At 69.3% G+C, this 110,437-nt stretch carries 116 protein-coding genes and 1 tRNA gene (1 of these 117 running past the window's edge); 66 read left to right on the plus strand and 51 right to left on the minus strand.

The features are described from left to right. Positions 1-317 precede the first annotated feature (317 nt). The 3 genes from ACZ63D_RS11755 to ACZ63D_RS11765 all read right to left on the minus strand — a co-directional run bounded on the left by ACZ63D_RS11755 (position 318) and on the right by ACZ63D_RS11765 (position 3,441). Entirely contained in the window at positions 318-650 is a 333-nt protein-coding gene (locus ACZ63D_RS11755) for a hypothetical protein (RefSeq protein WP_009082506.1), read from the minus strand. A gap of 57 nt (positions 651-707) precedes the next feature. Then, positions 708-2,759, minus strand: a complete 2,052-nt coding sequence (locus ACZ63D_RS11760; RefSeq protein ID WP_465354248.1) for an ATP-dependent DNA helicase — start codon at positions 2,757-2,759, stop codon at positions 708-710. Between the two features lie 91 nt (positions 2,760-2,850). Further along, positions 2,851-3,441, minus strand: a complete 591-nt coding sequence (locus ACZ63D_RS11765) for a biotin transporter BioY (protein ID WP_465354249.1) — start codon at positions 3,439-3,441, stop codon at positions 2,851-2,853. A gap of 187 nt (positions 3,442-3,628) precedes the next feature. Here ACZ63D_RS11765 and ACZ63D_RS11770 point away from each other — a divergent pair, with 187 nt between their 5' ends. Next, the gene (locus ACZ63D_RS11770) at positions 3,629-4,285 is read left to right on the plus strand and encodes a choice-of-anchor P family protein (RefSeq protein WP_465354250.1); all 657 of its coding nucleotides are present in this window, start codon (positions 3,629-3,631) and stop codon (positions 4,283-4,285) included. A gap of 40 nt (positions 4,286-4,325) precedes the next feature. Here the strand turns inward: ACZ63D_RS11770 and ACZ63D_RS11775 are convergent, their stop codons facing one another. Then, complete coding sequence (locus tag ACZ63D_RS11775) at positions 4,326-4,901, minus strand: isochorismatase family protein (protein ID WP_465354251.1); 576 nt, start codon at positions 4,899-4,901, stop codon at positions 4,326-4,328. 10 nt (positions 4,902-4,911) lie between these two features. After that, complete coding sequence (locus ACZ63D_RS11780) at positions 4,912-6,216, minus strand: nicotinate phosphoribosyltransferase (RefSeq protein ID WP_465354252.1); 1,305 nt, start codon at positions 6,214-6,216, stop codon at positions 4,912-4,914. Positions 6,217-6,290: 74 nt separating this feature from the next. Here ACZ63D_RS11780 and clpS point away from each other — a divergent pair, with 74 nt between their 5' ends. Genes clpS through ACZ63D_RS11795 form a run of 3 tightly spaced genes read left to right on the plus strand, consistent with a single transcriptional unit; the run spans position 6,291 to position 8,142 of the window. Next, entirely contained in the window at positions 6,291-6,590 is a 300-nt protein-coding gene (gene clpS / locus ACZ63D_RS11785) for an ATP-dependent Clp protease adapter ClpS (RefSeq protein WP_037718267.1), read from the plus strand. Next, on the plus strand, positions 6,587-7,144 hold the full coding sequence (locus ACZ63D_RS11790; RefSeq protein WP_465354253.1) for a DUF2017 domain-containing protein: 558 nt from the start codon (positions 6,587-6,589) through the stop codon (positions 7,142-7,144). Before clpS ends, ACZ63D_RS11790 begins: the two co-directional genes overlap by 4 nt. Next, entirely contained in the window at positions 7,105-8,142 is a 1,038-nt protein-coding gene (locus ACZ63D_RS11795) for a P1 family peptidase (protein ID WP_465354254.1), read from the plus strand. The genes ACZ63D_RS11790 and ACZ63D_RS11795 overlap by 40 nt, the downstream gene beginning before the upstream one ends. A gap of 2 nt (positions 8,143-8,144) precedes the next feature. Here ACZ63D_RS11795 and ACZ63D_RS11800 read toward each other — a convergent pair whose 3' ends face one another. After that, positions 8,145-8,516 (minus strand): hypothetical protein, encoded by a 372-nt coding sequence (locus tag ACZ63D_RS11800; protein ID WP_465354255.1) that lies wholly within the window; start codon positions 8,514-8,516, stop codon positions 8,145-8,147. Positions 8,517-8,597: 81 nt separating this feature from the next. Between ACZ63D_RS11800 and ACZ63D_RS11805 the strand changes: the two genes are divergently transcribed. From ACZ63D_RS11805 to ACZ63D_RS11815, 3 genes are all read left to right on the plus strand, one after another. Continuing rightward, positions 8,598-9,005 carry a M67 family metallopeptidase gene (locus ACZ63D_RS11805; protein ID WP_465354256.1) on the plus strand — a complete coding sequence of 136 codons (408 nt, stop codon included), beginning with the start codon at positions 8,598-8,600 and terminating at the stop codon, positions 9,003-9,005. A 65-nt stretch (positions 9,006-9,070) separates the two neighbouring features. Continuing rightward, complete coding sequence (locus ACZ63D_RS11810) at positions 9,071-9,349, plus strand: MoaD/ThiS family protein (RefSeq protein ID WP_009082495.1); 279 nt, start codon at positions 9,071-9,073, stop codon at positions 9,347-9,349. 4 nt (positions 9,350-9,353) lie between these two features. Further along, positions 9,354-10,304, plus strand: coding sequence for a PLP-dependent cysteine synthase family protein (locus ACZ63D_RS11815; protein WP_465354257.1), 951 nt, complete (start codon positions 9,354-9,356; stop codon positions 10,302-10,304). A gap of 53 nt (positions 10,305-10,357) precedes the next feature. Here ACZ63D_RS11815 and ACZ63D_RS11820 read toward each other — a convergent pair whose 3' ends face one another. Next, on the minus strand, positions 10,358-11,002 hold the full coding sequence (locus ACZ63D_RS11820) for a TetR/AcrR family transcriptional regulator (RefSeq protein ID WP_465354258.1): 645 nt from the start codon (positions 11,000-11,002) through the stop codon (positions 10,358-10,360). Positions 11,003-11,025: 23 nt separating this feature from the next. Here ACZ63D_RS11820 and ACZ63D_RS11825 point away from each other — a divergent pair, with 23 nt between their 5' ends. The 10 genes from ACZ63D_RS11825 (at position 11,026) to ACZ63D_RS11870 (ending at position 20,191) form a co-directional block, all read left to right on the plus strand. Continuing rightward, positions 11,026-12,348 (plus strand): MFS transporter, encoded by a 1,323-nt coding sequence (locus ACZ63D_RS11825; protein WP_465354259.1) that lies wholly within the window; start codon positions 11,026-11,028, stop codon positions 12,346-12,348. Between the two features lie 131 nt (positions 12,349-12,479). Further along, a complete protein-coding gene (locus ACZ63D_RS11830) occupies positions 12,480-13,163 on the plus strand; it encodes a rhomboid family intramembrane serine protease (protein ID WP_465354260.1) in 684 nt (227 codons plus the stop codon). Beyond that, entirely contained in the window at positions 13,160-13,960 is an 801-nt protein-coding gene (gene murI, locus ACZ63D_RS11835; RefSeq protein ID WP_465354261.1) for a glutamate racemase, read from the plus strand. The genes ACZ63D_RS11830 and murI overlap by 4 nt, the downstream gene beginning before the upstream one ends. Positions 13,961-13,996: 36 nt before the next feature. Continuing rightward, positions 13,997-14,764: an MBL fold metallo-hydrolase gene (locus tag ACZ63D_RS11840; RefSeq protein WP_465354262.1), complete on the plus strand. Its 768-nt coding sequence runs from the start codon at positions 13,997-13,999 to the stop codon at positions 14,762-14,764. A 37-nt stretch (positions 14,765-14,801) separates the two neighbouring features. Continuing rightward, positions 14,802-15,578 carry a ribonuclease PH gene (gene rph, locus ACZ63D_RS11845; protein ID WP_451997386.1) on the plus strand — a complete coding sequence of 259 codons (777 nt, stop codon included), beginning with the start codon at positions 14,802-14,804 and terminating at the stop codon, positions 15,576-15,578. Continuing rightward, positions 15,575-16,183 carry an RdgB/HAM1 family non-canonical purine NTP pyrophosphatase gene (rdgB, locus tag ACZ63D_RS11850; RefSeq protein ID WP_465354263.1) on the plus strand — a complete coding sequence of 203 codons (609 nt, stop codon included), beginning with the start codon at positions 15,575-15,577 and terminating at the stop codon, positions 16,181-16,183. The genes rph and rdgB overlap by 4 nt, the downstream gene beginning before the upstream one ends. A gap of 71 nt (positions 16,184-16,254) precedes the next feature. Then, positions 16,255-16,944 carry a response regulator transcription factor gene (locus ACZ63D_RS11855; protein ID WP_465354264.1) on the plus strand — a complete coding sequence of 230 codons (690 nt, stop codon included), beginning with the start codon at positions 16,255-16,257 and terminating at the stop codon, positions 16,942-16,944. Next, the gene (locus ACZ63D_RS11860) at positions 16,934-18,679 is read left to right on the plus strand and encodes a sensor histidine kinase (RefSeq protein WP_465354265.1); all 1,746 of its coding nucleotides are present in this window, start codon (positions 16,934-16,936) and stop codon (positions 18,677-18,679) included. The genes ACZ63D_RS11855 and ACZ63D_RS11860 overlap by 11 nt, the downstream gene beginning before the upstream one ends. Positions 18,680-18,730: 51 nt before the next feature. Continuing rightward, positions 18,731-19,546: an AraC family transcriptional regulator gene (locus ACZ63D_RS11865; protein ID WP_465354755.1), complete on the plus strand. Its 816-nt coding sequence runs from the start codon at positions 18,731-18,733 to the stop codon at positions 19,544-19,546. Positions 19,547-19,612: 66 nt separating this feature from the next. Beyond that, positions 19,613-20,191, plus strand: a complete 579-nt coding sequence (locus tag ACZ63D_RS11870) for a dihydrofolate reductase family protein (RefSeq protein ID WP_465354266.1) — start codon at positions 19,613-19,615, stop codon at positions 20,189-20,191. Positions 20,192-20,242: 51 nt separating this feature from the next. Here the strand turns inward: ACZ63D_RS11870 and bcp are convergent, their stop codons facing one another. From bcp to ACZ63D_RS11890, 4 genes are all read right to left on the minus strand, one after another. Beyond that, positions 20,243-20,719 (minus strand): thioredoxin-dependent thiol peroxidase, encoded by a 477-nt coding sequence (bcp, locus tag ACZ63D_RS11875; protein ID WP_465354267.1) that lies wholly within the window; start codon positions 20,717-20,719, stop codon positions 20,243-20,245. 15 nt (positions 20,720-20,734) lie between these two features. Then, on the minus strand, positions 20,735-21,274 hold the full coding sequence (locus tag ACZ63D_RS11880; RefSeq protein ID WP_465354268.1) for a hypothetical protein: 540 nt from the start codon (positions 21,272-21,274) through the stop codon (positions 20,735-20,737). 197 nt (positions 21,275-21,471) lie between these two features. Further along, a complete protein-coding gene (locus ACZ63D_RS11885; protein WP_037358542.1) occupies positions 21,472-21,654 on the minus strand; it encodes a hypothetical protein in 183 nt (60 codons plus the stop codon). A 31-nt stretch (positions 21,655-21,685) separates the two neighbouring features. After that, on the minus strand, positions 21,686-22,561 hold the full coding sequence (locus ACZ63D_RS11890) for a LysR family transcriptional regulator (protein WP_465354269.1): 876 nt from the start codon (positions 22,559-22,561) through the stop codon (positions 21,686-21,688). Positions 22,562-22,678: 117 nt separating this feature from the next. On the opposite strand from ACZ63D_RS11890, the gene ACZ63D_RS11895 reads away from it, so the two are divergent. Beyond that, positions 22,679-23,578, plus strand: a complete 900-nt coding sequence (locus ACZ63D_RS11895; RefSeq protein WP_465354270.1) for an MBL fold metallo-hydrolase — start codon at positions 22,679-22,681, stop codon at positions 23,576-23,578. Here ACZ63D_RS11895 and ACZ63D_RS11900 read toward each other — a convergent pair. Beyond that, entirely contained in the window at positions 23,565-24,176 is a 612-nt protein-coding gene (locus tag ACZ63D_RS11900; RefSeq protein WP_465354756.1) for a TetR/AcrR family transcriptional regulator, read from the minus strand. The two genes, ACZ63D_RS11895 and ACZ63D_RS11900, sit on opposite strands and share 14 nt — an antisense overlap. Here ACZ63D_RS11900 and ACZ63D_RS11905 point away from each other — a divergent pair. From ACZ63D_RS11905 to ACZ63D_RS11935, 7 genes are all read left to right on the plus strand, one after another. Next, positions 24,126-25,130 carry an FAD-dependent monooxygenase gene (locus tag ACZ63D_RS11905; protein ID WP_465354271.1) on the plus strand — a complete coding sequence of 335 codons (1,005 nt, stop codon included), beginning with the start codon at positions 24,126-24,128 and terminating at the stop codon, positions 25,128-25,130. The two genes, ACZ63D_RS11900 and ACZ63D_RS11905, sit on opposite strands and share 51 nt — an antisense overlap. 47 nt (positions 25,131-25,177) lie before the next feature. Beyond that, positions 25,178-25,984, plus strand: a complete 807-nt coding sequence (locus tag ACZ63D_RS11910) for a metalloregulator ArsR/SmtB family transcription factor (protein ID WP_465354272.1) — start codon at positions 25,178-25,180, stop codon at positions 25,982-25,984. Next, positions 25,981-26,571 carry a dihydrofolate reductase family protein gene (locus ACZ63D_RS11915; RefSeq protein WP_465354273.1) on the plus strand — a complete coding sequence of 197 codons (591 nt, stop codon included), beginning with the start codon at positions 25,981-25,983 and terminating at the stop codon, positions 26,569-26,571. The genes ACZ63D_RS11910 and ACZ63D_RS11915 overlap by 4 nt, the downstream gene beginning before the upstream one ends. A gap of 44 nt (positions 26,572-26,615) precedes the next feature. Continuing rightward, the gene (locus ACZ63D_RS11920) at positions 26,616-27,377 is read left to right on the plus strand and encodes an SDR family NAD(P)-dependent oxidoreductase (RefSeq protein WP_465354274.1); all 762 of its coding nucleotides are present in this window, start codon (positions 26,616-26,618) and stop codon (positions 27,375-27,377) included. 17 nt (positions 27,378-27,394) lie between these two features. Next, the gene (locus ACZ63D_RS11925; protein ID WP_465354275.1) at positions 27,395-27,757 is read left to right on the plus strand and encodes a MerR family transcriptional regulator; all 363 of its coding nucleotides are present in this window, start codon (positions 27,395-27,397) and stop codon (positions 27,755-27,757) included. A 130-nt stretch (positions 27,758-27,887) separates the two neighbouring features. Further along, entirely contained in the window at positions 27,888-29,330 is a 1,443-nt protein-coding gene (locus tag ACZ63D_RS11930) for an ATP-binding protein (protein ID WP_465354276.1), read from the plus strand. 225 nt (positions 29,331-29,555) lie between these two features. After that, on the plus strand, positions 29,556-29,999 hold the full coding sequence (locus ACZ63D_RS11935; RefSeq protein ID WP_465354277.1) for a hypothetical protein: 444 nt from the start codon (positions 29,556-29,558) through the stop codon (positions 29,997-29,999). A 101-nt stretch (positions 30,000-30,100) separates the two neighbouring features. On the opposite strand, the gene ACZ63D_RS11940 is transcribed toward ACZ63D_RS11935, so the two are convergent. Then, positions 30,101-30,174 (minus strand) — tRNA-Leu (locus ACZ63D_RS11940). A 124-nt stretch (positions 30,175-30,298) separates the two neighbouring features. Between ACZ63D_RS11940 and ACZ63D_RS11945 the strand changes: the two genes are divergently transcribed. After that, on the plus strand, positions 30,299-30,520 hold the full coding sequence (locus ACZ63D_RS11945; RefSeq protein ID WP_465354278.1) for a DUF3618 domain-containing protein: 222 nt from the start codon (positions 30,299-30,301) through the stop codon (positions 30,518-30,520). Between the two features lie 502 nt (positions 30,521-31,022). Here ACZ63D_RS11945 and ACZ63D_RS11950 read toward each other — a convergent pair. Both ACZ63D_RS11950 and ACZ63D_RS11955 read right to left on the minus strand, forming a co-directional pair. Beyond that, complete coding sequence (locus tag ACZ63D_RS11950) at positions 31,023-31,538, minus strand: hypothetical protein (RefSeq protein ID WP_465354279.1); 516 nt, start codon at positions 31,536-31,538, stop codon at positions 31,023-31,025. 220 nt (positions 31,539-31,758) lie between these two features. Next, complete coding sequence (locus ACZ63D_RS11955) at positions 31,759-32,358, minus strand: TetR/AcrR family transcriptional regulator (protein ID WP_406637333.1); 600 nt, start codon at positions 32,356-32,358, stop codon at positions 31,759-31,761. A 71-nt stretch (positions 32,359-32,429) separates the two neighbouring features. On the opposite strand from ACZ63D_RS11955, the gene ACZ63D_RS11960 reads away from it, so the two are divergent. Then, positions 32,430-33,890: a flavin-containing monooxygenase gene (locus ACZ63D_RS11960; RefSeq protein WP_465354280.1), complete on the plus strand. Its 1,461-nt coding sequence runs from the start codon at positions 32,430-32,432 to the stop codon at positions 33,888-33,890. Positions 33,891-34,194: 304 nt separating this feature from the next. On the opposite strand, the gene ACZ63D_RS11965 is transcribed toward ACZ63D_RS11960, so the two are convergent. From ACZ63D_RS11965 to ACZ63D_RS11985, 5 genes are all read right to left on the minus strand, one after another. Next, positions 34,195-34,761 (minus strand): helix-turn-helix transcriptional regulator, encoded by a 567-nt coding sequence (locus ACZ63D_RS11965; RefSeq protein ID WP_465354281.1) that lies wholly within the window; start codon positions 34,759-34,761, stop codon positions 34,195-34,197. Between the two features lie 124 nt (positions 34,762-34,885). Further along, positions 34,886-36,565 (minus strand): LCP family protein, encoded by a 1,680-nt coding sequence (locus tag ACZ63D_RS11970; protein ID WP_465354282.1) that lies wholly within the window; start codon positions 36,563-36,565, stop codon positions 34,886-34,888. 165 nt (positions 36,566-36,730) lie between these two features. After that, positions 36,731-38,902, minus strand: coding sequence for a phospholipase A2 (locus ACZ63D_RS11975; protein WP_465354283.1), 2,172 nt, complete (start codon positions 38,900-38,902; stop codon positions 36,731-36,733). Positions 38,903-39,623: 721 nt separating this feature from the next. Beyond that, positions 39,624-40,988: a GGDEF domain-containing protein gene (locus ACZ63D_RS11980; protein ID WP_465354284.1), complete on the minus strand. Its 1,365-nt coding sequence runs from the start codon at positions 40,986-40,988 to the stop codon at positions 39,624-39,626. Positions 40,989-41,451: 463 nt separating this feature from the next. Next, positions 41,452-42,660, minus strand: coding sequence for an MFS transporter (locus tag ACZ63D_RS11985; protein ID WP_465354285.1), 1,209 nt, complete (start codon positions 42,658-42,660; stop codon positions 41,452-41,454). 351 nt (positions 42,661-43,011) lie between these two features. On the opposite strand from ACZ63D_RS11985, the gene ACZ63D_RS11990 reads away from it, so the two are divergent. Continuing rightward, positions 43,012-43,899, plus strand: coding sequence for an SDR family NAD(P)-dependent oxidoreductase (locus ACZ63D_RS11990; RefSeq protein WP_465354286.1), 888 nt, complete (start codon positions 43,012-43,014; stop codon positions 43,897-43,899). A 41-nt stretch (positions 43,900-43,940) separates the two neighbouring features. On the opposite strand, the gene ACZ63D_RS11995 is transcribed toward ACZ63D_RS11990, so the two are convergent. Beyond that, positions 43,941-45,767, minus strand: a complete 1,827-nt coding sequence (locus ACZ63D_RS11995) for an AMP-dependent synthetase/ligase (RefSeq protein ID WP_465354287.1) — start codon at positions 45,765-45,767, stop codon at positions 43,941-43,943. 144 nt (positions 45,768-45,911) lie between these two features. Here ACZ63D_RS11995 and kynU point away from each other — a divergent pair, with 144 nt between their 5' ends. The 6 genes from kynU to ACZ63D_RS12025 all read left to right on the plus strand — a co-directional run bounded on the left by kynU (position 45,912) and on the right by ACZ63D_RS12025 (position 51,864). Next, a complete protein-coding gene (gene kynU, locus ACZ63D_RS12000) occupies positions 45,912-47,111 on the plus strand; it encodes a kynureninase (RefSeq protein ID WP_465354288.1) in 1,200 nt (399 codons plus the stop codon). Between the two features lie 191 nt (positions 47,112-47,302). After that, positions 47,303-47,593, plus strand: coding sequence for a hypothetical protein (locus tag ACZ63D_RS12005; RefSeq protein ID WP_465354289.1), 291 nt, complete (start codon positions 47,303-47,305; stop codon positions 47,591-47,593). 375 nt (positions 47,594-47,968) lie between these two features. Then, entirely contained in the window at positions 47,969-50,497 is a 2,529-nt protein-coding gene (locus ACZ63D_RS12010; RefSeq protein WP_465354290.1) for a sensor histidine kinase, read from the plus strand. Beyond that, the gene (locus ACZ63D_RS12015) at positions 50,497-50,913 is read left to right on the plus strand and encodes a roadblock/LC7 domain-containing protein (protein ID WP_009082431.1); all 417 of its coding nucleotides are present in this window, start codon (positions 50,497-50,499) and stop codon (positions 50,911-50,913) included. Before ACZ63D_RS12010 ends, ACZ63D_RS12015 begins: the two co-directional genes overlap by 1 nt. Further along, positions 50,910-51,284: a DUF742 domain-containing protein gene (locus ACZ63D_RS12020; RefSeq protein WP_067580332.1), complete on the plus strand. Its 375-nt coding sequence runs from the start codon at positions 50,910-50,912 to the stop codon at positions 51,282-51,284. The genes ACZ63D_RS12015 and ACZ63D_RS12020 overlap by 4 nt, the downstream gene beginning before the upstream one ends. Continuing rightward, a complete protein-coding gene (locus tag ACZ63D_RS12025) occupies positions 51,265-51,864 on the plus strand; it encodes a GTP-binding protein (RefSeq protein WP_465354291.1) in 600 nt (199 codons plus the stop codon). The genes ACZ63D_RS12020 and ACZ63D_RS12025 overlap by 20 nt, the downstream gene beginning before the upstream one ends. Positions 51,865-51,895: 31 nt before the next feature. Here the strand turns inward: ACZ63D_RS12025 and ACZ63D_RS12030 are convergent, their stop codons facing one another. Beyond that, complete coding sequence (locus ACZ63D_RS12030; protein ID WP_465354292.1) at positions 51,896-52,348, minus strand: DoxX family protein; 453 nt, start codon at positions 52,346-52,348, stop codon at positions 51,896-51,898. A gap of 137 nt (positions 52,349-52,485) precedes the next feature. On the opposite strand from ACZ63D_RS12030, the gene ACZ63D_RS12035 reads away from it, so the two are divergent. Next, complete coding sequence (locus ACZ63D_RS12035) at positions 52,486-52,950, plus strand: NUDIX hydrolase (RefSeq protein ID WP_465354293.1); 465 nt, start codon at positions 52,486-52,488, stop codon at positions 52,948-52,950. Here the strand turns inward: ACZ63D_RS12035 and ACZ63D_RS12040 are convergent. The 4 genes from ACZ63D_RS12040 to ACZ63D_RS12055 form a co-directional block, all read right to left on the minus strand. Continuing rightward, positions 52,947-53,600 (minus strand): HAD family hydrolase, encoded by a 654-nt coding sequence (locus ACZ63D_RS12040; protein ID WP_465354294.1) that lies wholly within the window; start codon positions 53,598-53,600, stop codon positions 52,947-52,949. The two genes, ACZ63D_RS12035 and ACZ63D_RS12040, sit on opposite strands and share 4 nt — an antisense overlap. A 36-nt stretch (positions 53,601-53,636) precedes the next feature. Beyond that, entirely contained in the window at positions 53,637-54,437 is an 801-nt protein-coding gene (locus ACZ63D_RS12045) for an alpha/beta fold hydrolase (RefSeq protein ID WP_465354295.1), read from the minus strand. A gap of 118 nt (positions 54,438-54,555) precedes the next feature. Beyond that, positions 54,556-55,686, minus strand: coding sequence for a metallophosphoesterase (locus tag ACZ63D_RS12050; protein WP_465354296.1), 1,131 nt, complete (start codon positions 55,684-55,686; stop codon positions 54,556-54,558). A 245-nt stretch (positions 55,687-55,931) separates the two neighbouring features. Then, positions 55,932-56,345, minus strand: coding sequence for a DnaJ family domain-containing protein (locus ACZ63D_RS12055; RefSeq protein WP_465354297.1), 414 nt, complete (start codon positions 56,343-56,345; stop codon positions 55,932-55,934). Between the two features lie 118 nt (positions 56,346-56,463). Between ACZ63D_RS12055 and ACZ63D_RS12060 the strand changes: the two genes are divergently transcribed. Next, positions 56,464-57,267, plus strand: a complete 804-nt coding sequence (locus ACZ63D_RS12060; RefSeq protein ID WP_465354298.1) for a TetR/AcrR family transcriptional regulator C-terminal domain-containing protein — start codon at positions 56,464-56,466, stop codon at positions 57,265-57,267. A gap of 10 nt (positions 57,268-57,277) precedes the next feature. Here ACZ63D_RS12060 and ACZ63D_RS12065 read toward each other — a convergent pair whose 3' ends face one another. The 3 genes from ACZ63D_RS12065 to ACZ63D_RS12075 form a co-directional block, all read right to left on the minus strand. Continuing rightward, positions 57,278-58,192, minus strand: a complete 915-nt coding sequence (locus ACZ63D_RS12065; RefSeq protein WP_465354299.1) for an SDR family NAD(P)-dependent oxidoreductase — start codon at positions 58,190-58,192, stop codon at positions 57,278-57,280. 52 nt (positions 58,193-58,244) lie between these two features. Then, the gene (locus tag ACZ63D_RS12070) at positions 58,245-59,423 is read right to left on the minus strand and encodes a lytic transglycosylase domain-containing protein (protein ID WP_465354300.1); all 1,179 of its coding nucleotides are present in this window, start codon (positions 59,421-59,423) and stop codon (positions 58,245-58,247) included. A 218-nt stretch (positions 59,424-59,641) separates the two neighbouring features. After that, positions 59,642-60,607, minus strand: coding sequence for a helix-turn-helix domain-containing protein (locus ACZ63D_RS12075; protein ID WP_465354301.1), 966 nt, complete (start codon positions 60,605-60,607; stop codon positions 59,642-59,644). 51 nt (positions 60,608-60,658) lie between these two features. Between ACZ63D_RS12075 and ACZ63D_RS12080 the strand changes: the two genes are divergently transcribed. From ACZ63D_RS12080 to ACZ63D_RS12100, 5 genes are all read left to right on the plus strand, one after another. Then, a complete protein-coding gene (locus tag ACZ63D_RS12080; RefSeq protein WP_465354302.1) occupies positions 60,659-61,048 on the plus strand; it encodes a cupin domain-containing protein in 390 nt (129 codons plus the stop codon). Positions 61,049-61,088: 40 nt separating this feature from the next. Continuing rightward, positions 61,089-61,592: a winged helix-turn-helix transcriptional regulator gene (locus ACZ63D_RS12085; protein WP_465354303.1), complete on the plus strand. Its 504-nt coding sequence runs from the start codon at positions 61,089-61,091 to the stop codon at positions 61,590-61,592. An 85-nt stretch (positions 61,593-61,677) separates the two neighbouring features. Continuing rightward, on the plus strand, positions 61,678-62,190 hold the full coding sequence (locus ACZ63D_RS12090) for an SRPBCC family protein (RefSeq protein ID WP_465354304.1): 513 nt from the start codon (positions 61,678-61,680) through the stop codon (positions 62,188-62,190). After that, on the plus strand, positions 62,190-63,227 hold the full coding sequence (locus ACZ63D_RS12095; protein ID WP_465354757.1) for an LLM class flavin-dependent oxidoreductase: 1,038 nt from the start codon (positions 62,190-62,192) through the stop codon (positions 63,225-63,227). The genes ACZ63D_RS12090 and ACZ63D_RS12095 overlap by 1 nt, the downstream gene beginning before the upstream one ends. An 86-nt stretch (positions 63,228-63,313) precedes the next feature. Next, positions 63,314-63,859, plus strand: a complete 546-nt coding sequence (locus ACZ63D_RS12100; protein ID WP_465354305.1) for a dihydrofolate reductase family protein — start codon at positions 63,314-63,316, stop codon at positions 63,857-63,859. Between the two features lie 66 nt (positions 63,860-63,925). On the opposite strand, the gene ACZ63D_RS12105 is transcribed toward ACZ63D_RS12100, so the two are convergent. Further along, positions 63,926-65,140, minus strand: a complete 1,215-nt coding sequence (locus ACZ63D_RS12105; RefSeq protein WP_465354306.1) for an amidohydrolase family protein — start codon at positions 65,138-65,140, stop codon at positions 63,926-63,928. 101 nt (positions 65,141-65,241) lie between these two features. Between ACZ63D_RS12105 and ACZ63D_RS12110 the strand changes: the two genes are divergently transcribed. Beyond that, positions 65,242-65,703: a MarR family winged helix-turn-helix transcriptional regulator gene (locus ACZ63D_RS12110; RefSeq protein ID WP_465354307.1), complete on the plus strand. Its 462-nt coding sequence runs from the start codon at positions 65,242-65,244 to the stop codon at positions 65,701-65,703. 134 nt (positions 65,704-65,837) lie between these two features. On the opposite strand, the gene ACZ63D_RS12115 is transcribed toward ACZ63D_RS12110, so the two are convergent. From ACZ63D_RS12115 to ACZ63D_RS12125, 3 genes are all read right to left on the minus strand, one after another. Beyond that, positions 65,838-67,364 (minus strand): AMP-binding protein, encoded by a 1,527-nt coding sequence (locus ACZ63D_RS12115; RefSeq protein WP_465354308.1) that lies wholly within the window; start codon positions 67,362-67,364, stop codon positions 65,838-65,840. A 96-nt stretch (positions 67,365-67,460) separates the two neighbouring features. After that, positions 67,461-67,823 (minus strand): VOC family protein, encoded by a 363-nt coding sequence (locus tag ACZ63D_RS12120; protein WP_465354309.1) that lies wholly within the window; start codon positions 67,821-67,823, stop codon positions 67,461-67,463. Then, positions 67,820-68,644 carry a helix-turn-helix transcriptional regulator gene (locus ACZ63D_RS12125; RefSeq protein WP_465354310.1) on the minus strand — a complete coding sequence of 275 codons (825 nt, stop codon included), beginning with the start codon at positions 68,642-68,644 and terminating at the stop codon, positions 67,820-67,822. Before ACZ63D_RS12125 ends, ACZ63D_RS12120 begins: the two co-directional genes overlap by 4 nt. A gap of 85 nt (positions 68,645-68,729) precedes the next feature. On the opposite strand from ACZ63D_RS12125, the gene ACZ63D_RS12130 reads away from it, so the two are divergent. Further along, entirely contained in the window at positions 68,730-69,494 is a 765-nt protein-coding gene (locus ACZ63D_RS12130) for a hypothetical protein (RefSeq protein WP_465354311.1), read from the plus strand. Further along, positions 69,475-69,990, plus strand: a complete 516-nt coding sequence (locus ACZ63D_RS12135) for a GNAT family N-acetyltransferase (protein ID WP_465354312.1) — start codon at positions 69,475-69,477, stop codon at positions 69,988-69,990. The genes ACZ63D_RS12130 and ACZ63D_RS12135 overlap by 20 nt, the downstream gene beginning before the upstream one ends. Here the strand turns inward: ACZ63D_RS12135 and ACZ63D_RS12140 are convergent. The 5 genes from ACZ63D_RS12140 to ACZ63D_RS12160 all read right to left on the minus strand — a co-directional run bounded on the left by ACZ63D_RS12140 (position 69,987) and on the right by ACZ63D_RS12160 (position 74,893). Further along, positions 69,987-71,042, minus strand: coding sequence for an amidohydrolase family protein (locus tag ACZ63D_RS12140; protein WP_465354313.1), 1,056 nt, complete (start codon positions 71,040-71,042; stop codon positions 69,987-69,989). The genes ACZ63D_RS12135 and ACZ63D_RS12140 overlap by 4 nt on opposite strands. A gap of 15 nt (positions 71,043-71,057) precedes the next feature. After that, on the minus strand, positions 71,058-71,885 hold the full coding sequence (locus ACZ63D_RS12145) for a pyrimidine reductase family protein (protein WP_465354314.1): 828 nt from the start codon (positions 71,883-71,885) through the stop codon (positions 71,058-71,060). Beyond that, positions 71,885-72,754, minus strand: a complete 870-nt coding sequence (gene folP / locus ACZ63D_RS12150) for a dihydropteroate synthase (RefSeq protein WP_465354315.1) — start codon at positions 72,752-72,754, stop codon at positions 71,885-71,887. Before folP ends, ACZ63D_RS12145 begins: the two co-directional genes overlap by 1 nt. A 138-nt stretch (positions 72,755-72,892) precedes the next feature. Further along, positions 72,893-73,192, minus strand: a complete 300-nt coding sequence (locus ACZ63D_RS12155) for a YciI family protein (protein WP_465354316.1) — start codon at positions 73,190-73,192, stop codon at positions 72,893-72,895. A gap of 180 nt (positions 73,193-73,372) precedes the next feature. Then, positions 73,373-74,893, minus strand: a complete 1,521-nt coding sequence (locus tag ACZ63D_RS12160) for a PucR family transcriptional regulator (protein ID WP_465354317.1) — start codon at positions 74,891-74,893, stop codon at positions 73,373-73,375. A 164-nt stretch (positions 74,894-75,057) separates the two neighbouring features. Here ACZ63D_RS12160 and pucL point away from each other — a divergent pair, with 164 nt between their 5' ends. The 5 genes from pucL (at position 75,058) to ACZ63D_RS12185 (ending at position 79,564) form a co-directional block, all read left to right on the plus strand. Next, positions 75,058-75,930 carry a factor-independent urate hydroxylase gene (gene pucL / locus ACZ63D_RS12165; protein ID WP_465354318.1) on the plus strand — a complete coding sequence of 291 codons (873 nt, stop codon included), beginning with the start codon at positions 75,058-75,060 and terminating at the stop codon, positions 75,928-75,930. Between the two features lie 37 nt (positions 75,931-75,967). Continuing rightward, positions 75,968-76,456 carry a nucleoside deaminase gene (locus tag ACZ63D_RS12170; protein ID WP_465354319.1) on the plus strand — a complete coding sequence of 163 codons (489 nt, stop codon included), beginning with the start codon at positions 75,968-75,970 and terminating at the stop codon, positions 76,454-76,456. Between the two features lie 175 nt (positions 76,457-76,631). Then, complete coding sequence (locus ACZ63D_RS12175) at positions 76,632-78,074, plus strand: NCS2 family permease (protein ID WP_465354320.1); 1,443 nt, start codon at positions 76,632-76,634, stop codon at positions 78,072-78,074. 15 nt (positions 78,075-78,089) lie between these two features. Continuing rightward, entirely contained in the window at positions 78,090-78,467 is a 378-nt protein-coding gene (locus tag ACZ63D_RS12180) for an allophanate hydrolase-related protein (RefSeq protein ID WP_009082380.1), read from the plus strand. Continuing rightward, a complete protein-coding gene (locus ACZ63D_RS12185) occupies positions 78,464-79,564 on the plus strand; it encodes a glycerate kinase (protein ID WP_465354321.1) in 1,101 nt (366 codons plus the stop codon). The genes ACZ63D_RS12180 and ACZ63D_RS12185 overlap by 4 nt, the downstream gene beginning before the upstream one ends. On the opposite strand, the gene ACZ63D_RS12190 is transcribed toward ACZ63D_RS12185, so the two are convergent. The 4 genes from ACZ63D_RS12190 to ACZ63D_RS12205 all read right to left on the minus strand — a co-directional run bounded on the left by ACZ63D_RS12190 (position 79,542) and on the right by ACZ63D_RS12205 (position 82,606). Next, positions 79,542-79,934: an NUDIX hydrolase gene (locus tag ACZ63D_RS12190; protein ID WP_465354322.1), complete on the minus strand. Its 393-nt coding sequence runs from the start codon at positions 79,932-79,934 to the stop codon at positions 79,542-79,544. The genes ACZ63D_RS12185 and ACZ63D_RS12190 overlap by 23 nt on opposite strands. 117 nt (positions 79,935-80,051) lie before the next feature. After that, entirely contained in the window at positions 80,052-80,759 is a 708-nt protein-coding gene (locus ACZ63D_RS12195; RefSeq protein ID WP_465354323.1) for an RraA family protein, read from the minus strand. Positions 80,760-80,839: 80 nt separating this feature from the next. After that, on the minus strand, positions 80,840-81,730 hold the full coding sequence (locus ACZ63D_RS12200) for a helix-turn-helix transcriptional regulator (RefSeq protein ID WP_465354324.1): 891 nt from the start codon (positions 81,728-81,730) through the stop codon (positions 80,840-80,842). 72 nt (positions 81,731-81,802) lie between these two features. Beyond that, positions 81,803-82,606, minus strand: coding sequence for an SDR family oxidoreductase (locus ACZ63D_RS12205; RefSeq protein ID WP_465354325.1), 804 nt, complete (start codon positions 82,604-82,606; stop codon positions 81,803-81,805). A 318-nt stretch (positions 82,607-82,924) separates the two neighbouring features. On the opposite strand from ACZ63D_RS12205, the gene ACZ63D_RS12210 reads away from it, so the two are divergent. From ACZ63D_RS12210 to ACZ63D_RS12225, 4 genes are all read left to right on the plus strand, one after another. Beyond that, complete coding sequence (locus tag ACZ63D_RS12210) at positions 82,925-84,094, plus strand: EfeM/EfeO family lipoprotein (protein WP_465354326.1); 1,170 nt, start codon at positions 82,925-82,927, stop codon at positions 84,092-84,094. Then, complete coding sequence (locus tag ACZ63D_RS12215) at positions 84,091-85,287, plus strand: Dyp-type peroxidase (RefSeq protein ID WP_465354327.1); 1,197 nt, start codon at positions 84,091-84,093, stop codon at positions 85,285-85,287. Before ACZ63D_RS12210 ends, ACZ63D_RS12215 begins: the two co-directional genes overlap by 4 nt. Positions 85,288-85,330: 43 nt before the next feature. Next, a complete protein-coding gene (locus tag ACZ63D_RS12220; RefSeq protein WP_465354328.1) occupies positions 85,331-86,956 on the plus strand; it encodes a phospholipase C in 1,626 nt (541 codons plus the stop codon). Between the two features lie 286 nt (positions 86,957-87,242). Next, complete coding sequence (locus ACZ63D_RS12225; protein ID WP_465354329.1) at positions 87,243-87,644, plus strand: histone-like nucleoid-structuring protein Lsr2; 402 nt, start codon at positions 87,243-87,245, stop codon at positions 87,642-87,644. A 232-nt stretch (positions 87,645-87,876) separates the two neighbouring features. On the opposite strand, the gene ACZ63D_RS12230 is transcribed toward ACZ63D_RS12225, so the two are convergent. From ACZ63D_RS12230 to ACZ63D_RS12255, 6 genes are all read right to left on the minus strand, one after another. Then, the gene (locus tag ACZ63D_RS12230) at positions 87,877-88,821 is read right to left on the minus strand and encodes an MBL fold metallo-hydrolase (protein WP_465354330.1); all 945 of its coding nucleotides are present in this window, start codon (positions 88,819-88,821) and stop codon (positions 87,877-87,879) included. Between the two features lie 225 nt (positions 88,822-89,046). Then, positions 89,047-89,964 carry an ROK family protein gene (locus tag ACZ63D_RS12235; protein ID WP_465354331.1) on the minus strand — a complete coding sequence of 306 codons (918 nt, stop codon included), beginning with the start codon at positions 89,962-89,964 and terminating at the stop codon, positions 89,047-89,049. Next, on the minus strand, positions 89,961-91,586 hold the full coding sequence (locus ACZ63D_RS12240) for a dipeptide ABC transporter ATP-binding protein (protein WP_465354332.1): 1,626 nt from the start codon (positions 91,584-91,586) through the stop codon (positions 89,961-89,963). Before ACZ63D_RS12240 ends, ACZ63D_RS12235 begins: the two co-directional genes overlap by 4 nt. Further along, positions 91,583-92,413: an ABC transporter permease gene (locus ACZ63D_RS12245; RefSeq protein ID WP_465354333.1), complete on the minus strand. Its 831-nt coding sequence runs from the start codon at positions 92,411-92,413 to the stop codon at positions 91,583-91,585. The genes ACZ63D_RS12240 and ACZ63D_RS12245 overlap by 4 nt, the downstream gene beginning before the upstream one ends. Further along, positions 92,410-93,369, minus strand: a complete 960-nt coding sequence (locus ACZ63D_RS12250) for an ABC transporter permease (protein WP_465354334.1) — start codon at positions 93,367-93,369, stop codon at positions 92,410-92,412. Before ACZ63D_RS12250 ends, ACZ63D_RS12245 begins: the two co-directional genes overlap by 4 nt. Before the next feature lie 4 nt (positions 93,370-93,373). After that, a complete protein-coding gene (locus ACZ63D_RS12255; protein ID WP_465354335.1) occupies positions 93,374-95,170 on the minus strand; it encodes a peptide ABC transporter substrate-binding protein in 1,797 nt (598 codons plus the stop codon). A 150-nt stretch (positions 95,171-95,320) separates the two neighbouring features. On the opposite strand from ACZ63D_RS12255, the gene ACZ63D_RS12260 reads away from it, so the two are divergent. From ACZ63D_RS12260 to ACZ63D_RS12285, 6 genes are all read left to right on the plus strand, one after another. After that, on the plus strand, positions 95,321-96,466 hold the full coding sequence (locus ACZ63D_RS12260; RefSeq protein WP_465354336.1) for an ROK family protein: 1,146 nt from the start codon (positions 95,321-95,323) through the stop codon (positions 96,464-96,466). Further along, complete coding sequence (locus ACZ63D_RS12265; protein ID WP_465354337.1) at positions 96,463-97,917, plus strand: M81 family metallopeptidase; 1,455 nt, start codon at positions 96,463-96,465, stop codon at positions 97,915-97,917. Before ACZ63D_RS12260 ends, ACZ63D_RS12265 begins: the two co-directional genes overlap by 4 nt. Positions 97,918-98,024: 107 nt before the next feature. Beyond that, complete coding sequence (locus ACZ63D_RS12270; RefSeq protein ID WP_465354338.1) at positions 98,025-98,789, plus strand: ArsR/SmtB family transcription factor; 765 nt, start codon at positions 98,025-98,027, stop codon at positions 98,787-98,789. Between the two features lie 312 nt (positions 98,790-99,101). Beyond that, positions 99,102-100,169 (plus strand): transcription termination factor Rho, encoded by a 1,068-nt coding sequence (gene rho / locus ACZ63D_RS12275; protein WP_465354339.1) that lies wholly within the window; start codon positions 99,102-99,104, stop codon positions 100,167-100,169. 1 nt (position 100,170) lies between these two features. Then, a complete protein-coding gene (locus ACZ63D_RS12280) occupies positions 100,171-100,662 on the plus strand; it encodes a GNAT family N-acetyltransferase (protein WP_465354340.1) in 492 nt (163 codons plus the stop codon). 92 nt (positions 100,663-100,754) lie between these two features. Continuing rightward, positions 100,755-101,663: a class I SAM-dependent methyltransferase gene (locus ACZ63D_RS12285; RefSeq protein WP_465354341.1), complete on the plus strand. Its 909-nt coding sequence runs from the start codon at positions 100,755-100,757 to the stop codon at positions 101,661-101,663. Here ACZ63D_RS12285 and ACZ63D_RS12290 read toward each other — a convergent pair. Beyond that, entirely contained in the window at positions 101,560-102,945 is a 1,386-nt protein-coding gene (locus ACZ63D_RS12290; RefSeq protein ID WP_465354342.1) for an APC family permease, read from the minus strand. The two genes, ACZ63D_RS12285 and ACZ63D_RS12290, sit on opposite strands and share 104 nt — an antisense overlap. Positions 102,946-103,133: 188 nt before the next feature. Between ACZ63D_RS12290 and ACZ63D_RS12295 the strand changes: the two genes are divergently transcribed. From ACZ63D_RS12295 to ACZ63D_RS12305, 3 genes are all read left to right on the plus strand, one after another. After that, positions 103,134-103,619: an Lrp/AsnC family transcriptional regulator gene (locus ACZ63D_RS12295; protein WP_465354343.1), complete on the plus strand. Its 486-nt coding sequence runs from the start codon at positions 103,134-103,136 to the stop codon at positions 103,617-103,619. Positions 103,620-103,787: 168 nt separating this feature from the next. Further along, complete coding sequence (locus ACZ63D_RS12300) at positions 103,788-105,176, plus strand: aspartate aminotransferase family protein (protein WP_465354344.1); 1,389 nt, start codon at positions 103,788-103,790, stop codon at positions 105,174-105,176. A 66-nt stretch (positions 105,177-105,242) separates the two neighbouring features. Further along, positions 105,243-105,650, plus strand: coding sequence for a hypothetical protein (locus ACZ63D_RS12305; RefSeq protein ID WP_009082327.1), 408 nt, complete (start codon positions 105,243-105,245; stop codon positions 105,648-105,650). A 61-nt stretch (positions 105,651-105,711) separates the two neighbouring features. On the opposite strand, the gene ACZ63D_RS12310 is transcribed toward ACZ63D_RS12305, so the two are convergent. Continuing rightward, the gene (locus ACZ63D_RS12310; protein ID WP_465354345.1) at positions 105,712-107,196 is read right to left on the minus strand and encodes an alpha/beta hydrolase; all 1,485 of its coding nucleotides are present in this window, start codon (positions 107,194-107,196) and stop codon (positions 105,712-105,714) included. A gap of 80 nt (positions 107,197-107,276) precedes the next feature. Continuing rightward, positions 107,277-108,092, minus strand: a complete 816-nt coding sequence (locus ACZ63D_RS12315) for a class I SAM-dependent methyltransferase (RefSeq protein WP_465354346.1) — start codon at positions 108,090-108,092, stop codon at positions 107,277-107,279. 55 nt (positions 108,093-108,147) lie between these two features. On the opposite strand from ACZ63D_RS12315, the gene ACZ63D_RS12320 reads away from it, so the two are divergent. From ACZ63D_RS12320 to trxA, 4 genes are all read left to right on the plus strand, one after another. Next, a complete protein-coding gene (locus tag ACZ63D_RS12320; RefSeq protein ID WP_465354347.1) occupies positions 108,148-108,603 on the plus strand; it encodes a MarR family winged helix-turn-helix transcriptional regulator in 456 nt (151 codons plus the stop codon). 84 nt (positions 108,604-108,687) lie between these two features. Continuing rightward, positions 108,688-109,887: an FAD-dependent monooxygenase gene (locus tag ACZ63D_RS12325; protein ID WP_465354348.1), complete on the plus strand. Its 1,200-nt coding sequence runs from the start codon at positions 108,688-108,690 to the stop codon at positions 109,885-109,887. A gap of 29 nt (positions 109,888-109,916) precedes the next feature. Continuing rightward, entirely contained in the window at positions 109,917-110,315 is a 399-nt protein-coding gene (locus tag ACZ63D_RS12330) for a MerR family transcriptional regulator (protein WP_465354349.1), read from the plus strand. Continuing rightward, positions 110,312-110,437, plus strand: partial view of a thioredoxin gene (gene trxA, locus ACZ63D_RS12335; protein WP_465354350.1) — the beginning only. It continues 183 nt past the right edge of the window; 126 of the gene's 309 nt are visible here — the first part of the coding sequence; its start codon is at positions 110,312-110,314; its stop codon lies off the right edge, out of view. Before ACZ63D_RS12330 ends, trxA begins: the two co-directional genes overlap by 4 nt.

Raw genomic sequence — 110,437 nt, forward strand, 5'->3', positions numbered from 1 at the left:
CGTTGCCGGGTTGCCGGGTTGCCGGGTTGCCGGGTTGCCGGGTTGCCGGGTTGCCGGGTTGCCGGGTTGCCGGGTTGCCGGGTTGCCGGGTTGCCGGGTTGCCGGGGATCTCCCGGACGCGGAGCCGAGCGGCGAGCTTGCGAAGCAGCCGATCAGGCCGCAATAAGGCTGCCGACCGAGAACGGACGAGCACTTCCGCCACGCCGCTGCCAAGCCACCGCAGCTGAACCTAGGCAAAGAAACCGTCCGAAAACCCTTGTCCAGCAAGGCTTCCCGGCCGGATCGCGCTCAGCGAAGACAACCCGGCCGTGCCGAACTCAGCTTTGCCACACCACGTAAGCCTGGTCGGCGTCCGTGGTCATGGCCTCGATGAACTTCTCGTTGTCGAAACCGGGCAAGGTCTGCAGGCGTTCGATGAGGGCGTCCGCGGCCGGGTCGCCGCTGGGGACCGCGGTGCCTTTGCCGTCGTTGCCGACCAGCATGAAGAAGACGTCTTCGTTCCAGGGGCCGTCGGGGATGACTCTCACCATCACGGATTGCAGCTCCGACCACGTCACAGCTTCTTCGCTGCCATCGGCGAGCCGGCGCCGCACCCCGGTGTCGTCAACACTGACGGTCCGCGATTGTGCGCTGGACGAATCCTGGGTCAACGGTGCTCCCTGTCGTGTTCGTTCCACTCACCGTACCCGCCTGTCCGGTGCGCCCGGTCAGGCGGGCGCGGCCGCGTCGAGTCGCTTCAACGCGTCTCGGGCGACCTGCGGATCTGTCGTCGGCCAGAACGGCGGCAGCGACGCGCGCAGGAAACCGCCGTAGCGTGCGGTGGCCAGGCGGGAATCCAGGACGGCCACCACGCCTCGGTCGGTGACCGAGCGGTGCAGCCGTCCGGTGCCCTGTGCCAGCAGCAGCGCGGCGTGGGTCGCGGCGACGGTGAGGAATCCGTTGCCGCCCCGGGCTTCTACCGCGCGCTGGCGAGCGGACGACACCGGATCGTCCGGACGGGGGAACGGGATCCGGTCCACCACCACGAGCTGCAGCGACGGCCCCGGCACGTCCACGCCCTGCCACAGCGTCAGCGTGCCGAACAGGCAGGTGCGCGCGTCCTCGGCGAACTGCCGCACCAGCAACGGCGTGGCGTCGTCGCCCTGGCAGAGGATCGGGTGGTCCAGCCGTTCCCGCATGGCTTCCGCGGCCTGTTTCGCCGCGCGCATCGAGGAGAACAGGCCCAGCGTCCGGCCGCCCGCGGCTTCGACCAGTCCGGCCAGTTCGTCCATTGTGGACTCGGCGAGTCCGTCCCGGCCCGGCGGCGGAAGGTGTTTGGCAAGGTAGAGGATGCCGTTGCGGCGGTGGTCGAACGGCGATCCGACGTCCAGGCCGGTCCACTTCGGGCCGGTGTCCTCGTCCGACGGCGCTTCCTTGTCGGTGGCCGTTCCCGGCGACTTCACCACGCGCGCGCCGCTCGGCGGCAGACCCCATTGCCGCGCCATGGTGTCGAATTCGCCGCCGAGGGTCAGTGTCGCCGACGTCAGCACGGTGGTGTGCTGGTTGAACACGCGCTCTCGCAACAATCCCGCGACACCCAGCGGGGCGACCTTCAACGCGGGCGGGCGCGGGTTCGCGGAGTACTTGTCACCGGTCACCCAGACCACGTCGCGCTGGTGCGCCAGATCCTCGTCGTACGCGTCGAGCAGCCGCACCGCGGTGTCGTGCACCTCTTCGAGCAGCGACCGCGCCAGCTTGCGCGCGGTGGCCTCGCCGACGTCTTCCTTGCGATCCGAGCCCAGCGCGGTGAGGCATTCCTTCGCCGCGTCGCGCACCGCCGGGATCGCGCCCTGCAACGGCCGGGGCAGCGCGTCGAGCCTTCCGGCCGGGATGTCGTCGAGGATCAGCGCGAGCCCGTCGGAGGACTCCAGCAGCCGGTCCGCGATTCCGGCGTCGATCAGCTTTCCGCATCGGCGCGCGGCGGCCGACACCATCGCGCTGGTGAGTTCGCCGGTGGCGACCGAGGTGACCCGGTCGACCAGGTCGTGCGCCTCGTCGATGATCACCAGGTCGTGGTCCGGCAGCACCTGATAGCCCTGCAGCGCGTCGATGGCCAGCAGTGCGTGGTTAGTGACCACCACATCGGCGCGGCCAGCCTCGGCTCGCGCGCGTTCGGCGAAACAATCGGTGCCGACTGGGCATTTCGCGGCGCCGAGGCATTCCCTCGCGGTGACGGAAACCTGCCGCCACGCCTGATCCGACACGCCGGGCACCAGCTCGTCGCGGTCACCGGTTTCGGTGTCCGACACCCACTCGTGCAGCCGCGTGACTTCCTTGCCCAGCCGGGACACCGCGAACGGGTCGAACAGCTGCGCGTCGTCGGGCTCGTCGGCGGGGCCGGTGTCGAGCCGGTGCAGGCACAGATAGTTGCGGCGGCCCTTGAGGATCGCGAAGGTCGGTTCGCGCCCGAGCGGCTTCTTGAGCGCCTTCGCCAGGCGCGGGAGATCACGGTCGACCAGCTGGCGCTGCAACGCGATGGTGGCGGTGGAAACGACGACGGTGGTGTCTTTCTCCACCGCGTGCCGGATCGCGGGCACCAGGTACGCCAGCGATTTGCCGGTGCCCGTTCCCGCTTGCACGGCGAGGTGTTCGCCGGTGCGGATGGCGTGGCCGACGGCATCGGCCATCTTCACCTGGCCGGGGCGTTCAGCGCCGCCGACGGACTCCACCGCGTGGGTGAGGAGTTCGAGGACGCCGGGGAAATCGGTTCGGGCGGGCACAGCGAGACACGATAGCCGCCAGGTCCGACAGGATCTTCGATCCGGCGCGAACGGACCCCTCGCGCCGGATCGAAGCTCCCGGAAATCCGGTTCAGTCTTCCTTGCGGAACCGCGAAACCGCGGCCCACGCGAGCGGCAGCACGCCCGCCGCGACAACGGTCTTCAGCACGTCACCGACGAGAAACGGCGTGACGCCCTTGTCGAAAGCGGTGGCGAGATCGAACCCGGTGGCAGCCATCAGCCACGGCACGCCGAAGGCGTAGATCACGACATTGCCGAGCACCATGGTCCCCGCCATGCGCAGCGGAGTGCGGTCGCCGCCGCGACGGGCGAGCGCGCCCACGAGCGCACCGGCGAACACGAAACCGACGATGTAGCCGGCCGAGGCCCCGGACAGCCCGGAGGTGCCGCCCTGGAACCACGGCACGCCGACCGCGCCGACGAGCATGTACAGCAGCAGCGAGGCAGCGCCGCGACGCATGCCGAGCGTCGCGCCGACGAGCAGCGCGGCGAACGTCTGGCCGGTCATCGGCACCGGCGTGCCCGGAAGCGGGATGATCAGCTGCGCGGCCGCGCCGGTGAGCACGGCGCCGCCGGCGACCAGCGCCAGGTCGCGCACCAGGGTGCCGGGCACGAGGTCGGCCAGCACCTGACGGCGGGCCGGGAGAGACAGTGACGACACGGGACCTCCAACCACGGAAAACGGACGTCCGGGCAGGTTATCGTCGAGTGAGGCGACGGAACGAGACAAGTTGCGTTCCTCACCACCCCTGTCTTGCGCCACACGTCCGGGTGAGCTGCGACCGTCGACGTTTGGGACCCCCGCCGCGCTGCCGATGTCGAAGCACGGGCGAAGGGAGACAGGTCGAATGCGCGGACGGATCCTGCTGGTCACCGGGGTTTTCCTGACGGCGGCGCCTGCGCTGGCGCACGCCGATCCGCCGACGTCCACCGGCTGGGGTTCCGCGGGCAGCGCCGACGTGCTGGTGGAGCACGAACACGTGGTCACCGGGGAACTGGCGCGCTGCGACGCCGACGGCCCGGCTTCCGCGCGCTCGAACGGCGGGGAGGCAGGCGAGGTCGCGGTGTTCGGCTTCGGCGGTGCCACCTGCGAGCGGAAGGGCCCGGTCGCGGAGGTGAAAACCGGCGGGCAGCGGTTCGAATCCGACCTGCTCACCCGGTACGGCGGGCCGGAGCTGAAAGTCCGCACGTACTCGGTCGGCTGCGCCACCACGACCGATTCGGGCAGCACCGGCTCGATGTCGATCGGCGAGGTTTCCGGCTTCACCGTGCCGTCGTCGATCCCGGCGAACTACCGGATCACGATCCCCGGCGGCGCGGCGGGCACGGCGCTGGCCACGATCACGCTGAACGAGACCGTGACGCCGCAGCCCGCCGACGGCAGCCTGGTCACGCACGCGGTGCACGTGAAGCTGTTCCCGCAAGGCGGTCCAGCGAGCGGGGACATCTACCTCGGCACCGCGGCGTGCGACCCGTTCGGCAAGGGCGGCGCGCCAGCCTCGTGAGCGGCGCTGCCGGTTCTAACCGGCAACGCCACTCACGACGTTAGGCAGGCGGCAGGGCGGGCGTGCCGGTGTAGCGCACGCCTGCCTCGTCGAAGTCCTTGAGCGTCGCGTCCACCGTCGGCTGCGAACCGCCGACGGTCAGGTCCAGCAGCACATGCACGGTGAACCCGGCGCGAGCCGCGTCGAGAGCCGTGGCGCGCACGCAGAAGTCGGTCGCGATGCCGACGACGTCGACGTCGGTGACGTCATGCGCGCGAAGCCATTCCTCGAGCGTCTTGCCGTCGCCGGACTTGCCCTCGAAACCGGAGTACGCGGCGGAGTACTCGCCCTTCGAGAACACCGCTTCGATCGGCACCACGTCCAGCGCCGAGTGGAACGACGCGCCCGCCGTGCCCGCCACGCAGTGCGGCGGCCAGCTGGTGTTGAAGTCGGGCGTGTCGCTGAAGTGGTCGCCCGGGTCGATGTGGTGGTCGCGAGTGGCGACGATGTGCGCGTAGCCGCCCTCGGCCATCTTCTGCGAGATGGCCGCCGCCGCGACCGCCCCGCCCGGCAGGCCGAGCGAGCCTCCCTCGCAGAAGTCGTTCTGCACATCCACCACGATCAGCGCGGTTGTCATGGTCGGCTCCCTACAGAAAAGTCGTCGGTATCGCGGGCTCGCCGTGCGAGAGCTTGAGGCCCTCCCACGGCAGGCTCACCTGCGCGCGCCGCAGGCGGGCGCGCGCGTCGTCCAGCGTAGGCAGATCATCGACCGGCGCGCCGCCGCGCACCAGGGGGATCTGCAGGTCGACATCGTTTTCGCCGGGTTCCGGACGGCCGCCGGCGGCGGTCCAGACCACTTCCTCGACCGCGGTCCCGGTGCCGCGGTGGCGGCGCAGCGCGTGCTTGCGCCCGCCGCGGGATTCCTTGTGCGCACTGCGTTTCGCGACCGGGCGGCCGTCGACCTCGACCAGCTTGTACACCATCCCGGCGGTCGGCGCGCCGGATCCGGTGACCACCGAGGTGCCCACGCCGTAGGCGTCCACCGGTTCCGCGCGCAGCGCCGCGATCGCGTGTTCGTCGAGGTCGCCGGACACCACGATCCGGGTGTCTTTCGCGCCGAGCGAGTCGAGCTGGTCGCGGGCCTTGCGGGCGAGCGGGCCGACGTCGCCGGAGTCGATCCGGATCGCGCCCAGCTCCGGGCCGGCGACGCGCACGGCCGCCTCGATGCCCGCGGTGATGTCGTAGGTGTCCACCAGCAGAGTGGTGTCCGCACCCATTTTGCTGACCTGGGCGCGGAACGCGGCTTCCTCGCTGTCGTGCAGCAGCATGAAGGCGTGCGCGACGGTGCCGCGGGTCGGGATTCCGTAGCGGCGGCCGGCTTCGAGGTTCGACGTGGTGGCGAATCCGGCCAGGTAGGCGGCGCGCGCGGCGGCGACCGCGGCGTACTCGTGCGTGCGCCGTCCGCCCATCTCGATGATCGGCCGCCCGTGCGCCGCGCCGGACATCCGCGCGGCCGCCGAAGCGATCGCGCTGTCGTGGTTGAGGATCGACAGCACCACCGTCTCCAGCACCACCGCTTCGGCGAAACTGCCGGTCACGGTGAGGATCGGCGAACCGGGGAAGTACAGGTCGCCTTCGCGGTAGCCGTCGATGTCGCCGCGGAACTCGTAGTCCGCCAGCCACGCCAGCGTTTCCGGGTCGACGACCGCGGTCTGCTCCAGCATCGCCAGCTCGGCGTCGGTGAACCGGAAGTCGGCGATCGCGTCGAGCACGCGCGCGGTGCCAGCGACGACGCCGTAGCGGCGGCCGTCGGGAAGCCGCCGCGCGAAGACTTCGAACACGCACGGCCGGTCGGCCGTCCCGTCCGCGAGCGCGCTCGCCAGCATGGTCAGCTCGTAGTGGTCGGTGAGCAGCGCCGTGCTGGCGCTGGGGACCGGCTCGGGGGAACCCATGGGAGCAGCCTATTCACTCACATGGACGGACCTGGCGCGGCGTACCGGGTTGCCCCCGTGACACCATGGTGTGCATGTCCACGCCTGTCGCATCCGAACAGACGCAGGTTGATCCACTCGGGGCCGAACTGGCCGAATCCGACCAGCCCTGGCGGACGATCGTCTGGAACGATCCGGTCAACCTGATGTCGTACGTGACGTACGTCTTCCAGAAGCTGTTCGGCTACAGCCGGGACCACGCCACGAAGCTGATGCTCGACGTGCACAACAAGGGCAGGGCGATCGTGTCGTCCGGTTCGAAGGAGAAGGTGGAGACCGACGTGGCGAAGCTGCACGCGGCGGGCCTGTGGGCGACCATGGAACAGCCCTCGTGAAGGCCTGGCGGCGCAAGGGGGACGCCATCCTCGCCGGGTTCGAACAGCAGGAGGCCGCGGTGCTGCGCGGGCTGGTCGGGCAGCTGGAAGACATGCTGACCGCCCGGGCCGAGGAGGCCCCGCAGGACGAGCTGGCCGAGCTGACCGGGATCCGCACCGGGCCTGCCGAATCGCCGGACGATCCGGTGCTGTCGCGGCTGCTGCCGGACTTCCACAAGCTCGACCCGGACAACCCGAGCCGCGAGGACCTCGATTCGGCGGCGGCGATGCGGTCGCTGCACGAGCCGGAGCTGCTGGAGAAGAAGGTCGGCGTCGCGAAGATCGTCCTCGACACCCTGCCGCGCGACGGCGGTTCGGTGAAGCTGACCTTCGAGCAGGCCGACGCCTGGCTTGGCGCGCTGAACGACGTGCGGCTGGCGCTGGGCACCGCGCTCGACGTCACCGAGGACATGCCGGACGAGCTGCCGGAAGATGATCCCCGCGCACCCCATCTCGGCGTCTACCATTGGCTGACATGGGTGCAGGAGACGCTGATCCAAGCGCTGACCGGCTGACTGGCGGGAAAATCACCGACGTTCCCGGCGTGCTCGTAGGCCATCACGAGAGGCTGGACGACGGCTGGGCCAGCGGAACCACTGTCGTGCTCGTGCCGGACGGCGCGACCGGAGCGGTCGATCAGCGCGGCGGTGCGCCCGGCACGCGGGAAACCAACCTGCTGGAGCCGGAAAACCTGGTACAGCAGGTGAACGCGGTCTGTCTCTCCGGCGGAAGCGCGTACGGGCTCGCGGCGGCGGACGGCGTGATGCGGTGGCTTTCCGAGCGGAACTACGGATTTCCCGTTGGCGCACAGCCGTATGAGGTCGTTCCGATCGTGCCCGCGGCGGTGCTGTTCGATTTGCCGCGCAGCGCGTGGGGCAACCGGCCGGACGCCGATTTCGGTTACGCCGCTTGCGAAGCGGCCGGGGAGACCTTCGCGATGGGCACCGTCGGAGCGGGCTCGGGCGCGGTGGTCGGTTCGCTCAAAGGCGGGATCGGGACGGCGAGCGAGGTCGTCGGCGACGTGACGGTCGGCGCGATCGTCGCGGTGAACGCGGCGGGCCAGGCCGTGGATTTCGCGACCGGACGGGCCTTCGCTGGCGATCATGAGGTGAACGGCGAGTTCGGCGTCCGCTGGCCGGATCGGCCGGGCGAGGTGCCGGGGCAGCGAACCGATCTGAACACCACGATCGGCGTGGTGGCTTGCGACGCGGCGTTGACGAAGGCCGAGGCGCGCCGGTTGACGGTGGCCGCGCAGGACGGGCTGGCGCGCGCGGTGCGTCCGGCGCACTCGATGTTCGACGGCGACACGGTGTTCGCGCTGGCGACCGGCGCGCAGGAGTTGCCAGGGGAGCCCGGGTCATTCGCGGTGGCGGCGCGAGCGGGCGCGCTGGACGCGCTGTGCGCGGCGTCGGCGCGGGTGTTCGCCCGGGCGATGGTGCACGGACTGCTCTCGGCGACTTCCGCGGCCGGCGTCCCGGCTTATCGGGACGTGTGGCCGGAAGCGCTGGGCTGAGGTCAGAACGGGTCCTGCGGGAGGGCGTCCTCGTTCCGTTCGAGGTCGGCGGCGCGCACGGCGGCCACGTACTCGTCCTCGATCTCCAGCACCAGGCCGCCGAACGACACGGTCGCCCCGAGCGAGGGATGCAGGTCCACCGGGCCGAGTTCGGTCGAGCGCGGCAGCTGTGCCCACACCGAAACCGGCCTCCACCGGCGGAAAGTGCTGCAGGCGAGCACCGTGACGTGCCGATCGGTGACCACGACCAGGAAGTTCCGGTGCGCGGCCATCATCGTCACCATGAGCGATGTGGCGGGGAACACGTACTGGACGACGTCTCCGTCGGCTAGCAAATCTCGGCAGCGTTCGCGGATCTTCGAGGACACCGGCATCCGGTAATTGTGCCCTGACCTGCGGATGAGCGGTAGCTCTCACAGTGTGGACTCGTTCGGTCCACGAACTAGGATGTCCGTGTGCTCCGGATCCGCCGTGACCTCGTCGACGAGATCGTCGCCCACGCCCGCCGCGACCACCCCGACGAAGCGTGCGGGGTGGTGGCCGGTCCTGCCGGCTCGGACCGCCCCGAGCGGTTCATCCCGATGCTGAACGCGGCCCGCTCGCCGACGTTCTACGAGTTCGACTCGGGCGACCTGCTCAAGCTCTACCGCGAGATGGACGCGAACGACGAGGTCCCGGTGGTCATCTACCACTCGCACACCGCGACCGAGGCCTATCCGTCGCGCACCGACGCGAACATCGCCGCCGAACCCGACGCGCACTACGTGCTCGTCTCGACCCGAGAGCCCGATTCGCACGAGTTCCGCTCGTACCGGATCGTGGACGCCGAGATCACCGAGGAGCCGGTCGAGATCATCGACTGACTGCCGGAATAAAGCGCGGCGTCCGAGGCGTCAGCGTGTAGGAACCCACCCGGAGGTAGAAAACCATGGCCGTGACCGTGTCCATCCCGACCATCCTGCGCACCCACACCGGCGGCGAGAAGTCCGTCGAGGCGTCGGGCAAGACTGTCCTCGAGATCATCGACGACGTCGAGTCGCGGCACGCCGGGCTCAAGGCGCGCCTGGTCAAGGAGGAGAAGCTGCACCGCTTCATCAACGTCTACGTCAACGACGAGGACGTGCGTTTCTCCGGCGGGCTCGACGCCGAGGTCAAGGACGGCGACACCCTCACCATCCTGCCCGCCGTCGCGGGCGGCGCGCGCTGAGCCGGTGACTCGCTACGAGTCTCTCCTCGACGCGCTCGGCGGCACGCCGCTGGTCGGGCTGCCGCGGCTGTCCCCGACCGACGAGGTGCGGTTGTGGGCGAAGCTCGAGGACCGCAATCCGACCGGCTCGATCAAGGACCGGCCCGCGCTGGCCATGATCGAGGCGGCGGAGCGGGACGGCATCCTGCGGCGCGGGTCCACGATCCTCGAACCGACCTCGGGCAACACCGGGATCTCGCTGGCCATGGCCGCGAAGCTCAAGGGCTACGGCCTGGTGTGCGTGATGCCGGAGAACACTTCGGCCGAACGCAAGCAGCTGCTGCAGGCCTACGGCGCGCGGATCGTGTTCTCGCCCGCCGCGGGCGGCTCGAACGAGGCGGTGCGGCGGGCCAAGGAGCTGGCGAAGCAGAACCCGGACTGGGTGATGCTCTACCAGTACGGCAACCCGGCCAACGCCGACGCGCACTATCGCGGGACCGGGCCGGAGCTGCTGAAAGACCTGCCGACGCTGACGCATTTCGTCGGCGGGCTCGGGACGACCGGGACGCTCGTCGGAGTGGGGCGGTACCTGCACGAGCACAAGCCGGACGTCCAGGTCATCGCCGCCGAGCCGCGGTACGGCGAGCTGGTGTACGGCTTGCGCAATCTCGACGAGGGGTTCGTGCCGGAGCTCTACGACGAGAGCGTGCTCAACGGACGCTATTCAGTGGGCGCGTACGACGCTCTCCGGCGGACGCGGGAACTGCTGGAGCACGAAGGAATTTTCGCCGGGATCTCCACCGGCGCGGTGCTGCACGCCGCGCTGGGGATCGCGGAGAAGGCCGCTGCTCGCGGCGAGAAGGCGGATGTGGCTTTCGTGGTCGCGGACGCTGGCTGGAAGTACCTGTCGACCGGCGCGTATTCCGGGTCGCTGGACGAAGCGGCAGAACGGCTTGACGGCCAGCTCTGGGCTTGATCGAACGTCCGTGAGAGGAACCCTGAGGGACTCTGCTTCCCTCAGGGTTCCCCTCACGGCAGCAATCCCGTGACGAGTGCGCGCACGCCTCGTTCGTAACTGTCTTGTGCGGCAAGGGTTTCCCAGCGCGGCCCGATCTGGGCGAGCGTCGGGAATTCCGCCGCGTCCAGTTCCGCGAAGACTCGCTCGCGGTAGGTGTCGCCGCCCTGCTCCCGGCGTCGGGTGGCCGCCGCGCGTGAGCTGATCTCGCCCAGCGTGTAGTGCCACACCGCTCGGTAGAGATCCACCGCCGCTTCCGTCGGCAGCCTGGCTTTCTCCGCCGCCGCAACGATTTTCTCCGGGTACCACAGCCCGCCGACCGACAGCAGGTCGTCGGAGCGCAGTACCTCCACGATCCACGGGCAGCTCGCCAGCCCGTCCCGCATCGCCTTGGCGACCGCCACGATCCGGTCCGCCGGTTCCTCAGGAAGGTTCTCCGGCCGAGGCATTTCGCGCTGCGCGTAGTCGTCCAGCAGCAGCAAAAGCAGGCCTTCTTTGTCGCGCACGTGGTGGTACAGCGCCATCGCCGTGCTGCCGACCTCCCGGGCGAGCCTGCGCATGGTCAGAGCCTCGACGCCGTCCTCGCCGATGACCCGGTGAGCGGCGGCCACGATGTCGGCCCTGGAGATCTTCGGCGGTCGGCCGGTGCGCGCTGGCATGCCGCCATGCTACGTTTTTATACATGTATAAAAACTACTGGGGGACGGTCGCCGCGCTGGCGTTCGCAGTGGCGGTCGGGACCTTGCAGATGACCGTGGTGGTGCCGTTGCTGCCGCAGTTGCAGCTCAAGCTGGGCGTGCCGCTGAGTTCGGTGTCGTGGGCGCTGACCGCCGGGCTGCTGGCCGGCGCGGTCGCGATTCCGCTGGTCGCGCAGCTGGGCGACCTCTACGGCAGGCGCACGATGTCGCTGGTCGTGCTCGCGTTGCTGGTCGCGGGATCGGTGCTGGCGGCGGTGGCGGAGTCGCTGCCGGTGCTGGTTGTCGGCCGGATCCTGCAGGGGACGGCCGCGCCGTTGCTGCCGCTGGCGATCGGGCAGGTCCGGAACGTGCTGCCGGCGCGCTCGCTGCCGGCCGCGATCGGCGTGCTGAGCGCGACGATCGGCGCGGGCAGCGGCGGCGGGATGATTCTCGCCGGGCTCGCCGGCGGGGATCACCAGCTGGTGTTCTGGGTGCTCGCGGCGCTCGGCGTGGTGGCGTTCGGGCTGGTCGCCGCGGTTCGGGAGGACCGGACAGCCGCGGTCCGGGCCGGTTCGCCGGACCTGCTGGGCGCCGTGCTGGTGTCGGGATGGCTGATCTGCCTGCTGCTGGCGATCAGCAAGGGAGCCGAATGGGGCTGGGCGACCGCCGGGCTGCTGGTCGCGGCCGTCGTGCTGGCGTCGGTGTGGGTGGTGACGGCACGGCGCACGAAGACGCCGTTGATCGAGATTCCGATGCTGCTGCACCGGAAAACAGTCGGTGCGACGGTGGCGTCATTCCTGTTGGGCTTCGCGTTGTTCGCCACGATCATGACGCTTTCGGCGTACGCGCAGGGCGTCCTCGGAGCGTCGGTATTGCAGGTGGGGCTTTATCTTTTGCCGACGACGATTCTGATGCTGGTGGTTTCGGTGCTGGCTGGTGTGTTGATGCGGCGGTTCAGCGCGCCCGCGCTCGTCGCCGGTGGCTCGGCGGTGGTGGTGGCGGCCGCGGTGTGGCTGACGTCGTTGCCGGGGGATGGGCTCGGCCTCTATCTCGTCGCGGCGGTGCTGGGGCTGGGCATCGGGCTCGGTTACGCCGCGTTGGGGACGATGGCGGTCGAGCACGTCGAACCCGCGAAGACGGCCGCCGCGGGCGGGATCAACGCGCTGGTCCGGGTGGTCGGCAGCAGCCTTGCCGGAGCGGTCGGCGCGGTGGTGCTGTCGGCTGGCGGTCCCGGATGGAGCTTCGCGGTGGCGGCGGTGGCCGCACTGCTTTCCGCCTTGTTCGCGGCCGCCTACGGAAACCTGCTCCGCAAGCCCGCAGTGGTTTGACTGCCGGTCCGCGAAGGGCCCACCAAGGGAATCAACTTCCTTCGATGGGCACTTCACGGACCGCGAGCCGGGGCCCAAGTTCAGGGATTTCTCCCGAGGCCGTCCGTCCGCGCCCGACGTAGCCTGAGGTCGTGAGCACACTGCCGCCCTTCCCGCCGACGTCGCCGCAGCCCGCTGCCAGCGGCAGGCCGGTCGACGCCGCCAAGCGCATCCTGCCGCCCAACCCCAAGGCAGCGGCGTTCGTCGCGCTGGGGTTCGTGGCGGTGCTGTACCTCGTCGAACTGCTCGACGTGATCCTGCCGGGCGAGTTCACGCACGGCGGGATCCTGTCGCGCGACGCGTCCAGTCTCGACGGCATCCTCTGGGCGCCGCTGCTGCACGCGGGCTGGTCGCACCTGTTCTCCAACACGGTGCCGGTGCTGGTCTTCTCGTTCCTCGCGATGGCGGCGGGCATCGGCCGGTTCGCCGTGGTCACCGCGATCATCTGGGTGGTTTCCGGGCTGGGGGTGTGGCTGGTCGGACCGGCGAACGCCTACACCGTCGGAGCGTCCGGGCTGGCCTTCGGCTGGCTCGCGTACCTGCTGGTGCGCGGCCTGTTCCACCGGTCGCTCGCGCAGATCGCGGTCGCGGTCGTGCTGCTCGGCATCTGGAGCGGGATGCTCTGGGGCCTGCTGCCGGGCAACCCCGGGATCTCCTGGCAGGGCCACCTCTTCGGCGCGCTGGCCGGCATCCTGGCCGCGTGGCTGACCTCACGCGGCGAACGCGTCAAATCCCCGAAGATCGAGCCGACGACCCCGGGTAACCTCGGGATGTGAGTTCTCCTGGCGCGCCCATCGGTGTTTTCGATTCCGGCGTCGGCGGGCTCACCGTCGCCCGCTCGATTCTCGAACTGCTGCCCGCCGAACAGCTGCGCTATGTCGGCGACACCGCGCGCAACCCGTACGGCCCGCTGCCCATCGCCACCGCACGCGAGTACGCGTTGGCCGCTCTCGACGACATGGTCGAGAGCGGTGTGAAGGCATTGGTGATCGCGTGCAACACAGCGTCCGCCGCCTGCCTTCGCGATGCGCGCGAACGCTACGACGTACCTGTCATCGAAGTGGTCCTTCCGGCCGCGCGCCGGGCCGCCGTTGCCACCCACAGCGGGCGCGTCGGCCTGATCGGCACCGAGGGCACAGTGCGTTCGAGGGCGTACGACGACGCCTTCGCCGCCGCGCCCCATGTACGCCTCACCAGCGTCGCCTGCCCGCGCTTCGTGGACTTCGTGGAGCGCGGCATCACCACCGGCCGGCAGATCCTTGGTCTGGCACAGGGTTATCTGCAGCCGTTGCTCGAAGCCGAAGTCGATACGCTCATCCTCGGCTGCACGCACTATCCGCTGCTGTCCGGCGTGCTGCAGATCGTGATGGGACAGGACGTCACGCTCGTCTCCAGCGCCGACGAAACCGCCAAAGACCTCTACCGCGTGCTGACCGAACTCGACCTGCTCGCCGAACGCGCAGAGCCGCCGAAGCACGAGTTCCTCGCCACCGGTTCGCCGGAACCGTTCGCCCGCTTGGCGCAGCGGTTCATGGGCTTCGCGCCCGGTGCGCTGGACCCGGCCAGCGCGTGACACTGCGGTGGCGCTGAGCGGAGTTAGGGTGACGGGGTGCGACTGACGATCCTCGGGTGTTCGGGCAGCATTCCCGGGCCGAACACCGCCGCGTCCGGGTACCTCTTGGAGGCGGAGGGCTACCGGCTCGGCCTCGAACTGGGCACCGGCACCTTCGCCCAATTGCAGACCGTGCTCGACCCGTTCGACCTGGACGCACTGGTCCTTTCGCACCTGCACGCCGACCACTGCTCCGACGTCAACTCCCTGACCGTGCTTCGCCGCTACCATCCCGCGCCGCCGTATCCTGCGCGTCCGCGACGGTTGCCGCTGTACGCACCAGCAGACGCGCCTTCGCGCCTCGCGCACGCGTACGCAGCCGACGCGGCCGAGCGCGCTGCCGTGGATCTGTCGGACGTGTACGAGTTCCACGAGCTGCGCGAAGAAGCTGTCCAGATCGGGCCCTTCGACGTGACCGCCGTCGCCGTGTACCACCCGACGCCAGCTTTCGGCCTGCGCATCGCGTACGGCGGCACCATCCTCGCGTACACCGGCGACACTGGGCTGTGTCGCGGCCTCGGCGAGCTGGCCGACGGCGTCGATGTCCTGCTGTCCGAAGCGTCCTGGACCGATGCCGCCGACCGTCCGGAAGGCGTGCACCTCTCCGGGAAAGAAGCAGGCGAACTCGCCAAGGAAGCCGGGGTTGGCCGTCTGCTGCTGACCCACGTCGCGCCGTGGACCGACCGGAACGCCGTCCTGGCCGAGGCCAAAGCCGTGTTTCCGGACGCCGAGCTGGTGACCCAGGGCGCGGTCTACGACCTCTGATCGGAAAGTGTCAGGGTGACGTCCTAGAGTGCTCCCCGTGGTGAGAAAAGATGGCAGGAACGACGACCAGCTCCGCGAAGTGAAGCTCACCCGCGGGTTCCAGAAGTGGCCTGCCGGGTCGGTGCTCGTCGAGTTCGGCAACACCAGGGTGCTGTGCGCGGCGAGCGTGACCGAGGGCGTGCCGCGCTGGCGTGCCGGGTCCGGTCTCGGCTGGGTGACCGCGGAGTACGCGATGCTCCCGTCCGCGACCAACACCCGCAGCGACCGCGAAGCGGTCAAGGGCCGCATCGGCGGCCGGACGCACGAGATCTCCCGGCTGATCGGCCGCTCCCTGCGCGCCTGCATCGACCTGGCCGCGCTCGGCGAGAACACGATCGTCATCGACTGCGACGTGATCCAGGCCGACGGCGGCACCCGCACCGCCGCGGTCACCGGCGGCTACGTCGCCTTGGCGGACGCGATCACCTGGCTGGGCGCGGCGAACCGGCTCAACGACCCGCAGCCGCTGTCGTCCTCGGTGGCCGCGGTGAGCGTCGGCGTCGTGGACGGCCGGGTGCGCCTCGACCTGCCGTACGAGGAGGACTCGCGCGCCGAGGTCGACATGAACGTGGTCGCCACCGACGCCGGGACCCTCATCGAGGTGCAGGGCACTGGCGAGGGCGCCACTTTCGCCCGGTCCACTTTGGACACCATGCTGGACCTGGCGCTGGCCGGCTGCGCGGAACTGACGCGGCTGCAGAACGAGGCGCTCGCGCTGCCGTACCCGGGCGAGCTGCCGGAACCGCGTCCGGACAAGAAGAAGGGCCAGAAGTGACCAAGCTGCTGCTGGCCACCCGGAACGCGAAGAAACTGGGCGAACTGCGCCGGATCCTGGAGGCGGAAGGCATCCAGGGCATCGAGGTGCTCGGCCTGAACGACGTCGCGGAGTTCCCGGAAGCCCCGGAAACCGCCCCCGACTTCGAAGGCAACGCCGAGGCCAAGGCCCGGGACGCGGTGGCCGCCACCGGGTTGCCCGCCATCGCGGACGATTCGGGCCTGGCCGTCGACGCCCTCAACGGCATGCCGGGCGTGCTTTCGGCTCGCTGGTCCGGCAAACATGGCGACGACGAAGCGAACCTGAACCTGGTGCTGGCGCAGCTGACGGACACCCCGGACGAGCGCCGGGGCGCGGCGTTCGTCTGCGCGGCCGTGCTGGCGCTGCCGTCCGGTGAGACCACCACGGTCCGCGGCGAATGGCGTGGCACGCTGACGAGGGAAAAGCGCGGAGCCAACGGTTTCGGGTACGACCCGATCTTCGTGCCGGAAAACGAAACGAAAACCAGCGCGGAATTGAGTCCGGCGGAAAAAGACGCCGCGTCGCATCGGGGCAAAGCCCTGCGCGCGCTTCTGCCCGCCTTGCGAAAACTGGCCGACGCGTAACCAGTCAGACCGGTCCGCTCCGGAGCCGCGCTGGTGGCTCCGGGGTGGGCCTGCGGCTAGTCTCGGCAGGCATGTGCGCCAATATCGTCCTTGCCGAAGACGATCCGAAACAAGCGGAACTGGTCCGCCGCTACCTGGAACACGAGCAGCACACCGTCACCGTCGCTCCCACCGGCGAGGCCGCACTGGCGCAGATCCGCGCCGCGGAACCCGATCTCCTGATCCTCGACGTCATGCTCCCCGGCATGAACGGCCTGACCGTCTGCCGGACCATCCGGGCGTCCTCCGACCTGCCCATTCTCATGCTCACGGCCCGTTCGACCGAGGACGATCTGCTCCAGGGCCTCGATCTGGGCGCGGACGACTACGTCACGAAGCCCTACAGCCCGCGAGAACTCATGGCGCGGGTCCGCACCCTGCTCCGGAGAACCAGCGCGGCCAAAGACGGCCCGATCACCGTCGGCACGCTGACCGTCGACAAAGACAAACACGAGGTCGCGGTAAGCGGAAACCCGATCGAAACCACGCCGGGGGAATTCCGGATCCTGGAGGTCATGGCGGCCCGTCCGGACCAGGTTTTCACCCGGGCGCAGCTTTTGGAGCACCTGCACGGTTTCGACCGCTACATCACCCAGCGCGCCATTGACGTGCACATCATGAACCTCCGAAAGAAAATCGAAACCAACCCCCGGAAACCGGCGAAACTCCTGACGGTCTACGGCGTCGGCTACAAACTGACCGCGAAGTCCGATGCCCCGTAGCCTGATCTTCCGCCTCTTCGCGGTCACCGCGGCCATCGCGGTGTGCGCGATCGCGGCCACCGCCTGGCTGGCCTCCCGGACCACTTCCGGTGCCATCGAACGGGAACAGGGCCAGCTGTTCGCCGACGACGGCACCATCTACCAGGCTTTGCTTTCCTACGCGGCGACTCATCCCACGTGGTCCGGCGCGACCAAAACCCTCAACGACTACGCGGAGAAAACCGGCCGCAAAATCGTGCTGACCACCCCGCAGGGCAAGCTGATCGCCAGCTCGGAACAGAATCCGGGCACCCTTCCGCCCCAGCCGTCCGCGGTCATCGACCCGCTGGCGGTCGACACCCGGCTGGGCATCAAGTCCACCCCGGACCGGATCGACCCGGACGCGGTCGGCCCCTACAACCTTCCCGCCGCCGAACGCGAGGAACTCCGGGAAATCGCCGAAAAAGTCCTTTCCTGCACCCAGCGCAGAACCGGCCTGGGCAGCCTGGAAATCTCCCCGAGCGGCCACCCCAGAGTGATCGCACCGGCGGGCACCGCCCAATGCGGCACCGGTCTCCTGGAACGCCCCACCGAGACCGAACGAGCCGCGCTGACCAAGCTGTCCGGCCTGATCGACGCCTGTCTCGGCCGCAACGACAGCACCGTCCCGGTCGCCAAACTGGCCCTTTCCTGGACCTTCGACGGCCCGGTCGTGCAAGCCACCGACCAAACCATCACCAACTGCGTGACCTCGGCCCGCAAAGAGCAGCTGACCCCCTACGTAGCCCCCGCGGCCTGGCTTTACATCACCGAAAAGGGCACCGACCAGCCCCCGACCGGCTTCACTCTCTCCGCGGAAAACCGCACGAAGCTCATCGCGGTGACCGCCGCGATCCTCCTGCTGACGCTGATCGTGACGGGCCTGGCGTCGATCCGCCTGATCCGCCCGCTGCGCGCGCTGACCGGCGCGGCCCAGCGCCTGAAAGCGGGCGAGACGGGCGCCCGGGTCCGCGTCAAAGGCAAGGACGAGATCGCCCGGCTGGCCACCGCGTTCAACGACATGGCGCGGGCGAGGGAAGAGCTGGAGAACGCCCGCAAGGCAATGGTCAGCGATGTCGCGCATGAGCTGCGCACCCCGCTGGCCACCATCCGGGGCTGGCTGGAAGCGGCTCAAGACGGCATCAGCCAGTTCGACGACGAGCTGGTCGCCTCGCTGCTGGAGGAAGCGGTCCACCTGCAACACATCGTGGACGACCTGCAAGACCTGGCCCTCGCCGACGCCGGTGCGCTGCGCGTCCACCCGGAACCCGTCGACGCCAACACCCTGCTGGCCCACCTCGCCGCAGCCCACGCCCCGCGCGCCGAAGCCGCCGACGTCCGTCTTTCCGTTCCCCCGATGGAAAATCCGGCCATCACCGCGGATCCGGTGCGCTTACGCCAAGCCCTGGACAACCTGGTCTCGAACGCCATCCGGCACACCCCACCCGGCGGCTCCGTCACCGTTACCGCGAAGCAAGCCGAAAACGACGCGATTTTCGAAGTAACCGACACCGGAACCGGCATCGCGCCCGAAGACCTGCCGCACGTTTTCGACCGTTTCTGGCGCGCGGATCCCTCCCGAAGCCGAGCGTCCGGCGGCAGCGGTCTAGGCCTGGCAATCGTCCGCAAATTAGCCGAAGCCCACGGCGGCGAAGTCACCGCCGCCAGCATCCCCGGGCGCGGCACCACCTTCACCCTGCGATTCCCCCGCGAGTAGCGCTGGCGCGCGGACCTCGGCAATGCTGGGCGCGTGGAGTACGTGTCCCAGGTGCCGCGACCGCCGCTGGACGGCCTGATCGACGACCTCTACTACCTGGCGGGCACGCCGCCGTACGCCCGGCTGACGTTGCCACCGGCGCCGTCGGCCCTGCTCATCGTCAATCTCGGGGCACCGTTTCGGATCCGCGCCGGCCTCGAGACCGCGGAGTACGCCGACGGCTGCGTGATCACCATGCCCACCCGCGCCTACGAATTCGGCTATCCACCCCGGACCCGCTCCGTCGGCGTGCACTTCAAGTCGTGGGGCCTGGCACCGTTCCTGCCGATGCCCGCGGCCGAGCTGTGCGACCGGCCGGTGACGATAGAGCAGGTCTGGGGCAGGCCCGCCGTCGCCGAGCTGCGCGACCGGCTGGCCACGGCGTACGGACCGCACGAGATGCTGACGCTGCTCGAAGCGGAGCTGCTGCGACGGTTGTCCGAGAGCGCCGGTCTGGGCCTGGTCCGCCACACGAGCAGCATCATCGCGGCGACCCGCGGAGCGGTGGCGATCGGCGACCTGAGCGAGGCCGCTGGGGTCAGCAGCACTCATCTGGCACAGCGGTTCAAGGAACTCGTCGGAGTCACCCCGAAGCGGTTCGCTCGCACCCACCGGTTCACCGCCACCGTGTTCGCGATCGACCCGGCCGGACCGATCGACTGGGGCGGCCTCGCCGGTGCCGCGGGGTATTTCGACCAAGCCCACTTCGGCCACGAGTTCCGGGAGTTCACCGGGCTCACGCCGACCCAGTACGTCGAAGTCCGGCGGCGGTTCCTGCGCGAGCATCCCGGCCACACGCTGGACAGCTGGCCGCTTCCGGCCGATTGATTTCTTACAAGAGCGGGCGCTCGCGAAACGCTAATTTGAGGCCACCCCCGACGTAGAGGAGAGCCCGTGGGCAAGGTGGTCATGTACAGCTCGGTCTCGGTGGACGGCTTCGTCGCCGACGAAAACGACCAGCCCGGCCCGCTTTTCGCATGGTTGACCAGCGGCGACGTCCCCCTGGACGACAGCGGCGCGCTGAAGGTGACGCAGGCGTCGTATGACTACACCCGGCCGTACTGGGACCAGATTGGCGTGACCATCACCGGCCGCCGCGTCTTCGACCTGACCGACGGCTGGGACGGAAAGCCGCCAAGCGGAATCGACCACGTGGTCGTCGTGACGCACCGCCCAGCACCCGAGGGCTGGGACCCTGAGGCGCCCTTCCACTTCGTCGACGGCGTCGAGGCAGCCGTAGCCAAAGCACAAGAGCTGGCGGGAGACCGCATCGTGGAGGTCGCGGCAGGCGACGTCGGCGGCCAAGTACTAGCCGCGGGCCTGGTCGACGAAGTGCGCATGGATGTGGTGCCGGTGGTCTTCGGGTCGGGCAAACGCTACTTCGGCTCAATCGACGCACAGCACCTGCTGGAGAACCCCGATGTGGTCCAGGGCGACCGGGTGCTGCACCTGCGCTATCAGGTGCGTCGCTGACCGATCGCGCGGAGAGGCCAGTCCGGCCGCTCCGCGCGATCGGCGCGAAAGTCAGGCAGCGATCCCCAAATCCCGGATCAGCTTGGCCACGTGCCCGGTGGCGCGCACGTTGTAAGCCGCGTGCGCGATCTTCCCCTCCGCGTCCACGACGAACGTGGACCGGATCACTCCCTGCACCACCCGCCCGTAATTCTTCTTCTCCCCGAACGCTCCCCATTCGGCCAGTACCGTCTTGTCCACATCGGACAGCAACGGGAAGGTCAGCTTCTCCGCCTCCACGAACTTGGCCAGCTTCTCCGGCTTGTCCGGGGAAATCCCGAGCACCTGATACCCCGCGTCGTTCAGTTCCGCGAGGTTGTCCCGGAAATCGCAGGCCTGTTTGGTGCACCCCGGCGTCATTGCGGCGGGGTAGAAGTACACCACCACGGCCTGGCCGCGGAAGTCGCTGAGCGAGACGTTCTTGCCGGTGCTGTCCGGCAGGGTGAATTCGGGCGCTTCGTCGCCCACGGCAAGTCGCTGGTCGGTCATGGGGACGAGAGTAATTCAGGCGTCTCCGCAATAGGTGACGACGGCGGGCTCGCCGGTGCTCGGCCGCACCTGCACGGCCATCCGGGCGCTGTCTTCGGGCACCGCGAAGGCGAGCGTCAGCTGCGTGGACCGGCCCGGCATCAGGTCCTTCCCCGGGTCGGAGACGCCGCCGAGGCCCTGCGTGGCGTCGACGATCTGCTTCGCCGGCTTCCCGGCGACCGTGGCGGTGACCGAGAGCCCGGAAACGCGGTACGGGTCGGTGCCGTTGTTCGTGACCTGGATGTAGAACGCCGCCGCGCGCGCACTGCGCGGGTACGCCGCCGGGCTCGGCTGGAAGGACTGCGGGGCGGACAGCGAGACGGTGATCCCGCTCGCGAAGCGGTGGTTGGCGCCGAACTGCAGGTCGCCGGAGGCCTGCGCGGCCGCGGGCTGCGCCGCCGGGCTGCCGACGCCCATCGCGTTGGAGCCTTCCCGAGCGTTGACGCCGCCGCAGGCCGCCACGGAAAACAGCAGGCAGGCGGTCAACAGCAGTTTCGGGGTGCGCGGGGGCGCCATCGCGGGGGTACTCCAGTCGGGGTGGGGCGGTGTGCCGTTCGGCGTAGTTGCCGGGCGGACCCGCTCCACTCTGGCGGCACTAATGCCGTCACGGTGCGGAAGACGCGGACCTGGTGTACACCCGTGGCCGATCCGTGATCGAAAGAGCACACCGGGTGACAGTCGTCACCATGATGTCAACACCCGCAGGTCGGGATTCAGACCGCGAACGCGAACAACAGGATGAACACGGCGACGCCCGCGCCCCAGGCGACCATGAGCCAGCCGAAGTCGCGCACCGGGTCGACCGCGCGGCTTTCCTCGCCGGGGATGTACACGCCGCGGTTTTCGAACCAGTCCGCGCATTTGCGCAGGATCCGCAGCGGATTGCGTTCCGGCACGGCCCACACCTCCCCGATGTCCGGGCCCAGCCTACGGGTTCGCGGGGGTTTCCCGGTCGCCGAGCCCGGCGATGCGCACGGCGAGTTCGACGAACGAGCGGACCAGCGGCGGCGTCGAGTCTTCGCGCCAGGCGACCACGAGCCGGCTCGGCGGGTAGCCGGCCAGCGGCACCGTCGTGACGCCCTCGGGAAACGAGTGCGCGAGCGGCGCGAGCCCGACAGTTCCGTTCCACAGCACGGCTTGCAGACATTCGTGCACCGTGCGCACGACCAGGCCGTCAGTGCTGCCGCCGCTCCAGAACGCCTGCCACTGCGGGTCAGTGCCGTCCGGGAACCGGAACCACGTTCGATCGGCGAGTTCCTCCCGGCGCACCTCGGCTCGTCCGGCCAGCGGATCGTCCGCGCGCAGGACGACACCCATCGGGTCGGACCGCAGCACGTGCGTGCGAATTCCGGTGGTGTCGAACGGAATCCGGGTGAGCGCGACGTCCGCGAGCCCGGCGCGCAGACCGGTGGTCGGATCGGTGAGATCGGCCTCGCGGACGCTGATCCGCACGCCCGGATGCCGTTCGCGGAACTCGCCGGCGAGCCGGATCCCGACCGGTTCGGAACTGTCGGCGAGGGTGCCGAGCGTGAGCGTTCCGGGCCCGGCCGCCGCGGCGACCCGCGCGCGGGCCTGGTCCGCGCCCGCGAGCAGGGTGCGGGCCTCGTCGTAGAGCGCGTTTCCGGCGGCGGTGAGCGCGACCCCGGACGGCGAGCGGTCCAGCAGAGCCGCGCCGAGGTCGGTTTCGAGCTGTTTGATCGCACGGCTCAGCGGCGGCTGGGTCATGTGCAGCCGCGCCGCAGCCCGGCCGAAGTGGCGTTCCTCGGCGACCGCGACGAAGTACCGGAGCGAACGGAGATCCACAACCAGCGACAATACCCGTGCGGTATCGGCAAAAGCGGATCGGTCTTGGACACCGCGCGGGCGCGGCGCTGGACTGGAACGGTCACTGACCCCGCGCTTTCCGAGGAGCCCCCGGCGATGGCCGACTACCCACATCCCGACCCCGTCGTGCAGACCTCGCAGGCGCGTGAACTCGCCCGCGACCTCGTCGTGCTTCCGAATCAGGGCGTGCAGCTGGTGCCGAACGTCGGCGTCATCGGCGGGACGCATTCCGTGCTCGTCGTCGAGACCGGCATGGGGCCGCGCAACGCGGAAACCGTGCTGAAGTTCGCGACCGAGTACGCGCGTAGCCGCCGGATTTACTTGACCACCACGCATTTTCACCCCGAGCACGCGTTCGGCGCGCAGACCTTCGCCGGTGCCGCGACCTACCTGGTCAACCGCGCGCAGGCGACCGACCTCGCCGAGAAAGGCCCCGGCTACCTGCAGATGTTCACCGGTCTCGGCGAACCGGTCGCGCGTCAGCTGGAGGGCGTCGAGCTTCCCGCCCCGGACGTCGTCTACGACTCGTCGCAGGACCTCGACCTCGGCGGCCGCGTCGTGCAACTGCGCGCCACCGGCCGCGCGCACAGCAAGGGCGACCAGGTCGTCACGGTCCCGGACGCGGGCGTCCTGTTCACCGGCGACCTCGCCGAGACCGGCCAGTTCGCGATCTTCCCGTGGTTCCCGCCGCACGACACCGACGTGTCCGGCATCCGCTGGATCGAGGTCATGCGGAAACTTTCCGCGCAGCGACCGGAAATCGTCGTCCCCGGCCACGGCGACATCAGCGGTCCGGAACTGCTCGACGACCTGCGCGCCTACCTCGAACTGCTGCGCGACGAGACCTGGCGGCGCCGCGATTCCGAGATGGACGAGGCGACCGTGATCGCGGAGGTGCGGGATGAGTTGATCAACCGGCATCCGGAGTGGGAAGGCCGCGAATGGATCGACACCGCCGTGGCCTGCCTGTGCGCGGAGCACGTCAGTCGCGGTTGAGCAGCGGTCCCAGCGTGGTCACGATCGCCTGCCGGGTCGCTTCCGCTCGCTGCTCGGCGGTGAGTTCGCCGTCGCGGTCGAGCATGGCCTGCGACGCACCGCGCACCGCGCCGGCGAACGCGCCGGTCAGCGCGCGGGCACTGACGTCGTCGAGTTCGTCGGGAAAGGCTTCGGCGAGGATCTCGGCGATCCGGCGTTCGGCGTTGAACTGGATCTGCAGCGCCCGGCCCTGGATGGCGGGCACTGTCTGGAGCAACCGCATCCGCAACGGGGTCAGCCTGCCGATGATGTCGTCGCTGACCTCGTCGCCAGCGCAGAGGACGCGCACCAGCAGGTCGATCGGCCGGTCCTCCGGCGTGCGGTTCTCAAGCGCCTCAAGCAACGCCTGCACGCGGCTTTCGGCATCGGGGAACAGCAGTTCTTCTTTGCTGGCGAAGTAACTGAAGAACGTGCGCGTGCCGATTTCGGCGGCTGCGGCGATGTCGGCGATGGTCGTCTCGTCGTAGCCGTTGCGCTCGAAAAGGTTCGTCGCCGCGTCGATCAGGGCTTGGCGCGCAACGGTTTCCGGCCGACCGTCGTCGAACGCGCGGCTGGCCAGCGCAGCAGCGGCAACCCGGTGGACGTCCGGGCGGGCGCGATGGAGGTGGCCGACGCGATGGGTGTCCTGCCGCGGTTGCGAGAGGTCGCGACGCACGCGCAACGGCTGCGGTTGCTCAACGCGCGGGGGCGTTCGGTGACCACGGTGCGGATGGCGGTGAGCAAAGAGATCGAGGTCCCGCGAGCCGATCTCGCTGACGTGCTCTACGAGGCGGCGTGTGACGACGCCGAATTCCTCTTCGACGACACCATCACAGCCTTGGCGCAGGACAAGGGCGGGGTCGATGTCACCTTCGAGCGCGCCGCCCCGCGCCGGTTCGACCTGGTGATCGGCGCGGACGGAGTGCACTCGACAGTCCGGCGGCTCGCGTTCGGTCCGGAGCGGAAATTCGTCCGGCACGCCGGTCTGTACGTCGGGACCGTGACGCTCGGCGAACCGTCTAGCTATCCGCGGGACATCGTCGTGCTCAACGCCCCGGGACGCCTCGCCGCGGTTCATCCGGGGCGAGGAAACGCCAGGGTGGCGTTCATCTTCCGCGCGAAAGAACCCGGTCAGGGCAAGGGAATCCTGGCTGCCGCCTATCGGGGCCTCGGCTGGCGGGTCCCGGAGTTGCTGGCTCGCTTCGAGGCGGCGGACGACGTGTTCTTCGACGCGGTCGCCGTGGTCGATCCGCCGAAGTGGTCCCGCGGCCGGATCGCTCTGGTCGGCGACGCCGCATCATGTGTCTCCCTGCTCGGCGACGGTTCGAGCCTTGCGATCGTCGGAGCACAAACCCTCGCCGCGGCCCTCGCTGGCGGCTCCCATGCCGAGGCGTTCGCGCACTACGAGACGACCCATCGAGCCCGCGTGAAGCCGAAGCAGCGCGGGATCTCGACGGCGGCCGCGGTGCTGGTCCCGCGTACCAAGCCCGGCCTGGCGGTCCGCAACCTCGCCGCCCGGCTGCTGCCCAGCTGAAAAGAATTCCTTGACACGAATATTCGACGTAGTGAATACTTCTGTGTATGGACGGGATCGCCTCAGCACTCGCAGACACCACCCGGTGGCAGCTGGTCGAACTGCTCGCGCAGCGGCCGCGGTCGGTCGGCGAGCTGGCTGAGCTGACCGGGCTGCGGCAGCCGCAGACCACCAAGCACCTGCAGACCCTCGCTCGCGCCGGCCTGGTCACCATGGCCCCGCTCGGGCAGCGGCGGGTCTACGCGGCCGAAGCGGCTCCGCTGCGAGAGTTCGCCGACCAGCTCCAGAAGCTGGCGTCGACAATCGAGGCGCACGCGGGGGAGCGGGATGTGCTCGACCGCTACCGCGCGGCGATCGAAGCCGACACCGCCGCCGCGGACCGGGATCGCTGGGCCGACGGCCGCGCGTTCTCCTTCGAACGCGAGCTGCCGGTGCCGCCGGAAACGGTCTGGCGCTACTGGACCGACCCCGGGCTGCTGGCGTCGTGGTGGGTCCCGCCGTCCCTGACTGTCACCGAGTGTGTCCTCGAACCGGAGCCGGGCGGGCGCGTCGTTCTTGCCTACCGTGACGCCGAAGGCACTTACCGCTCGGAAGGGCAGGTCCGGACCGCTCGCGAAACCGAGCGGCTCGAGTTCGACCTGTCGGTGCTGGACGCGGCCGGAGCCGTCGCGTTCAGCGGCCACTACGACCTCGCCCTCGCCGCGGCGAACGGCGGCACCCGGCTGCGGCTGGGCTTAAAAATCAGCGCCACCACGGTCGAGGCCGTGTCCGCCATCGCCGGAATCGAAACCGGCTGGGGGCAGGTCCTCGACCACCTCACCGAAGTCCTCACCCGGAAGGAAACCCAGTCATGACCGAGCGTCGCGTCACCGCCAACCTCGCCCTGACCCTCGACGGCCGCTACCACGGCCCGGAAGGCCCCGGCGACATGAGCGCGATCATCCCGTACGTCACCACCGAAACCGCCCGCAACCAGCTGACCCGCATCTGGGAAAACGCGACGACCGCCCTGCTCGGCCGCCGCAACGCGGAAGGATTCCTCGGCTTCTGGCCGACCGTCGCCGCCGACGAGAACGCGGACCCGCGCGACCGCGGCTACGCGAAATGGTTGGTGGACACGGAAAAAGTGGTCCTGTCGAGCACCCTCACCGAATCGCCGTGGGAGCGCACACGCATCGTGAACGCGCCCGCCGCCGAGGTGGTGGCTTCGCTCAAGGCCGAGGGCGAGGGCGACATCCTGGTCAACAGCAGCGTCAGCGTGATCAAGGCGCTGCTGGCCGAGGACCTCGTGGACCGGCTGTACCTGACCATCTGCCCGCAAATCGCCGGCGGCGGCCCGCGCCTGTTCGAGGACGGCCTGCCGGGTACCAAGTGGACAGTCGCGCACCAGGAGACCGGCGATCTCGGCGAAGTGGCCCTGGTTTACGACCGCGTGCGCTGAGCGGCTTGACCTTCACGCATACGGCAATGTTTAGCGTCGATTTCATGAGTGAAGGACAGTTTCAAGGCAAGGCCGTGATCGTCACCGGCGGCGGAACGGGCATCGGACAGGTCACCGCACGCGAGTTCGGCCGCCAGGGCGCGAACGTCCTCGTGGTCGGCCGCACCGCCGAGCGGCTCGCCGAAACCGCGGAGGGCTTCCCGGGCATCCGCCCGTTCGCTGCCGACATCACCGAAGCAGGCGCCGCGGAGTCGATTGTCGCCGCGGCGCTTGCCGAATTCGGCCGGATCGACGTGCTGGTGAACAACGCCGGCATCGTCGGCCCGGCCCCGCTCGGAGAAATCAAGCCGGGCGCGTACGACGGAGTGGTCGCGACAAACCTGCTCGCCCCGGTGTATCTCGTGCAGGCGGCGGTGCCGCACCTGAGCGAAACCGAGGGCGCGGTGGTCAACGTGACGACCGCGATCGGCCAACGCGGATGGCCAATGCCCGGCCGGGAGTTCTACGCCGCGACGAAAGCCGCACTGGACTCGCTGACCCGAAGCTGGGCAGTGCAGCTGGCTCCGCGCGGCATCCGCGTCACCGCCGTCGCACCCGGCCCGGTCGCCACCGAGATCTACGCGCGCGAGGGCCTGTCCGCCGAACAAGCCCAGGCACAGCACGCCGCCCTGCAGGAAATGGTCCCCCTGCGACGGCTGGCCGAGCCGGAAGAAGTCGCCCGCTGGATCATCCAACTCGCCAGCCCCGGCGCGGCCTACCTGACCGGCGTAGTGCTCCCCGTCGACGGCGGCGCAGTGATCGCTTAGCGGCGTACGCTCGGGTCGTGCGGATCGGAGAGCTGGCAAAGGCTACCGGCGTCACGACCAGGGCGCTGAGGTTCTACGAGGAGCAGGGCTTGCTGACCGCCGCCCGCTCCCACAACGGATACCGGCACTACGACGAGTCCGCGATCGAGCGGGTAGCGAACATCCGCTACCTGCTCGATTCGGGACTGACGATGGAAGACATCCGGCCGCTGGGCTCGTGCCTGCAAGGAGATCTGCCTTCCCGGCGGCTGTCTTCGAGCGCGGTGGCACTGGTGGACCGGCGGTTGGCTGTGCTGGACGAGCGGATCGCGGCGCTGACGCGGGCTCGGGAACAGCTGTCGTCCCGGGCGGCTGCGGCCCGTGGCACCGTCGCGACTTGAGTGCTGCCTCCGGGAGGCAGTTTCGCGGGCCGACGCTGTAGCGGAACGGAACCGCTCAATCACGGCATCCACCAACTAAGTATGATTCAATCTAAGTAAGATTCGATATTACTTAGATGAGGTCAGGCTCATGGTGAGCTTCCAAGGACGAGCGAACGATCTCGCGCTGCTCGAGCGGCAGTTGCGCCTGGTCCGGGAAGCGGTCGCCACCACTCCCGGCCAGGCGGTGATCGTCACCGGTCGCCGACGGGTGGGCAAATCCCGGCTCGTCCAGGAGTTCTGCGATCGCTCCGGGGTGCCGTACCTGATCTTCCAGGCGTCCCGTGGCCGCAATCCGGCCGCGGAGCGCGCCGACTTCGCCGCGACGCTCGCGGAGACCGCCCTGCCCGGCGCGGATCTGGTCGCTGGGGCGGTCGGCTCCGACTGGAACCAGGCCCTGCGTGCACTGGCAGTCGCGGTGCCCGAGCAAACCCCCAGCATCGTCGTCTTGGACGAGGTGCCGTGGCTGGTCGAGCAGGACCCAGAGTTCGAAGGCGCTCTCCAAACTGTCTGGGATCGGTACCTTTCGACCAAGCCTGTGCTGCTGTTGCTGGTAGGAAGCGACCTGTCGACGATGGAGTCGCTCCAGGAGTACGGCCGTCCCTTCCACGGCCGCGCTGCGCGCATGCTCGTGCGCCCCCTCGACCCGGCCGACGTTCAGCGAATGACCGCGCTCGAGCCTGCCGAGGCCATCGACGCGTTTCTGATCACCGGCGGTTTTCCGGAGATCGTCCAACGATGGAAGCCGGGCACCAGCCGTACCGAGTTTTTGCGTGATCAGCTTGCCGACCCGTTGTCTCCGTTGCTGATGGCGGGCGAACTGTCCCTGCTGGGCGAGGTTCCCGAACCGTCGCACAGCCGCTCGGCCCTGGAAGCGATCGGCACGGGCGAACGCACCTTCGGGACGATCGCCCAGCGCATCGGCGTCGGCGCCCCGATCCCGTCTGGCACGCTCGCCCCCATCCTGAACACCCTGACCGCCAAGCGCATCGTCGCCGTCGACACTCCGCTGGCGACCCGCCCGGACACCAAGAACAAGCGCTACCGGATTGAAGACCCGTATTTGCGATTCTGGCTGGCATTTCTGCAGCGCGGCATCGCCGAGGTCGAACGCGGCCGCGGCGACCTGGTCGCAGCGCGCATCGAAAGGTCATGGCCGTCCTGGCGCGGCCGTGCCGTCGAGCCCGTCGTCCGGGAAGGCCTTGAACGGCTCCTTCCCGACGACCGGCTGCCCGGCGCGGACGTCGTAGGCGGCTGGTGGAACCGGCAGAACAATCCGGAGATCGACCTGGTCGGCTCCGACCGCGACCGGCCCGCCGCGACCCGAATCGCGTTCACCGGCTCCATTAAATGGCTGGAGAACGAACTCTTCGGCAAGCGGGAGTGGGAAAGCTTGCTCGCCGGATCCATGTCAGTCCCCGGACGCGACTACACGACGCCCTTGATCGCGGTGTCCCGTAGCGGCGTCGAGGATGGATTGCCCCTGGCTGCGTCCTTCGGCCCGGCAGAGATCGTCGAGGCGTGGCGGCGTTGAGCGCGCGGGTCCGAGCGGCGAAAGTCTGTCGCCTCTGAGGAGCGTTTCTCCTGCCCGTTGGGCGAACAGCGGCTGTCGATGACCTCTCGTCCGGTTCGGCGGTGCAGCGTAACGCGCCACCTGCCGCCCGCGACTTGCCAGAACAGCCCGCTCGAACTGGAGGGCGCGATGACGAATACCCGCCTTATCGCCGGAGTAGGTGCCTTGGTCCTCGCTATCGCGGCCATGGTCACCTACGTCGTCATGGAGCCGGATACGGCGGTGCTGATTTCCCCTGCGTCGGTCCCGCTGCCTGAGAACACCTTCATGATGACCGGTGTCCTCACGATCGAAAGCGGCCCGTCAGGAGTGCGATCTTCCGGCACCGGAGGGACTGACGCCGACTGCCAGGGGACAGGCGGATACTCGGATCTCACCCCCGGAACCGCCGTCAAGGTGTCCGATAGATCCGGCCAGGTGGTCGCAACCGGCTCGATCAACGGCGGACAGGTGCAAACTACCTATTTCGAAGGACAGAACGTCGTAACCGGCTGCCAGCTGGGATTCACCGTGAACGATGTGCCCGACGGCCTGCCGTCCTATGTGCTGACAGTCTCCCATCGCGGAGACCAGTTCCTGACGGCCGATCAGGCGCACGCGCCGATCACTCTCACCATCGGGGGCGGGTGAGTCGGCAGCCTCAGCCCATCCTTCTTGCGGCATTTCCGGTGGCACGCGGTCGATCCGGATCGTCGACCCGAGCTGCCGTGCTGCTGGTCATCGCAGGAGAGTGGGGCCGGAGAGACTCGAACTCTCACTGGCACGGACCTAAACCGTGTGCCTCTGCCAATTGGGCTACGGCCCCCAGGAATCAGGTGTGATCGTAGCGCGCGCCACGTTCGGGTCTGCTCGGCGTGGCCAGTCGCCGTCGCGTGGGGGTTGTCCTCTACCGTGGAGCGCCTACAGTCCGACTGCGGCGAGGAGGGCACGTGGCTCGCGACCCCGAGACCATCGAGCGTGAGATCGAGCAGGCGAGGACCGCTCTGGTGGCGACCCTCGACCAGCTGGGCACGAAGGCCAACCCGCAGAAACTCGCCGAGCAGGCGAAGGACGGCGTGCGCGCGAAGCTCGACAACCCGAAGGTCAAGTACCCGCTGATCGGGGCTGGCGTGCTGGTGGCCGTGCTGCTGGTGCGGAAGCTGTTCCGCTGACCATCCGCGCTGACGGGGACGCCTCGGTTACGCCGGGTGCTTCCCCGGCGCGAGTGCGGGTGCGTGGCTGATTCCTGCCTGGACGGCGGATGGACAGCCATGATCGTCACGCTTGGTGACCTTCGTGAGCAACGCCACTGAACCAGGGGTCACCTGTTTGGCGGTCGCTCACCTGGGTCTGTCGGCGGTGGCATCTTCGCCGAATCGGGCTACCCCTCGTGGGTGACGCGATGCGTTTATCCCGCTGTGCTGGGCATAGCCAGCTGTTTGCGGGCGTGGCCAGGTGGGAACGGCCGGACCCGATCGGGGCGTCGAGACGGCCGAATCAGGGGCGGCATCGGTCAAGCTCGCCAGATCGACCCAAAGGGGCGCGGCCACCGCTCCATGCGAGAACGCGAGCAGTGTAAGGCGCAGGCGGGGCGACCGGCGCGTTAGAGCCCGGAGACGCAGAAGTGCGTGCAGGCAGGCCAGCCCGCGAAAACGCGGGAAGAAACAGTACCGCTCAGGCGCGTGCGACCGGAGGCGTGGCCGACGCGCCCGCCGTCACACCCGGGCGGCTCGTCTCCTCAGGCTTGCGGTCTTCGACCTCTTTCGGGAGCTGCTTGCTCGGCGGCAGCGCGGGCTTCGCGGCCTTGTCGGCAGCCGTACCGGCCGTAGCGGCCCCGGCGGGAGCCTCGCCCTTGCCCGAACCCGAAGAGCCAGACGAGTCGGAAGCAGCAGCCGCAGCGTCCTTGGCCGCCTTGGCTCCGCCCGACGGCGGGATTTCCAGCGGCTCGATCTCCGGCAGCGTCAGCCGGGCGGCCATGTACGCGCTGGTGAACTCCAGTGCGTTGCCGTTCAGCAGGTGCACGACCGTGGGACGCTCGTTCGGGGCGAGCTTCTCCACGAGCTGGTCGGCGCGGTCGCGGGCGGCGATGATGCCCGGCGCTTTGCCGGTCAGCTCCTTGCCGCGGCCGCTGACGGTGATCGTCCAGTCGTCGTTGTCGTGCTTGTACGTCGCCGTGATCGTTTCCACCACTGCCTCACCCCTCTCGTCATCAGCATGCGTCACAGGTCGAGACCCGGCCACCGCAAACTCATGACGCGATTCCTGCTCGCCGGCCGCTGGCGCGACACTCAGTGTGTCTTTCTACCGTGTCATCGATACCGCATGAAAACTCTGTGTCACAAGTAACGGGACGAGATGTGCGCTGAGTGACGACCGAATGGCCTAATGCACGGTCATCTTCACGTGCACATCAAATCGCTCGCTGTGACAACCCGGCCCACAGCAGATCCATCGCGTATTCGGTGGCCTTCTCCGGGGTCACCTCCGGGAAGCGCTCGCACCAGATCGCCAGCCGCTCGCAGGCTCCGACGACGAACTCGGCCGACGCCTCGGCGCGCAGGGTGTCCTCGCTGTCGAAGTAGCCGCTCATCAACGCGGTGATCAGGTCGGTCTGCTGGCGGCGGGTTTCCTCGATCTCGTCCGCGGCGGGGGTGCCGATCAGGGCCATCTCGTGCCGCAGCAGCGACCAGGCCTGGCGGCGCTCGCGGATGAAGACGAAGAACGCCAGCAGCCCGCGCCGCAGTGCGTCCTGGGCGGACTCCGCGCCGACGATCGACTGTTCGGTGGCCTCTTGCAACGCCGAGCGCGACTGCCGGATGCACGCCAGCAGCAGGCCCTCTTTCGAGTTGAAGTACTCGTACAGCATCGGCTTGGACACACCGACCAGCTCGGCGATCTCGTCCATCGACGCCATCGCGTAGCCGCGCTCGCCGAAGACCTGCTCGGCGACCTCGATCATCTGCCGCTCCCGCTCGGCTCGGGGCATGCGCTTGCGCTTGGCGGTGGTCATGCCGCACACTCTACCGCCAGTAACCTACTCCGAGTAAGCTGGACTTCGGGTAACAGTTAACGGGAGGACGCATGGGCAACCGCACCGAGACCGGCGTGATCGTGGTCGGCACCGGGTTCTCCGGGCTCGGCATGGCGATTCAGCTGCGCAAGGACGGCCGCGACGATTTCGTGGTCCTGGAGAAGGCCCAGGACGTCGGCGGGACCTGGCGGGACAACAGCTACCCCGGTTGCGCGTGCGACATCCCGTCGCACATGTACTCCTTCTCCTTCGAGCAGAACCCCGGCTGGTCGCGCGCGTATTCGCCGCAGCCGGAGATCTACGAGTACATGCGCGGGGTCGCCGACAAGTACGACCTGCGCCGCTTCATCCGGTTCGGCCAGGAGATGACCGGCGCACGCTGGGACGCCGAGGAGAACCGCTGGCACGTCAGCACCCGCGGCGGCGACGAGTTCGTGGCTCCGGCGCTGGTCGCGGGCGTCGGCGCGCTGCACCGGCCGATGATTCCGGACCTGCCCGGCATCGAGCGGTTCCAGGGTCGCGCGTTCCACTCCGCCGAGTGGGACCACGAATTCGACTTCTCCGGCAAACGCGTCGCGGTGGTCGGCACCGGGGCCAGCGCGGTCCAGTTCGTGCCGAAGATCGCGCCGGAGGTGGCCGAGCTGACCCTGTTCCAGCGCACGCCGCCGTGGGTGATGCCGAAGGCCGACCGCGACATGCCGGGCTGGCTGCGCGGGCTGTTCCGCGCGGTGCCTCCGGTGCAGCGGCTGTACCGGAATTTCCTTTACTGGACGCTGGAAGCGCGCGCGATCGGCTTCAACGGCCAGCCGTGGATCATGAAGATCGGGCAGCGGCTCGCGAAGAGCAACATCGACCGCGCGGTGAAGGATCCGCAGCTGCGCGCCAAGCTGACCCCGGACTACACCATGGGCTGCAAACGCGTGCTCATCTCGAACGACTACTACCCGGCGCTGGCCCGCGACAACGTCGACGTGGTCATCGACGGCGTCGCCGAGGTGCGCGAGCACAGCATCGTCGACCAGGCAGGCGTCGAGCACGAGGTGGACGCGATCGTCTACGGCACCGGGTTCCACGTGACCGACGCGTTCGACAGCCTGGAGATCGTCGGCCGCGACGGACGCAACCTCGCGAAGGAATGGGCGAGCGAGGGGATGCGGACGCATCTCGGGATCACCGTGAACGGCTTCCCGAACCTCTTCTTCCTCCTCGGCCCGAACACCGGGCTGGGGCACAACTCGGTGGTCTTCATGATCGAGGCGCAGATTTCCTATATCGCGCAGGCGTTGCGGCTCGCCGGCGACCGAGCGCTGGACCCGCGCGAGGACGTGCAGGAGCGGTTCAACGCACAGGTGCAGCGCAAGCTCGAGAAGGGCATCTGGACCCAGGGCGGCTGCAAGAGCTGGTATCTCGACGCGAAGGGCGTGAACCGCACGCTGTGGCCGGGCTTCACCTGGCGGTACTGGCTGGACACCCGGACGGTGCGGCGGGAGGACTACGAACTGCTCGGGTGAACTGGCACGAGGGGGCCTTCGCGGCGGGGGATGACGTCGCGACGGTCCCCCTCGTGGCTTCTGGGGTGGTCCACTGTGGACTAAGCGGTACGAGGGGAGCTTTCGCGGCGGGGGAGGAGTCGCGAAAGCTTCCCTCGTAGTTCATGTGGGCCGCGGAAGCGGACGCTCCACAGTGGACGCCAGCCGGGCATCGGCGGCGTTGTCGTTGGGCGGGAAGAAACCTGCGCGGACGAAGGCGCGAGGAGAACGAGGGGGACGTTCGCGGCAGGGGAGGAGTCGCGAAGGTCCCCCTCGTGGTCTTTGGTCAGGCGGGAGCGAGCTTGCGCAGGTGCGAAACCAGCTCGGCCGTCGGAAGGCCGCACAGTTCGGCCATCCGCTCGAGCGCGGCGAAGTCGAACGACACCTCGTCCGACGACGCGGCGGGCTGGCCCGAAGCCGCCGGGGCGGAAGCGATTTGGCTTGGCGTGCTTGAAGATCCGGGTACGGGAGCGGACGGCCGGGAGACGGCGGACGGGATGACTCCGTTCTGCCGCAACCGTCCTTCTGCCCAGCGCCGCAGCGGAGCCAGCTCCGGACCGGCCTCCTCGACGACCCGGCGCAGGTCCACCCGGACCCGTCCCGGTTCGTCGGTGAAGACCCGGCTGTGCACCTTCGCCAGCAAATCCTGCGGAAGCTCGTCCATCGCCACGCACAGTTCGACCAGCCGCACCACGGAACATTGCCGCGTGCCCAGTTCATACGTCGCCAGTGTCTGCAGCGAGATTTCGCTCTGCAGATGCGCGTTCAGCTCCTTGCGCGTCCATCCCCGGCCACGCCTGAGCTTGCGCAGCTCGTCTCCCAGCACTCGCTGGTAGTGCTCAGCGTCGATCACGGCCCCTGCCCCTCAACCAACTTCGCGGACGCGGGCTTGCGTCCCGATGGTGAAAGTGCCGAAGCGGGCGCTCATTACGCGGGTTTCGCGAGAAATTTCTACTTGCCCCGAATGGAGCAACGCGTCAGTTGACGCAGGGCACGCCGTCCGCGGTGATCGGCTGGTCGTCGCTGCCCGGACCGGTGGGCGTCGACGGGGGCGCGGCCTGCTGCTGCGCCGGAGGAGCTTGCGCGGCACCGGTTCCGCTCGAAGCACCGGAGGAAGGCTGGTAGTCCGAACCGAGGAACACCTTCACGTGGCCCTTGGGCACGCTCTTGTCTTCCTGCACCGTCGCTTTCGTGCCGAGCGCGTCGGCGACCGCCTGCCCGGCCGCTTCGCCGCCGGCTGGGACCCAGATCACAGTCGTCTTGCGCGAGGACGCGTTGTCCGTGTCGCCCGCGGTGAAGCCCTTGTCCACCAGTTGCTTCGACACGGTCGCCGCGAGGCCGGTGCGGTCCGAGGCGTTGCGCACGTCGACCGTCGTGTCCTTATGCGACTCGTCCGGCTTCTGCTGTTGTTGCGCCGGAGCACCGTCGGCCCCGTCCTGCGGACCGGTGAGGCCCTTCACGAACGCCTGTACCTTCGCCGGGTCCACCTTCACCGCGACACCGTCGCTCGGCGTGCGGTACTCGACGTTGTCGACCGGGATTGTGCGGAACTCCAGCTGCCCGCCGGTGAGGCCCTTCATCTGCTGGGCGAAGTTGAAGATGTCCCAGTTCTGGTTCAGCACCACGGACTTCTTGATCGCGTCGACCAGCGCGTTGAGCTTGGACGGGTCGGTCAGCGTTCCCGCCGACAGCACCTTGCGCGCCATGCCCGCCATGAACACCTGCTGGCGCACCACCCGGTCGAGGTCGCCGCGCGGCAGGCCGTGCCGCTGCCGGACGAACTCCAGCGCCTCGACCCCGGAAATAGTGTGCTGGCCCTTGGTGAAGTTCGCGCCGGAGTACTCGTCGTCGACGTTGTCCTTCAGGCAGACGTCCACGCCGCCGATGGCCTTCGTGATGTCGCTGAAGCCGAGCAGGTTGATCGCCGCGTAGTTGTCGATCGTGGACCCGGTCAGGTCCTGGATGGTCGCGATCAGCAGCTTCGCCCCGGCCTGGTTGGCCTTGACGTCGATTTCCTTCGGATCGGTGACGCCCTGGGCCTGCAGGTCCTTGCGCGCCTGCAGCATCGCTCGCGCGTACGCGGAGTTGATCTTGTGCTTGCCGTAGCCGGGGATGTTCACGTAGGAGTCGCGCGGCAGCGACATCGCGACGGCCTTGCTGCCGTCGTTCGGGATGTGCACCAGGATCAGCGTGTCGGTGTTCAGCTCGCCGTCGGATTCGCCCGCGCGCAGCTGGGCGAGCAGGTCCGGCGACAGCGGGTTGCCCTGCATGTCGGTGCGGCTGTCGAGGCCGACCAGGAGGATGTCGCGGGCGCCGTCGGCCGGTTTGTCGCCGCCTCCGCCGTCGCCGATCACGTCGGAGTAGTTCAGCCCGTTGACCAGCCCCTGCAGCGACGCCCACGCGTACCCGGTGAGCCCCATGACCAGCAGCGACACCACCGCGAGAGCGATTTTCGCGCCGCGCAGCCCGCCGCGGCGGGAGCGCTGGTACGGACGGTGCGGGGGCGGTCCGGGACGACGAGGCGGACCCGACGCCCGCGGTTCGCGTCGCGAGCGGGGCGGTGGCCCGGGCCGCCGCGCCGGTCCCCGGCCGGGCTGGTCCTGCCACGAGCGGGCAGGGCGGCGATCGCCTTGCCCGTTCCGAGGCGGGTAGTCCACGGGGCCGGCTCCTTCTCGTCAGTTCTGGTCGTCCGCTTCTGGAGACGCATGGTGCCGGGCGGGGGTTGCGACGGATTCGCACCTCCCCCAGGCGGTGTGGTGTGCACCACCCATGGTCCGTTATCCGAAGCATTTTCGCCCGGTCGGCGGTAGGCGTGTCGCGGGTCAGGGCGCCGCCGGAGCCGTCCGCCGCGCCGGGACCAGGCAGGAACCCGCTCCGACCAGGGCGAATATCGCGGTGACTAGGTGCAGGACGACGATCGCCGAACCGTGCGTTTCGCCGCCCGCGGCGGCCACGAGGGAAGGCACGCAGGTCAGCGCGGCGGCGAGCCACGTCGCGGCCGAGGTCGCCGCCGCGCCGGTGCGGACCGCGTGCAGCAGCAGGACGCCGAGCAGCAGATGGACGAGGCTCTGGACGGGATCCAGCCGCAAGCCGAGCACGTCGGCGTCCGCGGCCTCGGCGCCGAACCGGGCCAGCGCGAGGCCGAACACGCCAAGCGTCGCGTAGCCGATGCCCAGGGTGGCGGCCGCGCGAGCGAGCAGCACCGAACGGCGGCCGGTCGGCGTGCGCGGACGCGGCGGGAGCGGGGCCTCGGCGCTGAGCTTGCCGGGGTGTCGCTCGAACCACCAGAAGACCAGCGCCGCGGGCACGAGCAGCAGCGCCACCGCGGCGAGCATGCGCGGCCGCAGCAGCCAGGTCAGGCCGTCCGCGATCGGCCCGGGCAGGTAGACCACAGCGACGAGCAGCAGCATCGCGGCGAGGAACGCCAGGTACAGGCTCATCGGCGCGCGCAGTATGAGCGCGGCAGTACGGGTGACGCGGTCGCGCGCGGCCCAGCGGCGCAGTGGTGCCGCGAAGAGCCCGACGACGCCGAGTTGCGATATGCCCAGCAGCAGCACGGTCCACGGCCTCGCCGACAACGCGGCGGGCGCGCCCGGGTTGCCGAGCAGTACCGGCGAAGCGTCGAAGGCGAACACCGCGACCGCGAGAGCCGCGACACCGCTTACGGCAGCGACAGCGAGCGCGGGGCGGCGTAGCCGGACGCCATCCGCGTACGCGAACGCCACCTGTTGCGCGAGGAGCGCGAGGGCGAGCGTGGCGGCGTAGCGCGGCCAGGCCACGTCAGTCCAGCTCGCGGCGAGTTCTCCCGCTACGACGATGGCAGTCAGCGCTGCGACCGACCACAACCGCGTACGGCGGTAGAGCGCGAGCAGCAGCGGTGCGCCGACGACAGTCAGCAGGTAGACGCCCAGCAGCCACAGCGGGTGCAGTGCGATCCGCATGACGGTGGCGTTGGTCCCAGCCGGGATGCCGAGCAGCTCCAGCGCCAGCGGCACGATCAGGGCGACCACGGCGAAGATCAACGCCGGGCGCAGCAGCGGGCTGGACCGTTCGGCGAGGTAATGTCGGTAGCCGCGGTCGCGTTCGGCGCGCCAGCCCGCCGCGTTGGCGAGCCCGCCCGCGAAGAAGAGCAACGGGGTGAGCTGCGCGAGCCAGGTCAGCGGCCACCAGCTCGCTTCCGGCGCGTCCGCCCAATCGGCCAGCGCGGTCGCCGATTCGCCGACCATCAGCGCCACCGCCCCGGCGACGCCGAGCACCGCCCGCGGCCGGGGGACGCCGCGCGGCAGGCGCGGACGCGGGGTCGTGCGGCGGGCGGTGTGCCAGCCGCGCAGGCGCATCACGAGCAGGCAGCCGATCACCAGCACGCCGGCGACCATCGGGCCGATCGGGTCGCCGACCGGCGGGCCCCAGCGCTGATGCCACGAGTTGACCACCAGCCCGCCGGTGAACACCGACGCGACCAGCTGGCAGGTGCGCTCGGAGTCCATCGGGTTCAGCTCGCAGGTGCGATGCATGTCCTGCTCGAGCCGGTCGTCGAGCGCCGCCCGGGCGGACTGGGCCAGCGGGTGGCCCTTGTCGTTGGCGTAGCGGAGCAGGTCGTAGCCGAGGTCGTGCGCCTTGCACGGGACGGAGAAGTCCCATTTCGTGTTGTCGTCGCCCCACGGGGCCGAGCAGCCGCCGTCGAGGTGCGCCGCGCGGACGGTGCCGTCGCGGGCGGGCAGCGCGCCGGGCTTCACGCCGGTGACCGCGGTGAAGTCCTTGGGCAGCAGTGCCAGCGCGGTGGCTTCCCCGCTGGGATGGGCGAGCGCGTCGACCGCGTTCTGCGCCGCGAGCACCCCGCCGGTCGGCGGTCCCTGGTCGGGCGGGGAAGCGGGGCGGGAGGCGATCAGGCCGAACCCGAACACCACGAGCAGGACGAGCAGCAGCCACCCGGACGTCGACCAGGGTCGGCGAACACGAACGGCGGCCGGGGCACGGTCGTCGGTGGCTGGCATGCGCACCAGGGTGCCAGCCCGGCGCGCGATCCGGGAGGCGGCTGTCCCCCTCACCCGGGTGGGGGGAACCCCCGGGGCGGGTGCGGGATGCCGTGTGGGGGTTTCTCGGCGGTCGTGGCCGGGGTGCGGACCGCACCGGCGACTGAGAGAACCCCAGCCGCGGCGGTTGCGGCCGGGGAAGGGAGGCAGTGCGGGCGTGGAGGCAGCGGAGTGCGGCCGGTGCGGCTCGGAAGGGTGGTCCGGTTTGGACGGTGCCGCAGCCAGGGCTGGAGGTGCTGCGGTCCTGCCTTCGGAGCAGAGGGCGAGGGGCGCGACAGGCGGAGTTCGGTGGTGCGGTGAACCGGGCGTGCCGCGGTCGAGTCAGGTTCCGCGGTCGGGCGTGGCGGGCGGGGTTTGGTGGTGTGGCGGTCGGGTCGGAGCGGGCGGTGCGGCGAACTGGGCGCGCCGCGGTTGGGTCTTGTGGTGCGGTTGAGTCCGGCGGGGCGGCGATGCGGTCGAATCCGGACCAGCCGCGCGGATTTCCCGCCCTTCCGCCATCCGGGTCCGGCGATCCGGCCGGTTCCGATCCGCTCCGAAAACCGGCCGGGGCGGTTAGCGTCCCTGCCGACAATTAACCCGGCGGCTCAATCCCGGAGCGGAACGGGGCGCCACCCGTCGCGCACGGTTTCTGAATCGGTTTCGCGATTAATCGCGAAACCGTGCCGATGATCGGAATTGTGGATCACTCCGGCGACGGATTCGCGTCCGAGAACCGCACCTGGTTCCGGCCGCCTTCCTTCGCGGTGTAGACGGCCGCGTCAGCGGCTTGCAGCAACTGTTCCAGTGTCGTTCCGTTCACCCCGAGCAATGCGACGCCGATCGATCCGGTGCGGCCGGTGATCAATGCGGAACCGCCGCGTTTGTCGGTCGTCACGATGCGCTGATCGGCGATTGCGGTACGGATGCGTTCCGCGGTCACCTTCGCCGCCGTGCTGTCCGCGTCGGGGAGCAGGATCAGGAACTCCTCGCCGCCGAAGCGGCCGATGATGTCCTTCGGGCGCGTTATCTCGTCGAGGGTTTGCGCCACGGTGCGGAGTACGTCGTCGCCCGCCGGGTGGCCGTAGGTGTCGTTGATCCATTTGAAGTGATCGAGGTCGATCATCAGCAGTGCCAGGGTTTCCCCGCCGCGCGCGGCACGCGCCAGCGCGCGTTCCGCGGACTCCGACCACCCGCGCACGTTGAAGATCCCGGTTTTCGGATCGGTGCGCGCTTCGGACTGCAGTTGGTTGATTTCCGCCAGCCGGTTGCCCAGCACCGTGATGAGCACGAGGATCACGATCGCCGGCGGGATGTTCAGGAGCAGGATCGTCGCGATGGTGCCGAGACTGATCGTCGACAGCTCCAGCAGGTTGTCGTCCTTGGTGCCCAAGACGTTGCGCAGCGTGGGCGCGGACGTGCCGCCGAGGGCGAGCAATCCGCCGATCACGATCGCCTGCAGCGCCGCGTAGCTGAAGCCGACGAGCATCAGGATCCCGAAGACCTGCAACGAGTTCGCGGGCGAGAGCCGGGCCAGTTCGGCGGACGCGAAAGTCTGGTAAAGGTAGTGCGCCAGCAGTGCCGACACCGCATGCGTGAACGAAGTGAACACGAACTTGTGCGGCGGTCGACGGGAGTTGAACCACCGCTGGACGCGCAGGAGCGCGATCAGCAGCAGCGTCAGCGGGATCGGCAGCAGCAGCGCGGCCGGGAACACCCAGATGCCGGTCAGGTCGATGTGGACGGCGGTGACGCGGTTGCGCCGCCGTTCCTCCTGCCTCCGGGTGAGCTGGATGTGCACCGTCGCGCAGCCGGCGAGGATCGCGAATCGGCCCCAGTCCACGAGATCCGGGTTCGGCGACGCGATGACGCCGAAGGTCAGCAGCGCCACCGCGATCGCGTCCCAGGCGAGCAGGAACGCCACCATCCGCCGCGGTTTCGTCCAGAGATCCCACGAGGAAACGGGGTTCGCGGCGATCAGCGCGCGCAGCCGTCCCCCGAAGCCCGTCGCGGCGGGCGGTTCCTCCCCGGGGCCGCGGTTTTCACCGCGCGCCGGTTCGGTTCCGGGCATCGGGCCGTGCCTCCTCCGGTGTCGGATGCGGTTCCCGGACGGTTCCCGGTTCTGCGCCGTTATCAGTTGCCGGTATCATCTCACTCACCGACTCCGAACGCTGTATTCGGCCGTAGTCTCCGAACCCGGAGACGCCATCCGCGACAACTGCTGCGTCCATGAAGTAAATTGCGGAGGAGCGTCCCCGCCGTCCCCCCGAGTGAGGTGTTTTCCCATGCGTGACCGCGAAGCGTGAATCGCCTTTGTCATTTTCCGATGAATTGTCGGCGAGCGGAGGTGAGCAGCTGTGCGTGACCGTGAAGCGTGAGTTCCGTGACCAATCCACCGCGGATTCGTGACAATGCGAACGGAGGTGTGTCCCGTGCGTGACCGTGAAGCGTGAAACGACATCCCGTCCGGCGTATCCGGACTCAATCGGCCGGTGCCTCGACCCCGGCCTCAGTAGCATTCGGCAACCCACGATTCAGGCCCCGGCCGCGACCGCGTGCCGCACCCGGGTCCACGAGAACGCGGTGGGGATCGCCAGAGCCACGCCGGCCAGCCCGGCCAGCGCGATGGCGGTGACCGCGGATCCGGTCGCCTGCGCGACCACCCCGCCGAGAGCCACCCCGATGCCCTGCGCCACGCGCAGCCCGGTGCGGTACAGCCCGCCGGCGCCGCCGCGCAGTTCATTCGGCACCCAGGTGGAGAACGTCGCGGTCACGGTGATGATGTAGGCGCCCATCGCACCGGCGAGCGCGAGCAGCACCAGCGCGACCACCAGATTCGGCTGCAGCCAGAAGAGCGCGAGCAAGGCCAGCGCCGTGATCGCGAGCACTCCGAGCAGGCGCTGCCGGACCTCGGCGGACGCGAACCTCGACAGCAGATAGGCCCCGGCGACGAAGCCGAGCGGATCGGCGGCGAGCAGCCAGCCGACCGCCGCGGACGGCGCGTTCAGCTGCTGGGCCAGCGGCGCGGCCAGTCCTTCGGGCACCACGGCCAGCCCCACGAGCCACGACAACGCGATCAGCACGCGCAGTTTGCGCTGACCGAACACCCAGCGCGTCGCGGAGAACCAGGTGCTGTGCTCGCCCCCGGCGGCGGGCCGGTCGCGCACCCACACCCGCACGATCACCGAGGCCACCGCGAAGCTCACCGCGTCGATCGCCAGCGCCCACGACGTGCCCACGGCCGTCACCAGCACGCCGCCGCCGGCCAAGCCGAGCAGCTGCACCGTGTTGGTGGTGATCCCGCGCAGATCCTGGCTCCGCAAATACAGATGGTCGTCGGTGAACACTTCGCGGGTGATCGCGTTCTGCGCCGCGTTCGCGGGCGACGCGGCCAATTGCACCGCGACGAGAAGCAAGCACAGCACGAGCAGCGGCATCCCGGGCAGGCTCATCAGCCCGACCAGCACCGCCTGCGCCGCGGCGGCCACGCTCAGCACGGCCCGGCGCGGGTAGCGGTCGGCGAGGAAGGACAGCCCGAGCCCGCCGGCGAGCGCGGGCAGGAAGGTCAGCGCGTACACGACCGCGGCCCAGAGCGCGGAACCGGTGCGGTGGTAGACGAGGATGGACAACGCCACCTTCGCCAGCTGGTCGCCCGCGCTCGAGATGGCCTCCGCCGCCCAGAGGACGCGGTATTCGACATTCCGCAGCGGCGCCGTAAGCCGAGAGGTCGCTTCGGTCGTCACGAGATGACCACTGCCCCTCCCCGATCGAGTGAATGCCAGTAGTCCGCATTCTGCCTTCGCCGACAACGCTCCTGGCCAGGAGTCTCGCTGCTCCGGCCAGGGCGTGCACCCTCAGTATGCCGCCGATCACACCAGGGTGAACAGTCGGGAAGAATCCGGTGGCCGGAACGTGGAGCCGTTCGGACTGACCTGCCGCGGGGTACCCGTGCCACTGATCAGCTTTCCTCGTTCGGCGCAGCGCGAGCACCGTTCGTCGCCATCGACCGGTGCGACTGCGCCGAACGGTCCAACACTGGGAGAGACCCGGCGGAGCGTCAGTCCTCACGCCGGGCGCACCAGCGGGGAGTGAGCGTGGACAGACTGTTGCAGGACAAGGCCGTGGTCGTGACCGGGGCCGGGCGCGGACTCGGGGAGGCGTTCGCCGTGCACGTCGCGCGTGCGGGCGGGGCCGTGGTGGTCAACGACGTGGACGCCGAGCTGGCCGAGCGCACCGCGGAGACGATCCGCGGCCACGGCGGGCGCGCGGTGGCGAACGGGCACAGCGTGGCCGATCCGGCGCAGGCGCAGGCGATCGTCGACCAGTGCGTCGCCGAGTTCGGCCGGATCGACGGCCTGGTCAACAACGCGGGGCTCAACTACGAGGCGCTGCCCTGGGAAGACGACGCGGAGCAGGCCCGTCAGCTGGTCGAGGTGAACGTGCTCGGCGTGATGTACACCGGGCTGGCCGCGATCCGGGCGATGGTCGGCGCGGGCGGCGGCGGGTCGATCGTGAACATCTCTTCCGGAGCCTCGCTCGGGCAGCGCAAGCTCGGTGTCTACTCGGCGAGCAAGGGCGCGGTCGCGTCGCTGACCTATTCGTGGGCGCTCGACCTCGAAGACTCCGGGATCCGGGTGAACGCCGTGTGCCCGGTGGCCCACACCCGGATGGTCTGGAAATCCGAGCGCGCGCTGCGGGCCTGCCCGCCGGAGCGCACTCCGGCGAAGATCGCGCCGCTCGTGCTGTTCCTGCTCGGCGAGGGGTCGCACGGCATCACCGGGCAGATGATCCGGTGCAACGGCCCGCAGCTGCACATCATGGGGCAGCCGTATTTGAAACAGCCGATCCTGGAGCGCCCGGACTGGGACACCGAGACCGTGCAGCAGGCGTTCGACGAGGTGTTCTCCGCCCACCTGGAGAACTACGGACTGGAGAAGCGCGTGCCGCCTCGGCTGCGCAAGTGGTCCCGGCAGGCCTCGTGAGCGGCGCTGCCGGTGAGAACCGGTAACGCCACTCACGACATTTACGCGGAGTAAAGCGCGGCGATGTCGGGGCCGTAGCGGTCGTTGATCACCCGGCGCTTGAGCTTGAGCGTCGGGGTCAGCTCGCCGGTCTCGGGCGTCCAGGCGGTCGTGATCACGCGGTACTTCTTGATCTGCTCGGCCCGCGCGAGCCTGCTGTTGGCCGCTTCGACGGCCCGGGCGATCTCGGCTTGGACCGCCTCGTGCGCGGCGAGCGCGTCGATCCCGGCCGCCTCGACGCCGTTCGCCGCCGCCCAGCCGGGCGCGATCTCGTCGTCGAGCACGATCAGCGCGGTCACGTACGGCCGCGCGTCGCCGATCGCGACCGCCTGGCCGATCAGCGGATGCTCCTTCAGCAAGCCCTCGATCCGGGTCGGCGCGATGTTCTTGCCGCTCGAGGTGATGATCAGTTCCTTCTTGCGGTCGGTGATCGTGACGTATCCGTCGTCGTCGATCGTGCCGATGTCGCCGGTGGCGAACCAGCCGTCGGCGTCGGTGGCCGGTTCGATCGAGCCGTCCGGCTGCAGGTAGCCGAGGAACACGATCGGGCCGCGGACGAGCAGTTCGCCGTCCTCGCCGACTTTCACCTCGACCCCGTCGATCGGACGGCCGACGGTGCCCGCGCGGAACGCCTCGGCGCTGTTCGAGGTCGCCGCGCCGGTGGTCTCCGACAGGCCCCAGACCTCGCGGATCTCGACGCCCAGCCCGGCGAGGAAGTACAGCACCTCCACCGGCAACGCGGCCGCGCCGCTGGACGCGACGTGCAGCTGGTCGAGCCCGAGCAGCCCGCGCACCGGGGCGAGCACGGTCTCGTCGGTCTTCGCGATGCGCTCGGCGAGATCCGGCGGCACCTCCTCGCCCGCGCTGCGGAGTTTGTAGCCCTCTTGCAGGAGTTCGTTGGCCGAGATGAGCGCCTCTCGCCGGTCTTCGGGCACACCGGCGAGCATGTTCTTGAGACCGGCCACCATCTTTTCCCACACCCGCGGCACGCCGAAGAAGCTCTGCGGGTGCACCTGGCCGAGCGCCGCGACCACGCCGGACGGATCGCCGACGGTGTGCACGTGGCCCGCGGCGACGATCGGCAGGTAGATCGACAGCTCGCGTTCGGCGATGTGCGCCAGCGGCAGGTACGCGATGTTCGTGGGGTGCATCGGGGCCTTGTGCAGCGTGTGCACGGCGAAGCCCTCGTGGATCGCGTTGCGATGCGACAGCACGACGCCCTTGGGGTCGCCAGTGGTGCCGGAGGTGTAGATCATCGCGAGCGGGTCGTCCGGACGGATCGCCTGCCAGGCCTGGTCGAACGCCTCGGGATCGGCGGCGAGCGCGGCGCGGCCCGCTTCGCGCACCGCGGAGTAGGCGACGAACCGGTCGTCGCCGTCCGGGATCGCGGATTCGTCGAGGACCACCACGCGGCGCAGCGCGGGCAGGTCGTCGAGCACCGGCAGCCAGCGGGACAGCTCGTCGGCGCCGGCGAGGACGACGACCGGCGCGGCGCTGTGCCGGGCGACGTAGCGGATCTGTTCCGGGCTGAGCGTCGCGTACGCCGTGCACGGGATGGCTGCCAGGTGCACCGCGGCGAGGTCTGCGACCAGGTGGTCCGGCGAACTCGGGGCCATGATCAGCATCCGGTCGCCCGCGGCGAGGCCGAGCCCGGCGAGCCCCCGCGACACTTCGGCGACCGCGGTCCGGAACTCGCTCCAGGTGAGCGTCGGACGGCCCTCGAGATCGAGCGAGGTGAGCGCGGGCCGGTCGCCGTATTCGACGGCGTTGCGCCGCAGCAGCAGCGGGATGGTGTGGCCCTCGGCTAGTTCGGCGATCGACTGGGTCAACACTGACCTCCTCCGGTGGTGCCTGGTCAGGTCACTGTAAGTCGTCGGCGCGGCGGCCGATAGAGAATCCCGGCCAGCCTTTGTGCTCGATAAGACGGCCCCGGTCCTGTTATGAATGGGCGAACCAGGACCCGAGGAGCGCCGATGACCGAATCCGCCGTGCGCGGCAAGAGCCTTGCCGATGAGGCGGCCGCGCTCGATGCCGCCGACCCGCTCGCCGCGAAACGCGCGGAGTTCGACCTTGACCCGGAAGTCGCCTACTTCGACGGGAATTCCCTTGGCGCACCGCCGAAACACGTCGCGGAGCGGGTGAGCCAGGTGATCCGGCAGCAGTGGGGGCGGCGGCTGATCCGGTCGTGGACCGAGGGCTGGTGGGAGGCCCCGCGACGGGTCGGGGACCGGATCGCGCCGCTGGTCGGGGCCGCGCCGGGACAGGTCGTGGTCGCGGACTCGACGAGCGTGGACCTCTTCAAGACGCTCGTCGCGGCGGTGCGGGCGAACCCCGGCCGCGACGAGGTGCTGGTCGACGCGGCGACTTTCCCGACCGACGGCTACGTGGCCGACCAGGCGGCCCGGCTCACCGGGCACACCGTGCGGCGCGTCCCGGTGGCGGAGCTGCCCGGCGCGGTGAGCGAGCGGACCGCGGCGGTGCTGGTGAACCACGTCGATTACGTCAGCGGGCGGCTGCACGACATGCCGTCGGTCACCGAGGCCGTCCACGCGGCCGGCGCGCTCGCGGTGTGGGATCTCTGCCACAGCGTCGGCGCGATTCCGGTTCAGCTGGACGCGTGCGACGTCGACTTCGCGGTGGGCTGTACATACAAATTCCTCAACGGCGGACCGGGTTCGCCCGCGTTCATCTATGTGGCACAGCGGCATCAGGCTGACTTCGATCAGCCGCTCGCCGGATGGGCCGGGCACGCGGATCCGTTCGGAATGGAGCCGGGATACCGCGGCAGCGCGGGGATCGCGCGCGCCCGCGCGGGCACGCCGGACATCCTGTCGATGCTGGCGCTCGACGCCGCGCTGGATGTGTGGGACGGCGTGGACCTTTCCGTGCTGCGCGCGAAAGGATTGGCGCTGGGCGATTTCTTTTTCCGGTGTGCGGACGAACTGCTGCCGGGAGCCGACATTCCGACGCCGCGCGAGCACACGCGCGGACACCAGGTTTCGGTGCGCGACGCGGGTGGGCAGCAGACGATGAACGCGCTGCACGAACGCGGGGTGCTCGGCGATTTCCGGCCGCCGGACGTGCTGCGCTTCGGGCTGGCCCCGCTGTACACGACTTACGCCGAGGTGCTGCGGGCGGTGACCGTGCTGCGCGAGGTGCGCCAGGCTCCCTGAAAAGAATTCGCATGATATCCGCGCGGAATCGTGGGTGGTGGGTGAACAATCGGTGTCCGGCTCGCCCCTTCGGGTGATCGACGGGGGCGCCTCGTGCTGCCCGGCGGGTATGCTCGATGCCTGTTTTTTTCGCGGGCGGAAGCTGATCGGGGAGCGGTGCCGCCGGGCGAATCCGGGCGGAAGGGGCGGAAATGATCGACACCCGCGGCCGGGAAGTGCCGCTCTCGTATGTCGTGACCCTGCTCGTCGGCGTGGCGATCGGCTTCGTGCTCGCGCGGTTCGGCGGGTTCGTCGCCCGCTATCCGGTCGAATCGGCGCTGGTCGCGGTGCTGATCGCGTCCGTGGCGGTGCTGGCGTGGGCGTGCCGGGAGATGCTGCACGACCTGCTCCGCCGCGACCGCCCGGCCGGTCCGGAGGAAACCGGGCCCGTCCCCGGGCCGCGGCTTTCCGCGCATCGGCCGCCGAATGGCGTGCGGCGCTGAATTCCGGAAATCGATCTCGGTTTTCCGGTTGATTTCGCCGGGGACGCGGAAATGCGCATAAGTTTCCGGTGAGGTTTTTCGCGCGCGGTCGTGACCGGCCTCACGTGCGGGCCCGCGGGTCGCGGCGGCGCGGCCGATGCGACCAACGTCACGTCCGGCGGTGATCAGTTTTCCAAGCACCACAGCGGGTTACTAGCAGGTAACAAGAGGATGACGGCCACGCGGGTCCGGACTTGACTCGCCCGTGAAGGTTGCTTACCGTCGTCGCGGGCAACGCAGACCACGGTGAACTGTGATCCGGCTGGTCGGACCGGTGCGAGGGAAACACCGCGGACCCGAATACCATGGCAGCGCCGGAAAGAAAAAGGGATCACGGTGAAGCAGAATTCCGGGCGAAACGGCCGCGGGTCGTCCATTCGCTCTCGTGTGCTCGCGATCGCGTTGATTCCGAGTGTGGCGCTGCTCGTGGTCGGTATCGCGCTCGCCGGATACCTGATTTTCGACGCTTCGCAGGCGCGTAGTTACGCGCAGAAGATTCGCGGTTCGGAAGGCCCCGGCATTCCGTTCCTGCTCGCCGCCGAACAGGAGCGGCAGCTGTCGATGAGCGTGCTCGCCGGGCAGGACGCCGCGCGCGCCGCGCTGCTGGCCACCCGGCCGAAGACGGACGCGTCCGCCGCGCAGATCACCTCGGTGCTGCAGGACAACTTCGCGAGCGACTCGAACGTGCCCGCGAGCGTCAAGCAGAACATCGCCACGTTCGCCGCGCTGGAAGCGAAACTGCCGCAGCTGCGTCAGCAGGTCGACGCCGGGCAGGTGCCGCGGCTCGAGGTGTTTTCCTTCTACAACCAGATCATCGACCAGTTCACCCAGGGCGTCGCCGGTCTCGCACAGGCCGCTCGCGGCGCGGACAACGCCTACGCCCGGCTGTCCGCGATCCCGATTTTCAACGCCGCCGAGGAAATGCAGCGCAGCGACGCGCTGGCGTCGGCCGGGCTCGCCTCGGGCGGGCTGTCCGGCGACGAGCAGCGCGCGTACCTCGGCCAGATCGGCGCGTACCACGCCCAGCTCGAACAGTCGGTGCCGCAGATGGTGCCCGAGGTGCGGGCGAACTACGACAAGCTCGTCTCGAGTCCCGCGTGGACGACCGTGACGCAGGTCGAGAACGCCCTGCTGTCCGGCGCGAAACAGCTTCCGGTGCCGCTGGAGCAATGGCGGGGCGACGCCAAACAGGTCGCCACCACGCTGATGACGATGTTCGCCGCGCAGAGCGCGCACGCGACCAACGCGGCGATCACCGACGCGGACGACACCCTGCGGAACTCGATCATCGCGGGCGCGGCGGCGGTGCTCTTCGCGCTCGCCGTGGTGCTGGTCGCGCTGCGGCTGTCGAACCGCTTCATCGCCCGGCTCGCCCGGCTGCGCGAGGACACCCTCGACGCGGCCGAGGTGCGGCTGCCGGAGCTCATGGGCCGCCTGCGGGAAGGCGAACCGGTCGACCTCGACGCGGGCGGGCACCTGCTCGACCACGGCACCGACGAGATCGGCGAGGTGGCCGAGGCGTTCAACCTCGCCCAGCAGTCCGCGATCGCCGCCGCGGTCGAAGAGGCGAAGACCCGGCAGGGCACGAAGGCGGTGTTCCTCAACATCGCGCACCGCAGCCAGGTGATCGTGCACCGGCAGCTGAAGGTGCTCGACGCCGCCGAGCGCAAGCAAGAGGACCCGGATCAGCTCGACACGCTCTTCCGGCTCGACCACCTCTCCACCCGCGCGCGCCGCAACGCGGAGAACCTGATCATCCTCGGCGGCGGCCAGCCAGGACGGCAGTGGCGCAATCCGGTGTCGCTGGTGGACCTCGTCCGCGGCGCGGCGGCCGAAACCGAGCACTTCGCGCGGGTGAAGACGGCGAAGCTGCCGGACGTCGCCGTGCGCGGGCCGGTCGTCGGCGACCTCGTGCACCTGCTCGCCGAGCTGATCGACAACGCGACGTCGTTCTCGCCGCCGGAATCGCGCGTCGAACTGCGCGGCAACGTGGTCGGCAAGGGCGTCGTGATCGAGGTCGAGGACCAGGGGCTGGGCATCGAGCCGGAGCAAGCCGACGAATTCAACGCGATGCTCGCCGACCCGCCGGACTTCGGCATCATGGCGCTGTCCGACGAACCGCGGCTGGGCCTGTTCGTGGTCGCGCGGCTGGCGTCGCGGCACGGGATCTCGGTGCACCTGCGCGATTCCGCGTACGGCGGGACCCGGGCGATCGTGTTGGTGCGCAAGGATTTGCTCGCGCCGATCAGCGAGACTTCGGACGAGGGCGCGGCTTCCGCCGCGGAACCGGACGGGATGCCGGAGCTTTCCCGGCTCGCGGTGGAGCCGTCGCGTCCCGCGCCGGAACCGCAGCGGGCTGAGCCGGCTCGGCCGGAACTGCCGCGGCGGAAGCGTCCGGAACCGCAGCAGGCGGAATTGCCGCAGCCGTCCCGGATGGCCCCGGAACCTCAGGCGGCGCCGGAACCCCGCGTCGCGCCTGAACCTCGCATCGCGCCGGAGCAGCAGCGGCCGGAGCCGCCGACCCGCCGGGCCATGCGTCCGGCCGCCGAAGCGCAGCCGGTCCGCCCGCCGCAGAACCGCGAGCAGCGCCCGCCCGCGGACAGCGGCCGCGCGCCGCGTCCGGCGGTGGAGAACGGCCGGGCCGCGCCGCCGCGTCCGCCCGGGCGTCCGCCGCTGCCGCAGCGGCGCCGGCAGCAGAACCTGGTTCCGCAGTTGCGCGGCGACCGGCCGGGACCGGAAACCGACGAGGTCCGCGAGGATTCGCCGGAGCAGGCCCGCTCCCGGCTCAGCGCGTTCCAGCAGGGCACCCGGCGGGCCCGCGAGGCCGATCCCGGGAACGACAACAGGTACGGAGATCGCGACTGATGGCGAACAACGGCGTCAACGAGCTCGACTGGCTGCTCGACGACCTCGTGCAGCGGGTCGCCGGAGCGGACCGCGCGGTGGTGCTGTCCGCGGACGGGTTGCTGATCGGCCGGTCGGGCAATCTGTCCGAGGCGGACGCGGAGCACCTGTCCGCGGTCGCGTCGGCGTTCCAGAGCCTCGCCCGCGGCACCGGACGGCATTTCGGCGGCGGCAACGTACGGCAGACGATGGTCGAGATGGACCACGCGTTCCTGTTCGTCACCGCGGCCGGGCGGGGCGCCTGCCTCGCGCTGCTGGCCGGGGTCGACGCGGACATGGGGCTCGTCGCCTACGAGATGAACCTGATGGTCAAGCGGGTCGGTGCGGTGCTCACCGCGGCGCCGCGGGCCGGAGCGGTCCAGCGGACCTCGCCATGACCGCGAAGGGCCGCGAGTCCTGGTACGAGGACGAGGCCGGTCCGCTGGTGCGGTCGTATGCCGTCACCGGCGGGCGGACCCGGTCCGACACCCGAGGGCTCGACCTCATCACGCTCGTCGTCGCGCTGCGCGCCGCGAGCGAGACGCCCGGCCTCGAACCGGAGTACTCGCGCATTCTTTCCCTGTGCCAGCGCCCGGTTTCGGTGGCCGAGGTGGCCGCGCGGGTCGATCTGCCGCTGCCGGTGGTCAAGGTGCTGCTGAGCGATTTGATAGAACGCAATCTCGTGCTGTTCCGCACCGCGACGCCGGTGACCGACGCCCCCAGCCCCCACGTACTCCAGGCGGTTCTCGATGGCATCCGGAAACTCTGAGCCCCGCCGGTCGCTCACCGCGCAGGCGGTGAAGGTGCTCGTCGCGGGCGGCTTCGGCGTCGGCAAGACGACCCTGGTCGGCTCGGTCAGCGAGGTGCCGCCGCTGCGCACCGAAGAGGTGATCACCGCCGCGTCCGAGGGCGTGGACGACCTGTCCGGCGTCGAGGGCAAAACCACCACGACGGTCGCGCTCGACTTCGGCAGGATCACCATCAACCCCGAGCTGATCCTGTACCTGTTCGGCACTCCGGGACAGGACCGGTTCTGGTTCATGTGGGACGAACTGGCCGAGGGCGCGCTCGGCGCGGTGGTGCTCGCGGACACGCGGCGGCTCGAATCTTGTTTCCCCGCGGTGGATTTCTTCGAGCAGCGCGGGTTGCCGTTCGTGGTGGGCGTGAACTGTTTTGACGACGCCTACCGGTATGGGACCGAGGAAGTGCGCGGGGCGCTGGATCTCGATCCTCAGGTGCCGTTGCTGCTCTGCGACGCGCGCGAGCGGGACTCGACCAAGCAGGTGCTGACGGTGTTGATGGAGCACGCGCTGGGGCGGGCGATGCTGATGAGCGGCAACCCCGGTTAGGTTTCCCGGGATTGCCGCTCTGTCGCGGGTTTCAGCGACGGCGCAGGTTGTCCAGTGCGGCCGTCCCCGGCCCCACCACGGCGATGACGAGGAAGATCCAGGCGAACAGGGCGGCGGGTTCGCCCATGTTGTGCAAGGGAAGCAGGCCTTCCGGGGCGTGCACGGTGAAGTAGGCGTAGGCCATCACGCCGGAGAGCACCGTCGCGGAGATCCGGGTGAAGAGCCCGGCGAAGACCAGGACCGCGCCGACCACCTCGATCACGCTGGCCCACCAGCCCGGCCACTGGCCCAGCGGGAGTGCGCCGCCCGCGTTGTCGATGCCGCCGAAGAGGCCGAAGCCCATCAGGCCGTGGCAGAGGAAGAGGAACGACACCACGGCTCGGAAGAGGGCCAGGACGGTGGGGCGGGCTTGGTCTGCCAGGGACTTCTTGGCGGTCGTCTGCGCGGCGGTCGGGGCGGTCTTGGGGGTGGTCGTGGTGGTCATCTCGGTGGTCCCTCCGGGTTGGCTGCTGGGTGCCTTCACCGACGCGTCGAACGCCGCCCTCGCGGATCGACACGTGCCCGGAAACTTTTTTCGCGCCCGCTTCCAGCCTGGTCAGCGGTACCGGGCAGACTGGGCGGATGGTTGTCAGGCGCAGCGCGGGTCTGCTGCTCTTCCGCCGGTCCGCCGACCGGCCCGAGGTGCTGCTCGCGCACATGGGCGGGCCGTTCTGGGCGAAGAAGGACGAGGCCGCGTGGTCGCTGCCGAAGGGCGAACTCGAAGACGGCGAGGACCCCGAGACCGCGGCCCGGCGCGAGTTCGCGGAGGAACTGGGGCTTCCCGCGCCGGACGGTGCGCTCCGGCCGCTGGGCGACGTGCGCCAGTCCGGCAAGGTCGTGACCGCGTGGGCCGTGGAGGGGGACCTCGATCCGGCGGCGGTCGTGCCGGGCACCTTCGACCTCGAGTGGCCGCCGCGGTCCGGGCGGACGCAGCAGTTCCCGGAAGTGGACCGCGTCGAATGGTTCGACCTGGACACCGCGCGCGAGAAGCTGGTCAAAGGCCAGCGCGCGTTCCTGGACCGGTTCGCCGAACTGGACCTGGATTAACTGAACTGGCGCAGCAACGCGCTGAGCGAGGTCGTGGTGAAAGACGGCAGGACGAGGTCTGCCTTGGCGAAGTCCAGAGTCGCGGTGATGGGATTCGGCACTGCGATGGTGGTGATTCCGGCGGCTTTCGCTGCGCTGACGCCGTGGGGCGAGTCTTCGAAGGCCAGGGCTTCGTTTGCGGTGACCCCTAGGGTGGCCAGGGCTGCCAGGTAGGTGTCTGGGGCTGGTTTGGGTTGGTGGCGGTCGCCGGTTTCTACTGCGGTGAAGCGGGACGACAGGCCTAGGCGTTCTAGCTGGCCGTGTACCCAGGTGCCGGACGAGCTTGAGGCGACGCCCAAGGCCAGGCCGCGTTGGGCGGCCTCGTCGAGGTAGTCGAGGACGCCTTCTCGCGGGCCGTCTTTGGCTAGGAGTTCGTGTACTCGGGCGCGCATGGTGGGGCGCAGGGTTTCCGGGTCGATGTCTTCGACGTGCTCGGCCAGGAGTGTGAACATCGTGGCGGCGGTGTTCTGGGTGCCGATGACGGTGTGCCAGACGTCCAGGGGCAGTTCGACTCCGTGTCCGGCGAACATTTCTTGCCAGGAGCGCAGTACCGCTGCCTCGGTATCGGCGAGGGTGCCGTCGAAGTCGAAGATCAATGCTCGCGTGGCCACGTCTCGCAGCCTGCCGCACCGAAGGCTGGCGGCGGGTCAGTTCGTGGCGAAGAACTCCGCCAGCACCGGGACCAGCGCGGCCGTTTTCACCAGGTGGGTCTGACCGGGCAGGGTGCGGTAGTCGGCGTGGGGCAGTTGCTTGGCCGCCGCGGCGACGCCGTTGCGCATCCAGGCTGGGCTCTTGCCGCCGTCGAGGATCAGGGCCGGGGTGGTGATTCCGGACCAGCGGTCCGCGGGGAGCGGGCGGCCGGACTGGGTGTCGCCCATGATCTGGGCGTCGTAGGCCAGGGTGTGGGCGATGCGCTTCATGCGCGGCCACGCGGGCATCAGGCGCATCATCGTGACCATCAGAGCGGGCAGTCCGACGCCTTCGACCATGAACGTCTTGATCGCGTCGCCCGGTTTTCCGGCGGCTACGGCGGCTTCGAGCTTCGCCTGGTAGTCGGCCGGGACCCGCTTGCGGGTGCTGTCGACGACGAACGGCGGCTCGTACACCGCGACCTTCTTGACCGGCACGCCTCGGTGGACGGCTTCCAGGACCAGGGCGGCGCCGGACGAGATGCCGTACAGGCCGATCTCTCCGCCGGCTTCCTTGGCCAGTGCGGCGATGTCTTCGATCTCGCGGTCCACGTCATACGGCGTCGTGTCGCCGCTTTCGCCTCTGCCGCGGCGGTCGAACGTGTAGACGGTGAAGCGGTCGGAGAGGGCTTTGGCGAGATCGTCGTTCGGGGTGGAGGTGCGGTAGCAGAGCGCGCCGTCGACGAGGACGAGGGCGGGGCCGGAGCCGATGCGGGAGTAGGCGATCTGGGTGCCGTCGGCGGACGTGACGGTGGGCATGGGGTTCCTCCTCGGGGGTGGGCGTTGAGGAGAACTCTCGCATCCGATGGTTTGAGTTGTCAAGACAAAAAAATTGGTCGGTGAGATCTGCGAGCACGAGAGAGGGGCGAGCTGCGGGTTAGGCGCTGCGCAGGGTCAGCAGGGCGATCTCGTTGGGGGCGAAGACCCGGAACGGCGGGCCCCAGAAGCCGGAGCCGCGGCTGTTGTACAGCTGGGTCGGGCCGTGCTGGCTGAGGCCGGAAAGGGTGGGCTGGTCCAGGCGGACCAGGAGGTGGAAGGGCCAGATCTGGCCGCCGTGGGTGTGGCCGGAGATCTGCAGGTCGACGTTTTCCTCGCGGGCCTGGGCGACCTGTTTCGGCTGGTGGGCGAGCAGGACGACGGGGACGTCCGGGTCGGAGCCGTCCAGTGCCGCGACCAGGTCGGGGCCGTGGCCGGGGAGGCCGGAGGCGGCGCCGGTGGGGTCGTCGATGCCGGCGAAGAGCAGGCGGGCTCCGTCGCGTTCGAGCAGGGTCGAGCGGTTGTGCAGGGTGTCCCAGCCGAGGCTTTCCATGTGGTCCAGCCAGGCCTGGGCCTCGCCGAAATACTCGTGGTTGCCGGTGATGTAGAACCGGCCGAGCGGGGCCTGCACGCCGCCGAGCGGGTCGACCTGCTTGCGCCGCTTGGCGACCGAGCCGTCGGCGAGGTCCCCGGCGTGGCAGACGACGTCCGGCTGCAGCCGGTTCAGCTCCGCGACCAGGCGCTCGGACCAGCGGGTGCGGTCGAGCGGACCGTAGTGCGTGTCGGTGATGACCGCGACGCGCAGCCCGTCGAGCCCGGGACCGAGCTTCGGCAGCACGACGTCGACCGCCTTGACCGGCGGCACCCGCATGGCGATCCGGTTCCCGCTGACGAGCAGCACCGCCGCGACGGCCAGCGTGACCGCGGCTACGATCCGTGGCCGCGCGGGATCGTCCACTCCGGACACCAGCAGGACCAGCCGCAGCAAGTGCGTGAGGACGCTCCAGGTGAACAGCACCCAGACCGTGCCGAGCGTGACGTCCCCGATCCGCGCGGCGGCGTCGTTCTGCTTCGGACCGTGGCCCAGTGCCATGAGCACGGGGAAAGCCAGCGCGGCTATGGCGAAAACGACGGTGCCGGTGATGGTGACCGCGACCGGCCAATCCGGCAGCAGCACGAGCACCGACCACGGCTCGCCGAACAGCAAGAGCACCGCGGCGACCACGAAGGCAGCCCGACGAACTCCGACCACGGTTCTCTTCCCTTCGCCCAGGTACTTACCCAGCGTAGCTGCATCTGGGCGATGGGGTCCGTAAGGAGAAGGGGGATCTGTGCTGGGTGGTGAGGTTGTTGCCCGCTCGTGTGGAGTTTCGTGGTGCGGTGGGATTGCGGGTGGTGCGGTACGGGGAGTCTGTGCTGCGTGGCGAGGCCGCCGCGTGGAGTTTCGCAGGCGGGTGGAATTGCGGTTGGTGCGGTTCGGCGAGACGAGCGCGCCGCTCAGGCCTCTCCACGCCCCGCGCGCCAACTGGCCACCGTTTCCTCCACATCCAGCGGCCGGGCCCGCAACATCGGGCCGTCCTGGGGCATCGCGTGTGCTTTGCGGATGCGGGCGTTCAGGTCTTCCACGATCTCCCGCACCTTGTCCTCGGTGCGGACTTTCGCCAGTTTTCCCGGCAGTTCTTGGATTTCTCGCGGCAAGGCGAGCGACGGCGGCAGGAACGCGGCAACGTCGAGGTCGCCTTCGCGGGCGCGGCGGATCGCCCAGTCGGTCGCGGCGTCGCGGCCGCTCGGGGGCGGCAGCGGTTTACCCGCTCCGGGAAGGTCTTCGAACTCGCCGCGGGCCTCGGCGGCGGCGATTTGCCGGTCGACCCAGGTGCCGTACGACACGCCGGGCGGTTTGCGTTCCGTCACGGGAACCACCTCCCTCGCTGCCCAGCGTAGCGGCCAGTTCGCCGCGGCGGAGGGGACGAAGGTCCTGAAACGGCAGGTAAGATCCCACGCTGACTGTACGAGGCCGGGAGGGGACGCGATGACCGTCGAGCACGAGGGCGACGGTCCCGAGGCCGTGCGCGAGGAAGTCGAGCGCACGCTCGCGCTGTTGTGGCGCAACAGCGCCGGAGCTCCGGAACCCGCGGCTCGGGGCAGGCGGCCGACGCTCACGATCGAACGGATCATCGTGGCGGCCATCGCGGTCGCGGATGCCGAAGGGCTTGTCGCGACGTCCATGCACCGCGTCGCGAAGGAACTCGGCGTGGGCACGATGACGCTCTATACCTACGTTCCCGGCAAAACCGAGCTGATCGATCTCATGGTCGACACCGTTCTGCTCGAACGGAATCTTCCCGGCCCCGGCGAGCCGCGGCCGGAGGACTGGCGTGCGCAGGTGCGCGTTTACGCTGACCGGACGCGCGATAGCTACCGTCGGCATCCGTGGCTGCGGGAGCGGTCCCGGGTCCGGCCCGCGCTGGGGCCGGGGCAGCTGGCCGGGCAGGAATATCTTCTGTCCATTATGGAGAGTCTGGGCCTGCCCGCGCGCGAAGTCGTCGCGGCGGCCAGTTCGGTCGCGGGATATGTGGACGCGAACGCGGCGGCCGAGGCGGAGAGTGTCCACTTGGAACGGACTACCGGACAGTCCAACGACGCGTGGTGGGGACAGCGTTCTTCGTTCTGGTACACGTATTTCGACGTCGAATCCCATCCGGCGATGAACCGGACCTGGCTCGCCGGCGGGTTTGAAAAGCCTTCGGCGGAGCAGGCGTCGGACGCGTCGGAATTCGGATTGGACCGGCTGCTCGACGGGATCGCCGCCCGGATCGGTCAGGTCGGCGAATAAGGTCCGCCGGTCAGGAATCCCCGAGGGAGAACTCGATTCCGGTGGCCTCCTCGGAAAGTGTCCACAATAGACGGCCCCGGGAAGGATCCCGGGAAGCGCCCAGCACCGTCCCCAGCCGGGGTCGGCCCACCACGCCGTAGGCTGGGCCGTAGTAGGAACCGCCGGTCGCCGTGGGATCCACGGCGGCTCGGACCGCGGGCCACGCGCCGTGGTCCTTGCCCTGCGTGCCGGGCGCGAGCAGCCGCATTATCGGCACTGGCTGGGTGATTCCCGGTCGTGCGGGGCTGGTGCGTTCGAGGCTGAACCCCGGGTGCGAGAGGATCGCCCGCACCGGCGAGCCCGCTGCGCGCAGGCGGCGGTCGAGTTCCATCGCGAACGATTGCACGGCGTGCTTCGAAAGCGCGTAGGCGCGGAAGTCCGAATACTTGTGCTCGCTCTGCAAATCGTCGATGTCGTACGGATACATCCGGGTGATCAGGCTGCCCGCCAACACCACGCGCGCGGCCGACGCGGTCAGTACCGGCATCGCCAGCGCGGTGAGTGCGAAGTGGCCGAAGTGGTTGGTGCCGACCGCCAGTTCCAAGCCCTGTTTCGTGGTTCGGCGCACGGGGCCGGGTCCGGTGATGCCCGCGTTTTCGATCAACGCGTCCACGCGGTCCAGCCGCCCTAGCGCCTCGACGGCCGCCGGGACGGAGTCCCGGTCGGCGAGGTCCAGCGGGATTGTGCTCAACGAAGCCGAACCGACATGCGTGCGCACCATCTCGACCGCCGCGCGCAGCCGGGACGGATCGCGGCCCAGCAGTGCGACGTGGGCTCCGGCGGCGGCCAGTTGCTCGGTGATGAAATAGCCGATTCCGGCGTTGCCGCCGGTCACCGCGTAGCACCGGCCAGTGAGGTCAGGCAGGTTCCTCGGATTCCACGCCATGGTCGCTCCCCCGTATAGTCCGGTGTCGGGTCGGACTATACGAACGCGGCGGTCAGTGCGTCGGCGCGGCCTGGGTGGTGGTGCTGGAAGTCGTGGTGCTGGAGGTGGTCGGGTTCGCCGGGGCGGAGCTCGACGACGGTGGCGTGCTCGTTGTCGGGGTGGTGCTGGTGCTCGGCGGCGTGGAAGGCGTGGTGGGCGTCGACGGCGTGGTCGGCGGCGTGCTGGTCGGCTTCGCCGGGGAGCTGCTGCTCGGCGCGGTGCTGCTGCCGGGAAGCTGCGTCGGGGTGCCGGGCTGGCTCGGCGGGGCCGGGGTCACCGGCGGCGGGGCGGGCGGTGCGACGTCGCCTGCCGGGCTGCCCGCGGCGGCCTCGACCGCGCCGGGTCCTGGCGGGGCTCCGATCGGGACCTGGCTGTCCGGCAGCTTCGAGAAGCCGTTGCGGTAGCCGTACGCGTACGCCATCACGGTGTCCACATAGGACTGCGAGTTGTTGTACCGGCGCACCGCGAGGCGCTGGTTGGCGTCGCTGGAGAGGTCCAGACCTCCCGAGCACAGGTAGCGCGCGGTGGCGAGCGTCTCGTCGTAGACGTTGTTCGGGTCGGAGACGCCGTCGCCGTTGCCGTCGGAGGCGTAGGACGCCCAGGTCGACGGGATGAACTGGGTCGGGCCGACCGCGCGGTCCCACACCGGGTCGCCGTCGTAGCGGCCGTGGTCGGTGTCGCGGATCGCGGCGAATCCGCCGGAGCCGTCGAGGACCGGGCCGAGAATGCGTTCGAGGGTGTTGCCGCGGGCGTCGACGTAGCCGCCGCGGGCGTGGTTCGATTCGACCCGCCCGATGGCCGCGATCAGCGCCCAGTCGAGGTGACAGCCGGGCTGTTCGCGGGCCATGATGTCGGCCGCGTTGCGGTAGGCCCGCAGCATGCTGTCCGGGATGCCGAGCGGACCGGCGGTGGTGGCCGAACCGGGGCCGTTCGGGTAGCCCGGCACGCCGAGTGCCTGCGGGACCGGCGGCTGCGGGAGGCTGCCGTCCACGCCGATCGGCGGGAGCGTGATGCCCGGCGGCAGCGACGGGGAGTTCGGCGCGGACTGGGCGGCGGACGGCGGCTCCGCGGCGCGCAACGCCACCGGGATGCCGGACGACGTCACCGTCGGCAGCACCACGAGCGCGCCTCCGGCGAGGGCGGCGAAAGCCCGGCTCCGGGCGTTCCGTCCCTCCAGGCGGCGTCTGGCCATGCGTGTCTCCCCGTTCGGTCTGCCGTTCTGCGGCCAAGTTAGCGGATCTGTGCGCGATCCGGTGAGGGCCCGCCGGAATTCTGTCCGTTCCGGCCAACTTTCGTTCGTCTGGCATAAAACCTTTGGCGGGTTCTGGTCATCGGGGCTTAACCGGAACTTCGCTGAATAGGCCGAATGGAGTAATCCGTTCGTAGGTCCACTGTGGACCGTCGAACGGTTCAGGCGGCCGGGCCGAAGCGTTTCCGGTATTCCGACGGCGACAATCCGGTGTGTTTGCGCAGTTGCAGCCGCAGATTCGCACTGGTGCCCAGCCCGGCGCGGGCGGCGATCCGGTCCAGGCCAAGTTCTCCGCGTTCGATGAGGCGGCGGGCCAGCGTCACGCGCTCGACGGTGAGCCAGGCCAGCGGCGTCGTGCCGAGTTCGGCGCGGAACCGGCGGTGCAGGGTGGCGGCGCTGGTCGCTGCACGCGCGGCGAGATCGGTGACCGCGAGTGGCTGGTCGAGATGCTGGCGGGCCCATTCCAGCACCGGCGCGAGCGAGGCGTCCGGAATCTCCGGCACCGGACGTTCCACGAACTGTCGCTGACCGCCTTCTCGATGTCCGGTGAAAACGAGGCGACGGCTGACCGCGTTGGCGATTTCCGCGCCGTGATCACGTTGAATTACATACAGTGACAGGTCGAGTGCGGCCGCACTTCCGGCGGCGGTGAAAATGGTGCCGTCTTCGACGAACAGGACGTCCGGCTCCAGTTGGACCCGCGGGTAACGCGCGGTGAACTCATCGGCCCATTGCCAGTGCGTGGTGGCGCGGCGGTAGTCCAGCACGCCGGCGGCGGCCAGGGTGAACGCGCCGGTGCAAAAGCTCATCAACCGCGCGCCGCGGGCGTCCGCGCGCTGGATCGCGGCGAGGATTTCGGGGTCCGCGGGCGTGTGCGGATCGGGCCGGTTCGGGACGATCACCGTGTCCGCGGCGTCGACCGCCTCGAGGCCGGAGACGTCGGCGAGGGTGAAGAAATCCAGGTGCATCCGGGCTTGCCCGCCGGGAGCCGCGAGCGCGAAGTCGTACCACGGTCGCCGCAGTTCCGGCCGGCGCAAGCCGAACAGTTCCGTCGCGACCCCCATCTCGAACGGATTCGAGCCGTCGCCGACGATCATCACGACGCGGTGCGAGGATCCTTTCGACATATGCGATTCCTAGCACTCCCGGGTGTGCGTGACCAGGCCCAAGATCGATCCATGCCCACTCAGCCCCTTGACCTGCAGGCCGTGCTCGCCGGATTCGACGCTCCGTGGAGCCCGCGCATTGTCGCCACCGTCAACGACTACGACATCCGCCTCGCCCGGTTCCTCGGCGAACACGTCTGGCACAAGCACGACAACACCGACGAGTTCTTCCTCGTCCTCGACGGCAGCATCGAACTCGGCCTGCGCGAAGCCGACGGCGAACGGACCGTGACGCTGACCCGTGAGCAGGCGTTCGTGGTCCCGCGCGGCACGTTCCACAAGCCGTCGTCGAAGGAGGGCGCGGTGGTGCTTCTCGTCGAGCCGTCCGGGACGCTTTCGGTCGGCGACGAGCACGAAGAAGTGCCCGACACGGTCGACGTGACCGTCGGGCATCGCGTCTGACCTGCTGGGTTGCGTTGTGGGACGGCGTATCCTCGCCGTCATGAAACGCACTTCCTTCGCGCAGTGGCCGTGCTCGATCGCCCGGACCATGGACCTGCTCGGGGACTGGTGGACGCCGCTGGTGCTGCGGGACGCGTTCTACGGCGTCCGCCGCTTCGACGAGTTCCAGCAGGCGCTCGGCATCGCGCGCAACACCCTCGCCGACCGGCTGCGCAGGCTGGTCGACGAGGGTTTGCTGGAAAAGCGCGCCTACCAGGCCGAACCGGTGCGCTATGACTACGTGCTCACCGAGAAGGGCCGCGATTTCTGGGGTGTACTGGCCGCGATGACGGCGTGGGGCGACCGGTGGCTGGCCACCGAGGCGGGCCCGCCGATCGTGCTGCACCACGACGCCTGCGGGCACGACACGACCGCGACCGTCGTGTGCGCGGAATGCGGCGAGCAGATGTCGGCGGACGACACCCGGATGCTGCGCGGGCCGGGCTTCCCGGAACGCCTCTCGCAACGGCCGGACGTCCAGGCGCGGTTCGCGCCGCGGGAGTAGCCCTCCGGGCGTCCAATGGCGATTGACACCGTCAGTCTAGTTACGCAACTATGCTGGTCGAGACGCCAATGGAGGAGGACTCGCGATGGAGTGGACCGGCGCGCGGTACGCGGACGCCCCGACTGTGCAGGTGGACGTGTGGATCGACGGCTCGCCTGAGCAGGTGTGGCGGTTCGCCTCGGACGTCGCCCTGATGCCGGAGCTGTGCGGCGAACTGCAGTCGGTCCGGTGGTGCGACGAGGGCTCGGCGCCGGCGGTCGGGCGGTCGTTCGTCGGGCGCAACCGGCACGAGATGCGCGGGGAGTGGGAGACCACGTCCTACATCGTCGAATGCGAACCACCGCGGGTCTTCGCCTGGGCGGTCGCCGATCCGGCCAATCCGACCGCGGTCTGGCGGTTCACGCTCACCCCGGAGAACGGCGGCACGCGGCTCACGCAGTGGGCGCAGATGGGGCCGGGGCCGTCCGGGGTGTCGGAGGTGATCGCGCGGATGCCGGAGAAGGAACAGAAGATCGTGCACGTCCGGCTGAGCGAGTTCGAGGCCTCGATGACCGCCACGGTCCGCGGGATCAAGGACCGGGTGGAGGCCGCCGGATGATGCGCACGGCCACCACCGTCGAGGCGTCCTCCGGGTGGCCCGAAACCCGGGAATTCGTGCTGGAGGCGGAAAAACTCGGCCTCGGCGAATGCTGGGTGGCCGAGGCGTGGGGTTCGGACGCGCCGTCGGTGCTCGGCTATCTCGCCGCGCGCACGGAGAAGATCCGGCTCGGGTCCGGCATCATGCAGCTCGGCGTGCGCACGCCGGTGGCGCTCGCGCAGGCCGCGCTCACGCTCGCCGAGATGTCCGGCGGGCGGTTCGCGCTCGGGCTCGGGCCGTCCGGTCCGCAGGTGATCGAGGGACTGCACGGGGTGCCGTTCGCCCGGCCGCTGACCCGGATGCGCGAGACGGTGCAGATCATCCGCAGTGCCTTCGCCGGGGAGAAGATCTCCTTCTCCGGCAAGGCTTTCCAGATTCCGCTGCCCGGCGAATCCCGCCCGATGCGGCTGTCCTCGACGCCGAACGAGAACATCCCGATCTACCTGGCCACGCTGTCGCCGCGGATGCTGGAGCTCACCGGCGAACTCGCCGACGGCTGGCTGGGCACGAGCTTCGTTCCCGAAGGCGCCGACGCCTACTTCCGCCACCTCGACGCCGGGCTCGCGAAAGCCGGTCGCACCCGCGCGGATCTCGTGGTGTGCCAAGGCGCGGAGGTCGCGTTCGCGTCCGATGAGGACGAACTGCGCACGATGGTCGCCGGACGGAAGAAGGAATTGGCCTTTTCGCTGGGCGGCATGGGTTCGGCGAGCACGAACTTCTATCACGACGCCTACAGCAGGCAAGGCTGGGCCGAGATCGCCGGACAGGTGCGGGAACGCTGGCAGTCCGGCGATCGCGACGGCGCGGCCGCGCTGGTGACCGACGAGATGGTGCTCGCGACGACCCTGATCGGCACCGAGGACATGGTCCGCGCGCGGTTGAAGGTCTGGCGTGCCGCCGGAGTCGACACGGTCCGGCTGTATCCGGCGGGCGACACCTTGGAAAAACGGCTGGCGACGCTCGGCCGGGCGCTCGAGTTGGTAGCGGAAGTGCCCTGACGGGCCAAGCATGGGGCCAATCGGCTGCGTGGGCGGGTCCGGCTGCGCCATAGTGTCGGCGATCCCGAACCCCAAGGAGCCGCTCGATGCGCAAGATCGTGTCCACTTTGTTCGTCTCGCTCGACGGCGTGGTCGAAGCGCCGGACCAGTGGTCGCTCTCCTACTGGAACGACGAGCTCGAACACGCGGTGGGCGACGGCATGGCGGACGCCGACGCGATGTTGCTGGGCCGCGTGACCTACGAGGGGTTCGCCGAGGCGTGGCCCGGCCGCACGGACGACCCGGGCGCGGAGTTCATGAACAGCGTGCCGAAGTACGTCGCGTCCACCACCTTGACCGCGGCGGACTGGCACAACACGACCCTGCTGCGCGGCGATCTCGGCGAGGCGATCGCCGACCTCAAATCCGGCGCGGGCGGCGACATCATGACCAGCGGGAGCACGACGCTGGTGCGGTGGCTCCTGTCGCACGGGCTGGTGGACGAGCTGACCCTGCTGCAGTACCCGGTGGTGGTGGGCAAGGGACGGCGGCTGTTCCCGGCGGAGGGGCCGCAGCTGGACTTCCGGCTGGCGGACACGACGGCGTTCCGCAATGGCGTGCTGCGGCTGGTTTACCGGCCGTCGGACGACTAGCGCCGAATAGTCCACAAAGGACGGCCCCGGATCCGGTGCACTGCGCGGGATCCGGGGCTGGCACGGTTATTCCGCCAAGCGGGCTCCGCGGCGCCAGATGGCGCGGGTGTTGAGCGTGTCGCTGATGTCGCTGGTCGGGTCGCCGTCGACCAGCAGCAGGTCAGCGCGGAGACCCTCGGCGACGCGGCCCCGATCGCTGAGGCGGAAGCGGCGGGCGGTGGTCGCGGTGGCTGCCCGCAAGGCGCGTTCGGGCGTGAGACCGGCTTTCACGAGGTACTGCAGTTCGTGGTGCAGGCTCGCTCCGTGCGCGAGGCCGCCGAAGAACGTCTCCGGCATGGAGACGTCGGTTCCGGCCAGCACGTCGACCCCGGCGGCGTCCAGCGCGCGCACGGTGTCGTACACGTCGTCGAGTTTGCCCTGCGGGTAGCGGTTGTAGCTGGAGCGCAGGGTTTCGTCCCACTTGCGGTCGAGCCGGGAGGCGACGCGCGGGTCGTCGGCGAGTGCGCTGCCGGTGATGCCCATCAGCGAGGCGTTGAGGCTGATGCACGGCACGACGAACATGCCCGCTTCCTTGACGAGGCTGATGATCTCGGCAGTGTGCGGCTGGTCCATGAACACGTGGGCGAGGCCGTCGATCCCGGCTTCGGCGGCCATCCTGGTCGCTTCCACGGTCAGGGCGTGGGCCACGGTGAGGGCGCCGTACTTCCTGGCTTCCGCGGCTCCGGCGTTCACGGTCGCCTGGTCAAGCATCGGTAGTCCGGGGTGTCCCTCCACGCTGCCGTCGTCGATCATGAACTTGATGAAGTCGGAGCCCCGGGCGAGCAACTGGGGGACGAAAGCGGCCGCTTCTTCGGGGGTGGTGCAGAACGGCATCACCGGCATGACCGGCGGGAGGTCCCATTTCGGCCGGAACCCTTCGGGCATCAGCTCGCTGGGGTGACCGCCAGGCGGGGTGATGCCGAAACCGGCGGAACGCACGTCGGCCACGGTGTCGTCGTCGGTGATGTGCCCCCGGTTCTCCCGGGTGTTCATCCCCTGCATCTCCAGTTCGGTCGTCACTCCGAACCGCAGCGCCAGCGCCAGCGAGCCCGGAGCGGAGTGCACGTGGGCGTCGATCAGTCCCGGCAGCAGGGTGGCGCCAGTGCCGTCGACTACCTCGCAGTCGCCGGGGACCTCGCCGCCGACCTGGGCGATCCTCGCGCCGTCGAGGACCACGGCCTGCACGCCAAGGGACTTTTCCCCGTCGAAGACCCGGGCGTTGGCGATCGCGGTGCGCGTCATGGCGGTTCGTCTCGATTCCTTGCTCAGAGTATTTACATACCTAATGCTATGCACTTGCCCTAAGGTATGCAAGTGAGCCGGTGCGGCCTAGGATCGGGCGCATGAGCAGCTCTCCTGAGCAGACCTCCGGCGACCCGGCGCTGGACCAGATCGGCCCGGCGCTGTCCCGGCTGCGGCGGCGCACTCCGGCGTCGAACAAGGACTTGTCGCGCAATCTCGTGCTCAATGTGATCGCCGACGCGCCGGACGAGACGACAGTCGGCGGGCTCGCCGTCGAGATGGGTGTCGCGCAGCCAGTGGCCAGCCGGACTGTCGCCGCGTGCATTGCCGACGGGCTGCTTCGCCGGGCGGCGTCGCAGGCTGACGGACGCCGGACCGTGCTCGAACTCACCGAGCAGGGCGAGGCTGAGCGCGCCCGCTTCGCTGCCGAACAGCGGACGGCGTTCGAGGAGATCACTGCCGCTTGGGCGGCGGAGGAGCGGATTCAGTTCGCGCGGCTATTGGTCAGGTACGGTGCCGACGCCGCCGCTTGGTCCAGGAAGCAGGCCGCCAACCGCGGCTGACGGTATTTGATGGCGAAAATTCGGTGCGTGCACGGGGAAAAACCGATGTATTTCGCGAGTGCGCGAAGGCCAGGAGCGAGGCTCTCGAGCGGCGGCGGTGCTCCTTCGGACCCGGCCCGAAGGAGCACCGCGGCTCAGTTCACCTGGCGGTCCTGCCCCTCCCAGAACGGCTGCCGCAGCTTGAACTTCTGGATCTTCCCGGTCGCCGTCCGGGGAAGTTCCGCGAGGAATTCCACGCGCTTAGGGCATTTGTACCCGGCTAGATGGCCGCGGCAGTGCGTGATCAACTCGTCCGCCGTCACCTCGGTCCCGTCGGTCACTACCAGCGCGGTGACCAGTTCGCCCCATTTCTCGTCCGGAATGCCGATGACCGCGGCCTCGCGGACGGCCGGATGCGAGTTCAGCGCGTCCTCGACCTCGATCGACGACACGTTCTCGCCGCCGGTGATGATGACGTCCTTCTTGCGGTCGGCGATAGTCAGGTAGCCGTCGGCGAAGGTGCCGCCGTCGCCGGTGTGGAACCAGTTGCCTTCCTGGACTCGCGCGGTCTCTTCCGGGTTTTCCCAGTAGCCGTCGAGGTTGTGGTTGCTTTGGGTGAGGACTTCGCCGTCGGCGTCGATCGTGACGCGGACGCCGAGCGCCGGAGCGCCTGCACGGCCGAGGAGTTTCGCTTGCTCGTGCGGGTCCAGGTCGGCCCATTCGCTGCGGAAGCGGTTCACCGTCACCAGTGGCGAAGTCTCCGTCAGGCCGTAGATCTGGATGAACTCCCAGCCGAGTTCCGCGCGCACGCGTTCGATGGTCCGGGTCGGCGGCGGGGCGCCGGCCACGACGATCCGGACTCGGTCGCGGCCGGGGATTTCGCCGTCCCAGGCGGCGGCGCCGTCGAGGGCTGCGGTGACGACGGCGGGGGCGGCGCACATGATTGTCACGCCGTGTTCCTGTACGCGGCGCAGAATTTCCGTGCCGTCCACTTTGCGCAGCACGATGTGCCGTCCGCCGAGGCCGGTGACCGCGTACGGCATGCCCCAGCCGTTGGCGTGGAACATCGGCAGCGTGTGCAGCAGGACGTCATTGTCGCTGAGAGTGGTGTGCAGGCCGAAAGTGGTGGCGTTGAGCCACAAATTGCGATGGGTGAGCTGGACGCCCTTCGGCCGCGCGGTGGTACCGGAGGTGTAATTGATGGTGGCGGTCGCGGATTCGTCGGCGGTCCACGGCCGCGGTTCACCGTCCCCGCCCCAGATCTTGTCGTCGTCCTCGCCGAGGACGAACACGTGTTTCGCGGTTACGCTGTCCAGCAAGGGTTTCAGCTCGGGATCGATCAGCAAGACCTCGGCCCCGGAATGCTCGACGATGTAGCGCACCTCAGCGGCGGCGAGGCGGAAGTTCACTGGCACCAGGACGCGGCCCCAGCCGGAGACGCCGAAGAACGAGGTCAACAGCCGCGCGGAGTTGTGCGAGACGATGGCGACCCGGCCGCCCGTGGGAACGCCGAGCGCGTCGAGGTTCGCCGCCTGCGCTCGGGCGCGGTGGGCGAGTTCGCGGTAGGTCACCGAGCCCCAGGACTCCGCGGGCTGGGCGGGTTCGTCCACCACGGCGATCCGGTCCGGGTACACCGTTTCGGCGCGGTCGAGGAAGTCGCGGACACTCAGGTCAAAGAACACGTGCCGATCCCTTCGCGTCTGCGGGCCGCACTGCCCGCGCGGGTGATTTTCGCTCGCCGCCGCGGATCCGGCCACCCCACATGGAGGGTGTCCGGATCAGCAGAGGTAGTGCACGACGCAGAATTCGTGCCCCTCGGGATCGGTCATCACCAGCACGGTGCCCTCCCCGGGGTAGTCGTGGCGGATTCCGGTCCACTGCCCGCCCAGCTGTTCGATCCGCGCCCGAGCCTCGTCGACGTCGTCTACTTCGACGTCGAGATGCAGTCGCACCTTGCCGCGCTTCGGTTCGGGGACGCGCTGGAACGTCAGCCGGGGAGCGGCATCGAGCCGAGAGCCGACCGTGGCCCAGTCCGGTCCGTCATGCTCTCCGGAAATCGGCCGGTCGAGGAACGCACTCCAGAAGCCAGCCAGCACCTGCGGTTCGGCGCAATCGATCGTGACGCCGCTCAGCCGTCTCATGGGGACCGCAGCAGCCCGGCGGCGCGAGCCCGGTTCACCGCCTGCACCCGGTTGGACACGGCCAGTTTCCGCATCGCGTGCTTGAGATACGACTTGACCGTGTTGGGCAGCAGGCCGAGCCGATCTGAGATCTCGTCGTTGGTGCAGCCCTCGCTGACCAGCCGCAGCACGTCGATCTCGCGCGGCGTCAGCGTGACGCCGGGCAGATCCAGCTCCGGGCGCAGCCGCTCGCACACCGCCAGCAGCCGTTGCCGGGCGCTTTCGTCGTTGATCGAACCGGCGATGGCGGTGAGTTCGGCGTGCAGGTCACCGCGTTCGGCCGCGGGGACGGTGGTCGGCGCGGCCAGCCGACGCTGTACCTCTTCTTCGACTTCGATGTCGCGTCCCAGCCGCGTGGCCACCGCCATCGCCGCGTGCAGCAGGCGGTCGCCGAACGTGATCGAATCCCGCGACGCCGCGTACAGCACCGCGCGAGTGGTTTCGCCGACGCGCACTGGCAATGCGACCATCGCACGCAACCGTTCGGGTGCCACCGCATGGTCGTATTTGTGCGTGATGCCCTGCGCGCTGAGGTAGTCGACCACCGTCGACGGGCGGGCCAGCGCCACCGCTTTGCCGCCGAGCCCGGCTCCGGTGTCGACCTGCACGTGCTGCATCGACCGGGTCACGGTGCCGCGGAGCTGGTCGATCACGTGCGAGCGGGAAGCCGCCGAGACCGGTCCGCCCATCGCGACGGGCAGCTCGGTCGCGATCTGCAGTGCTTTGAGGGCGCCGGCGACCAGGGGGCTGGCCGTCAGCGCGAGCCGGCCCGGAGGCGTCATGGGGCACCGTCCCGCTTCACTCGACCTTGATGGGTGGTCATCCACGTTACGCGTTACGTCGCGTTCGGACTACTCGTATGGTTCGGTGGCATACGTGGCAACCTCGGATTTCGATACCGTCGCCGACCGGCTCTACGCGGGTGAACCGGCCGACTTCGTCGCGGAGCGCACCGCGGCCGCCCGCGCGGCGAAGGAAGCGGGCGACGTCGAGCTGGCGCGCCGGATCCGCGCGCTGCGCAAGCCGACCGCGGCCGCGGCGTACGTCAACCGCCTGGCGCGCGACGGTTCCGCTCCGCTGTCCGAGCTGGCGGCGCTGGGCGACAAACTGCGCGAAGCGCACGAGCGGCTCGACGGCTCCCAGCTGCGCGAACTGGCGCACCAGCGGGCGGAGCTGGTGCAGCGGATCGTGCGGGACGCGACCAGCTTGAGCGATTCCGTCGAACGCGAGGTCGAGGAAACGCTGGAGGCGATCGTCGCGGACGCCGACATCGCCCGGCTGGCACTGGCCGGACGACTGACGTCGAAGGCCCGCCAGGACGCCGACCGCTGGCTGTCGCTGCCGACGAATCCCGCTCCTGCCAAGAAGTCCCGACAGTCCGAAAAGGACCGGAAGGCCGAGGAAGAGGCCCGGGTCCGGGCGTTGGAACGGCGGCAGGCGGTACGGGCGCGGGCGGAGGCGGAGCGGAATCTGCAGCGCGCGGAACGGACCGCCGAGCAGGCCGAGGACCGAGTGAGCGAACTGCGGGATCGGCTGGCCGAGGCGGAGCAGCGCGCCACCCGGGCGGCCGACGAACTGGCTAAGGCGCAGAAGACTTTCGAGGAAGCCGACGATGCCGTACAGCGGTCTTGAGGACCTGTCCGACGGCGTGGTCAGCCTGTCCCCGCTGCGTCCGGACGACGCTGAGGCGCACTTCGCGGGCGAGGACGCCGAGCTGGTCCGGTGGCTCAGCGGCGGGCCGGGGACTCTTGCCGGGGTCCGCGAGTATTTCCAGCACTGCCAGGAGGAATGGGCTTCTGGCGGGTCGTTGCGGGCGTTCGGCATCCGCGCGAACGGCGTGCTGGCGGGGACGGTCGACCTGCGGTTCTCCGGCGAGCATCTCGCGCCGGGGGAGACGAACGTGGCGTATGGGCTCTACCCGGAGTGGCGCGGGCACGGGTTCGCGACCCGGGCGGTGCTGCTGGCGGTCCGGTACGCGGCTGGCGAGGGCGCGAGGCGGGCGGTGATCAAGGTAGAGCCGGAAAACGTCAGCCCGGGCGCGGTGGCCCGGCGGGCCGGGTTCGAGCTGAGCGGCCGGACGGTCGAGGGCGGAACCGTGCTCGACCGGTACCTCCGCGACCTCGGCTAGCGGCTGATTTCCGTTCCAGCGCACCACACCGTGCGAATGGCCCGCGTCGCTGACAGGTCCGCCACCGGATCGCCCTCGATGAGGACCAGGTCGGCCCGCAAACCGGCTCGGATCACGCCGCGGTCGGTCAACCCGAACGCTTGCGCCGGGGCCACTGTCGCGGCCCGCAGGATCTCCACCGTGCTCAACCCGGCTTCGGCCAGGAGCTCGAATTCGTGGTGCAGGCTCGACCCGTGCGCGACCGCGATCGGGGCGTCGGAACCTCCGTTGGCGTCGGTTCCGGCGAGGATTTCGACCCCGGCGGCGCGCAGAGCAGCCACATTGGCCACGTAATCGCCAGTGGCTCCGGCGAAGAAGGCGAGCGCCCCTTCCATCATGGTGAGCGTCGGGATCGCCGTCTGCCCGGCGGCTTTCATCGCGGCGACGTCCTCGTCGGCGATCCGGCCGACCACCGGCACATGCGTCACGAATCGCGCACCGGTCGCCACGGCCAGGTGGTACGCGCCGGTGGTCGCCGCGTGCAGGACGGTGTCCAGGCCTCGCTTCCGCGCCGTGTCGACCAACGCCTGCAACGCCTCCGCGGGCGGCCCGCCGTCGCCGGGCGCTTCGGCCACGCCTTTGATGTAGTCGACGCCCTCCGCGACCCGCGCTTCGACGAACTCGACGGCGGCTTCGGCGGTCGTGACGATCGCCGATCCGGGCATTTCCGGGATCGTGGAGTGGAGGCCGTGCGGGCCGATCATGGGAAGGCCCGCGGTGCGGAAATCAGCCGGGCCCGCGGCCCGCATCGCGGCCACGCGCTCGACCGGCCAGCACGCCATGTCCAGCCCGGTCGTGACGCCCCACGCGGCGAGGTCGGCCAGTTGCTCCGTCCGCTCCAGGTGGACGTGCGCGTCGATGAACCCGGGCAGCAGCGCCGCCCCGGCGGCGTCGATTTCCCGTGCCCCGGCGGGATCCGTGCCGAGCACTGCCCCGTCGATCACGACGGTGCGCGGTTCGGTGAGCCCTAGCCCGTCGAAGACGCGCACGTTGCGCAGAGCGGTTTTGGCCACGATCCCTCCCCTGGGTCAGTGGACGCGATACCGCAAGAGTAGTGAGTTGTCGTCGACCAGGGCAGTCATTAATTCGAGCTGCTGCGGCTCGATCGCGGCACCCATCGCGACGCGCGGCGCGTCCCCGGCGATCAGCATCGGCGCGACGGTCAGGCGCAGTTCGTCCACGACACCTGCGGCCAGCAGCGACGCGAAGAGGTGCGGTCCGCCTTCGCAGTCGATGCGGCGGAGTCCCCGGCGGGCCAGTTCGTCCACCGCGGCCCGCAGATCGACGTCGCCATGGCGGGGGCGCGGACGCTGGTCGTCCGGGCCGGCGTGCAGAGCCGGGTCGCCGGTGGCCTCGTGCAGCGTTGGGTCGCCTGTCCCGGCGACCAGGACGTCCGCCCCGGCCGCCGCCCACGCCGCGCGCAGTTCCGGGTCCGTCGCCGCGCTCGTGATGACGATCGTGGGCACCAGCGCCTTGGTGATCACCGGGGCGTCCGGCGGCAGCGAACGGCCGGTGCTGACCACGGCGACCGGCGCGATCGGGGCCAGCCCGTGCCTGCGCCGCCGCTCCGCGGTCTTCTCGTCCGGGCGCAGGCCCTCGAACCCCTCGGCCTGTGCGGTGCCCGCGCCGACCAGCAGGACGTCGGCGAGGTCGTTGCCCAGCCGGTAGACGATCCGGTCCGCGGGCGTCGACAGCCCGCCGGAGCGGCCGTCGATGGTAATCCCGCCGTCGGCGCTGGACACGAAGTTCACCGCGAGCCACTTCGGCCCGTCCGGATAGACGTAGAGCTGCTCGACGTCGGACTCGGTGAGGTCGTGGCCGACGGGAAAGAGGTTGCCGGGAAAGATCTCGCGCATCAGACCGACCGTACAACGTTCGCCGGCGGCCGGGTGCCCACGATGCTCGCCACCATCTCCGCGACCTGCCGCGTCTCGCGGACCTGGTGTGCGCGGAACATCGCCGCGCCGTGCAGCGCGGACACCGCGGTGGCGGCGAGCGTGCCGATGACGCGTTCGCCGACCGGGAGGTCCAGCGTTTCGCCGATCACGTCCTTGTTCGACAGCGCCATCAGCACCGGCCAGCCGGTCGCGACCAGTGCATCGACGTGCCGCAGCAGCTCGAGGGACTGGTAGGAGTTTTTCCCGAAGTCGATGCAGGGGTCGATCATGATGCCCTCGCGCGGCACGCCCGCGGCCAGCGCGCGCTCGGCCAACGCGGTGGTGCCTTCGACCACGGCGGCCACCACGTCGTCGTACACCGGCTGGCGGGCTTCGGTGCGCGGCACGAGACCGTTGGTGTGCGAGCAGATGTAGCCCGCGCCGTGTTCGGCGGCGACGTCGAGGATTTCCGGCTCGATCGCGGCCCAGTTGTCGTTGACCAGGTCCGCGCCCGCGCGGCAGACGGCGTCGGCGACCTCGGCGCGGTAGGTGTCCACGCTGATGACCAGGTCGGGGAAGTTCTCGCGGGCCCATGCGACGGTCGGCACCACCCGGCGGATCTCCTCCGCCGCGGTGACCTCGGGACCCTTGCCCGCGGGCACGCCGCCGATGTCGATCAGGTCGGCGCCCTCGGCGTGCGCGCGGCGGATCGCCGCTTGCGCGGGGGCTTCTTCGAAGGTCGCACCGTTGTCGTAGAACGAGTCGGGGGTGCGGTTGACGATGGCCATCACCAGGGCGCGGTCACTGGTGAGGCGACGGCCTCGGAACACGAGGTCGGGCGTGTGCATGCGGTCTCCCGGGCCGGAACGAAGATCTCGCGCGATCATAGGCGAGTTCACGGCGGGAGCACGTCCGGCAGGTGGCGGGCGGAGCGGTCCGGAGGCCACCTGCGTCCGGGCGTTCGGTCGATCTGCGGAGACGGCGGATCAGGAGGCGAGCGCCTCGTTGACGGTGAGGAATTCGTCGGCGGTGCGGGTGGCGGAGAATTCGATCACGCGGTAATGCGCGAGCCGTTGCAGCACGAGCGGATCGGTGGCGAGCACGGCGTCCAGCTTGCCGCGCAGGCACGGGCGGGAGATGATGACCTGGTCGGCGTCCTCGTTTCCTTTTCCGGAAACGAGGAACAATCCATGCGCGAACTGCCTTTGCAGCCACTCCGCGTGTTCGGCCAGTGCGTAGTCGACTTCGTTTCGAGGTGCTGTGTAGGACAGCAATGCGATGTACATGACCTCAGAGTAGGACGCTCGGTCGGATGGTGCATCCTCCTCCCGAGTGCCGTCGTGTGTCATCGAATGGTCAAGTATTCCCAATAATTCTTTACGGATAACGGCATCGCCGGGATTTCCGTTACGGGGTACGGAAAATCCTTGCGCACGGCGTTTCCGCAGGACAATTCGGACGGATGGTCAAGACCACCCCCAGTTCTGCGTGAAGCACCCGGCCAGATAAAGATCCACGCGGTCGGCGAACCGGCTCGGATCGCGTCCGGTGAGTTCGCCGATCCGGGTGATGCGGTATCGCAGGGTGTTCACGTGCAAGTGCAGCGTGGCCGACGTCTGTGTCCAAGATCCCGAATGTTCCAAGAACGCCTTGAGTGTCGTTATCAATTCGGAACCGTGTGCCGCGTCGTACGCGAGTACCGGCCCCAGTACTTTTTCGCCGAATGTCCGGCGCAAGTCCTCCGGCACGGCGGCGAGCAGCAGCAGATGCGACGCCACTTCATCGCCGGACACCACCGTCGCGCGGCCCGGCGTCAGCGCGGCCAGCGTGCGCGCGTGCCGGGCTTCCTGCACGCCCGCGCGGAGCCCGGCGGCGTCCGCGGCCCGGCTCAGCCCGAGCGTCAACCGCGCGGACCCGAGCGCGGGTTCGATGGTGTGCACCGCTTCGCGCAACGCCTCGGTGTCGCGCGAAGAGAAGAGGCCGAATGTCTCGCCGTCGACCGTCGCCACCAGCACTGGCTGGCCGGTGGTGGAAAGCAGTTCCTCCACCAGCACCTGCGCGAGCCCCGGACCGCCGCCGCGGACCTCGGCGGACAGCGTCGCCACCGGTTCCTGCGGCGCGAACCCGGCGGCGGACAGCCGGGACGTCAGCTCGCCCGGCGCGGCGTCGTCGGAGAGCACCAGCCGCAGCAGCGGTTCGGCCGCCCGGTTCTCGATCCGCCGGGCCTCGTCCACCCGGGACCGTTCGAGCCCGACCAGCGCGGCCAGTTCCAGCGCCAGCTCGCGGCGTGCGGATGGCCACTGCGCCGGATCGCCTTCCACGACCAGGAACCAGCTCGCGATCCGATGTCCGGAGCGTCCGGCCGCGCCGAGCAGTGTGACCGGACCGTCCTGGCACGGCAGCCGTTCGGCACGCAGGAACTTCCGCGCCAGTACGGTGCGGCGGGCGGCAGGCAGTTCGGGTCCGCCGGCCAGCTGCTGCCCGGTCGCGCTCAGCACGACACAGCCGGTGCCCAGCTCCTCCGCCCCGGCCTTGACCAGCGCGGACAGCCCGTGCCCGGACGTCACCGCGGCCACCAGCCGCCGGTGCGAATCGCGGGCCGGAGCTGAGCGTTCCGCCGCCAGGCCCAGGATCACCCGCTCGGCCACGGTCGCGAACGAAACCGACACCGGCACCTCGAACAACGGCAGTCCGACGCGTTCGCAGGCGGTGACGAGGTAGTCCGGCACCGGGCCGCCGACCTCGGCGGTGCCCGCCCCGAGCGCGGTCACGCCCGCCGCGGCGAGTTTGCCGACGAACGCGTCCGCGTCCGCGGGCCCGGGCAGCCAGCGCATCCCGCACAGCACGATCTCGCCGCCGTCGAGGTACCGCGTCGGATCCTGCAGGGTCGCCTGGAAGACGCGGCCGAACTCCCGGTCGCGCGCCTTCTCTCCCGCCAGCAGCCGCAACCCCAGCTCCGGGGTGTCGAGCAGTGCACCCAGCCGCATGCGCGCCTCCTTCCGCACATCAGTACCGCACACCAGAGGGGTTTGGCGGAAACTACGAAAAACCGGCCGTTCCCGGTCGCCGCTTTCGGTGGATCCGCCGTGGCCCGGGCCACGCCGCGACGGGTGTACTCACTCGGCGAGCGAAACGGAAGGGATGACGACCAATGGCGATCGTTCTGGGCGACAACCGCTACGGGAAGGCCGAAAACCGGCTGGTCCGCGTCGACCGTGACGGCGACGAGCACCGGATCACCGACCTCACCGTGAGCGTGTCGCTGTCGGGCGACATGAGCGACACCCACCTGACCGGGGCCAACGACAAGGTGCTGGCCACCGACACGCAGAAGAACACCGTCTTCGCCTTCGCCCGCGACGGCATCGGCGAGATCGAGGACTTCGCGCTGCGGCTGGCCCGGCATTTCGTGTCCACGCAGGAGAGCATCCACCTCGCCCGCGTCGGGATCGTGGCCCATCCGTGGGAGCGGCTGCAGGTCGGCGGACAGCCGGCGCACCATTCGTTCGCGCGTTCCGGGGCGGGCACGCGCACCACGCGCGTCACCTACGACGGCGAGCGGGCCTGGGTGCTCGGCGGGGTCGAGGACCTGACCGTGCTCAACTCCACCGGCTCCGAATTCTGGGGTTTCCCGCGCGACCAGTACACCACGCTGGTCGAGGTGAAGGACCGGATTCTCGCCACCGCGGTGTCCGCGACCTGGCGGTTCTCCGTCGAAGAGGCCGACTGGGCGCACGCGCACGAAACCGCGCTCGCCACGCTGCTCGACGCCTTCGGCGGCACGCACAGCCAGTCCCTGCAGCAGACGTTGTACGCGATGGGGCAGGCAGTGCTGGAGGCCGTCCCGGAGATCGCGGAGATCCGGTTCTCGCTGCCGAACAAGCACCACTTCCTCGTCGACCTCGAGCCCTTCGGTCTCGACAACCCCGGCGAGGTGTTCTACGCCGCCGACCGGCCCTACGGCCTGATCGAGGGCACCGTCCTGCGCGACGACGCCCCGCCGGCCGGCCCGGCCTGGTCCTGAGCACACCGAAATCCGAGCTGTTGGGAGCAGTACTGTCATGACCGTGTCCATCGATGCCGACGTCGAACGCGCCTGGCTCGCCGAATGCGTGCGGATCGCCGAGAAGAACGTCGCCGACGGCGGCGGCCCGTTCGGCGCGCTGGTGGTGAAGGACGGCGAGATCGTCGCGACCGGCGTCAACCGCGTCACCCCGTCGCTCGACCCGACGGCGCACGCCGAGGTGGTCGCGATCCGCGCCGCCTGCCAGGAACTCGGCACGTTCAGCCTGGCCGGCTGCGTACTCGTCTCCTCGTGCGAACCGTGCCCGATGTGCCTCGCGTCGTCGCTGTGGGCGCGCGTGGACCGCGTGCTGTACGCGGCCGATCGCGACGACGCCGCCCGTGCCGGTTTCGACGACCGGGCTTTCTACGAGCTTTTCGAGCACCCGCGCGAAACGTGGCAGACCCCGGTTTCGCGAGTGTCCACACCGGAGGCTTTCGCCCCGTTCTCCGCCTGGCTCGGCCGATCCGACCGGATCGAGTACTGAGCCTCGGCGAGTGCTGATGCCGGTCAGAATCGGCTTCAGCGTTCCCCGCCCCACCCCACCGGGCCACCCTCCCGGTGCTGACCGGAGCACCAGAAAAACGCAAACGTCCCGCCGAGCCGCCCTTCGCCTGTGCCAGGGGTGCGGTTCGGCACACCCACCGGCAAGGGGAGGACGCATGACCCAGGTACGCCTCGACGAAGCGGCGACCTCGGCTCCCGGACCTCAGCGCAAGTCCATTGTGGAGCGACTCTTCGAAATACGCGCTCGCGACACCACTGTAGGCCGCGAAGTACGCGGAGGGTTGACCACCTTCGTCGCGATGGCCTACATCGTTTTGCTCAACCCGCTCATCCTCGGCGCTTCCGCCGACATCACCGGCGCGAAACTCAGTGCCGCGCAAGTGACCACCGCGACCGCGCTCGCCGCCGCGGTGATGACTGTCCTCATGGGACTCGTCGGCAACGCGCCGCTCGCGCTCGCCGCCGGTCTCGGCATCAACGGCATCGTCGCGTTCCAGATGGCCCCGGCGATGACGTGGGCGCAAGCCTTCGGGCTCGTCGTGCTGGAAGGCGTCTGCATTGTGCTGATGGCGGTCAGCGGGGTACGGGAACGCATCATGAACGCGATTCCCGGACCGCTGAAAACAGCGATCACCGTCGGCATCGGCCTGTACATCGCGCTCGTCGGCCTGGTGAGCGCCGGGTTCGTCACGCGCACCCCGGACGCGGCGCATTCGACCGTCCCGGTGCGGCTCGGGCTCGACGGCCATCTCGACGGCTGGCCGATCGCGGTGTTCTGCTTCGGACTGCTGCTGATGACTGTGCTGATGGCGCGAAAGGTGCCGGGCGCGGTTCTGATCAGCATCGCCGTCGCGACCGTGCTCGCGGTGGTGCTGCACGACGGATTCGGGGTCGGCGAATGGGGTTTGACGACTCCGACGCTGCCGCATTCCGTGGTGGCGGCCCCGGATTTCGGGCTGCTCGGGCACGTCGACCTGTTCGGCGGATTCGCCAAGGCGGGCGCGCTGACCGCGACGATCTTCCTGTTCACCCTGGTGCTGTCTGGATTCTTCGACGCGATGGGCACCATCACCAGCGTGTCGGCCGAGGCCGGGCTGTCGAAGAACGGCCGGGTGCCGCGGATGGGCCGGATCCTGTTCGTGGACGGGGCCGGGGCGATCGCGGGCGGGATGTCCGGCTCGTCGCCGAACACCGTGTTCCTGGAGTCCGCGGCCGGCGTCGGGGAGGGCGCGCGGACCGGGCTGGCGAGTGTCGTGACCGGACTGTTGTTCGGGGCGACGCTGCTGTTCACGCCGATCGCGGGCATCGTGCCGGCGCAGGCCGCCGCGCCCGCGCTCGTGGTGATCGGCGGGATGATGGTGGCGCAGTGCCGCAACATCCCTTGGCACGACCCGGATTACACGATCCCGGTGTTCCTGACGGTCGCGCTCATTCCGTTCACCTACTCCATCACCAACGGCGTCGGCGCGGGCCTCATCGCGTTCGTGCTGATCAAGACCTTCCGCGGGAAGTGGCGTGAAGCAGGGTGGATCCTCACCGTGCTCGCGCTCGTGTTCACCGTCTATTTCGGAATCGACGTGGTGAAGGCGATCCTCTAGAGAAAGGGACCCACCATGCCTCTGATGTTCCTCAACGGCGGCGCGATGCGCGGCGAACCTCTGCACCATCTGCTCGACGGCGCACCACTGGTGGCCGAAACGACCACGGCCGCGAAGTACCGGTTCTATTCGGTGGGCGGGCAATGCCCGGCGCTGGTCCCGGTAGCGCACGGCGGCGCGGCGATCTCCGGCGAGGTCTACGATCTGACGCTGGACCAGCTGCGCGACCGCGTGCTCCCGTCCGAACCGCCGGAACTGGAGCTGGGCGTGATCGAACTGGCCGACGGCAGTTCGGCGTTCGCGATGCTGCTGCGGCGGCCGCAGACCTCGCACGTGCAGCTGCGGGACATCACGGAAATCGGCGACTGGCGCGCGTTCAAGGCCGCGGCGTGACGGTTCTGGTCGCCCCGGACAAGTTCAAGGGCTCGCTCACCGCGGCGGAGGTCGCGGAGGTGGTGGCCGCGGCGTTCGCCGAGGTCGCGCCGGGCGAGCCGGTGCGGCAGCTGCCGGTGGCCGACGGCGGCGACGGAACGGTCGCCGCCGCGGTCGCCGCCGGGTTCCGGCGAGTGCCGGTGCGGGTGTCCGGGCCGACCGGACGCCGGATCACCGCGTACTACGCGTTGCGCGGGACGGTCGCCGTGGTCGAGCTGGCGGAGGCGTCCGGCCTCCACCGGCTGCCCGGCGGCCGACCGGAACCGCTGACCGCGTCGAGCTACGGCACGGGCGAGCTGATCGCGGCCGCCCGTGCCGCCGGGGCGACTCAGATCGTGCTCGGGGTCGGCGGCAGCGCTTGCACCGACGGCGGTGCCGGATTGCTGACTGCGCTGGGCGCGCGATTGCTCGACGCTTCCGGCGCACCGCTTCCTCCGGGCGGTGCGGCGTTGGCTGACTTGTCCACAGTGGATCTATCGGGACTGTCCGAAGTGGACATTGTCCTGGCGTCCGATGTGGACAATCCGCTGCTCGGTGTGGATGGCGCGGCTGCGGTTTACGGTCCGCAGAAGGGCGCTGGCCCGTCCGAGATCGCCGTGCTGGAACGCGGGCTGACTCGATGGGCCGAAATCATGGGCTCCGCGCACGCCACCACCCCGGGCGCTGGCGCGGCAGGCGGCGTCGGGTTCGGTGTGCTCACCGGACTCGGCGCCCGTATTCAGCCGGGCATCGAGTTGTTGCTGGAGCTGCTGGGTTTCCCGGCCGCGGCCCGCGACGCTCGGCTCGTCATCACCGGCGAGGGATCGCTGGACGCCCAGTCGTTGCACGGAAAAGCGCCGGTGGGCGTGCTCCGGGCAGCGGGCGGCACCCCGGTGGTGGCACTGGCCGGGCGGTGCCTGCTGTCCGCACCCGAGTGGCAGGCGGCGGGCTTCGCCGGCGTGTACGCGCTGACCGACGTGGAACCGGACGAGCATCGGTGCGTGGCCGAGGCCAGGGCGTTGCTGCGGGACCGGGCCGCGCAGCTGGCCCGGGATTTCAGCCGAGCAATACCTGCCTGACGTGGCCGGACAGGGGGAGTCCGGCCGCTTCGGCGGGGGTCAGCCAGCGGTGGTCGTCGTGTTCGGCCGGGTTGAGCTGAAGGTCGCCGAGGAATTCCGGGTGCGCGTCGAAGTAGGCGGCGTGCACGGTGAACGGTTTGCCGGTGCGGTCCGGCCAGGATTGGCGGGCCCGCTGCCCGGCCAGCCGTACGCGCAGGCCGGTTTCCTCGGCGACTTCCCGCACCGCGGTGGCCTCCGGGGTCTCGCCGGGTTCGACGGTGCCGCCGGGGAATTCCCAATGCCCGCCGAGGAAAGTCTCGGGGGCGCGGCGGATGAGCAGGATGGTTTCGCCTCGGGGGAGCAGGACGTAGGCGAGGTGTTTGTCGTTCATGGGGCACCTCCGTGGGAGACGAGGATTTGGCCGTGCCAGCCGTCTTCTGTGAGGCGTTCGGCGATTGCGGCGTCGACTCCGGCCTGCCTCCCGACCCCGGTGACCAGGGCGATTTTCTCATTCCTCAATGGCGCTGTCTTTCGCGCGGAGGTGCTGCCGGAACGTATAGGACGGGTCGGTTTCCCGGTGGGCCAGGAATTCGCTGAATCGGACCTGTTCGCGGAGGGAGACACCGTCGCGGATCTTCGCCGCTTGCCGGTGTTCGGTGTCGCGAATGGATTCGGCGAGCCGGAGTACTTCCTCGGCTTGTGCCGCGGGGATGAAGAGGACGCCGTCGTCGTCGCCGAAGACCAGGTCGTCGGTGGTCACGGTCCATTCGCCGACGGTGGCGGCTTCCAGCGCGTCGGCGGCGCGGTCGCCGAGGTGCAGCGGACCGGTGGAGAGCGAGCCGAGGCTGTACACCGGGAGGCCGATTTCGCGCAGTTCAGCGGTGTCGCGGTGCAGGCCCCAGATGACGATGCCGCTGAGTCCGGCTGTCGCGACTTCGGCGGTGATGAGATCCCCGACACAGCTCTCGTCCAGGCGGCCCCGGTTGTCGACGACGAGGACGTCGCCTGGCTGGGCGGCGGTGATCGCTTCCAGGAAGACGTCGACGCTGCCCGCGTGCCGGGCCGGGAGGACTCGGCCGGACAGCTTCTGGCCTGGGATGACGGAGCTGGTTCCGGCTGGGGCGCAGCGGACGGTAAGGCGGGCGCGGAGGCAGCCGTCGGCCAGGTGGGCGGTGGTCAGGGTGGCGAAGCGGGTGCTGAGTTCGGTGTGGTCCATGGGTTCCGCCCTTCTCGCGTAACTGCTTCACGCTAGCGGGAATCTCCCCTGAGGGGTGCCGGGTTTTCCGCGCTGGCTGATCAACCGAATGCTTGACTCCCGGCCGCGAATTCCTCCTGGCTGGCCGCCCACGAGGCCAGAAGGGCCAGTCCGTCCGCGGTCGCCGTGCCGGCGGGAGCGGTGTAGACGTTCAGGATCAGGCCGGGTTCGGCGGGCAGTTCCATCGACTCGACGTCCAGGTCCAGCTGGCCCACGACGGGATGGCGCAGGCGTTTGCGTCCGGACCGGTGCAGCCGGACGTCCTGGGAGGCCCAGCGCTGCCGGAACAGTTCGCTGCTGGTCGCCAGCTCGCCGACCAGGGCGATCAGCTCCTGGTCGTGCGGGTCGCGGCCAGCTTCCATGCGCAGTTTCGCGGCCACGTCGCGGGCGATGCGGTCGTAGTCGACGAAAAACGTTCTCGCCGCTTCGGGTTCCAGGTACACGAACCGCGCGGTGTTAGCCGGTCGTCGCGGGTCGGCCAGCACCGGGGAATACAAGGCGCGGGCGAGAGGGTTCGTGGCCAGGACGTCGAACCGGCCGTTGCAGATCCACGCCGGGGCGTCGGTGATGGCGGCGAGCACCTGCCGCAGCGCTGGACGCACCGTCGCGGCGGGTCGCTGGCGGCGGGTGCTGCCCGGTGTCTTGGACTGCCGTGCGAGGTGGAACAGGTGATCGCGCTCGGCCTCGTCGAGGTGCAAGGCGGAGGCCAAGGCGTCGAGCACTCCGTCGGAGGCGCCGGAGAGGCTGCCTCGCTCCATCCGCACGTAGTAGTCGACCGACACCCCGGCCAGCAGGGCGACCTCTTCCCGGCGCAGGCCTTTGACCCGGCGGTTGCCGCCGTAGGCGGGCAGTCCGGCCTGCTCGGGCGTGATCCGCGCGCGCCGCGAACTCAGGAATTCCTTGATCTCAGTGCGCGGATCGATCGTGGCCACCTCCTCACCGTAAGCCCCGCCCGCGGGCGGAGGGAGGCCCTGCCGGTACCCCGATGGCTACGGAGCCGACGCCTAGGTGCCCGAGGCGGTCGTGGCGGTGCCGCCGTCGACCGGGACGATGGCGCCTGTCAGATAAGACCCGGCCCGGCTGGCGAGGAAAACGGCGACACCTGCCATGTCGTCGTCGCGGCCGAGGCGGCGCAGCGGGGTCTTCGCCGCGATCGTGTCGCCGATGGCGTCGATCGTGGCCGCCATCATCTGCGACGGGAACACGCCGGGGGCGACCGAGTTCACCGTGATGTGCTGTGGGCCCAGTTCCCTGGCCAGCACCCTGGTGAGTTGATGGAGTGCCGCTTTGCTGCTGGCGTACGAGTAATTGGGCGACTCGGCGACGTGGATGGCCGCGATGCTGCCGATGTTGATGACCCGCGCGGGATCATCGGCGGTGCCCGCCCGGCGAAGTGCCGGGAGCAGCGCTTGAACCAGCCAGAACGGCGACTTGAGGTTGAGGTCGAGCACGGTGTCCCAGGCCTGCGCCGGGAACGTCTCCAGTGGCTCACGCCACATCGCTCCCGCGTTGTTGACGAGGATGTCCAAGCGTTCCGAATCGGCCGTGACCAGATCCGCGAGGCGCTGACACTCGTCGCGCTCCGACAGGTCGGCGGGGATTGCTTGTACATCGCCGAATTCGGACAGCAGACGTTGTGCCTCGGCGCACGCGTCTGCCTTGCGCGAGCTGACCACGACGCGGGCACCCGCCTGCAGAAGACCGCGCGCGATCATCATCCCGATGCCTCTGGTGCCGCCGGTGACGAGTGCGTGCTTCCCGCTCAGGTCGAAGAGGCCGGAGCGGGTGGGGGACTGGCTGTTCGCCATGGTGCTTCATTCCTTTGGCCGGGGAATCGGGTGCTGGCTCAGGTTGACGGGATCCCCGGGCGTCGGGGAGACCCTGGCGATACCGGCACTGGGAGACCTCCCTTGCCTGGCGCGGGCAGCCGGGCGCTGAGGAAAGTGGCATACACGGCGAATCGGGCAGCCCTTAACCATACGCTTTGGCGGCTATATCCGGTTTCTTCCGCCACCTGGTTGAAGTCCTGGTGAATTCCCGGACAGGCGAAGGTCTCGACCAGGGTTTCTTCACTTTCCGCACGCATAATTCCGTCCCGGTAGTCCAAACGTGTGGCAGGAGGAAATGTGCCGGGGTCTGTGCGTGCCCGCTGGATTGGCGGCGGGGTCGCGATCGCGGTCGTGGCGGCGGGCGTCGCGTTCGCGGTGTGGCCCGACGGGGCTTCGGCGCAGGATCCGGAGATCCAGATCTCGCGGTCGGCCTGCGGGCAGGGCTGGGCGGATCCGCGGCCGGGCGTGCAGACTTTTCACCTGCACAACACCGGATCCGTGACCGCCGAGGTGGATTTGATCGATCCGGCGACCGGTGTCGTTTACGGCGAGGTCGAGGGGGTTGGCAGCGGAACAACGCGGCCGCTGCAGGTGACGCTTGGCAACGGATCCTACGCGTTCCGTTGTCTCCCTGAGGATTCCTCGGCGATCGTCGGGCCGGTGGCCACGGTGAGCGGCGGCGCCGAGCGCGGGCCGGGGGTCGCGCCGGTGACACAAAATGATCTGCTCGGGCCGTTGAAGACCTATCAAGCACATGTGACGCAGGGGCTAGGCCAGCTGGCCGCGGACGTCGGCAAGGTGCGGGACGCCATTCGCGGCAACGATCGTGGCGCGAGTCAGGCCGCGTGGCTCGTCGCGCACCTGGATTACGAACGGCTCGGCGCGGCTTACAACGCCTTCGGCGACTCCGACAAAGCCATCAACGGCACTGCCGACGGCAAGCCGGACGGCGTCAAGAGCCCGGATTTCACGGGATTCCACCGGATCGAATCCGGGCTGTGGCACAACGAAGACCTCGCCGCCCTCGCTCCGGTGGCGGATCAGCTGGACAGCGACGTGCAGAAGCTCCGCAAGTCCTTTGCGGACAGTCAGGTCAATCCGAACGACCTCGGCCTGCGCGCGCACGAGATCGTGGAGAACACCCTGCAATTCGAACTGACCGCCCGCACCGATTACGGCAGCGGCACCAATCTCGCCACCGCCCGCGCGAATCTCGACGGGACTCAAGCGGTCCTCGACGTGCTGCGTCCGGTGCTCGCTCCGCGCTACCCGGCTTTGTCCAAGGTGGACAGCTGGATGCAGCGCACCAAAGCCACTCTCGACCGGGCGAAGAAGCCGGACAACTCGTGGACGCCGGTGAGCCAGTTGTCCGCGGCGCAGCGGCAGAAGCTCAATGCGGACGTCAGCGAGCTGACCGAGCTGCTCGCTCCGATCGCTGCCATCGCGGAGCCGAGGAGGACCTCGTGACGGCGGAATCCTCTCGCCGGTCCTTCCTGCGCCGCACCGTCGTGGGCGCGGGGATCACGGCGGCCGCTGGCATCGGCGTGACAGCCAGTGCGAGCGAAGAGCCGAACACCGTCGCGTTCCACGGCCCGAGACAGGCCGCGATTCTCCGCCAGCCCCCGGCGCAAAGCGTGATCGCGTCGTTCGATGTGGTCGCCGAGAACCGCGCCGAGCTGACCCAGCTGTTCCAGGAAATCACCGACCGCGCGAGGTTCCTCACGAACGGCGGCGCCCCGGCGGCGTTGGGGATTACCGCCCCGCCCGCGGATTCCGGGGTGCTCGGGCCGGTCGTGCCGCACAGTGACCTCGGCGTGATCGTAGGCGTCGGATCGTCCCTTTTCGACGGACGCTACGGGCTGGCCGACCGCAAGCCCAAGAAGCTCAAGCCGATGACCATGTTCCCCAACGACGCGCTCGACGCCTCGCAATGCCACGGCGATCTGTCGCTCACGCTCTCCGCGAGCGATACCGACACCGTGCTGCACGCGTTGCGCGACCTGGCCCGCGCGACCCGCGGCGGAATGCAGCTGCGCTGGAAGATCAACGGGTTCAGCTCGCCGTCCCGGCCGTCGGGCACGCCGCGCAACCTGATGGGGTTCAAGGACGGCACCGCGAACCCGGCGGCGTCCGAAATGGACCGGCTGGTGTGGGTGTCGGGAGCGGGCGAGCCCGCGTGGACGGCCGGTGGCAGCTACCAGGTGATCCGGCTGATCCGGATGCTGGTCGAGTTCTGGGACCGGGTGTCGATCACCGAGCAGGAGAACATGATCGGCCGCCGCCGCGACACCGGCGCGCCGCTCGACGGGGCGTCCGAACAGGACGAACCCCGCTACGCCGACGACCCGATCGGCACCGTCATCCCGCTCACCAGCCACATCCGCAAGGCGAACCCGCGCACGCCGCAGACCGACGACAGCCGGATCCTGCGCCGCGCGGTCAACTACGACCGCGGCGTGGACGCCAACGGCAACCTCGACATGGGCCTCGTCTTCACCTGCTACCAGCAGGACCTCGAGCGGCAGTTCGAGGCGGTGCAGAAGCGGCTGATCGACGAGCCGCTCGTCGACTACATCTCCCCGTTCGGCGGCGGCTACTTCTTCGCGCTGCCCGGAGTCACCGGTCCCAGCGACCACTTCGGCCGGGCGCTCCTCGCCTGAGGCGTGCCCCGATCCCCACCCCGGAAATCAGGAGGAATCCTCAGTGGACACAGCATTCGGCAGGCGGCGCCGTCGCCTGCTCGGCACGGGCGCGCTCGTCTCGGCGGCCGTGCTCGCGATCGTCACCGGCTCCGCGGCGTCGTCCGCGCAGGCCCAGCCGCTGCACCCATTGCCCGCGTCGTGGCTGCCGACGCTCACCCCGATCAAGCACGTCGTGGTGATCTTCGGCGAGAACATCTCGTTCGACCACTACTTCGGCACCTACCCGAAGGCCACCAACGAGAACGGCACCCCGTTCCAGGCGGCGAAGAACACGCCGAAGATCAACGGCCTCGACGACAAGCTGCTCACCCACAACCCGAACGCCTACAACCCGAAGCGGCTCGGGCCGGACAAGGCGCTCACCTGCGACCAGAACCACAACTACGGCGCCGAGCAGGCCGCGTTCAACGGCGGCAAGATGGACAAGTTCGTCGAGAAGACCGAGACCGACAAGTGCACCGGCCAGCCGGTCCTGTTCGGCGAGCCGGGCCTGGTCATGGACTACTACGACGGCAACACCGTCACCGGCATGTGGAACTACGCGCAGCACTACTCGCTGAGCGACAACTCGTTCAACACCGTCTTCGGCCCGTCCACCCCGGGCGCGATCAACCTGATCTCCGGCCAGACGCACGGGATCCAGGCGGTCGACCCGGTCACGCACGAGCCCAAGAGCGACTCCTACGTCGTCGCGTCGCCGGACGAGGACGGCGTCGGCACCGTGATCAACGACCCGGATCCGGCCTGGGACGACTGCTCGGGCAAGAACCACACCTCCAAGGACAACCTCGGCGCGATGCAAGGCCGCAACATCGGCGACCTGCTGAACGACCGGCACGTCACGTGGGGCTGGTTCCAGGGCGGCTTCAAGCCGACCGGCACCCAGAACGGCTACGCGGTCTGCGGGCAGAAGCACGCCAACATCGGCAACCAGTCCTCCGTGGACTACAGCCCGCACCACCAGCCCTTCCAGTACTACAAGTCCACTTCGAACCCGCACCACCTGCCGCCGTCCTCGGTGCAGGCGATCGGGCAGACCGACCAGGCCAACCACCAGTACGACATGAGCGACTTCAACGATGCGCTCAAGGCCGGCTCGATGCCCGCGGTGAGCTTCCTCAAGGCTCCGGAGTACCAGGACGGGCACGCGGGCTATTCCGACCCGCTGGACGAACAGCATTTCGTCGTGGACGAGATCAACAAGATCCAGCAGTCGCCGGAGTGGCGCTCGACCGCGATCGTGCTCGCCTACGACGACTCCGACGGCTGGTACGACCACGAGAACTCGAAGATCGTCAACGGTTCGCAGGACGCTTCGCAGGACCAGGCCGTCTGCACCGGCAAGCCGGCCGGGCTCGGCGGGCACGCCGACCGCTGCGGTTACGGACCCCGGCTGCCGCTGCTGGTCATCTCGCCCTACAGCAAGGTGAACTACGTCGACCACACCCGGACCGACCAGACCTCGGTGCTGAAGTTCATCGAGGACAACTGGTTCTCCGGCCGCGTCGGCAACGGCTCGTTCGACACTCGCGCGGGCGGACTGTGGAACATGTTCAACTTCTGGTGGCCGCAGGCGGGCAAGCTCCCGCTCGACCCGAAGACGGGGGCTCCCGCCGGGAGGAACTAGCTCGCGTTTCGTCTCGCACGCCGAAGGCCATCGGGTTTCGACCCGGTGGCCTTCGGCCGTTTCCGGCCCTTCTCCGCCTCCGCTCAGCGGGAAACCGCGTGCGATTACCGCGCCGCTGGAAATTTTCCAGTGCGCGCAACTGTGCGCGCTGTCGCGGATTGAGTACCGAAGGCGCCCGGGAAAGGACGGGATCCGGGACAGGAATGGAGTCGCGCTGCGCGGTCCGTCACTCGACACGATAGGGTAATCGCAGGCACATCCTGTAGAAGGTGAAGGAACGCGAATCATGGCGCAAAAAGTCCATGTCGAGATGGTGGACGACATCGACGGCAGCATCGCCGAACAGACCGTCCCGTTCAGTCTCGACGGCGTGAGCTACGAGATCGATCTGTCCGAAGAGAACGCTGCCGCACTGCGGGAAGAGCTGGCCCGTTACGTCGCCGCCTCGCGCCGGGTCGGCGGCCGCAAGGTCCGGATGGCCGCCGGGCAGGCCCCGCGGCCGGCTTCGACCGCCGCGGACCGCGAGCGCAACAAGGCGATGCGCGAGTGGGCGGAGGCCAACGGTTTCACCGTGTCCGACCGGGGACGGCTCCCGGCGGAGATCGTGAAGGCCTACGAAGAGCGCGACACCGAGGCTCCGGCCAAGCCGGCTCGCAAGCGCGCGACGCGCAAGAAGGCCAGCGCCTGAGCGTTCTTTTCGGCAGCTGTGCCGCGGGGGCCGCGGCGAGTCATCAGCGGTGAGGGCGGCGCCGGGATTCCCGGCGGCGCCCTTCTGGCTGTCCAGGGGAAATAGCGGTTTCCCGGCCTCGAGACGATGCGGACGTACGTGAGGGAATCAGAGTCCCTCGGGGTTCCCCTCACGTACTCGCGGAAACGGTCGAGAGCCGCGGCAGCCGCTCGGGGAATCGATTTCCCGCCCGTTAAGACTTGCCGAGCCCGAGCAGTGCGTCCAGGTCGATCTTGCCGCCGGCGGCGTCGCGGATCGCGCGCATCGCTTCGGCGGGCGAGAGCTGGTGCCCGTGCTGGTCGGCGTGCGCGCGCAGCAGATTCCCGATGTGCCGTTCCGGGACTGTCCACGTCGGCCAGCGGCGGCGGGCGATCGTGGCGAGTTCGGGGAAGTCCGGCGTCCCCGGACCCGCGGTCGCGTCGAGCAGCCAGTGCAGATAAGTGCGCAGCACCGCCACCGGGAAACTGCCCGGATGGCTGAGCCCGCCGTGCCCGGGCACGAAGGTGCGGACGTCCGGGAACATTTTGTCGAGCCAGTCCAGCGCGGTCAGCCAGCCCGGGATCGAGCCGTGCACGGCGAACGGCGTGGACCCGACCGACAGCAGGTCGCCGGTGAAGAGCGTCCCGGTGCGCGGTTCGAACAGCACGAGGTCGCCGTCGGTGTGCGCGGTCCCGGGAAACGGCACGACCTCCACGACCACGCCGCCCAGGTCCACTTCGACCGGTTCGATCACCGCGTGCACCGCTTCGGGCGGCGGCGCCTCGAGCTTTCCCCAGTTCGCGCAGGCGAAGATCTCCTCGTCGCACTGCGGCCCGGCCCGGACGATCGGCACCGCGGTGGGCGCGGCCAGGATCCGGCCGCCGTTGCGCAGCGCGACCCCGGCCCCGTTGTGGTGGGTGCCGTGCGCGTGGGTCAGCACGAGCGTGAGCGGCATTTCGACGGTCGAGTACTTGCGGACGTCGCCGACCAGGTCGAGCGTGTCGCGTTCGGTGCCGCAGGTGTCGACGAGCAGAACCCCTTCCCGGCCCCGGATCCAGCCGCAGTTGGACACCATCCAGTCGCTCGGGCTGCGCACGTAGGCGACGACGCTCGGGTCGGAATACCGGAGCGGGACGATATTGCGCCTGATGACGGGCATGGGATCCCCTCGTGGGCCACCGGACGGGAAATGATCACCGGAATGGTATAGACCAAGTCACCTGCTGTCAGCGGGGTGGAGACCACGCTCACGCGGATGGTCTCCCGCCGTTCTCGGTTGTCCCGTTCCGTCCAGCTTCGCGCGCATCGTTGCCCCCGGCTCCGTCGGTGCCCGACAGCGTATACCCCGAGGCCACGGTTTTCTCGATGGTCCACAGAGGACTGGTCAGGGGTTGCTCACGTCCGGTAATCGTTGAATACCACCAGTGAGGCTCGCCGCCCCCAGCGCTACGGACTTCGCCCCGTGCCGGGAGAGCCGGACGGACACCGGTTTCCCGGACAGCAGCGGCCGTTCATCCAGCGCTTCCCGCACCGGTTTCTCCAGCAGAGCCCAGGACTTGACCACCGAACCGCCGAGCACGCAGGTCGCGATGCCGAGCAGCCCGGCCGCGTGCGCGATCGCCTGGCCGACGAACCGGCCCGCGTCGGTGAACACCGCTTCCGCCGCCTGATCCCCGGCGAGCGCTTCCGCGGCGACGGCCTCCGCGGCGAGGGTCCGGCCGGTCGCCTCGGCATAACGGCGGGACAAGGACCGTCCGGCCGCGTACGCCTCAAGGTGCCCGATCTGCCCGCAACTGCACCTTTCTTCCCCGTAACGCCCGACGTGCCCGATCTCGCCAGCCCCGGTCGAGCCGCCGTACAGCAGCCGCCCGTCCACGAACAACGCGCCGCCGACCCCGGTGCCGACCGCGACGCCGAGCACGTTCCGCTCGCCCGGGAGCAGCTCGCCGAGCAGGAATCCGTCCACGTCGTTGACGGTGCGCACCGGCACGCCGCCGAGCCGCGCGGACAGCTCGGCGTTGACCGGCGTGCCCGCCCAGCCGGTGAACGAATCGCCGGTGACCAGCACTGTCCCGGTCACCGGGTCGACGACGCCCGCCGCTCCCACGCCGACTCCGGCGAGCGCCGCGTGGTCCGGCACCAGCGAGCTGACCAGCTCGGCCGCGCGGTCGAGGATCGCCGCGCCGCCCCGGTGCGCTTCGGACGGCGCGGACGTTGAGCCCAGTTCCGTGCCGTCCTCGTCGCATACCACCACCAGGGTTTTCGTCCCGCCGATGTCGACTCCGGCCCGCAACCCCGTCACGCCGCGGGGTCCGCGCCGGCCAGCGCCTCGCGCCGGCTTCGCTGCAGCTGCGGGTCCGGTACCGGTGAGGAGAGCAGCAACGCCTGCGTGTACGGGTGTTCCGGAGTGCGCAACACCGTCTCCGCCGGGCCTTCCTCCACCAGTTCGCCCGCGCGCAGCACCGCCACCCGGTCGCACAGGCTGTCGACCACCGCGAGGTCGTGGCTCACGAACAGGCAGCCGAAGCCGAACTCGCGATGCAGCCGCCGGAACACTTCCAGCACCGCTGCCTGCACGGATACGTCCAGCGCGCTCGTCGGTTCGTCGGCGATCAGCAGCTTCGGGCCCAGCACCAGGGCACGGGCGAGGCTCACCCGCTGCCGTTGCCCGCCGGACAGCTCGTGCCCGTACCGGTCGAGCAGGCTTTCCGGCAGCTCCACCGCGTCGAGCAGCTCCCGCACCCGCCGCTGCCGCTCGGCGCGGCCGGCCGAGGTGTGGACCACCAGCGGTTCGGCGACGGTCTGCGCGACCGTCATCCTCGGGTCGAGCGACGACGCCGGGTCCTGGAACACCGCTCCGATCTGCCGCCGGATCGCCCGCGCGGAGCGGCCGGTGCCTTTCGGCAGCGGCCCGCCGAGCACCTCGACGGCGCCGGATTTCGGCGTGACCAATCCCAGCGCGCAGTTCCCGAGCGTGGTTTTCCCCGAACCGGATTCGCCGACCAGCCCGACGATCTCCCCGGGCGAGACGGACAGGGAAACGTCGTTTACCACCCGCCGTCCGCCGTACTCGACTACCACCTTCGACAGGGCGAGCACCGGCTTCCGGCTTTCTTCGCCCGCTGGCTCGTGCGAGAACGTGCCCAGTTGCGGAACCGCGGCCAGCAGTTCCCGGGTGTATTCGGCCTTCGGCGCCGCGAACAGTTCCACCGCCGGAGCTTCTTCCACGAGCTTACCGTTCCGCAGGACCGCGACGCGATCCGCGACATCGGCGACCACACCCATATTGTGCGTGATCAGCAGCGTCGCGGTGCCTTCGTGTTCGCGGATATCGCGGAGCAGGTCGAGAATCTGCTGCTGCACCGTGACGTCGAGCGCGGTGGTCGGCTCGTCCGCGATGATCAGCTTGGGCCCGGCCGCGAGCGCGATCGCGATCATCACGCGCTGCCGCAGACCGCCGGACAGCTCGTGCGGGTACTGCTTCAGCCGCGCGGCCGGTTCCGGGACGCCGACGCGGTCGAGCAGTTCGGCGCACCGGTCGTGGTAGCGGCGGTGCCGCAGCCGCGCCGGGTCGTGGTTGCGGATCGCCTCGGCGAGCTGGAAACCGATGGTCCGCAACGGGTTCAGCGCGGTCATCGGTTCCTGGAACACCATCCCGGCGCCCGGCCCGCGCAGTTTCCGCAGGTCTTCGCCGCGCAGGTCGAGCACGTTCTGCCCGGCCAGTTCGATCGTCCCGGTGACCCGCGCGGAGCCGGGCAGCAGCCCGAGCACCGCGAGCGCGGCCGTGCTCTTGCCGGAGCCGGACTCGCCGACCACCGCCACGATCTCGCCGGGCGCGGTCGACAGGCTCAGCCCGTCGACCGCAGTCGCACCGTCCGCATAGGACACCCGCAGGTCACGGATGTCCAGCACTGCTTCGCTCATCGTCGCCCCTTCACCGCGAACGCGTCGCGCAGCCCGTCGCCGAGGAAGTTGATCGCGCACACCACCAGGACAATCGCGATGCCCGGCGGCAGAATCAGCCACCACGCACCGTCGAAGGTGTAGGTAATTCCTTTAGAGAGCATCGCGCCCCAGTCGGTGTCGGGGGCGGGCACGCCGAGGCCGAGGAAGCTGACGTACGCCACGAGCAGGATCGCGTCGGCGATCTGGAACGTCGCGTTCACCACCACGGTGCCGATCGCGTTCGGGATGATGTGCCGGAACACCACGCGCGTGCGGCTCGCGCCGAGCACGGTGATGGCCCGGATGTAGTCGCGTTCGCGCAGGCTCACCGTTTCCGCGCGCATCAGCCGCGCGGGCACCAGCCACGACACCGCGCCGATCAGCAGCGCCAGCACGCCGACGCTCGGCGTCACCAGCGTCGCGGCCACCAGCAGCAGGAACAGCGCCGGGATCGCGACGCCGGTGTCGACGATCCGCATCAGCACGGTGTCCAGCCAGCCGCCGGTGTACCCGGCGACCGCGCCCCACACCGCGCCGATCGCGGTCGCGATCAGCCCTGCCAGCACGCCGATGATCAGCGACGTCCGGCCGGCGACCATGAGCCTGCCGAGCACGTCGTAGCCGAGGTCGTCGGTGCCGAGCAGGTGCCCGGAACCGGGGCCGAGCCGGGCCGAGGCGAGGTCGGTGTGCGACTGGTCGGTGCCGTAGAACACCGGCCCGAGGAAACAGAACGCCACGACGAGCAGCAGCAGGACCGCGCCCGCCACCGCGGATTTGCGGGCAAACAGCCGCGAAAGGACGGTCACGACCGCGCTCCCTTCACCCGCACCCGCGGGTCGATCGCCAGCTGGATGAGGTCCGCGAGCAGGGAGCCGAGCACGGTCGCCACGGCGATCACGAGCACGACGCCCAGCAGCACCGGGAAATCGGCGGTGCGGGTCGCGGTCCAGAACAGCAGGCCGATGCCGGGGTAGTTGAACATCGATTCGACGACCAGCGAGCCGCCGAACACCACCGGCACGTAGTAGCCGAGCATGGAGACCACCGAGGTCAGCGAGTTCGGCCAGACGTGCCGCCAGATGATCGTGCGTTCCGGCGTTCCCTTGGCCCGCGCGGTGCGCACGAAGTCCTCGGACAGGCTGTCCAGAGTGGACGCTCGCATGTACCGGCTGAACGCGGCGAGCGCGGCACCGGTCCCGGCTAGCACCGGCAGTACCAGCGCGCCCGGTTGAGACAGCAGTTCGCCGATCGTTTCGCCTTGCGCGGCTTGCGCCGGGAACCATGGCAAGACCTGCGCGAACAGGATGATCAGCACCAGCGACAGGAAGAACACCGGCGTCGCGTAGAGCACGAACGTGATGGCTGTGGTGAGCACGTCCGCGGTACGGCCGCGGCGAACCGCCTGCCACACGCCGAGCGGCAGCGCGACGAGAATCGCGAGCGCGGTCGACACCACGGTGAGCAGCAAGGTCTTTGGCATCCGCTCGGCCAGCAGGGTGCTCACCGGCGAGTTCTGCGTGTACGACTCGCCGAGGTCACCCTGCAGCAACCGCAGCAGGTAATCCCAGTACTGCACCGGAAGCGGCTGGTCGAAGCCTTGCGCGTGGTTGAAGGCGGCGATCTGTGCCTCGGTGGCCTTCACCCCGAGCACGCCGCGAGCCGGGCCGCCGGGCAGCAAATGCAGCAGCACGAACGTCACCACGGTGACCAGCAGCACGACCACCACGGCCAGCACGAGCCTGCGGAGGATGTAGCGCGTCATGTCCTCACCTCGTCCAGAACCAGCGTTGCGGAAGCAGACCGGCCATCGGGTCCTGGGTCACGCCGTGCAGCGCGGTGTCGATCGCCGACACCTGATACGGCGGATTCGGCAGCCACAGCACCGGAAGCTGCTCGGCCAGATAGGCGCTGTACTCGAGCATCGCCCGGTCGTCCGACGCCAGGTTCGTGGCCGCGATCAGCTTGTCCGCCTTCGGATCGCTGTAGCCGCCGAAGTTCGTGCCCGCGCCGGTCGCGAACAGGTCCTCGCCGCTCGGGTTCGCCGGGAAGTACCAACTGCCCTGCGTGCCGAAGTAGGACAGCTGCCAGCTGCACGAAGGTTCCTCCGGTTTGCACGTGGTTCCGTTGGCCAGCACCGTGTTCAGCGGCTGGGCGTTGATCTTCATCTCGATGCCGGCCTTCGACAGCTGCGAGCGCAGTTCCTGCATCGTGCCGTCGGTTTCGTCGGAACCGGACTCGGTCAGCATGGTCAGCGACAACCGGGTGCCTTCGGCGATGCCCTCGCCGCATAGTTTGGCGTCCGCGCACAGGAGAACGCCGTCGGAGCCGGGTTTCCAGCCGTGGTCGGCGAGCAACTGCCGCGATTTGTTGAGGTCGAACGGGTACGGATTGGTCTTCTGCTTGGGCGACAGGTACTTCGTGTCGTTGTCCTGCGGGACCGGGCCGTAGCCGACGCGGGCGGCGCCGCGCCAGATCACCGACGTGATGGCGTCCTGGTCGACCGCATGCTGGATCGCCTGCCGCACGTACAGCTGGGAAAACACCTTGCCCAGCTTCGGATTGTTGAAGTTGTACGGCGAATACGTGATGGACCAGCCGTTCCACGGTTCGACCCGGTAGCCCTGCTCCTCCAGCTTCGGGCGCTGGCCGAGGTTCGACGTCGGCAGGTAGCCGTAGTCGACGCCGCCGGCGCGCAGCACGTTGTACTCCGCCGACGAACTGGTGAAGGTCAGGAACCGGACGGTGTCGAGCTTCGCCGGGTCCGGCCCGGTGTACTTCGGGTTCTTCCGCAGCGTCACCTCGCCGGACGTGGTGAAGCCGGCCAGCGTGAACGGGCCGTTCACGACCTTCCACAGTGGATTCGTCGCGTAGCTGCCGAGCTGTTTCGCCTGGCCGACCAGGAAATCGAAGACCTGCTTCGCGCCGTCCGGGGTGCGGTCGTGGTCGCCGACCGGGCCTGCGGCACTGGTCCGGTCCCACGCGTGCGGCATGGGGATGATCAGGCTGAGCTGGTTCGCGGTGAACCAGTCGGGGTTGTACGCCTTGTCCAGCGTCAACGTGAACGTGCGGTCGTCCACGGCGTGGAAGCCGGTGATGCTGTCCGGGATCAGGCCCTTCGAGTACTTGCCCCAGTTGTCCTTGCCCGCGCGGGCGAGGTTGAGCCAGAACTCGACGTCCCGGCTGGTCAGCGGCTCGCCGGTGGCCCAGGTCAGCGGCTTGAGCGTGATTGTCACGGTCTTGCCGTCGGGGGAGTAGCGCGGCACGTTCGCCGCACTCGCGGCGTCGTCGAGCGTGACCGAGCCGGAACTGCCGTCGTAGCTGTACAGCGGCACGTACATGGTGGACCGGATCATGGCGTTGTACGACCCGCCGTAGCCGGGGATCGAAAACGGCATGATCCAGTTCGGCGTCGCCGAGGGCGGCATCGCGAACCGCACGGTGCCGCCGGTTTTCGGGGTGCCGGAACCGCCGCCGTGCGGTTCCCGGCTCGCCGCGCAGCCGGACAACGCCAGCGCGGCGGCGAGCGTGACCCCGAGCGCGGCGCGCCACGGGCGTCGAGCCATTCGCATCACTTCCAACAACTCTGATGAAAGACCACCGCCAGGCACTATGCCGTGTCCTGGCTGTCGGGTAATCTCGCACGAGAGACGGGAAATGCCAAGAGGCTTGTCGAACGGTTTAGTTACATCAGGATTGATGAAAGAGGTGACGCGGTGGATCCGGCCGGACCGCTGCGGCTGTTGTGGCTGGTCGCGCACGGCCACGCGAGGTCGCGCATGGACCTGGCGCGCACGCTCGGGCTGCCGCAATCGACGGTGTCGGTGCGCACGCAGGCGCTGATGTCCGCCGGGGTGCTGAACGAGTCCGGCGAGGGCCGGTCCGCGGGCGGGCGGCGGCCGAAGCTGCTGTCGGTCAACGCGGAGTTCGGCCACGTCTGGGCCGCCGACGTCGGCTCGCGGCACGTGCGGATCGGCGCGCTCGACATCGCGGGCAACCTGCTGCAGGTGCACGAACGACCGCTGGACATCAGCCAGGAACCGCGCGAACTGGTCGCCGGGCTCGCGGCCGCGGTGCGCGATGTGATGGCGGGCGCGCAGTGCCCGGGCCAGGCGCTCGGCCTCGGCGTCGCGTTCCCGGGTCCGGTGGACGTCGGCGCGGGCACCATCACGCTGCCGTCGCGGATGCCCGGCTGGCGCGGTTTCCCGGTGCGGGAGGCGCTGGCGGAGCACTTCGAGCTGCCGGTGGTCGTGGACAACGACGCGAACATGCTGGCCTCGGGCGAATCCGTCTCCGGCGCGCCCGGCCGGACGTTGCTGGTGGTGAAAGCCGGTACCGGCATCGGGTCGGGCATCGTGCTGGGCGGCGAGCTTTACCGCGGCCGGGCCGGGGTCGCGGGCGACATCAGCCATGTCCGCGTGCCCGCCGCCGAGGATCAGCCGTGCACCTGCGGGAATCGCGGCTGTCTGGAAGTGGTGGCCAGCGGTGCCGCGCTCGTCGGACAGTTGCGGGCGCAGGGATTGAAGCTGGAAACCACTGCCCAGGTGATGGCCACGGCCGAGGACGGCCATCCCGAAGCGACCACGGCCGTCCGGCGTGCGGGGCTGCGTCTCGGCGAAGTGCTGGCCACGGTGGTCAACTTCAGCAACCCGGACGAGGTGCTGCTCGGCGGCGCGCTGTCCGGCTCGGAAGCGTTCGTCGCGGCGGTGCGCGGTGCGCTGTACGAACGGTGTCTTCCTTTGGCTACCAGGGAACTGCGGATCGACCGGGTGCGGTTCGGTGCGGACGCGGGACTCTACGGCGCGGGCGCGCTCGCGCTGGACGCGGTGTTCGAACAAGCGATCAAACGGAGTGGACGATGAAGAAGCTGCGGGTCGGGATTACCGGAATCGCCATCGAATCGAGTACCTTCTCGCCGCATCGGTCCACTGTGGACGACTTTCGCGTACTGCGCGGCGACGATCTGCTGGCCCGCTACGACTTTCTCGGCGCGGACTGGGCCGCCGAGGTGGAATGGGTTCCGCTGGTCGACGCCCGGTCGCTTCCCGGCGGCGCGGTCACCGAAGAGGCTTACGCCGAGCTGTCCGGGGAAATCCTGGACCGGCTGCGTTCGGCGGGCGAGCTGGACGGGCTGTTCTTCGACATCCACGGTGCGATGAGCGTCGTCGGCCGGTCCGATGTGGAGGCTGCGCTCGCGCAGGAGATCCGGTCCATTGTCGGCCCGGATGTCCTGGTGTCGGCGTCGATGGACTTGCACGGCAACGTTTCGCGCGAACTCGTCACCGCGCTGGACCTGATCACCTGCTACCGGATGGCTCCGCACGAGGACGCGTGGGAGACCCGCGAGCGGGCCGCGCGGAATCTGGTTTCGCGGCTGCGCTCCGGCGGTCGGCCGAAGAAGGCTTGGGTGCAGGTTCCGGTGCTGCTGCCGGGGGAGAAGACCAGCACCCGGCTCGAACCGGCGAAGAGCATTTACGCGGCGGTGGATACCGTTGAGGCACTGGACGGAGTCCTGGACGCGGCGATCTGGGTCGGCTACGCGTGGGCGGACGAACCACGCTGCCAAGCCGCGGTGGTGGTGATGGGCGACGACGTTTCGGTGATCTCCAAGGAAGCCCAGCGGCTCGCACAGTCCTATTGGGACGCTCGGCACGACTTCGCGTTCGTCGCCCCGACCGGCACCTTGCCGGAATGCCTCGCGCAAGCGGCCGCTTCGGAAGCGCGCCCGTTCTTTATCAGCGATTCCGGCGACAACCCGACCGCGGGCGGGGCCGGGGACACGTCGTGGAGCTTGGATGTCCTGCTGAACACTCCGGCCATTGTGGACTCAGAGCTGACCACTTTGTACGCGGCCATTGTGGACCCGGAAGCCGTCGCGGCGGCGGTCGAAGCCGGTGTCGGCGCGACGATTTCGGTGCAGCTGGGCGGAAAAGTCGACTCCGGTCCGCACGGCCCGGTCGCGCTCACCGCGCAGGTGGCCGCGATCGACACCGACGACCCGGTCGCCGGAACCGCGGTGGCGCTGGCTGTCGGCGGTCTGCGAGTGATCGTGACCGCGCGCCGCAAGCCGTATCACCTCGAATCCGACTTCCACGCGCTCGGCCTGCGCCCGCGCGAGGCGGATGTGGTGATCGTGAAGATCGGCTACCTCGAACCGGAGCTGTACGACATGGCCGCGGACTGGCTGCTGGCCCTCACGCCCGGCGGCGTCGACCAGGACCTGCTCCGGCTGGGCCACTCCGGCATCGTCCGGCCGATGTTCCCCTTCGACGCCGACATGGCGGCACCCTCGCTCGAACCCGAGGTCTTCTGAGCACTATCCGTAGTCAGCGCCGGGGCGATCAGTAACTCGCCTTGGCGCTGACTTATGTTCACCTCGGCATACTTGACAGGCAGGCATTTACCTGCCTTACTGTCAGTGTGCAACCCGACCTGGACAAAGTGTTCAAGGCGCTGGCGGATCCGACCCGCCGGTACCTGCTCGACCAGCTGCGCGAGGACAACGGGCAGACGCTGGGCGAGCTGTGCCGCCGGCTGGAGATGACGCGGCAGTCCGCGACCCAGCACCTGTCCGTGCTGGAGGCGGCGAATCTGGTGACCAGCGTGCGCCGCGGCCGGGAAAAGCTGCACTACCTGAATCCGGTGCCGCTGCACGAGATGCAGGAGCGGTGGGTGGACCGGTTCGAGCAGCCGCGGCTGCGGATGCTCAGTGCCGTCAAACGTCGAGCAGAGGAAGCCATGAAGCCGAGTTTTGTGTACGTGACCTACATTCAGAGCACGCCGGAAAAGGTGTGGCACGCGCTCACCGACCCCGAGTTGACCGGGCAGTATTGGGGACATCGCAACGAATCCGACTGGCAGAAGGGTTCACGGTGGGCGCACGTGCGCAACGACGGGTCCGGCATCGCCGACGTCGAGGGCGAGGTCATCGAAGTGGACCCGCCGAAGCGCCTGGTCACCACCTGGTACGACCCGAACGGTCCGAAGGACCAGGAACCGTCCCGCGCGACCTTCGACATCGAACAGCACGAGGGCATCGTTCGGCTGACCGTGACGCACGAGGACCTGCCAGACGAGAAGGCGCACCAGGACGTGTCCGGCGGCTGGGCGGCGGTGCTGTCGAATTTGAAGTCGCTGCTGGAGACCGGGCACGTGTTGCCACAGGCTCCGTGGGAGATGCCGTGACCGTCGCGAGCCGCCGGGAATAGACCCGCGGCCAGGATTGTTGGGGCCTTGTGAGGGCCGGTTTCCGCCGGGTGAACCCTCATGAGGCCCCTTTCGCGTGCAGTGCCAGTTGTGCGGCCGGATCCGATGCGCTACTCTCACCGCATACCCCAGGAAGTCGGCCCCGCCGCCCCGGGGTTTCCGCCCCCTCCGTCAGCGTGCGTTCACGCGACGAGGTTCGGCGACTTTCCCGAAGTCGGTCACCCGACCCGCTTCGCATCTCTCGCGGTCCGCGTTCTCGCGTCGACTGTCACCGCTCAAGGAGCCACAACCATGACACAGCAAGGAATCCTCGACATCCACGGCAAAACCGCCGCACTGGGGTACGCCCCCGGCGGCCCGTCCGTGCCGCTCTCGCTGATCCGCACGCACGGCCTGCGCCGCGGCGACGAACTCGTCCTCGACAACGGCGAACTCGTCTCCGTCAACGGCCGCCCGCCCGGAGAAAAGCGTCCCGATTTCGACAAACTCACCCCCATTCACCCGAACCAGCGACTGGTCCTCGAAACCAGCAGGCATCAGCTCACCACGCGCGTCCTCGATTTGGTGGCACCGCTCGGCAAGGGCCAGCGCGCCCTGATCGTCGCGCCGCCGCGCACCGGAAAAACCACTGTGCTGCAAGCGATCGCGCAAGCCGTGGCGGTCAACCACCCGGAGGCGCACCTGATGGTGCTGCTCGCCGACGAGCGTCCCGAAGAAGTGACCGACATGACCCGCTCGGTGCACGGCGAGGTCGTCGCGTCCACTTTCGACCGCAAGCCCGCCGAACACACCGCGGTCGCCGAATTGGCTCTGGAACGCGCGAAACGCCTCGTCGAAACCGGCCGCGACGTCGTGCTGCTGCTCGATTCGCTGACCCGCCTCGGCCGCGCGTACAACCTGGCGGCCCGCACCTCCGGCCGCGTCCTGTCCGGCGGCGTCGACGCCAGTGCGCTGCACCCGATGAAGAAAATCCTCGGCGCGGCAAGGAACATCGAAGACGGCGGCTCGCTCACCATCATCGCCACGGCGCTGGTAGGCACCGGTTCGCTGGCGGACACGGTGTTCTTCGAGGAACTGAAAAGCACCGGAAACTCGGAACTCCGCCTGGACCGGATGCTCGCCGACCACCGGGTGTTCCCCGCGGTGGACTTCTTCGGCTCCGGCACCCGCCGCGACGAACTGATCGTCCCGCCGCGAGAACTCGCCGTGATGAACGAGGTCCGCCGCGCACTGTCCACTCAGGACCCGAAGCGGGCCGCGGAACAGTTCCTGGAACAGGTCCGCACGACAAAGTCGAACGCGGAATTCATCGCGCGGGTAAGCGCTTCACTGGCCGTCCCGTCCACAGCGGCCGCCTGAGGTGGAGACTGAACGCCTCCGGCTGTCTCCGATCGGCCCGCATTGTGCCGATGAACTGTACCGGTTGCACCAGGACCCCGGCATCGCCCGCTGGTACGGCGACTGGACCCGCGCTGACGCGGAAGCCCGCGCCGCGGAGATCGGCAGAAGCTGGCATCGCGACGGCGTCGGCAAATGGCTGGCCTACCACCGGAATTCCGGAGAACTTGTCGGCCGCGGTGGACTGTCCTATCAGGACGTTTCTGGCGCGCGACGACTGGAGATCGGCTGGGCGATTCGCGAGGTGTACTGGGGAAACGGCTATGCCACCGAAATCGGCCTCGCTGGCCTGGCCCGCGCCCGAGAACTCGGGGCGACCGAAGTCGTCGCCTTCACCGAGGTGCACAACGTTCGCTCCCGTGCGGTGATGGAACGCCTCGGCTTCACCTACCGCCACGACTTCCCGCATCGCGGCGAACCCTTCACCCTCTACACGATCTCCCTGGGCAATTAACCCCCGCCGTTGCCGAAGCGGAATCGCTCAGCTCTTTCGAAAAATTCCTTATTGTGCTATAATCGCACAATGGTGGGTTAAAGTCCGATCTCATGACCCCCAGCCGCACCGCTCTCCTTTCCGCCGCAGCACGGGCCGCGCATCTGCTCGTTGACGAGCGTCCGCCCATTTTCGCCGACCCGCTCGCGAAAACCCTCCTGGGAGACCGCGCCGAAGAACTGCTCGGCTACCACCTGTCCTACGGCAGCCACCCCGCCCTGGCCGGTGCCCGCACGACAGCCGTCACTCGCAGCCGCTACACCGAGAACCGGTTGGCGGAACTGGGCGTCGACCAATACGTGATCCTCGGCGCGGGCCTGGACTCCTACGCCTACCGCGGAGCCGACCACATCCGCGTGTTCGAAGTGGACACCCCAGGCACGCAGCACTGGAAGCGAAAACTTCTGGCCGACAACGGCATCCCCACACCCAAGACAGTCGAATTCGTCGCCGTGGACTTCGAGAAAGAACAACCACTGACCGATCTCCTCGGGCAAGCCGGATTCGACCCCACCCGCCCCGCGCTGGTCAGCTGGCTAGGCGTCACGATGTACCTCACCGAGGAAGCGATCAGCCACACTCTCCACGCGATCAGCAGTTTCGCTCCAGGAACGGAACTCGTCGTCGAACATCTCCTCCCCGTCGAATTCCGCGACGAGGCCGGGCAGACCTACGCGGAGCTGGTCATGGCCGCAGCGGCCGAAAACGGCGAGCCCTGGCGAACCTTTCTCAGCACAGAGCAGATGGCCGCGCTCCTGCGCGACCACCTGCTCGAGCCGATCGAACACGTCCGGCAACGCGAAACGCTCGCCGAATGGGACCGCGGCGACGCACTGCGCCCGACCGAGCTGTCCGTACTCACCCGGGCCCGGGTGAGGGCACCGTCACCAGCCACCGATCCGGCCGGCACCGCAAATACCCCCACCAGTACCCAGCTGAAACCACCAGCACCCCAGCGGTAATCGCCAGGTCCAGCAAGCTCTGTGACACCAGCACATAACCCAGCACCAGCACCACGACACCCGGCACCACCGGCCACCCCGGCATCCGCCACACGTGCGGACGCCGGTGTGCCGGTCGCCGCGCCCACAGCACGCTCACCGAAATCGCCAAGTACAGCGCCACCACGGCCACCCCGGTCACGCCGCTCAGTGTCTCCACCGGCACGAAACACAACACCGCTTCCGAAACGCCCACCACGAGCGTCGCCACCCACGGCGCACCGAACCGCGGGCTCACCACGCTCAACGCGCGATTCACCGGCTCCGGCCACGCGTGATCCCGGCCCGACGCATACAGCACGCGCGAATTCTGGATCACCATCACGATCACCGCGTTCACGATCGCCGCCGCGATGCACAGGCTCACGATCGTGCCGAAGGTCGAACTGCTCCAGCCCACCACGAGGGCGGTCAGGTCGAGGTTCTGCAGGGTCGCGAGGTCTGGCACGCCGAGCGTGATCGCGATGACCGGCACGAGAATCACGACCGCGCTGATGCCGAGCGTCCACAACACCGTCCGCGAGACCGTTTTGTGCGGCTCCCGCATTTCCTCGGCCAGATACACCGCGGTCGAGAACCCCTGCACCACGAACAACGCCACGGCCAGCCCGGCGATCACCGAGACCAGCGCAATCGGATGCACCCCGTCCATGCTGGGCCGCACGAGCACCGCGGCAGGCCGGTCGCTGTGCGCGAAGCCGAGCACGGACACCACGACGATCGCCACGATCTCGATCACCAGGAAAATCCCGGTCAGCCACGCGTTCGAGCGCAGGTTCACCAGGCCCATCCCGGTGGACGCCAGCATCACCAGCGCACCCGCTACCGACGGGTCGACGTGCACGATGACCGCGAGGTAGTCGGCCACTCCGATCGCGATGATCGGCGGCACCACCAGGATCACGATGAACGACAGCATGAAGGTGATCCATCCGGCGAACCGGCTGACCACGGTCGACACCATGGCGTACTCGCCGCCCGAGCTCGGCACCAGCGTGCCGAGCTCGGAATAGCAGAACGCGATGCCCACGCACAGCAGCACGGCGAGCCCGATGGCCAGCGCGGTGCCGGTGCCGAGCGAGCCGAACAACGGCGGGACGAGCACGAACAACGACGACGCCGGGGTCACGCAGCTCAGCGTCAGCAGGGTTCCGCCGCCGACGCCGATGGATCTGGTCAGCGAGCGTGGCGCGGGCGAACCGGCGGCAGTGTCGGTCTGGACGGGGACCGGATGAGGCGGCATGGGGATCCCTCCGTCGGCGGCGCTGGAATTCGACGGATGGAACAGGACGGGTTTGCCGTTGTCAACGCCGGAAAGACGACGAAATCCGTTGTCGATCACCCCGGCCGACGGGTCATCTGGACACTCAGAGCGATGATCTGCCACGGCCCCGGTTGCCCGGGCGGCCGGTGACCCGAGATGATCCGGGGATGCAGAGCCAGGACCCGAACCGGCCCGCGCCGCCGGTGGTCGACGACATTTCGAAGCAGATCATCTCCCAGTTGCAAGAGGACGGACGACGGCCGTACGCCACGATCGGCAAGGCGGTCGGACTGTCCGAGGCGGCGGTCCGCCAGCGGGTGCAGCGACTGTCCGATTCGGGCGTGATCCAGATCGTCGCGGTGTCGGATCCCTTGCAGGTCGGGCTTTTGCGCCAGGCGATGGTCGCGATCACGGTCGACGGCCCGCTCGATCCGGTCGCCGACGCACTGGCCGAAATGGACGAGATCGACTACGTCGTGCTCTGCGCCGGCCGCTTCGACGTGCTGTGCGAGGTGCTCTGCGCCGACGACGACGCGCTGCTCGACGTGATCTCCAACCGCATCCGGACGCTGCCCGGGGTGCGCACCGCGGAGACGCTCGTGTACCTCAAGCTGCGGAAACAGTCGTACCAGTGGGGCATGCACCGCGGGTGACGACGAAATCCGAAGGTCTGTCTCGATGAGAATGGTGAAATTAGTCGTTGTGGGTGGCAGTGGCGACTGATCCGCTTGCCAACCAGCGTCGGCTCGTGCGATAACCGAGAAGTCCGGCCGGTGCGCCTCGGTGCGTGCCGGCAGCTTCGAGGCCCGTTTCGAGGAGCCATGACCACGACCGCCGAACCCGCCGGGATCACCCCCGGCTCGGGCACCGCCGCACGCGACAACCTCTGGCTGCACTTCACGCGCCACAGCCGCGCCGACACCGCCGACATCCCGGTGATCGTGCGCGGCGAGGGCGCCTACATCTGGGACGACACCGGGAAGCGCTACCTCGACGGGCTCGCCGGGCTGTTCGCGGTGCAGGTCGGCCACGGCCGCGAGGAACTGGCCGAAGCCGCTGCGCGGCAAACGAAACAGCTCGCGTACTTCCCGCTTTGGGGCCACGCCCATCCGCCCGCACTCGAACTCGCTGAACGTCTGGCTGCTGCGTCGCCGGGCGATCTCAACCGCGTGTTCTTCACCGTCAGCGGCGGCGAGTCCGTCGAAACGGCGTGGAAACTCGCCAAGCAGTACTTCAAGCTGACCGGGAAACCCACTAAGCACAAGGTGATCAGCCGCGCGCTGGCGTATCACGGCACGTCGCAGGGCGCGCTGTCGATCACCGGAATTCCCGGGGCGAAGGCCGATTTCGAGCCGCTCGTGCCGAGTACTCTGCGCGTGCCGAACACGAACTTCTACCGCGCGCCCGAGCACGCCGACGATTACGAGGCCTACGGCCGATGGGCCGCTGATCAAATCGAGCAGGCCATCGAATTCGAGGGTGCCGACACGGTCGCCGCGGTATTCCTCGAACCCGTGCAAAACACCGGTGGCTGCTTTGTCCCGCCGCCGGGTTATTTCGAGCGGGTTCGCGAGATTTGCGACAAACACGACGTGCTGCTGGTCTCCGACGAAGTGATCTGCGCCTTCGGCCGGGTCGGCTACGATTTCGCGGCCAAGCGATACGGCTACCAGCCGGACATCATCACCACCGCCAAGGGCCTGACCTCGGGTTACGCGCCGCTCGGCGCGGTGCTCGCGAGCGAGGCGCTGATGGAGCCGTTCGCCGGCGGCGAGGCGACCTTCATGCACGGCTCGACCTACGGCGGACACCCGGTTTCATGCGCGGTCGCGCTGGCTAACCTCGATCTCATCGAGCGCGAGAACCTTTACGGCCATGTGCTGGAAAAGGAAACCGCCTTCCGGGCGACCCTCGACCGGCTGACCGATCTGCCGATCGTCGGCGACGTGCGCGGCACCGGATTCTTCTACGGCATCGAACTCGTCAAGGACAAAGCGACCAAGGAGACCTTCACCGCCGAGGAATCGGAACGCGTTTTGCGCGGTTATCTCTCGAACGCACTGTTCGAGGGAGGTCTCTACTGCCGTGCCGACGACCGCGCCGAGCCGGTGGTCCAGCTGTCGCCGCCGTTGATCTGCGACCAGCCGCAGTTCGACGAGATGGAGCAAATTCTGCGCCAGGCGCTCACCGGAGCGTGGAAGTTGCTCTGACGCCCGCTGTCGCGCGGGTTGTCCCGCTACGCTGATCTTCGTTGCCTACCAACGGGAGGAAAGCGCGTGGCGCAGTGGAATGACCTGGTCGCCTACATCAGGCAGACCTACCGGGTGATCCGGGACGACCCGGGCGAAATCCGGATCCGGGTCCTGTTCGGCGACGACGCGGAGACGACGGGGCGGGCGCAGGTCGTGGTGATCGCCCGGGAGATTTTCGACCAGCGCGAGGACTGGGTGCAGATCGCCACCCCGTTCGCCCGCGTGGACGAGGTGGATCTGCTGACCGTGCTGACCGAGGTAGGCCAGACGCTGGTGGTCGGCGGGCTCGTGGTGATGGGCGAGCACCTCGTGCTGCGGCACTCGCTGCCGCTGCTCAACCTCGACCTCAACGAGTTCACCGATCCGCTCGAACTCGTCGCCGGTTCGGCCGAGCTGCTGGAACAGCAGTTCACCGGGCGTGACGACTACTGAGCCGCGCCACCACCCGAAAAAGCGGGGCACTGAGCCGATCAGTGCCCCGCTTTTCGTTGTCTCAGTACAGTTGCGTACTCGGCGCTCGCACACCGTCCATCCTGGACTGAACCTCCGGCTCGACCGCCGGGCAATGCTTGCCGCGGCCTGGGCTGGTTCCGTCGATCAGGAAGGCGTCCGCGGCGTCGATGACGCACTGGCTTTTCTTGAAGTACGCGCCATGCCCCCAGCCCTCGTAGGTGAGCAGCGGAGCACCGGACTGCTGCGACGCGCGCACCGCCCAGCTGTACGGCGTAGCCGGGTCATACCGGCTGTTCAGCATCAGCATCGGCACTCCAGGCCGGACCGACAGCGGGTGCTGCGGGTTGCGCACCGGGCTCGGCCAGCCCGCGCAGCCGGCCGCCGCACTCCAGCCCAGCGGCGAGAAGTGCAGGTCCGGCGACACCCGGGAGAGCGCGCGGCGGTAGCTGTCGAGCTGGGGGAAGCTGGTGATCGGCAGCCGCCAGTCGGAGCAGAAGACGCTATTGAACGGGTTCGGGATGGGGAGGTCGTCCTTCGCGAACGATGACTCGGCGGGTTTCCCGTCGCGCAGGTCGACCAGGCTCTTCGCGAGCTTGCCCCAGGTGGGGCCGTAGAAGTTCTGCGAGACGAGCCCGACGAACGCCATCGGGTCGAGCCGGTCGTCCGGGGTGCCGAGCTCGCCGCGTTCGGCGCGGGCGTACAGGTCCGCCACCACCGCGCTGACGTCCTGGCCGTGCAGCGCGCACGAGGCCGTCCGGTCGCACCAGTCGGTGAACTGCTCGAACAACTCTTGCGTGGCCTGGGTTTCCGTCTTCAAGAACTCCCAGGTGCTGCGGATCGAGTGGTCCATGTTGCTGTCGAGCACGAGCGCGCGCACCCGGTCCGGGTACGCCTCGGCGTACTGCTGGCCCATCAGCGTGCCGTAGGAAACGCCGTAGTAAGTGAGCTTCTGGTCGCCGAGCGCGGCGCGGATCGCGTCCATGTCGCGCACGACGCTGCGAGTGTCGGAGCGGCTGGCGAGCGGCCCGGTGATCCGGTCGCAGCTGCGCCCGAGCGCGCGGTTGTAGGAGAGCAACTGCTGGAATTCGCCGGAATCCTTCGGCAGCACCGGGTTTTTCGCGGTGAGTTCGTCGAGCCCGCACTTGATCGCGGTGCTTTCCCCGACCCCGCGCGGATCGAACCCGACCGTGTCGAACCGCGCGGCGACCTTCGGCGACAGCGACCAGCCGTTCTGCACCTCGCCCGCTCCCGCGCCGCCCGGCCCGCCGGGATCCATCAGCACCGAACCGATCCGGTGCGCGGGATCGGTGGCCTTGCGCCGCGCGAGCGCGAGCTGAATCGTGCCGTCGCCGGGATGGTCCCAGTCGAGCGGCACGGTGAGCTTGCCGCATTCGGCTCCCTGCCCGGTAGGACAAGGTTTCCAGTCGATCGCCGCGGGTGCGGCGCTCGCCGGTGCCGCGGTGAACAACGCCGTCGCCGCGGTGACCGCGGTGCTGGCGACGGCCAGTTTCCTGCCCAGACCCAATGTCCTGCCCCTTCGGCGTGAACTGGTGACGTCCGAGCCCTCGATCTTGCCAGAAGGTGACCGGTGCCACTAGGGCGGGTTTAGTGTCCTTTGTGGACGGTTTGGGTGCTGGCGAGGTGGACGTGGAAGACCAGCGGGATCAGCCCGTCCGGCCCGGCCAGCGCCGGTGCTTCGGCGAAGAAAGCGGTTTTCAGCGCCTGGCAAGCGGGTTCGCCGAGCGGGAAGAGGTTGTAGACGGCCGAGACGAAATCCCAGACCTGCTCGAGCGAACCGCTGAAGTCGATCTCCTCGGTGCGCCACTGAACGGGAGCGAACCCGGCCGGGACGAGGATTTCGTCCAGCCCCGCCCGAGTTTGAGTGCGCTTGTCGCCGAGCGGGGGCATGCGCTGCTCAGGCGGCACGTCGGCGAGGATTTCCCGCAACAGCTTGCCGAACAGCGCACGCGCCTCGCCGCCGTCCTCCCCGCCGCTGAGGACGAGCGCCAGCTGCCCGCCCGGCCGCAGCACGCGCGCCAGTTCCGAAGCCACCTGGTCGATTTCGGACATCAGCATGAACGCCATGTGCGACACGCAGGAATCGAACGCGCAGTCCGCGAACGGCAGTTGCTCCGCCCGGCCCTCCACCACCGTCGCCGAACGCTGCCGGGCGAGGGCCAGATCCGCGCTCGACACGTCGACCCCGATCGCCTGATGTCCCGCCGCACCAAGGAGGTCGAGCAGGAATCCGTCGCCGCAAGCCAGGTCGAGTACGCGCCCCGCGGCGGCGATCTCGTCCCGGAGAAGCTCGTAACTCGACCGTCCGTCGGCGCACCGTCCGCCGCCGAAAGCGCGCGAGGTAACCGCCGGATGGCTCGCGTGGAAGGCACGAAAGAAGGTTTCTTGCGCGGACCTGGTCACTCTCCCAACTTACGCACCGACGCGAAATCCCGCCCGCTCTTTGTAGAATCGCCGGATGGCGGACGTGGTGCCCGATCGGCGCGAGGCCGAGGTCTGGTGTTCCTACCAGCGCGTGCAGCGGGCGCTCGGCAGCGCGCTCGACCGGCAGCTGGAGCGCGACGCCGGGATCTCCGGCGCCGATTACGCCCTCCTCGTCCCGCTCGTGAACGAACCGGACGGCGTGCTGCGAATGCGAGAACTCGGCGTGGCCGTCGAATGGGACCGCAGCCGGTTGTCGCATCACGTGAGCCGGATGTGCAAGCGCGGCCTGGTGGTGCGGGAGAACTGCACCGAGGACGCGCGCGGGGCGAACGTCCGGCTCACCGACGCCGGGCGGGCGGCGGTCGCGGCGGCGCAGCGCCAGCACGGCGAACTCGTCCGCCGGTATTTCTTCGACCAGGTCAGCGGACCCGAGCTGGAGCTGCTCGGCCGCGTTTTCTCCCGGATGCTGACCCGGCTGGCGCAGGACTGACCGAGTCCGTCAGCGCTCCGTGCGGGCGCGGTAAGCGGTGCGCCGCAGTCTTGCCGCATCGCCTACCGATCCAGGGGAGCAGAGATGACCAGCAAGACCGTTCTCGTGTCCGGCGCCAGCGTGGCGGGCCCGTCCGCCGCCTACTGGCTGCACCGTTATGGCTATTCGGTGACCGTCGTCGAGGCCGCGCCGCACCTCCGCCCGGGAGGGCAGGCCGTCGACTTCCGCGGCGAGCAGGTGAAGCTCGTCGAAGCGATGGGCCTGCTCGACGAGCTGCGGGAACACGAGACCGCGCTGCGCGAGCAGGTGCAGCTCGACCCGGCCGGACAGCCCGCCTTCACCTTGCCGAGCGGGTTCACCAACGGCGAGCTGGAAGTCCTGCGCGGCGACCTCGCCCGGGTCCTGTACGACCGTACGAAGGACTACACCGAGTACGTCTTCGGCGATCGCGTCACCTCGCTGACCGAGACCTCCGACGGAGTCGACGTCACTTTCCGCCACGGCGCCCCGCGCCGGTTCGATCTGGTCGTCGGCGCGGACGGCGTCCACTCCGGCGTGCGCACGGCCGCGTTCGGGCCGGAGGCGAAGTTCCGCACCGAGCTCGGTTACCACGTCGCCGGGTTCACCGCGCCCAACCATCTCCGCCTCGACCACGCCGGTCTGCTCTACAACGAACCCGGTCTCGGCGCGATCGTCACCAGCCACCGTGATCCGGCGACCGTCACCGTCGGCCTCACCTTCCGCGGCGACCCGGACGGCTACGGCCGCCCCGACCTGGCCCGGCAGAAGGACATCATCACCGACGTCTTCGCCGGTGCCGGATGGGAGCTTCCGCAACTGTTGACCGCGGTCGCCGACGCGCCTGACCTGTACTTCGACACCGTCGGCCAGATCAAGCTCGACAGCTGGTCTCGCGGACGGGTCGTGCTGCTCGGCGACGCCGCCTGGTGCGCCGGGCCGGGCGGATCCGGCACCGGCCTCGCGATGATGGGAGCGCAGATCTTGGCCGGGGAACTCGCCGCGGACGGCGGCGACCACGTGACCGCGTTCGCTCGCTACGAGCAACGGCTGCGCAAACCCGCCCGCGTGGGCCAGCGCAACGGTGCCGGTTCGGGCGATTTCCTGGTCCCGGCCACCGCCGAAAAGCTGCGCAAGCGCAACCGGATGTACCGCTCGCTGTCCAGCCCGATCGGCCGCCGCGTCTTCGAGTACATGGGCAGCCGCGCGGCGAACGCGGTCAAATTCCGTGAGTACCCGCAGCCTCGCGCGCACGCCTTGCCTTGACGCTGGCGTCAAGGTTTAGCTTCGCTGTCATGCGGATCGGCGAACTTGCCCAGCGGACCGGGACCACCACGCGGGCCCTGCGCTTCTACGAGGCACAGGGCCTGCTCCCCGCGGCGCGAGCGGCGAACGGTTATCGCGAGTACGACGAGGACCATCTGCGGCTGGTCAAGGAAATCCAAACCCTGCGCACGGTCGGGTTCAGCCTCGACGACACCCGTCCGTTCGTCGACTGCCTCCGCACCGGCCACGAGGCGGGCGACGCGTGCCCGGCCTCGGTCGAGGTGTACCGCCGGAAGCTGGAGGAGGTCGAGGCCTGCATGCGCGACCTCGCCGCGGTCCGTTCCGCCCTGCTCGACAAGCTCGCCGCCGCCACCGCGCGCCCGGCCGAACCGTGCGCCGCCCTTTCCGAACTCGAGGAGTCCCGATGACCACCGACGCCACCTTCGCCGCCGATGTTCTGGAGCACGACCAGCCCGTCCTGGTCGACTTCACCGCCGACTGGTGCCCGCCGTGCCGGATGATCGCGCCGGTGCTCGCCGAGATCTCCGCG

The organism is Amycolatopsis sp. NPDC104775, from assembly GCF_055583325.1.

Excerpts from the sequence above, each read along its gene's own strand:
- ACZ63D_RS11770 (WP_465354250.1), top strand. The coding sequence starts at position 3,629 with ATGCGCGGACGGATCCTGCTGGTCACCGGGGTTTTCCTGACGGCGGCG.
- ACZ63D_RS11775 (WP_465354251.1), bottom strand. The coding sequence starts at position 4,901 with ATGACAACCGCGCTGATCGTGGTGGATGTGCAGAACGACTTCTGCGAG.
- ACZ63D_RS11780 (WP_465354252.1), bottom strand. The coding sequence starts at position 6,216 with ATGGGTTCCCCCGAGCCGGTCCCCAGCGCCAGCACGGCGCTGCTCACC.
- clpS (WP_037718267.1), top strand. The coding sequence starts at position 6,291 with ATGTCCACGCCTGTCGCATCCGAACAGACGCAGGTTGATCCACTCGGG.
- ACZ63D_RS11795 (WP_465354254.1), top strand. The coding sequence starts at position 7,105 with ATGGGTGCAGGAGACGCTGATCCAAGCGCTGACCGGCTGACTGGCGGG.
- ACZ63D_RS11800 (WP_465354255.1), bottom strand. The coding sequence starts at position 8,516 with ATGCCGGTGTCCTCGAAGATCCGCGAACGCTGCCGAGATTTGCTAGCC.
- ACZ63D_RS11810 (WP_009082495.1), top strand. The coding sequence starts at position 9,071 with ATGGCCGTGACCGTGTCCATCCCGACCATCCTGCGCACCCACACCGGC.
- ACZ63D_RS11820 (WP_465354258.1), bottom strand. The coding sequence starts at position 11,002 with ATGCCAGCGCGCACCGGCCGACCGCCGAAGATCTCCAGGGCCGACATC.
- ACZ63D_RS11825 (WP_465354259.1), top strand. The coding sequence starts at position 11,026 with ATGTATAAAAACTACTGGGGGACGGTCGCCGCGCTGGCGTTCGCAGTG.
- ACZ63D_RS11855 (WP_465354264.1), top strand. The coding sequence starts at position 16,255 with ATGTGCGCCAATATCGTCCTTGCCGAAGACGATCCGAAACAAGCGGAA.
- ACZ63D_RS11860 (WP_465354265.1), top strand. The coding sequence starts at position 16,934 with ATGCCCCGTAGCCTGATCTTCCGCCTCTTCGCGGTCACCGCGGCCATC.
- bcp (WP_465354267.1), bottom strand. The coding sequence starts at position 20,719 with ATGACCGACCAGCGACTTGCCGTGGGCGACGAAGCGCCCGAATTCACC.
- ACZ63D_RS11880 (WP_465354268.1), bottom strand. The coding sequence starts at position 21,274 with ATGGCGCCCCCGCGCACCCCGAAACTGCTGTTGACCGCCTGCCTGCTG.
- ACZ63D_RS11895 (WP_465354270.1), top strand. The coding sequence starts at position 22,679 with ATGGCCGACTACCCACATCCCGACCCCGTCGTGCAGACCTCGCAGGCG.
- ACZ63D_RS11910 (WP_465354272.1), top strand. The coding sequence starts at position 25,178 with ATGGACGGGATCGCCTCAGCACTCGCAGACACCACCCGGTGGCAGCTG.
- ACZ63D_RS11915 (WP_465354273.1), top strand. The coding sequence starts at position 25,981 with ATGACCGAGCGTCGCGTCACCGCCAACCTCGCCCTGACCCTCGACGGC.
- ACZ63D_RS11920 (WP_465354274.1), top strand. The coding sequence starts at position 26,616 with ATGAGTGAAGGACAGTTTCAAGGCAAGGCCGTGATCGTCACCGGCGGC.
- ACZ63D_RS11930 (WP_465354276.1), top strand. The coding sequence starts at position 27,888 with ATGGTGAGCTTCCAAGGACGAGCGAACGATCTCGCGCTGCTCGAGCGG.
- ACZ63D_RS11935 (WP_465354277.1), top strand. The coding sequence starts at position 29,556 with ATGGTCACCTACGTCGTCATGGAGCCGGATACGGCGGTGCTGATTTCC.
- ACZ63D_RS11955 (WP_406637333.1), bottom strand. The coding sequence starts at position 32,358 with ATGACCACCGCCAAGCGCAAGCGCATGCCCCGAGCCGAGCGGGAGCGG.
- ACZ63D_RS11960 (WP_465354280.1), top strand. The coding sequence starts at position 32,430 with ATGGGCAACCGCACCGAGACCGGCGTGATCGTGGTCGGCACCGGGTTC.
- ACZ63D_RS11975 (WP_465354283.1), bottom strand. The coding sequence starts at position 38,902 with ATGCCAGCCACCGACGACCGTGCCCCGGCCGCCGTTCGTGTTCGCCGA.
- ACZ63D_RS11980 (WP_465354284.1), bottom strand. The coding sequence starts at position 40,988 with ATGCCCGGAACCGAACCGGCGCGCGGTGAAAACCGCGGCCCCGGGGAG.
- kynU (WP_465354288.1), top strand. The coding sequence starts at position 45,912 with ATGACCGAATCCGCCGTGCGCGGCAAGAGCCTTGCCGATGAGGCGGCC.
- ACZ63D_RS12005 (WP_465354289.1), top strand. The coding sequence starts at position 47,303 with ATGATCGACACCCGCGGCCGGGAAGTGCCGCTCTCGTATGTCGTGACC.
- ACZ63D_RS12015 (WP_009082431.1), top strand. The coding sequence starts at position 50,497 with ATGGCGAACAACGGCGTCAACGAGCTCGACTGGCTGCTCGACGACCTC.
- ACZ63D_RS12020 (WP_067580332.1), top strand. The coding sequence starts at position 50,910 with ATGACCGCGAAGGGCCGCGAGTCCTGGTACGAGGACGAGGCCGGTCCG.
- ACZ63D_RS12025 (WP_465354291.1), top strand. The coding sequence starts at position 51,265 with ATGGCATCCGGAAACTCTGAGCCCCGCCGGTCGCTCACCGCGCAGGCG.
- ACZ63D_RS12030 (WP_465354292.1), bottom strand. The coding sequence starts at position 52,348 with ATGACCACCACGACCACCCCCAAGACCGCCCCGACCGCCGCGCAGACG.
- ACZ63D_RS12035 (WP_465354293.1), top strand. The coding sequence starts at position 52,486 with ATGGTTGTCAGGCGCAGCGCGGGTCTGCTGCTCTTCCGCCGGTCCGCC.
- ACZ63D_RS12045 (WP_465354295.1), bottom strand. The coding sequence starts at position 54,437 with ATGCCCACCGTCACGTCCGCCGACGGCACCCAGATCGCCTACTCCCGC.
- ACZ63D_RS12060 (WP_465354298.1), top strand. The coding sequence starts at position 56,464 with ATGACCGTCGAGCACGAGGGCGACGGTCCCGAGGCCGTGCGCGAGGAA.
- ACZ63D_RS12065 (WP_465354299.1), bottom strand. The coding sequence starts at position 58,192 with ATGGCGTGGAATCCGAGGAACCTGCCTGACCTCACTGGCCGGTGCTAC.
- ACZ63D_RS12070 (WP_465354300.1), bottom strand. The coding sequence starts at position 59,423 with ATGGCCAGACGCCGCCTGGAGGGACGGAACGCCCGGAGCCGGGCTTTC.
- ACZ63D_RS12075 (WP_465354301.1), bottom strand. The coding sequence starts at position 60,607 with ATGTCGAAAGGATCCTCGCACCGCGTCGTGATGATCGTCGGCGACGGC.
- ACZ63D_RS12080 (WP_465354302.1), top strand. The coding sequence starts at position 60,659 with ATGCCCACTCAGCCCCTTGACCTGCAGGCCGTGCTCGCCGGATTCGAC.
- ACZ63D_RS12085 (WP_465354303.1), top strand. The coding sequence starts at position 61,089 with ATGAAACGCACTTCCTTCGCGCAGTGGCCGTGCTCGATCGCCCGGACC.
- ACZ63D_RS12090 (WP_465354304.1), top strand. The coding sequence starts at position 61,678 with ATGGAGTGGACCGGCGCGCGGTACGCGGACGCCCCGACTGTGCAGGTG.
- ACZ63D_RS12095 (WP_465354757.1), top strand. The coding sequence starts at position 62,190 with ATGCGCACGGCCACCACCGTCGAGGCGTCCTCCGGGTGGCCCGAAACC.
- ACZ63D_RS12100 (WP_465354305.1), top strand. The coding sequence starts at position 63,314 with ATGCGCAAGATCGTGTCCACTTTGTTCGTCTCGCTCGACGGCGTGGTC.
- ACZ63D_RS12105 (WP_465354306.1), bottom strand. The coding sequence starts at position 65,140 with ATGACGCGCACCGCGATCGCCAACGCCCGGGTCTTCGACGGGGAAAAG.
- ACZ63D_RS12110 (WP_465354307.1), top strand. The coding sequence starts at position 65,242 with ATGAGCAGCTCTCCTGAGCAGACCTCCGGCGACCCGGCGCTGGACCAG.
- ACZ63D_RS12120 (WP_465354309.1), bottom strand. The coding sequence starts at position 67,823 with ATGAGACGGCTGAGCGGCGTCACGATCGATTGCGCCGAACCGCAGGTG.
- ACZ63D_RS12125 (WP_465354310.1), bottom strand. The coding sequence starts at position 68,644 with ATGACGCCTCCGGGCCGGCTCGCGCTGACGGCCAGCCCCCTGGTCGCC.
- ACZ63D_RS12135 (WP_465354312.1), top strand. The coding sequence starts at position 69,475 with ATGCCGTACAGCGGTCTTGAGGACCTGTCCGACGGCGTGGTCAGCCTG.
- ACZ63D_RS12145 (WP_465354314.1), bottom strand. The coding sequence starts at position 71,885 with ATGCGCGAGATCTTTCCCGGCAACCTCTTTCCCGTCGGCCACGACCTC.
- folP (WP_465354315.1), bottom strand. The coding sequence starts at position 72,754 with ATGCACACGCCCGACCTCGTGTTCCGAGGCCGTCGCCTCACCAGTGAC.
- ACZ63D_RS12155 (WP_465354316.1), bottom strand. The coding sequence starts at position 73,192 with ATGTACATCGCATTGCTGTCCTACACAGCACCTCGAAACGAAGTCGAC.
- ACZ63D_RS12160 (WP_465354317.1), bottom strand. The coding sequence starts at position 74,893 with ATGCGGCTGGGTGCACTGCTCGACACCCCGGAGCTGGGGTTGCGGCTG.
- pucL (WP_465354318.1), top strand. The coding sequence starts at position 75,058 with ATGGCGATCGTTCTGGGCGACAACCGCTACGGGAAGGCCGAAAACCGG.
- ACZ63D_RS12170 (WP_465354319.1), top strand. The coding sequence starts at position 75,968 with ATGACCGTGTCCATCGATGCCGACGTCGAACGCGCCTGGCTCGCCGAA.
- ACZ63D_RS12175 (WP_465354320.1), top strand. The coding sequence starts at position 76,632 with ATGACCCAGGTACGCCTCGACGAAGCGGCGACCTCGGCTCCCGGACCT.
- ACZ63D_RS12180 (WP_009082380.1), top strand. The coding sequence starts at position 78,090 with ATGCCTCTGATGTTCCTCAACGGCGGCGCGATGCGCGGCGAACCTCTG.
- ACZ63D_RS12190 (WP_465354322.1), bottom strand. The coding sequence starts at position 79,934 with ATGAACGACAAACACCTCGCCTACGTCCTGCTCCCCCGAGGCGAAACC.
- ACZ63D_RS12195 (WP_465354323.1), bottom strand. The coding sequence starts at position 80,759 with ATGGACCACACCGAACTCAGCACCCGCTTCGCCACCCTGACCACCGCC.
- ACZ63D_RS12205 (WP_465354325.1), bottom strand. The coding sequence starts at position 82,606 with ATGGCGAACAGCCAGTCCCCCACCCGCTCCGGCCTCTTCGACCTGAGC.
- ACZ63D_RS12225 (WP_465354329.1), top strand. The coding sequence starts at position 87,243 with ATGGCGCAAAAAGTCCATGTCGAGATGGTGGACGACATCGACGGCAGC.
- ACZ63D_RS12230 (WP_465354330.1), bottom strand. The coding sequence starts at position 88,821 with ATGCCCGTCATCAGGCGCAATATCGTCCCGCTCCGGTATTCCGACCCG.
- ACZ63D_RS12240 (WP_465354332.1), bottom strand. The coding sequence starts at position 91,586 with ATGAGCGAAGCAGTGCTGGACATCCGTGACCTGCGGGTGTCCTATGCG.
- ACZ63D_RS12250 (WP_465354334.1), bottom strand. The coding sequence starts at position 93,369 with ATGACGCGCTACATCCTCCGCAGGCTCGTGCTGGCCGTGGTGGTCGTG.
- ACZ63D_RS12255 (WP_465354335.1), bottom strand. The coding sequence starts at position 95,170 with ATGGCTCGACGCCCGTGGCGCGCCGCGCTCGGGGTCACGCTCGCCGCC.
- ACZ63D_RS12265 (WP_465354337.1), top strand. The coding sequence starts at position 96,463 with ATGAAGAAGCTGCGGGTCGGGATTACCGGAATCGCCATCGAATCGAGT.
- rho (WP_465354339.1), top strand. The coding sequence starts at position 99,102 with ATGACACAGCAAGGAATCCTCGACATCCACGGCAAAACCGCCGCACTG.
- ACZ63D_RS12285 (WP_465354341.1), top strand. The coding sequence starts at position 100,755 with ATGACCCCCAGCCGCACCGCTCTCCTTTCCGCCGCAGCACGGGCCGCG.
- ACZ63D_RS12290 (WP_465354342.1), bottom strand. The coding sequence starts at position 102,945 with ATGCCGCCTCATCCGGTCCCCGTCCAGACCGACACTGCCGCCGGTTCG.
- ACZ63D_RS12295 (WP_465354343.1), top strand. The coding sequence starts at position 103,134 with ATGCAGAGCCAGGACCCGAACCGGCCCGCGCCGCCGGTGGTCGACGAC.
- ACZ63D_RS12300 (WP_465354344.1), top strand. The coding sequence starts at position 103,788 with ATGACCACGACCGCCGAACCCGCCGGGATCACCCCCGGCTCGGGCACC.
- ACZ63D_RS12320 (WP_465354347.1), top strand. The coding sequence starts at position 108,148 with ATGGCGGACGTGGTGCCCGATCGGCGCGAGGCCGAGGTCTGGTGTTCC.
- ACZ63D_RS12325 (WP_465354348.1), top strand. The coding sequence starts at position 108,688 with ATGACCAGCAAGACCGTTCTCGTGTCCGGCGCCAGCGTGGCGGGCCCG.
- ACZ63D_RS12330 (WP_465354349.1), top strand. The coding sequence starts at position 109,917 with ATGCGGATCGGCGAACTTGCCCAGCGGACCGGGACCACCACGCGGGCC.